Source organism: Xenorhabdus siamensis (assembly GCF_037996745.1).
Taxonomy (GTDB): domain Bacteria; phylum Pseudomonadota; class Gammaproteobacteria; order Enterobacterales; family Enterobacteriaceae; genus Xenorhabdus; species Xenorhabdus indica.
In genome coordinates this window covers 1-115,343 of the sequence record NZ_JBBMXE010000010.1, presented here as the reverse complement: position 1 = coordinate 115,343, position 115,343 = coordinate 1, and the positions used below count along the sequence as shown (strand labels likewise).

At 42.1% G+C, this 115,343-nt stretch carries 114 protein-coding genes, 6 tRNA genes, 1 other RNA gene and 2 pseudogenes (1 of these 123 running past the window's edge); 39 read left to right on the top strand and 84 right to left on the bottom strand.

Annotated features, from left to right (window positions below; translation table 11 throughout):
• On the top strand, nucleotides 1-883 hold the 3' portion of the coding sequence (locus tag AAC852_RS10965; RefSeq protein ID WP_340621065.1) for a saccharopine dehydrogenase family protein. The gene continues 206 nt to the left of window position 1, outside the view; only the last 883 of its 1,089 coding nucleotides appear in the window; its start codon lies beyond the left edge, outside the window; the stop codon is at nucleotides 881-883.
• Between the two features lie 240 nt (nucleotides 884-1,123).
• Here AAC852_RS10965 and AAC852_RS10960 read toward each other — a convergent pair whose 3' ends face one another.
• A complete protein-coding gene (locus AAC852_RS10960) occupies nucleotides 1,124-2,077 on the bottom strand; it encodes a DNA-3-methyladenine glycosylase 2 (protein WP_340621064.1) in 954 nt (317 codons plus the stop codon).
• 171 nt (nucleotides 2,078-2,248) lie between these two features.
• Here AAC852_RS10960 and AAC852_RS10955 point away from each other — a divergent pair, with 171 nt between their 5' ends.
• Complete coding sequence (locus AAC852_RS10955; RefSeq protein ID WP_340621063.1) at nucleotides 2,249-2,509, top strand: YfhL family 4Fe-4S dicluster ferredoxin; 261 nt, start codon at nucleotides 2,249-2,251, stop codon at nucleotides 2,507-2,509.
• 198 nt (nucleotides 2,510-2,707) lie between these two features.
• On the opposite strand, the gene acpS is transcribed toward AAC852_RS10955, so the two are convergent.
• The 12 genes from acpS to trmN all read right to left on the bottom strand — a co-directional run bounded on the left by acpS (nucleotide 2,708) and on the right by trmN (nucleotide 13,163).
• Entirely contained in the window at nucleotides 2,708-3,091 is a 384-nt protein-coding gene (gene acpS, locus AAC852_RS10950) for a holo-ACP synthase (protein ID WP_340621062.1), read from the bottom strand.
• Complete coding sequence (gene pdxJ / locus AAC852_RS10945; protein ID WP_340621061.1) at nucleotides 3,091-3,822, bottom strand: pyridoxine 5'-phosphate synthase; 732 nt, start codon at nucleotides 3,820-3,822, stop codon at nucleotides 3,091-3,093. Before pdxJ ends, acpS begins: the two co-directional genes overlap by 1 nt.
• Before the next feature lie 68 nt (nucleotides 3,823-3,890).
• A complete protein-coding gene (recO, locus tag AAC852_RS10940; RefSeq protein WP_340621060.1) occupies nucleotides 3,891-4,622 on the bottom strand; it encodes a DNA repair protein RecO in 732 nt (243 codons plus the stop codon).
• A 9-nt stretch (nucleotides 4,623-4,631) separates the two neighbouring features.
• Nucleotides 4,632-5,537 (bottom strand): GTPase Era, encoded by a 906-nt coding sequence (gene era / locus AAC852_RS10935; RefSeq protein ID WP_340621059.1) that lies wholly within the window; start codon nucleotides 5,535-5,537, stop codon nucleotides 4,632-4,634.
• Entirely contained in the window at nucleotides 5,534-6,214 is a 681-nt protein-coding gene (gene rnc, locus AAC852_RS10930) for a ribonuclease III (protein WP_340621058.1), read from the bottom strand. The genes era and rnc overlap by 4 nt, the downstream gene beginning before the upstream one ends.
• Before the next feature lie 205 nt (nucleotides 6,215-6,419).
• The gene (gene lepB / locus AAC852_RS10925; protein WP_340621057.1) at nucleotides 6,420-7,388 is read right to left on the bottom strand and encodes a signal peptidase I; all 969 of its coding nucleotides are present in this window, start codon (nucleotides 7,386-7,388) and stop codon (nucleotides 6,420-6,422) included.
• A gap of 24 nt (nucleotides 7,389-7,412) precedes the next feature.
• Complete coding sequence (gene lepA, locus AAC852_RS10920; RefSeq protein ID WP_340621056.1) at nucleotides 7,413-9,206, bottom strand: translation elongation factor 4; 1,794 nt, start codon at nucleotides 9,204-9,206, stop codon at nucleotides 7,413-7,415.
• 235 nt (nucleotides 9,207-9,441) lie between these two features.
• A complete protein-coding gene (gene rseC, locus AAC852_RS10915; RefSeq protein ID WP_340621055.1) occupies nucleotides 9,442-9,906 on the bottom strand; it encodes a SoxR-reducing system protein RseC in 465 nt (154 codons plus the stop codon).
• Nucleotides 9,906-10,865 carry a sigma-E factor regulatory protein RseB gene (rseB, locus tag AAC852_RS10910; protein ID WP_340621054.1) on the bottom strand — a complete coding sequence of 320 codons (960 nt, stop codon included), beginning with the start codon at nucleotides 10,863-10,865 and terminating at the stop codon, nucleotides 9,906-9,908. Before rseB ends, rseC begins: the two co-directional genes overlap by 1 nt.
• A 2-nt stretch (nucleotides 10,866-10,867) precedes the next feature.
• A complete protein-coding gene (gene rseA, locus AAC852_RS10905; protein ID WP_340621053.1) occupies nucleotides 10,868-11,518 on the bottom strand; it encodes an anti-sigma-E factor RseA in 651 nt (216 codons plus the stop codon).
• Nucleotides 11,519-11,560: 42 nt separating this feature from the next.
• Nucleotides 11,561-12,136 (bottom strand): RNA polymerase sigma factor RpoE, encoded by a 576-nt coding sequence (gene rpoE, locus AAC852_RS10900; RefSeq protein ID WP_047684045.1) that lies wholly within the window; start codon nucleotides 12,134-12,136, stop codon nucleotides 11,561-11,563.
• A gap of 289 nt (nucleotides 12,137-12,425) precedes the next feature.
• Nucleotides 12,426-13,163, bottom strand: a complete 738-nt coding sequence (trmN, locus tag AAC852_RS10895) for a tRNA(1)(Val) (adenine(37)-N(6))-methyltransferase TrmN (RefSeq protein WP_340621052.1) — start codon at nucleotides 13,161-13,163, stop codon at nucleotides 12,426-12,428.
• 161 nt (nucleotides 13,164-13,324) lie between these two features.
• Between trmN and srmB the strand changes: the two genes are divergently transcribed.
• Nucleotides 13,325-14,665 (top strand): ATP-dependent RNA helicase SrmB, encoded by a 1,341-nt coding sequence (srmB, locus tag AAC852_RS10890; protein ID WP_340621051.1) that lies wholly within the window; start codon nucleotides 13,325-13,327, stop codon nucleotides 14,663-14,665.
• An 85-nt stretch (nucleotides 14,666-14,750) separates the two neighbouring features.
• Here srmB and AAC852_RS10885 read toward each other — a convergent pair whose 3' ends face one another.
• Nucleotides 14,751-15,950 (bottom strand): Tle-like phospholipase domain-containing protein, encoded by a 1,200-nt coding sequence (locus AAC852_RS10885; RefSeq protein WP_340621050.1) that lies wholly within the window; start codon nucleotides 15,948-15,950, stop codon nucleotides 14,751-14,753.
• Nucleotides 15,951-16,300: 350 nt separating this feature from the next.
• On the opposite strand from AAC852_RS10885, the gene ung reads away from it, so the two are divergent.
• Nucleotides 16,301-16,981: a uracil-DNA glycosylase gene (ung, locus tag AAC852_RS10880; RefSeq protein WP_340621049.1), complete on the top strand. Its 681-nt coding sequence runs from the start codon at nucleotides 16,301-16,303 to the stop codon at nucleotides 16,979-16,981.
• 63 nt (nucleotides 16,982-17,044) lie between these two features.
• On the opposite strand, the gene grpE is transcribed toward ung, so the two are convergent.
• Complete coding sequence (gene grpE, locus AAC852_RS10875) at nucleotides 17,045-17,626, bottom strand: nucleotide exchange factor GrpE (protein ID WP_340621048.1); 582 nt, start codon at nucleotides 17,624-17,626, stop codon at nucleotides 17,045-17,047.
• A gap of 124 nt (nucleotides 17,627-17,750) precedes the next feature.
• Here grpE and nadK point away from each other — a divergent pair, with 124 nt between their 5' ends.
• The 3 genes from nadK to bamE all read left to right on the top strand — a co-directional run bounded on the left by nadK (nucleotide 17,751) and on the right by bamE (nucleotide 20,985).
• Complete coding sequence (gene nadK, locus AAC852_RS10870) at nucleotides 17,751-18,629, top strand: NAD(+) kinase (RefSeq protein ID WP_340621190.1); 879 nt, start codon at nucleotides 17,751-17,753, stop codon at nucleotides 18,627-18,629.
• Between the two features lie 136 nt (nucleotides 18,630-18,765).
• Entirely contained in the window at nucleotides 18,766-20,439 is a 1,674-nt protein-coding gene (gene recN, locus AAC852_RS10865) for a DNA repair protein RecN (RefSeq protein WP_340621047.1), read from the top strand.
• Nucleotides 20,440-20,640: 201 nt separating this feature from the next.
• Nucleotides 20,641-20,985: an outer membrane protein assembly factor BamE gene (gene bamE, locus AAC852_RS10860; RefSeq protein ID WP_340621046.1), complete on the top strand. Its 345-nt coding sequence runs from the start codon at nucleotides 20,641-20,643 to the stop codon at nucleotides 20,983-20,985.
• A gap of 60 nt (nucleotides 20,986-21,045) precedes the next feature.
• Here the strand turns inward: bamE and AAC852_RS10855 are convergent, their stop codons facing one another.
• Complete coding sequence (locus AAC852_RS10855) at nucleotides 21,046-21,339, bottom strand: RnfH family protein (protein WP_340621045.1); 294 nt, start codon at nucleotides 21,337-21,339, stop codon at nucleotides 21,046-21,048.
• Nucleotides 21,332-21,766: a type II toxin-antitoxin system RatA family toxin gene (locus AAC852_RS10850; protein ID WP_340621044.1), complete on the bottom strand. Its 435-nt coding sequence runs from the start codon at nucleotides 21,764-21,766 to the stop codon at nucleotides 21,332-21,334. The genes AAC852_RS10855 and AAC852_RS10850 overlap by 8 nt, the downstream gene beginning before the upstream one ends.
• A 157-nt stretch (nucleotides 21,767-21,923) precedes the next feature.
• On the opposite strand from AAC852_RS10850, the gene smpB reads away from it, so the two are divergent.
• The 5 genes from smpB (at nucleotide 21,924) to AAC852_RS10825 (ending at nucleotide 24,753) form a co-directional block, all read left to right on the top strand.
• On the top strand, nucleotides 21,924-22,406 hold the full coding sequence (smpB, locus tag AAC852_RS10845) for an SsrA-binding protein SmpB (protein WP_038259640.1): 483 nt from the start codon (nucleotides 21,924-21,926) through the stop codon (nucleotides 22,404-22,406).
• A 50-nt stretch (nucleotides 22,407-22,456) separates the two neighbouring features.
• Nucleotides 22,457-22,820: a transfer-messenger RNA gene (ssrA, locus tag AAC852_RS10840) on the top strand.
• 785 nt (nucleotides 22,821-23,605) lie between these two features.
• On the top strand, nucleotides 23,606-24,244 hold the full coding sequence (locus tag AAC852_RS10835; RefSeq protein ID WP_340621043.1) for a phage antirepressor N-terminal domain-containing protein: 639 nt from the start codon (nucleotides 23,606-23,608) through the stop codon (nucleotides 24,242-24,244).
• 69 nt (nucleotides 24,245-24,313) lie between these two features.
• The gene (locus AAC852_RS10830) at nucleotides 24,314-24,556 is read left to right on the top strand and encodes a DUF1902 domain-containing protein (RefSeq protein WP_340621042.1); all 243 of its coding nucleotides are present in this window, start codon (nucleotides 24,314-24,316) and stop codon (nucleotides 24,554-24,556) included.
• Nucleotides 24,556-24,753: a type II toxin-antitoxin system HicA family toxin gene (locus tag AAC852_RS10825; protein WP_340621041.1), complete on the top strand. Its 198-nt coding sequence runs from the start codon at nucleotides 24,556-24,558 to the stop codon at nucleotides 24,751-24,753. Before AAC852_RS10830 ends, AAC852_RS10825 begins: the two co-directional genes overlap by 1 nt.
• 201 nt (nucleotides 24,754-24,954) lie before the next feature.
• On the opposite strand, the gene AAC852_RS10820 is transcribed toward AAC852_RS10825, so the two are convergent.
• From AAC852_RS10820 to ffh, 12 genes are all read right to left on the bottom strand, one after another.
• Nucleotides 24,955-25,257 carry an RNA-binding protein gene (locus tag AAC852_RS10820; protein WP_340621040.1) on the bottom strand — a complete coding sequence of 101 codons (303 nt, stop codon included), beginning with the start codon at nucleotides 25,255-25,257 and terminating at the stop codon, nucleotides 24,955-24,957.
• 280 nt (nucleotides 25,258-25,537) lie between these two features.
• Complete coding sequence (locus AAC852_RS10815) at nucleotides 25,538-26,008, bottom strand: hypothetical protein (RefSeq protein WP_340621039.1); 471 nt, start codon at nucleotides 26,006-26,008, stop codon at nucleotides 25,538-25,540.
• Entirely contained in the window at nucleotides 25,992-26,567 is a 576-nt protein-coding gene (locus tag AAC852_RS10810) for a helix-turn-helix domain-containing protein (protein ID WP_340621038.1), read from the bottom strand. The genes AAC852_RS10815 and AAC852_RS10810 overlap by 17 nt, the downstream gene beginning before the upstream one ends.
• A complete protein-coding gene (locus AAC852_RS10805) occupies nucleotides 26,564-26,851 on the bottom strand; it encodes a type II toxin-antitoxin system HigB family toxin (protein WP_340621037.1) in 288 nt (95 codons plus the stop codon). Before AAC852_RS10805 ends, AAC852_RS10810 begins: the two co-directional genes overlap by 4 nt.
• A gap of 566 nt (nucleotides 26,852-27,417) precedes the next feature.
• A complete protein-coding gene (locus AAC852_RS10800) occupies nucleotides 27,418-28,035 on the bottom strand; it encodes a tail fiber assembly protein (RefSeq protein ID WP_340621036.1) in 618 nt (205 codons plus the stop codon).
• On the bottom strand, nucleotides 28,035-28,688 hold the full coding sequence (locus AAC852_RS10795) for a phage tail protein (protein WP_340621035.1): 654 nt from the start codon (nucleotides 28,686-28,688) through the stop codon (nucleotides 28,035-28,037). Before AAC852_RS10795 ends, AAC852_RS10800 begins: the two co-directional genes overlap by 1 nt.
• 33 nt (nucleotides 28,689-28,721) lie before the next feature.
• Nucleotides 28,722-30,098: an IS4 family transposase gene (locus AAC852_RS10790; protein WP_340620768.1), complete on the bottom strand. Its 1,377-nt coding sequence runs from the start codon at nucleotides 30,096-30,098 to the stop codon at nucleotides 28,722-28,724.
• 151 nt (nucleotides 30,099-30,249) lie between these two features.
• The gene (rplS, locus tag AAC852_RS10785; RefSeq protein WP_010845356.1) at nucleotides 30,250-30,603 is read right to left on the bottom strand and encodes a 50S ribosomal protein L19; all 354 of its coding nucleotides are present in this window, start codon (nucleotides 30,601-30,603) and stop codon (nucleotides 30,250-30,252) included.
• 64 nt (nucleotides 30,604-30,667) lie between these two features.
• Nucleotides 30,668-31,420 carry a tRNA (guanosine(37)-N1)-methyltransferase TrmD gene (trmD, locus tag AAC852_RS10780; RefSeq protein ID WP_340621034.1) on the bottom strand — a complete coding sequence of 251 codons (753 nt, stop codon included), beginning with the start codon at nucleotides 31,418-31,420 and terminating at the stop codon, nucleotides 30,668-30,670.
• Nucleotides 31,421-31,454: 34 nt separating this feature from the next.
• Complete coding sequence (gene rimM / locus AAC852_RS10775; RefSeq protein ID WP_340621033.1) at nucleotides 31,455-32,003, bottom strand: ribosome maturation factor RimM; 549 nt, start codon at nucleotides 32,001-32,003, stop codon at nucleotides 31,455-31,457.
• An 18-nt stretch (nucleotides 32,004-32,021) separates the two neighbouring features.
• Nucleotides 32,022-32,270: a 30S ribosomal protein S16 gene (gene rpsP, locus AAC852_RS10770; protein ID WP_047678711.1), complete on the bottom strand. Its 249-nt coding sequence runs from the start codon at nucleotides 32,268-32,270 to the stop codon at nucleotides 32,022-32,024.
• Between the two features lie 137 nt (nucleotides 32,271-32,407).
• The gene (ffh, locus tag AAC852_RS10765; RefSeq protein WP_340621032.1) at nucleotides 32,408-33,769 is read right to left on the bottom strand and encodes a signal recognition particle protein; all 1,362 of its coding nucleotides are present in this window, start codon (nucleotides 33,767-33,769) and stop codon (nucleotides 32,408-32,410) included.
• Nucleotides 33,770-33,984: 215 nt separating this feature from the next.
• Here ffh and AAC852_RS10760 point away from each other — a divergent pair, with 215 nt between their 5' ends.
• Both AAC852_RS10760 and AAC852_RS10755 read left to right on the top strand, forming a co-directional pair.
• A complete protein-coding gene (locus AAC852_RS10760) occupies nucleotides 33,985-34,776 on the top strand; it encodes a cytochrome C assembly family protein (protein ID WP_340621031.1) in 792 nt (263 codons plus the stop codon).
• 54 nt (nucleotides 34,777-34,830) lie between these two features.
• Nucleotides 34,831-36,123, top strand: a complete 1,293-nt coding sequence (locus AAC852_RS10755; RefSeq protein ID WP_340621030.1) for an HlyC/CorC family transporter — start codon at nucleotides 34,831-34,833, stop codon at nucleotides 36,121-36,123.
• Nucleotides 36,124-36,258: 135 nt separating this feature from the next.
• On the opposite strand, the gene luxS is transcribed toward AAC852_RS10755, so the two are convergent.
• The 19 genes from luxS to gpt form a co-directional block, all read right to left on the bottom strand.
• A complete protein-coding gene (luxS, locus tag AAC852_RS10750) occupies nucleotides 36,259-36,774 on the bottom strand; it encodes an S-ribosylhomocysteine lyase (RefSeq protein ID WP_340621029.1) in 516 nt (171 codons plus the stop codon).
• A gap of 171 nt (nucleotides 36,775-36,945) precedes the next feature.
• Complete coding sequence (gene gshA / locus AAC852_RS10745; protein ID WP_340621028.1) at nucleotides 36,946-38,505, bottom strand: glutamate--cysteine ligase; 1,560 nt, start codon at nucleotides 38,503-38,505, stop codon at nucleotides 36,946-36,948.
• A 199-nt stretch (nucleotides 38,506-38,704) separates the two neighbouring features.
• Nucleotides 38,705-38,781: transfer RNA gene (locus AAC852_RS10740), tRNA-Arg, on the bottom strand.
• 86 nt (nucleotides 38,782-38,867) lie between these two features.
• A tRNA-Arg gene (locus AAC852_RS10735) sits at nucleotides 38,868-38,944 on the bottom strand.
• Between the two features lie 86 nt (nucleotides 38,945-39,030).
• Nucleotides 39,031-39,107 (bottom strand) — tRNA-Arg (locus tag AAC852_RS10730).
• An 86-nt stretch (nucleotides 39,108-39,193) separates the two neighbouring features.
• Nucleotides 39,194-39,270: transfer RNA gene (locus AAC852_RS10725), tRNA-Arg, on the bottom strand.
• 9 nt (nucleotides 39,271-39,279) lie between these two features.
• Nucleotides 39,280-39,372 (bottom strand) — tRNA-Ser (locus tag AAC852_RS10720).
• A 409-nt stretch (nucleotides 39,373-39,781) separates the two neighbouring features.
• On the bottom strand, nucleotides 39,782-39,967 hold the full coding sequence (gene csrA, locus AAC852_RS10715; protein WP_010845367.1) for a carbon storage regulator CsrA: 186 nt from the start codon (nucleotides 39,965-39,967) through the stop codon (nucleotides 39,782-39,784).
• Between the two features lie 259 nt (nucleotides 39,968-40,226).
• Nucleotides 40,227-42,854, bottom strand: coding sequence for an alanine--tRNA ligase (gene alaS, locus AAC852_RS10710; protein ID WP_340621027.1), 2,628 nt, complete (start codon nucleotides 42,852-42,854; stop codon nucleotides 40,227-40,229).
• A gap of 328 nt (nucleotides 42,855-43,182) precedes the next feature.
• Complete coding sequence (gene recA, locus AAC852_RS10705) at nucleotides 43,183-44,259, bottom strand: recombinase RecA (protein WP_340621026.1); 1,077 nt, start codon at nucleotides 44,257-44,259, stop codon at nucleotides 43,183-43,185.
• Nucleotides 44,260-44,383: 124 nt separating this feature from the next.
• A complete protein-coding gene (pncC, locus tag AAC852_RS10700; RefSeq protein WP_340621025.1) occupies nucleotides 44,384-44,887 on the bottom strand; it encodes a nicotinamide-nucleotide amidase in 504 nt (167 codons plus the stop codon).
• A 25-nt stretch (nucleotides 44,888-44,912) separates the two neighbouring features.
• A complete protein-coding gene (lplT, locus tag AAC852_RS10695) occupies nucleotides 44,913-46,109 on the bottom strand; it encodes a lysophospholipid transporter LplT (protein ID WP_340621024.1) in 1,197 nt (398 codons plus the stop codon).
• A gap of 4 nt (nucleotides 46,110-46,113) precedes the next feature.
• Nucleotides 46,114-48,261, bottom strand: coding sequence for a bifunctional acyl-ACP--phospholipid O-acyltransferase/long-chain-fatty-acid--ACP ligase (aas, locus tag AAC852_RS10690; protein ID WP_340621189.1), 2,148 nt, complete (start codon nucleotides 48,259-48,261; stop codon nucleotides 46,114-46,116).
• Between the two features lie 144 nt (nucleotides 48,262-48,405).
• A complete protein-coding gene (gene aroL / locus AAC852_RS10685) occupies nucleotides 48,406-48,936 on the bottom strand; it encodes a shikimate kinase AroL (protein WP_340621023.1) in 531 nt (176 codons plus the stop codon).
• 178 nt (nucleotides 48,937-49,114) lie between these two features.
• Complete coding sequence (proA, locus tag AAC852_RS10680) at nucleotides 49,115-50,368, bottom strand: glutamate-5-semialdehyde dehydrogenase (protein WP_340621022.1); 1,254 nt, start codon at nucleotides 50,366-50,368, stop codon at nucleotides 49,115-49,117.
• Nucleotides 50,369-50,378: 10 nt separating this feature from the next.
• Nucleotides 50,379-51,482 carry a glutamate 5-kinase gene (gene proB / locus AAC852_RS10675; protein ID WP_340621021.1) on the bottom strand — a complete coding sequence of 368 codons (1,104 nt, stop codon included), beginning with the start codon at nucleotides 51,480-51,482 and terminating at the stop codon, nucleotides 50,379-50,381.
• 233 nt (nucleotides 51,483-51,715) lie between these two features.
• Nucleotides 51,716-52,105, bottom strand: coding sequence for a sigma factor-binding protein Crl (crl, locus tag AAC852_RS10670; RefSeq protein WP_340621020.1), 390 nt, complete (start codon nucleotides 52,103-52,105; stop codon nucleotides 51,716-51,718).
• Between the two features lie 73 nt (nucleotides 52,106-52,178).
• Nucleotides 52,179-53,426: an esterase FrsA gene (gene frsA, locus AAC852_RS10665; RefSeq protein WP_340621019.1), complete on the bottom strand. Its 1,248-nt coding sequence runs from the start codon at nucleotides 53,424-53,426 to the stop codon at nucleotides 52,179-52,181.
• 175 nt (nucleotides 53,427-53,601) lie between these two features.
• Complete coding sequence (gene gpt / locus AAC852_RS10660; RefSeq protein ID WP_340621018.1) at nucleotides 53,602-54,057, bottom strand: xanthine phosphoribosyltransferase; 456 nt, start codon at nucleotides 54,055-54,057, stop codon at nucleotides 53,602-53,604.
• A 259-nt stretch (nucleotides 54,058-54,316) separates the two neighbouring features.
• Here gpt and pepD point away from each other — a divergent pair, with 259 nt between their 5' ends.
• A complete protein-coding gene (pepD, locus tag AAC852_RS10655) occupies nucleotides 54,317-55,777 on the top strand; it encodes a beta-Ala-His dipeptidase (RefSeq protein WP_340621017.1) in 1,461 nt (486 codons plus the stop codon).
• Nucleotides 55,778-55,848: 71 nt separating this feature from the next.
• Here pepD and dinB read toward each other — a convergent pair whose 3' ends face one another.
• Both dinB and AAC852_RS10645 read right to left on the bottom strand, forming a co-directional pair.
• The gene (gene dinB, locus AAC852_RS10650; RefSeq protein ID WP_340621016.1) at nucleotides 55,849-56,904 is read right to left on the bottom strand and encodes a DNA polymerase IV; all 1,056 of its coding nucleotides are present in this window, start codon (nucleotides 56,902-56,904) and stop codon (nucleotides 55,849-55,851) included.
• Between the two features lie 430 nt (nucleotides 56,905-57,334).
• Nucleotides 57,335-58,093: an ester cyclase gene (locus AAC852_RS10645; protein WP_340621015.1), complete on the bottom strand. Its 759-nt coding sequence runs from the start codon at nucleotides 58,091-58,093 to the stop codon at nucleotides 57,335-57,337.
• Nucleotides 58,094-58,339: 246 nt separating this feature from the next.
• Between AAC852_RS10645 and AAC852_RS10640 the strand changes: the two are divergent.
• Nucleotides 58,340-58,522: pseudogene (locus tag AAC852_RS10640) on the top strand (hypothetical protein); the annotation flags it as partial.
• Nucleotides 58,523-58,614: 92 nt separating this feature from the next.
• Here AAC852_RS10640 and AAC852_RS10635 read toward each other — a convergent pair.
• The 10 genes and pseudogenes from AAC852_RS10635 to AAC852_RS10590 all read right to left on the bottom strand — a co-directional run bounded on the left by AAC852_RS10635 (nucleotide 58,615) and on the right by AAC852_RS10590 (nucleotide 70,021).
• Complete coding sequence (locus AAC852_RS10635; protein WP_340621014.1) at nucleotides 58,615-59,052, bottom strand: MauE/DoxX family redox-associated membrane protein; 438 nt, start codon at nucleotides 59,050-59,052, stop codon at nucleotides 58,615-58,617.
• 100 nt (nucleotides 59,053-59,152) lie between these two features.
• Entirely contained in the window at nucleotides 59,153-59,575 is a 423-nt protein-coding gene (locus tag AAC852_RS10630; RefSeq protein ID WP_340621013.1) for a carboxymuconolactone decarboxylase family protein, read from the bottom strand.
• Nucleotides 59,576-59,633: 58 nt separating this feature from the next.
• Complete coding sequence (locus AAC852_RS10625; RefSeq protein ID WP_340621012.1) at nucleotides 59,634-60,752, bottom strand: FAD-dependent monooxygenase; 1,119 nt, start codon at nucleotides 60,750-60,752, stop codon at nucleotides 59,634-59,636.
• 44 nt (nucleotides 60,753-60,796) lie between these two features.
• A complete protein-coding gene (locus tag AAC852_RS10620) occupies nucleotides 60,797-62,158 on the bottom strand; it encodes an aldehyde dehydrogenase family protein (RefSeq protein ID WP_340621011.1) in 1,362 nt (453 codons plus the stop codon).
• A gap of 33 nt (nucleotides 62,159-62,191) precedes the next feature.
• On the bottom strand, nucleotides 62,192-62,926 hold the full coding sequence (locus AAC852_RS10615) for an SDR family NAD(P)-dependent oxidoreductase (RefSeq protein ID WP_340621010.1): 735 nt from the start codon (nucleotides 62,924-62,926) through the stop codon (nucleotides 62,192-62,194).
• A gap of 1 nt (nucleotide 62,927) precedes the next feature.
• Nucleotides 62,928-64,331, bottom strand: coding sequence for a class I adenylate-forming enzyme family protein (locus AAC852_RS10610; RefSeq protein ID WP_340621188.1), 1,404 nt, complete (start codon nucleotides 64,329-64,331; stop codon nucleotides 62,928-62,930).
• A 54-nt stretch (nucleotides 64,332-64,385) separates the two neighbouring features.
• Nucleotides 64,386-66,002: an AMP-binding protein gene (locus tag AAC852_RS10605; protein ID WP_340621009.1), complete on the bottom strand. Its 1,617-nt coding sequence runs from the start codon at nucleotides 66,000-66,002 to the stop codon at nucleotides 64,386-64,388.
• A gap of 20 nt (nucleotides 66,003-66,022) precedes the next feature.
• Nucleotides 66,023-67,228, bottom strand: coding sequence for an iron-containing redox enzyme family protein (locus AAC852_RS10600; RefSeq protein ID WP_340621008.1), 1,206 nt, complete (start codon nucleotides 67,226-67,228; stop codon nucleotides 66,023-66,025).
• Nucleotides 67,229-67,714: 486 nt separating this feature from the next.
• Nucleotides 67,715-67,883: pseudogene (locus tag AAC852_RS10595) on the bottom strand (IS1 family transposase); the annotation flags it as partial.
• 95 nt (nucleotides 67,884-67,978) lie between these two features.
• Entirely contained in the window at nucleotides 67,979-70,021 is a 2,043-nt protein-coding gene (locus AAC852_RS10590) for a choline transporter (protein WP_340621007.1), read from the bottom strand.
• A gap of 209 nt (nucleotides 70,022-70,230) precedes the next feature.
• Here AAC852_RS10590 and betI point away from each other — a divergent pair, with 209 nt between their 5' ends.
• The 3 genes from betI to betA are packed head-to-tail and all read left to right on the top strand — an operon-like array spanning nucleotide 70,231 to nucleotide 74,048.
• The gene (gene betI / locus AAC852_RS10585) at nucleotides 70,231-70,812 is read left to right on the top strand and encodes a transcriptional regulator BetI (RefSeq protein WP_340621006.1); all 582 of its coding nucleotides are present in this window, start codon (nucleotides 70,231-70,233) and stop codon (nucleotides 70,810-70,812) included.
• A gap of 35 nt (nucleotides 70,813-70,847) precedes the next feature.
• On the top strand, nucleotides 70,848-72,326 hold the full coding sequence (gene betB / locus AAC852_RS10580) for a betaine-aldehyde dehydrogenase (protein ID WP_340621005.1): 1,479 nt from the start codon (nucleotides 70,848-70,850) through the stop codon (nucleotides 72,324-72,326).
• Between the two features lie 27 nt (nucleotides 72,327-72,353).
• Nucleotides 72,354-74,048: a choline dehydrogenase gene (gene betA / locus AAC852_RS10575; protein WP_340621004.1), complete on the top strand. Its 1,695-nt coding sequence runs from the start codon at nucleotides 72,354-72,356 to the stop codon at nucleotides 74,046-74,048.
• Nucleotides 74,049-74,123: 75 nt separating this feature from the next.
• On the opposite strand, the gene AAC852_RS10570 is transcribed toward betA, so the two are convergent.
• Complete coding sequence (locus tag AAC852_RS10570; RefSeq protein ID WP_340621003.1) at nucleotides 74,124-74,651, bottom strand: YtxH domain-containing protein; 528 nt, start codon at nucleotides 74,649-74,651, stop codon at nucleotides 74,124-74,126.
• 252 nt (nucleotides 74,652-74,903) lie between these two features.
• Between AAC852_RS10570 and AAC852_RS10565 the strand changes: the two genes are divergently transcribed.
• Complete coding sequence (locus tag AAC852_RS10565) at nucleotides 74,904-77,225, top strand: TonB-dependent hemoglobin/transferrin/lactoferrin family receptor (RefSeq protein WP_340621002.1); 2,322 nt, start codon at nucleotides 74,904-74,906, stop codon at nucleotides 77,223-77,225.
• A 135-nt stretch (nucleotides 77,226-77,360) separates the two neighbouring features.
• Nucleotides 77,361-77,879: a sigma-70 family RNA polymerase sigma factor gene (locus AAC852_RS10560; protein ID WP_340621001.1), complete on the top strand. Its 519-nt coding sequence runs from the start codon at nucleotides 77,361-77,363 to the stop codon at nucleotides 77,877-77,879.
• Nucleotides 77,880-77,983: 104 nt separating this feature from the next.
• On the opposite strand, the gene nqrM is transcribed toward AAC852_RS10560, so the two are convergent.
• The 8 genes from nqrM to AAC852_RS10520 form a co-directional block, all read right to left on the bottom strand.
• The gene (gene nqrM, locus AAC852_RS10555; RefSeq protein ID WP_340621000.1) at nucleotides 77,984-78,208 is read right to left on the bottom strand and encodes a (Na+)-NQR maturation NqrM; all 225 of its coding nucleotides are present in this window, start codon (nucleotides 78,206-78,208) and stop codon (nucleotides 77,984-77,986) included.
• A gap of 12 nt (nucleotides 78,209-78,220) precedes the next feature.
• Nucleotides 78,221-79,294 (bottom strand): FAD:protein FMN transferase, encoded by a 1,074-nt coding sequence (locus tag AAC852_RS10550; RefSeq protein ID WP_340620999.1) that lies wholly within the window; start codon nucleotides 79,292-79,294, stop codon nucleotides 78,221-78,223.
• Nucleotides 79,295-79,422: 128 nt separating this feature from the next.
• On the bottom strand, nucleotides 79,423-80,649 hold the full coding sequence (gene nqrF, locus AAC852_RS10545; RefSeq protein ID WP_047685297.1) for an NADH:ubiquinone reductase (Na(+)-transporting) subunit F: 1,227 nt from the start codon (nucleotides 80,647-80,649) through the stop codon (nucleotides 79,423-79,425).
• Nucleotides 80,650-80,664: 15 nt separating this feature from the next.
• Nucleotides 80,665-81,261: an NADH:ubiquinone reductase (Na(+)-transporting) subunit E gene (gene nqrE, locus AAC852_RS10540; RefSeq protein WP_038263259.1), complete on the bottom strand. Its 597-nt coding sequence runs from the start codon at nucleotides 81,259-81,261 to the stop codon at nucleotides 80,665-80,667.
• Between the two features lie 8 nt (nucleotides 81,262-81,269).
• Nucleotides 81,270-81,899 (bottom strand): NADH:ubiquinone reductase (Na(+)-transporting) subunit D, encoded by a 630-nt coding sequence (locus tag AAC852_RS10535; RefSeq protein ID WP_047685294.1) that lies wholly within the window; start codon nucleotides 81,897-81,899, stop codon nucleotides 81,270-81,272.
• On the bottom strand, nucleotides 81,892-82,686 hold the full coding sequence (locus tag AAC852_RS10530) for a Na(+)-translocating NADH-quinone reductase subunit C (RefSeq protein ID WP_340620998.1): 795 nt from the start codon (nucleotides 82,684-82,686) through the stop codon (nucleotides 81,892-81,894). The genes AAC852_RS10535 and AAC852_RS10530 overlap by 8 nt, the downstream gene beginning before the upstream one ends.
• Nucleotides 82,679-83,917, bottom strand: coding sequence for an NADH:ubiquinone reductase (Na(+)-transporting) subunit B (locus tag AAC852_RS10525; protein ID WP_340620997.1), 1,239 nt, complete (start codon nucleotides 83,915-83,917; stop codon nucleotides 82,679-82,681). Before AAC852_RS10525 ends, AAC852_RS10530 begins: the two co-directional genes overlap by 8 nt.
• 3 nt (nucleotides 83,918-83,920) lie before the next feature.
• On the bottom strand, nucleotides 83,921-85,264 hold the full coding sequence (locus AAC852_RS10520; RefSeq protein ID WP_340620996.1) for a Na(+)-translocating NADH-quinone reductase subunit A: 1,344 nt from the start codon (nucleotides 85,262-85,264) through the stop codon (nucleotides 83,921-83,923).
• 430 nt (nucleotides 85,265-85,694) lie between these two features.
• Here AAC852_RS10520 and AAC852_RS10515 point away from each other — a divergent pair, with 430 nt between their 5' ends.
• On the top strand, nucleotides 85,695-86,435 hold the full coding sequence (locus AAC852_RS10515) for a L,D-transpeptidase family protein (RefSeq protein ID WP_340620995.1): 741 nt from the start codon (nucleotides 85,695-85,697) through the stop codon (nucleotides 86,433-86,435).
• Here AAC852_RS10515 and AAC852_RS10510 read toward each other — a convergent pair.
• Together AAC852_RS10510 and lpcA are read right to left on the bottom strand one after the other, a co-directional pair.
• Complete coding sequence (locus tag AAC852_RS10510) at nucleotides 86,406-87,173, bottom strand: class II glutamine amidotransferase (RefSeq protein ID WP_340620994.1); 768 nt, start codon at nucleotides 87,171-87,173, stop codon at nucleotides 86,406-86,408. The genes AAC852_RS10515 and AAC852_RS10510 overlap by 30 nt on opposite strands.
• Nucleotides 87,174-87,207: 34 nt before the next feature.
• Nucleotides 87,208-87,789: a D-sedoheptulose 7-phosphate isomerase gene (gene lpcA, locus AAC852_RS10505; RefSeq protein ID WP_340620993.1), complete on the bottom strand. Its 582-nt coding sequence runs from the start codon at nucleotides 87,787-87,789 to the stop codon at nucleotides 87,208-87,210.
• A gap of 258 nt (nucleotides 87,790-88,047) precedes the next feature.
• Here lpcA and fadE point away from each other — a divergent pair, with 258 nt between their 5' ends.
• Nucleotides 88,048-90,495: an acyl-CoA dehydrogenase FadE gene (gene fadE, locus AAC852_RS10500; RefSeq protein ID WP_340620992.1), complete on the top strand. Its 2,448-nt coding sequence runs from the start codon at nucleotides 88,048-88,050 to the stop codon at nucleotides 90,493-90,495.
• A gap of 81 nt (nucleotides 90,496-90,576) precedes the next feature.
• Here the strand turns inward: fadE and lysA are convergent, their stop codons facing one another.
• Nucleotides 90,577-91,875 carry a diaminopimelate decarboxylase gene (gene lysA, locus AAC852_RS10495; protein WP_340621187.1) on the bottom strand — a complete coding sequence of 433 codons (1,299 nt, stop codon included), beginning with the start codon at nucleotides 91,873-91,875 and terminating at the stop codon, nucleotides 90,577-90,579.
• 178 nt (nucleotides 91,876-92,053) lie between these two features.
• On the opposite strand from lysA, the gene AAC852_RS10490 reads away from it, so the two are divergent.
• On the top strand, nucleotides 92,054-92,983 hold the full coding sequence (locus tag AAC852_RS10490; protein WP_340620991.1) for a LysR family transcriptional regulator: 930 nt from the start codon (nucleotides 92,054-92,056) through the stop codon (nucleotides 92,981-92,983).
• Here AAC852_RS10490 and AAC852_RS10485 read toward each other — a convergent pair.
• A complete protein-coding gene (locus AAC852_RS10485; protein ID WP_340620990.1) occupies nucleotides 92,966-93,880 on the bottom strand; it encodes a LysR family transcriptional regulator in 915 nt (304 codons plus the stop codon). The genes AAC852_RS10490 and AAC852_RS10485 overlap by 18 nt on opposite strands.
• A 192-nt stretch (nucleotides 93,881-94,072) precedes the next feature.
• Between AAC852_RS10485 and AAC852_RS10480 the strand changes: the two genes are divergently transcribed.
• Nucleotides 94,073-94,903 carry an MBL fold metallo-hydrolase gene (locus AAC852_RS10480; protein WP_422824289.1) on the top strand — a complete coding sequence of 277 codons (831 nt, stop codon included), beginning with the start codon at nucleotides 94,073-94,075 and terminating at the stop codon, nucleotides 94,901-94,903.
• 114 nt (nucleotides 94,904-95,017) lie between these two features.
• Nucleotides 95,018-95,736 (top strand): IS1 family transposase gene (locus tag AAC852_RS10475; protein ID WP_340620988.1). Its coding sequence is split into 2 segments (ribosomal slippage): nucleotides 95,018-95,267 and nucleotides 95,267-95,736, totalling 720 coding nucleotides; the frame shifts between segments, so codons are not numbered across the junction.
• Between the two features lie 16 nt (nucleotides 95,737-95,752).
• Here the strand turns inward: AAC852_RS10475 and AAC852_RS10470 are convergent.
• On the bottom strand, nucleotides 95,753-96,283 hold the full coding sequence (locus AAC852_RS10470) for a prepilin peptidase (protein WP_340620987.1): 531 nt from the start codon (nucleotides 96,281-96,283) through the stop codon (nucleotides 95,753-95,755).
• A 358-nt stretch (nucleotides 96,284-96,641) separates the two neighbouring features.
• Between AAC852_RS10470 and rsmE the strand changes: the two genes are divergently transcribed.
• The 4 genes from rsmE (at nucleotide 96,642) to ruvX (ending at nucleotide 99,438) form a co-directional block, all read left to right on the top strand.
• Nucleotides 96,642-97,373 carry a 16S rRNA (uracil(1498)-N(3))-methyltransferase gene (gene rsmE / locus AAC852_RS10465; protein ID WP_340620986.1) on the top strand — a complete coding sequence of 244 codons (732 nt, stop codon included), beginning with the start codon at nucleotides 96,642-96,644 and terminating at the stop codon, nucleotides 97,371-97,373.
• A gap of 9 nt (nucleotides 97,374-97,382) precedes the next feature.
• On the top strand, nucleotides 97,383-98,342 hold the full coding sequence (gshB, locus tag AAC852_RS10460; protein WP_340620985.1) for a glutathione synthase: 960 nt from the start codon (nucleotides 97,383-97,385) through the stop codon (nucleotides 98,340-98,342).
• Nucleotides 98,343-98,452: 110 nt separating this feature from the next.
• Nucleotides 98,453-99,016, top strand: coding sequence for a YqgE/AlgH family protein (locus AAC852_RS10455; RefSeq protein WP_340620984.1), 564 nt, complete (start codon nucleotides 98,453-98,455; stop codon nucleotides 99,014-99,016).
• On the top strand, nucleotides 99,016-99,438 hold the full coding sequence (gene ruvX, locus AAC852_RS10450) for a Holliday junction resolvase RuvX (RefSeq protein WP_047685254.1): 423 nt from the start codon (nucleotides 99,016-99,018) through the stop codon (nucleotides 99,436-99,438). The genes AAC852_RS10455 and ruvX overlap by 1 nt, the downstream gene beginning before the upstream one ends.
• Nucleotides 99,439-99,492: 54 nt before the next feature.
• Here the strand turns inward: ruvX and AAC852_RS10445 are convergent, their stop codons facing one another.
• A complete protein-coding gene (locus AAC852_RS10445) occupies nucleotides 99,493-100,509 on the bottom strand; it encodes a type IV pilus twitching motility protein PilT (RefSeq protein ID WP_340620983.1) in 1,017 nt (338 codons plus the stop codon).
• A 22-nt stretch (nucleotides 100,510-100,531) separates the two neighbouring features.
• On the opposite strand from AAC852_RS10445, the gene AAC852_RS10440 reads away from it, so the two are divergent.
• The 5 genes from AAC852_RS10440 to hemW are packed head-to-tail and all read left to right on the top strand — an operon-like array spanning nucleotide 100,532 to nucleotide 104,438.
• Nucleotides 100,532-101,248 carry a YggS family pyridoxal phosphate-dependent enzyme gene (locus AAC852_RS10440; protein WP_340620982.1) on the top strand — a complete coding sequence of 239 codons (717 nt, stop codon included), beginning with the start codon at nucleotides 100,532-100,534 and terminating at the stop codon, nucleotides 101,246-101,248.
• A gap of 26 nt (nucleotides 101,249-101,274) precedes the next feature.
• Entirely contained in the window at nucleotides 101,275-102,096 is an 822-nt protein-coding gene (gene proC, locus AAC852_RS10435) for a pyrroline-5-carboxylate reductase (protein WP_340620981.1), read from the top strand.
• 33 nt (nucleotides 102,097-102,129) lie between these two features.
• Nucleotides 102,130-102,696 carry a YggT family protein gene (locus tag AAC852_RS10430; protein WP_047685547.1) on the top strand — a complete coding sequence of 189 codons (567 nt, stop codon included), beginning with the start codon at nucleotides 102,130-102,132 and terminating at the stop codon, nucleotides 102,694-102,696.
• Nucleotides 102,697-102,721: 25 nt separating this feature from the next.
• Complete coding sequence (locus AAC852_RS10425; RefSeq protein ID WP_340620980.1) at nucleotides 102,722-103,315, top strand: XTP/dITP diphosphatase; 594 nt, start codon at nucleotides 102,722-102,724, stop codon at nucleotides 103,313-103,315.
• Nucleotides 103,308-104,438, top strand: a complete 1,131-nt coding sequence (hemW, locus tag AAC852_RS10420; protein ID WP_340620979.1) for a radical SAM family heme chaperone HemW — start codon at nucleotides 103,308-103,310, stop codon at nucleotides 104,436-104,438. The genes AAC852_RS10425 and hemW overlap by 8 nt, the downstream gene beginning before the upstream one ends.
• Nucleotides 104,439-104,586: 148 nt before the next feature.
• Here hemW and AAC852_RS10415 read toward each other — a convergent pair whose 3' ends face one another.
• From AAC852_RS10415 to trmB, 5 genes are all read right to left on the bottom strand, one after another.
• A complete protein-coding gene (locus AAC852_RS10415; protein ID WP_340620978.1) occupies nucleotides 104,587-105,540 on the bottom strand; it encodes a siderophore ABC transporter substrate-binding protein in 954 nt (317 codons plus the stop codon).
• Nucleotides 105,541-105,664: 124 nt separating this feature from the next.
• Entirely contained in the window at nucleotides 105,665-106,387 is a 723-nt protein-coding gene (locus AAC852_RS10410) for a DUF2884 family protein (protein ID WP_340620977.1), read from the bottom strand.
• A gap of 88 nt (nucleotides 106,388-106,475) precedes the next feature.
• Nucleotides 106,476-107,447, bottom strand: a complete 972-nt coding sequence (gene glsB / locus AAC852_RS10405) for a glutaminase B (RefSeq protein ID WP_340620976.1) — start codon at nucleotides 107,445-107,447, stop codon at nucleotides 106,476-106,478.
• A 46-nt stretch (nucleotides 107,448-107,493) separates the two neighbouring features.
• Nucleotides 107,494-107,820 carry a YggL family protein gene (locus tag AAC852_RS10400; RefSeq protein ID WP_340620975.1) on the bottom strand — a complete coding sequence of 109 codons (327 nt, stop codon included), beginning with the start codon at nucleotides 107,818-107,820 and terminating at the stop codon, nucleotides 107,494-107,496.
• Nucleotides 107,820-108,539 carry a tRNA (guanosine(46)-N7)-methyltransferase TrmB gene (gene trmB, locus AAC852_RS10395; RefSeq protein WP_340620974.1) on the bottom strand — a complete coding sequence of 240 codons (720 nt, stop codon included), beginning with the start codon at nucleotides 108,537-108,539 and terminating at the stop codon, nucleotides 107,820-107,822. Before trmB ends, AAC852_RS10400 begins: the two co-directional genes overlap by 1 nt.
• 256 nt (nucleotides 108,540-108,795) lie before the next feature.
• Here trmB and mutY point away from each other — a divergent pair, with 256 nt between their 5' ends.
• The 4 genes from mutY (at nucleotide 108,796) to AAC852_RS10375 (ending at nucleotide 111,580) form a co-directional block, all read left to right on the top strand.
• Complete coding sequence (mutY, locus tag AAC852_RS10390; protein ID WP_340620973.1) at nucleotides 108,796-109,836, top strand: A/G-specific adenine glycosylase; 1,041 nt, start codon at nucleotides 108,796-108,798, stop codon at nucleotides 109,834-109,836.
• A gap of 58 nt (nucleotides 109,837-109,894) precedes the next feature.
• Nucleotides 109,895-110,167 (top strand): oxidative damage protection protein, encoded by a 273-nt coding sequence (locus tag AAC852_RS10385; RefSeq protein ID WP_340620972.1) that lies wholly within the window; start codon nucleotides 109,895-109,897, stop codon nucleotides 110,165-110,167.
• Between the two features lie 110 nt (nucleotides 110,168-110,277).
• Entirely contained in the window at nucleotides 110,278-111,351 is a 1,074-nt protein-coding gene (mltC, locus tag AAC852_RS10380; RefSeq protein WP_340620971.1) for a membrane-bound lytic murein transglycosylase MltC, read from the top strand.
• 153 nt (nucleotides 111,352-111,504) lie between these two features.
• A tRNA-Phe gene (locus tag AAC852_RS10375) sits at nucleotides 111,505-111,580 on the top strand.
• 348 nt (nucleotides 111,581-111,928) lie between these two features.
• On the opposite strand, the gene AAC852_RS10370 is transcribed toward AAC852_RS10375, so the two are convergent.
• From AAC852_RS10370 to AAC852_RS10355, 4 genes are all read right to left on the bottom strand, one after another.
• On the bottom strand, nucleotides 111,929-112,936 hold the full coding sequence (locus AAC852_RS10370; protein ID WP_340620970.1) for a tyrosine-type recombinase/integrase: 1,008 nt from the start codon (nucleotides 112,934-112,936) through the stop codon (nucleotides 111,929-111,931).
• A gap of 101 nt (nucleotides 112,937-113,037) precedes the next feature.
• On the bottom strand, nucleotides 113,038-114,048 hold the full coding sequence (locus AAC852_RS10365) for a TraI domain-containing protein (RefSeq protein ID WP_340620969.1): 1,011 nt from the start codon (nucleotides 114,046-114,048) through the stop codon (nucleotides 113,038-113,040).
• Between the two features lie 227 nt (nucleotides 114,049-114,275).
• On the bottom strand, nucleotides 114,276-114,890 hold the full coding sequence (locus AAC852_RS10360) for a DNA methyltransferase family protein (RefSeq protein ID WP_340620968.1): 615 nt from the start codon (nucleotides 114,888-114,890) through the stop codon (nucleotides 114,276-114,278).
• Nucleotides 114,891-114,998: 108 nt separating this feature from the next.
• Nucleotides 114,999-115,343, bottom strand: a 345-nt coding sequence (locus tag AAC852_RS10355; protein ID WP_479715108.1) for a DUF1281 family ferredoxin-like fold protein, incomplete at its 5' end; no start/stop codon positions are given.

The following is a 115,343-nucleotide window of genomic DNA, read 5'->3' as shown; positions in this document are numbered from 1 at the left end:
AATTGATATTGTGTTAGCACTTGTTAATGATCCAGATGATAAATTATTACATTTTGCACATCAAAATAATATCGCTTATGTGGATATAACTCGTTGGACGGAACGTTTACAGGTTGCGTTAAGTAAAGCAATAGTTATGCAAAACCAAAAGCCTAGCCATATGATTTTTGCATCATCATGGATGGCTGGAATTGTCGCAACACTCATCAAAGATATCAGCCAGTCATTTAAAAGTATTGATAGTATTGATATGAGTGTCTTATATTCTTTAAATGACAAAGCTGGCCCAAACTCAATTGATTATATGGACAGACTGACAATTCCTTTTATAGTAAAAAATAATGGGAAATACCAAAAAGTTCGTCCTTTTTCGGATGAACGAATAGTTTTATTTAGTGATGGTAACCATCATAAAGTTTTTCGTATTGATATGCCTGACCAATTTATATTACCTTTAATTACAAATGCACAAACTATCGCTACCAGAATGGGTTTTGATAATCCTAAGAGTAATCAATTGTTATCTTTTTTGGTTAAAAAAGGGATTTGGAAACTATTATCAGGTAGAAGAGCTGCTGGCCTTCGTAGAAAAATTTTATATAATCCAGGTCCAGGATATAAACACCAAATTCGCACTGATATACAAGGAATTGATAAAAATGGATATAGTAAATCCATATATTTTCAACTTATTGATTCGGAAGGACAAACACATTTAACAGCAACAGGAGCTGCTGCTTTAGTGATGCAATTAGCGGAACATATAAAGAATAATGCTCCGACAATCTTCAGTACCGGTGAAGTATTTTTAGATATTGAAAAATTGAGAGCGCTGTTATCTGCTGAACATATTCAATTCAGCGTTCATAATAAAATGGAGTAAAAACGTCATGTCATATTTTGTGGTAGCTGACAAAGGTTACGATAGTCTTACATAAGTTGTATCGAACAAGAAGTAATATCAGCGATCATTCTTTGCTTCAACAATTGCTGAAAACCCAATTTGATGCAAAATACATTTGCTAGAATCAAGCACTTTGTGTAATCGCAATAAAATACGATTGCACAAAATGCTCCCACTACGCAGTTGCCAATTATATTGAACATAAGATGTTAACAAGCCCTAATATCCACTACTGGATTGCTGTCGCCATAAGTGTGCAGCAACAAGCGCTTTCCAGGGCGAAAAATCTGCCAGCCATTTTTCAGCCTGTTCAGCATTGACTTTGTTTTCTTGTTTCAGTAGATATTGAAGGTTACGCCTTACTGCCACATCTCCATGCAGAGAACCATTTAAATAATTACACCCCCTTAGCAAGGTATAGTTCACTGTCCATATACCTATGCCTTTAATAGCCAAAAGATTTTCTGTGAACGATTTAACCTCACCCTCAGTATTATTTCCAATGGACAAATTCAGCTCCCCAGAGTCAATCATCCGGCAGACATTCAGCAGAGCCTTAGCCTTACTCATAGAAAAACCACACTGGCATAGATCCTGCTCTGTGCACTGTATGACTTCCTGATAAGTCGGATGACACATCAACCCTGAAGTATGTTTAACACCGATAGCTTGAATAAATCGCCTGCGAATGGAGATCGCAGCACTGACACTGATTTGCTGCCCCATAATCGCCCAGCTCAGTGCTTCAAAAGGTGTTGCTGACTGGTAAATTCGCAGACCTGCTTGTCGGGAGATTAATCCTCCAATAACAGAGTCTTTTTGGTATTGGGATTCAAATACCTCTACGGGCTGTAATAATCCAAGCATATGTGAAGCCAGAAGAGATAAAGAATTTTTTGAATGAAGTGTACTGTCACCGTCAATATCAAGCTGCACTTTTGCCCGTTTTTCCTCCATTGATATAGTCAGTAATGCAGGAACTCCGTGCCAAATGATGCCCTTTTTGACCTGACTCTGCTGTACAATTTCAGAAACACCTTTCTCATCCCGATGGTGAAAAGCCAAAAAATCTCGTGTGTGATAATTATCTGGTAATATAATTTCCATAAAATAGCTTGGTTTCATGACAGAAAACTCCGGCATATCGTTACCCTGATATGTTGGTTTACACATGACTATTTTCCTGATATCAAAAACAGGCACGTATTGCGGTTTTATATTAAGGAGCGTCGTTTTTTTAATATAAAATATACTGTATAAAAATACAAAATTCTGGCAAATGAAACGAACACAGAAATAATTTAACCTATTGATTTTTATTTATAATTTTTATAAGAGATTAAAATGGCACTACTAATTACCAAACGCTGCATCAATTGTGATACATGTGAACCTGAATGCCCAAATCAGGCTATCACTATGGGAGCTGAGATTTATGAGATTGATCCAAAACGCTGTACCGAATGCGTGGGACATTACGAAAAACCAACCTGCCAATCTGTTTGTCCGATAACAAATACCATTATTATCGATATAAATCATAAAGAAACAGAAGAACAACTATGGGACAAATTTGTACTCTTACATCATGCAGATAAAATCTGATAACAATTTTTAGTGTTCACAAAGAAACCAATAAAATAGGTCATTATTTTTTACTGAATAGTATAAATAATGTTGAATAATCTTAATGACCTTATAACTTTTTAAATGTCATTGATAGTGACTGCTTCATATGTATCGGACGAGATTTCTCTCTTTATATCCCCCCGCCTGCGCTGGACGAGGGTTTACAGCATTTTTTTACTCGCTTTCTAATATCACTGTCGCACAAGCATAACGCCGTTCATCTGCCAATGTGACATGCATAGATTTTACATTCAGTTTATCAGCCAGAACTTCTGCTTCACCATGAAGTTTTAATGTTGGTTTCCCTAAAACATCATTAACCACTTCAAACTGATTAAAAGCCAGACCATTACGGATACCTGTTCCAAGCGCTTTAGCTGCGGCTTCTTTGACAGCAAAGCGTTTTGCCAGAAAACGAACCGGCTGATTATGTTGCTGATATTGTTGCCACTCGTTTTCATTCAAGACTCGTTTTGCCAGGCGTTCACCAGAACGCCCAACAATTTCCTCAATACGGGAAATTTCAACAATATCTGTGCCTAATCCGACAATAGCCATTAACGACGAGATTCACGCAACAATGTTTTCATATCAGCAACCGCAGCAGACAAGCCGCTGAATACAGCACGACCAATGATGGCATGACCGATATTCAATTCATGGATCTCCGGTAATGCCGCGATGCGTTGTGTATTGTGGTACGTTAATCCATGGCCTGCATTAACTTTAATACCTTTACTTACCGCATAAGTCGCTGCTTCTTTAATGCGCTGGAACTCTTTCTCCTGCTGCACATCATTTTCTGCATCTGCATATGCACCTGTATGGATCTCAATGAATGGTGCTCCAACTTCTACGGCAGCATCAATTTGTTGGTGATCTGCATCAATGAACAGGGACACAAGAATACCCGCTTCTGATAAACGCTTAACAGCAGCAGCAATATGAGCTTTCTGCCCGAATACATCCAGCCCACCTTCTGTGGTGACTTCTTCACGCTTTTCAGGGACTAAACAACAAAAAGCAGGTTTAATTTGACAGGCTATTTCTACCATCTCATCTGTAACCGCCATTTCGAGGTTCATACGTGTTTGAATAGTTTTTGCTAATAACTGAACATCTCGGTCTGTAATGTGGCGGCGATCTTCACGTAAGTGAACTGTTATCCCATCTGCGCCTGCTTGTTCAGCAACAAATGCAGCTTGCACAGGATCAGGATATTGCGTTCCACGCGCATTGCGCACTGTTGCAATATGGTCAATGTTGATGCCTAACAATACCTCAGCCATTTTTAGCTCCTGCAATAGTATTAGAGAAAATGAAGTTTACATTTCCCAGTATTAAGAGTGATCACATATTAATTTTTCTGATTAAAACTATCTGTCTTTTTGCGCACGAATTGGCGAAATAATTCACGGCTTTTCAACGGCTTTCCACCCAGGTAAGGCTTTAATGCAATACGAGTAAAACGTTTGGCCGCTTTCAAAGTAGTTGGATCAGGAAATTCACGTGCTGCCAGCGCTTTCAATTCATGGCCAGTAAAGCTGTAGTGGTCAACAACCAGACTGGCAATAAACCCTTTTTCTTCACGATAACGGTAAGTCATTGTATCTGTGACAGGCTCACCACTACCGGCACAATGAAGGAAGTCTACACCGTATCCCATATGAGTTAACACAGATAATTCAAAACGACGTAAGGCATATTCGGGGGTATGTTCACTTGCAGCAAGGATTTGTAAACATTGGAGGTAATCGAAAAAAATAGCCGGATATGCAGTGCCTTGTTCAAGAACTCTTGATAAGAGTTCATTCACATACAAACCACTGTACAACACACTGCCTGTTAAAGGCAGAGCCAGAGAAATAGGTTCAGCCTCCCTCAATGTTTTAATTTCACCCCGCCCACTCCAGCGGATCAGCAACGGGGTGAAAGGTTGAAGACAACCTTTAAGGTTAGAACGGCGACTACGTGCACCTTTTGCTAAAACACGTACCCGTCCTTCATGTTCAGTAAAAAAATCCAGCAATAAACTGGTTTCACTGTAAGGGCGCCCATGAAGCACAAAGGCTCTCTGCCAGCCGTCCACAAATTAACCTTATAAATCGTCAATATAACCAAGGCTGCGCAGAGCTCGTTCATCATCAGCCCAGCCAGCTTTCACTTTAACCCATAGTTCCAGATGAACTTTAACATCAAACAGTTTTTCCATATCCTGACGAGCTTCTGTTCCAATGGTTTTGATTTTGCTGCCTTTGTTACCAATAACCATTTTCTTTTGGCCTTCACGCTCTACCAGAATCAGACCATGAATAGTATAACCACCACGTTCATTAACAGCGAATTGTTCAATTTCGACTGTTACTGAATAAGGCAGTTCATCACCCAGAAAACGCATCAGTTTTTCACGGATAATTTCAGATGCCATGAAACGCTGTGAACGATCAGTAATGTAATCTTCAGGGAAATGATGCTCTGCTTCTGGAATATGCTCACGCACAACTTTGGCAATCGTATCAATGTTCATGTTTTTTTCTGCACTGATCGGTACAACATCGATGAAGTTCATCTTTTTGCTGAGAAAACCAATGTGTGGCAGAAGAATAGTTTTATCGGTAACATTGTCGACCTTATTGATAGCCAACATGACCGGACAACGTAAGTTACGCAGCTTATTTACAACCATTTCGTCATCTGGTGTCCAGTGAGTACCTTCCACAACAAAAATGACCAGCTCCACATCCCCGATTGAACTACTCGCAGCACGGTTCATCAGGCGGTTAATCGCTCGCTTTTCTTCAATGTGGAGGCCCGGCGTATCTACATAAATCGTCTGATAAGCACCTTCCGTATGGATACCCATGATACGATGTCGTGTCGTTTGGGGTTTACGGGAAGTGATTGATACTTTTTGGCCCAGTAACTGATTCAATAAAGTCGATTTACCGACGTTGGGCCGTCCGACTATTGCAACGAATCCGCAATAGTTTTTTTCTTTGCTCATTCAAGCTCCAGTTGTTTTAATGCTTGTTCTGCAGCCGCCTGTTCTGCCTTGCGACGGCTGGAACCGACTCCTCTGACAGGTTGTTCAAATCCACTGACCTGGCAGTGAATTGTAAATTCCTGATCGTGTGCTTCTCCACGAACCTGAACAACCAGATATGATGGCAACGGCAGATGGCGCCCTTGCAGATATTCTTGTAAACGTGTTTTGGGATCTTTTTGTTTATCACCCGGACTAATTTCATTCAGGCGGGCTTCATACCAATTTAAAACAATCTTTTCGACTGTCTCAATATTGCTATCCAAAAAAATGGCACCAATTAAGGCTTCGATACTATCAGCTAAAATGGATTCACGACGGTGGCCGCCACTTTTTAATTCGCCCGGCCCCAAGCGTAAACATTCTCCCAATTCAAATTCTCTGGCAAGCTCTGCTAACGTATTGCCCCGCACCAATGTGGCACGCATACGGCTCATATCCCCTTCATCAACACGGGGAAAACGGAGATAAAGCGCATTAGCAATGACAAAACTCAGAATTGAGTCACCAAGAAATTCCAGACGTTCATTATGTTTACTGCTGGCGCTGCGGTGAGTTAACGCCTGAAGTAATAAATCATTCTGTATAAAGGTATATCCCAGCTTGCGCTGTAACCTGTTCATTATTATGGGGTTCATGTGCTACCAATTCAGTTAGAATCCGTCAAATAAAAGCACACGCAACAGACCTGTGAGGCTTTGATTACACATCAGATAGGCCCTACAAAACTGTTGCGTTTGCACTGGTTCCCTAACATATTCATCATCTTAGAAAACCAGTCATCTCGTTTGAGAGAATATTCTACACTGGGAGATAAATTAATGCTTCGCTAATATATAAATATTAGTGAATTCCACCAATTCGGCTCAGACGTACGCCTGTCGGCCACTCACCTTCCTGTTTTTCAAAGCTGATCCAGATAGCCGTTGCACGTCCTACCAGATTTTTCTCCGGTACAAATCCCCAAACACGACTATCAGAGCTATTGTCACGATTATCCCCCATCATGAAATATTCACCTTCAGGTACAACCCAGGTTCCTAACGGCAAACCAGGCTGTGTGAACTCTGGTATATTCAAGCGTGGAAGTGTCAGGATATGATGGGAAACTTTGTCCAAAGTTTCTACTCGCTCCCCTTGACGAATACTATATGGCCCTAATGCATCCATAAGAGGAACTTGATGCACTTCTCTGGCAATCGTTCCGTCTTTTTTAACTTGATCTGTGATAGTCCACTCACTTGGGTACATGGTCTTATAAGTGATAGGAAAAATGCCTTTGCAGACTGGATTTCGACCACAACCGGGGTAAACATGAAGTTCTTTATTCATGTAATCGTAAACAATTTTGTCTCCGGGTAAACCAATTACCCGTTTTACAAAATCTATACTTGGGTTAAGTGGGTATTTAAAAACTGCAACATCCCCACGTTTAGGCTCACCAGTTTTAATCAGAGTTGTCTGCGTGATCGGGTCTTTCAAACCATAAGCAAATTTTTCCACTAGAATGAAATCCCCGGTCAATAAGGTAGGCATCATCGAACCAGAAGGGATCTGGAAAGGTTCATACACAAAAGAACGCAAGATCCAAACAATGGCTAACACCGGAAAAACAGATGCAAATGTCTCAACCCATGTAGGCTTATTTATTTGTTTAATCGCAGCTTCCTGAGATTCCTGACCTGCTGCCTGTTCCTGAACCTGAGCAAGTTTTCTCTTGCGCTCAGGGGCAAATTTGAAACGATCTATACACCAGATGATACCAGTGATTAACGTTGCTAACGTTAAGATCAAGGCAAAAGTGTTAGCCATTTAGACTCCTTACGACCTTGTTAATTAATCTTTTCCAACATGCAGAATCGCTAAGAAGGCTTCTTGCGGCAGCTCAACGTTACCGACCTGCTTCATGCGTTTTTTACCTTCTTTCTGCTTCTGCAATAACTTTTTCTTACGGCTAACGTCACCGCCATAACATTTCGCCAATACGTTTTTACGCAACTGCTTAACAGTAGAACGTGCGATAATATGAGTCCCGATAGCTGCCTGAATCGCAATATCAAATTGTTGGCGTGGGATCAGCTCTTTCATTTTTTCCACCAGCTCACGACCACGGTATTGTGAGTTATCACGATGGGTGATCAACGCCAGTGCATCAACTCGTTCACCGTTAATCAAGACATCCACACGTACCATGTCCGAATGCTGGAAACGGACAAAATTATAGTCCAGCGATGCATAACCGCGAGACGTAGATTTCAGACGGTCAAAGAAATCCAGCACCACTTCCGCCATTGGTATTTGGTATGTCAGCGCAACCTGATTACCGTGATAAACCATATTAGTCTGAACACCACGTTTCTCTACACAGAGTGTGATGACATTACCGAGATATTCCTGCGGCAACAGCATGTGACATTCTGCAATAGGTTCACGTAGCTCTTTAATATTGTTTAAGGGCGGTAACTTGGATGGACTATCCACATAAATGATGTCACCCGTGGTTGTCTCAACTTCATAAACAACGGTTGGTGCTGTGGTGATCAAGTCAAGGTTATATTCACGCTCCAAACGCTCCTGAATGATCTCCATATGCAGTAAGCCCAAGAAACCACAACGGAAACCAAAACCCAATGCTGTGGAACTTTCTGGCTCGTAAAACAGGGACGCATCGTTCAGACTCAATTTACCTAAAGCATCACGGAATGCTTCATAGTCATCAGAGCTGACTGGAAATAAGCCTGCATAAACCTGAGGTTTCACTTTTTTGAAGCCCGGCAGAGGCTTATCTGCTGGCTGACGTGCTGTTGTCAAAGTATCACCGACTGGCGCACCAAGGATATCTTTAATCGCACAAACCAACCAACCTACTTCCCCACAGTGCAGTACCTCACGGTCAACACGTTTCGGTGTAAAGATCCCCAAACGATCAGCGTTATATACCTGACCAGTACTCATTACCTTGATTTTGTCGCCTTTACGCAAAGTACCGTTCTTAATACGAACAAGTGAAACAACGCCGAGGTAATTATCAAACCATGAATCGATAATCAAAGCCTGTAGTGGCGCTTCAGGATCACCTTCTGGTGGTGGGATCTCTTTAACCAGACGTTCAATAACATCCTGTACACCCAGTCCGGTTTTTGCAGAACAACGAACAGCATCTGTTGCATCAATACCAACGATGTCTTCAATTTCTTCTGCAACGCGTTCTGGCTCTGCGGCGGGCAAGTCAATTTTGTTCAAAACCGGGACAACTTCCAAATCCATTTCAATGGCTGTATAGCAGTTAGCCAGTGTTTGAGCTTCAACCCCTTGCCCTGCATCAACAACTAACAATGCGCCTTCGCAGGCAGCCAAAGAGCGGGAAACTTCGTAAGAGAAATCAACATGCCCCGGAGTGTCGATAAAGTTTAATTGATAAACATTTCCGTCAGTTGCCTTGTAATCAAGGGTGACGCTTTGTGCCTTGATAGTGATACCACGCTCACGTTCAAGATCCATTGAATCCAATACTTGTGCTGCCATTTCTCGGTCTGACAGCCCCCCACAGATTTGAATAATCCGGTCAGATAGCGTGGACTTCCCGTGGTCGATGTGGGCGATAATGGAGAAATTTCTTATTTGCTTCATTATTAAATCTTTTTTGCCTTAATATTTCTGGATCATTCGCCTATGGACACACAGATGGACATAAAGCGACATTTATAGTTTATAGGTTTGGCCACTGGCCTGAGGAGCCGTATTCTACATGCCAAACCTGTGAAAACCTAGTCATGCCTGTGGTTTTCAATCTAACCCATTCAGTATGACCAGAAAGTAAAAACATTCCTGAAAAAAATCGTGAAAATAAGTATGGTAAAACAGATTATTCCTGATGCAGAACCTTAACCGTATCGGGAGGTAAACCAATTTGTAATACAACCGGTTGGTATGCTTGTTGACTATCCCAGTATGCGGCGATCTTACGGGCAAGAGCAAAACCGGCAATACCACCGATAATTCCCCCTATACATACCCATAACTGGTCAGTAGTCCAATATTGGCAAAACAGACCACCTAAAAACAGACCTAATAACGGGGTTAGATAAACCAGCATGGCTGAACGTAACAAGCTACTTTCAGGAATACCGACTTCTACTTTTTGCCCCGGTTGAAGCGGTTGCGCAATTTCCAGTTCCAATTGATGAATACTCTCTGGCCCTAGTTTTTCTAACAAGTAAGAACCACAAGCTGCTTTAGCCTGACAACTACCACAACCTGAAGATGAGCCATAACGTAATAATGCTCGCCCCTGCTGCCAACGAACAACAGTTGCCCATTCTTTAACCATCAGTTATTCCCCACAAACGTAACGCTGGCGGCAATCTGTTTAATTGTTGCAAGGGGTAATTCGCCAATCACAGCGATGCTGTTTTTCCCTTTGGACACAGTATAAACTGTTCGCCTGCCTTGTCGATACAGCGGTTCATCAGCTACCTTTGCACCAGTATTTACTACATTTACAGAAAAATTAAACAACCCATCACTATACATAATGGATTCCAATAATTCTGTTTTTGATAGCCAATTCCTGTTACGGGAAACTTCCTTAAAACCTTCAGGTAATTTGCCAACCTTCCAATCAAACTTCACTGTTCCTTCGGACTCTGGAGTGACCAACATCGGCGGTAATTTCAAATCAACAATGGCTCTCAATTCCTGCTTTATCTCGTCATTCACTCTCGACGATACAACCCGGAATTGTTCAACAACCCTCATTTCTTCCTGATCAAATAGCTCAATAAACAGAGGAAGATAGCTTTTTTTATCTATCAATAAATTATAGTTATAACGGTCGTTATCTTTGGATATTATACGTACAAAATGTACAGGGTTATCACCAACGTGAGTAGAGCCCGCATCAATGAAATTATAAAATTTCTGTAATCGAGAAAAATCAGCAAAGATAATTGGTGGAAGATAATCCACAATATGGTTGCCACGTAAACTGAATGAATCCAGGCCCGATTCGTAATAGCTGATCTGATTACCGCGTTGAACAATTTCACGGCGAGTGCTGTCCATCTGAATAATTTGCGCTATGGGTTGATTGTCAATGATGGCATGACGATACCGCAGCGGTATCAAAAATTGCTGGCTCAAATTAATAAAAGCAAGTTCATAGGCGAAAGTTTGTACAGAATACCGCATATCCTGTAACAAAGCCCCGGCACTGCTTTGTTGAACCGAGGCTTTCGAAGGACTCAACAAGCTCCCGCATAATAAAATGAAAAAACCGATATATTTCATTTTTATCGCTTATTCTGAGCTTGCTGTCTTTGTTCTCCGGACTGTGTATTCCCAACTTCCGACGCTTGCTCCCTTTCTGCATTGATACGCCGGGAAAGTTCATACTGCTGCAACATTGCGTCAATACGTTTATTGCTTTCCCGTATCTGCATACTCAAGTCACCACCAAAAGCATCATTCTCGCCAGGAACAGATAAACCAACAGGCGAAGCGGAACCCATTACCGGCAACGTATTGAAGACTGGGTTATCAGATTGAATATCGGTTTCAGCCCCACTGCCACTGCTATTGTATTGCTGAACACCAATAATCACGGCCAGAGATACACAAGCTGCTATACCCACTTGTGTCATCTGACTTACCCAAGGCTGAAGCTTATGCCAGAACGGCATTTTCTGCCATGTTTCAGGTTTTGGCTGAGATTCCGGAACAACTGCTGGAGTGATATGGACGGGTTCTTTTTCAAGCGCCTGCGCCACTTGACTAGCGATATCCAAATGCAATACCTCACCGACATCACCACGTAATGTATCACGGATGAGGTGATATCTTTCCCACTGCTTCTGCATTAAAGCATCTTCAGAGATCAAACGAACGATTTCACTATCAAGAGCTTCTCCATCCATTAATGCGGAAAGTTTCTCTCTTTGCATGCCAAGTACCTTCAATATTGTTTTGTTCCACTACCGTTTCCACTACTGTTGGATCAGGGGTTGAACTTTATTATCAATGGCTTCTCTTGCCCGAAATATTCGTGAACGAACAGTGCCTACAGGACAATCCATAATGACAGCTATTTCTTCATAGCTCAGCCCATCCAACTCCCGAAGTGTAATTGCTATCCGCAAATCCTCCGGAAGCGATTCAATGGTACGGAATACCACTTCCTTTAATTCTTCTGACAACATTAAATTCTCAGGGTTCGAAATTTCTTTCAAGGAACTTGACGTATCATAATTTTCTGCATCATTAGCATCCAAATCATTGGATGGTGGACGACGCCCCTGAGCAACTAAATAATTTTTCGCAGTATTAACGGCAATACGGTACAACCACGTGTAAAAGGCACTATCACCACGGAAAGAAGACAGTGCCCGATAAGTTTTAATAAATACCTCTTGAGCGACATCAGGAACATCGCCCTGAGGTACGTAACGGGCAATTAAGCTCGCTACTTTATGCTGGTATCTAACTACCAGCAAATTAAATGCTTTTTGGTCGCCTTTCTGTACTCGCTCGACCAGCATTTGATCCGTTAACTGCTCGCTCATCCGAGACTCACTCTCCTGAGGTAAAACTCCACATTTATACTTAATTACACCAGTTATGATATCTTGCTACCCGAACAAGCATCACCTTTGAGTGTCAATTACGCGTGAAGTTCAACTTTGATTGTAATTTTATCTTACAACCACCTGTTATTTTGTATTGCATTCTTAATTTATAGTACAAATCATAGCCTCTATTCAGAGGAACATTTGATTTCAAGTGACGAAAAATAGAAAGATTTAACCTAATATTTCGCAAAGAAATTGAATTGTCTTATTAACGATAACCCTATCAACAATAAAGATAAAAATCTTTCACCATGTACTGGAATTCGTTTGAATATGTACCATCAGCTGCACGGATGGTCAGTTCACTGATTTGAATCTTTTTCTCTTGGCGGGCCAGTCCCAACAATAAACGATGTATCGGTTTATCCACCCTATCACGAATATTGACCCGATAATGGGTAAACCAACCACATTCTGTGGCCATTTTTTCAAAGACTTCGCCAATCTGATATGGAAGTACAACACAAAAAAGCCCTTCAGGGGTAATCATATGCTCAACGCAGTCCAATAGCCCCTGATGAGTCAATGACTTTGTATAACGTGCCTGATTGCGTGCTTCATCGCGGCAATCAATCGCAGGTTCAAAATAGGGAGGGTTGCTCACAATCAGATCATACTGGCGACCATTTTGCCGGGCAAATTCATAAATATCCTGCTGATACACGGTAATACGGGAAGCCCACGGAGATCGCTGAACATTTTCAGTCGCCTGCATTGCTGCATCTGCATCCAGCTCTACCGCATCAATCACCGTACCACCACTCCTTTGCGCTACCATTAATGCGATCAAACCACTACCACACCCAATATCCAGACAATACTTTCTGTTATCTACAGGTGCCCATGCTCCCAATAACACACCATCCGTACCAACTTTCATTGCACACTTATCATGCCCAACGAAGAATTGTTTAAATGTGAAACCACCACGACGAAAAGCAGGTTTATCTATTAACACCATGAACTATATCTGTTGAAATCAAACATTCGTCATAGCATAAAACTTATAACTCGTGGATAAAAGCCACTTACACACCGGATACTTTTATTATTGACGTATGTTATAGGGTGAAGAATGCGCCTAACCTGGTTTATAATCGGCGCCCCAAACAGAGGTATATGATGATTGCGACAAACTTTTCCGAATTCGAACTTGATGAATGCCTGCTTGATGCGTTGAACGACAAAGGCTATGAACGTCCGACAGCAATTCAGGCAGTGGCCATTCCTGCGGCTATGGATGGGCGTGATGTCCTGGGTTCTGCGCCGACAGGGACAGGCAAAACAGCAGCTTACCTGCTGCCAGCTCTACAACATTTACTGGACTTTCCACGTAAAAAGTCAGGGCCACCACGTATTCTGATCCTAACACCAACCCGTGAATTAGCCATGCAAGTTGCAGAACAGGCTAAGGCGCTGGCTGCCCACACTAATCTGGATGTTGCCACTATTACTGGTGGTGTTGCCTATATGAACCATGCAGAAGTGTTCAGTGAGAATCAGGACATTGTTGTCGCGACCACCGGACGCCTGCTGCAATATATCAAAGAAGAGAACTTTGACTGCCGCGCGGTAGAAACCCTAATTCTTGATGAAGCAGATCGTATGCTGGATATGGGGTTTGCCAATGATGTTGAAACCATTGCTGGAGAAACACGATGGCGCAAACAAACACTGTTATTCTCCGCAACACTGGAAGGTGAAGCTATTCGTGATTTTGCGAAACGCCTGCTGACAGACCCTGTAGAAATTGACGCAGAACCTTCCCGTCGTGAACGCAAAAAAATCCAGCAATTCTATTATCGTGCTGATAATCTGGAACATAAAATAGCCTTATTATGCCATCTCTTGAAACAATCTGATGTTACAAAGTCGATTGTCTTTGTGCGCAAACGGGAGCGTGTTCGCGAATTAGTGGATTGGCTGCACCAGGCAGATATTCAGTCCTGCTTCCTTGAAGGTGAAATGGTACAGGCCAAACGAACCGAAGCAGTAAAACGTCTGAATGATGGCAGAGTCAAAGTGTTGGTCGCAACTGACGTTGCTTCCCGTGGATTAGATATTGAAAACATCAGTCACGTTTTTAACTTTGACTTGCCGCGCACTGCTGATGTTTACCTGCACCGGATTGGCCGTACAGCCCGCGCGGGTCGCAAAGGAACCGCAATTGCGCTGGTTGAATCTCATGATCATCTATTGCTTGGAAAAATCAGTCGCTATCTCAATGAATCCCTGAAGATGCGGGTTGTAGATGAACTGCGGCCGCAAACCAAAGCACCAAGTGAAAAGAAAAGCCATAAACCATCCAAAAAAGTACTGGAAAAACGTAAGGAAAAGAAAAAGGCAGAAGAAGCGAAGAAAAAACGGGTGAAAGTGCGCCATCGTGACAGTAAAAACATCGGAAAACGCCGTTCTCCTTCAGGTAACCCCAGACCAGAATCGACAGAATCTACTCAAGATTAAATATTTTCACGATTAATAATTGATATGGTATAAGCGGGCTATTTGCCCGCTTTTTCATTGATAACAAACAAGAAAGTGCAATATATCATGTGAGATACCTACTTGAATGAGTATGAACTGAATAATATTGCTTAACCTTTTGTGCATCTAATTTCTGCTGTGAATCAAATTGACAACAAGGTTCATCAAACAAAGCATTAAGTTCATTTTCACTCATATCCATCGCCCATGTTTGCAATGACAATTTTTCGTTATAATGAACATCATCGTTTATATCATCACTCATGGCAGCCATCATCATACTTTCCTTGCTATCCCCTTTACCCTGCCAGGGCTTATGAATAACCAGTAGTTCCTGTATAGCTTCCAAAAAATGAGCTCTGAATGAATGTAACGCATAACTGTAGTTCAAAATTGTATCGACTATATTGTCTTCTGGTTCGTATTCATTCTCAAGCAAAATCTGGTTTCCCATTGGCTGAGGAAGTGGCAACCCTTTTTGTAAATTATGCAGCCAATCATTCTCAACAACATAATTTCGGATTAACCCCTTGTCTGCCATTTCACGAGCTACTTGTGGTGACCACCCCATTCGTTTCAAAGTCCAATCTGAAACACCGGCAGAATTAAAGATAACAGCAGGCTTTCCTGTTGTCAGAGCAGCCATTGATGCCAGTCCCCCTCCCAGTGAATGACCAGTAAAAATCACATTCTCACCAAATGCCTTTAATGCCGCCTGTGCCAACTCTACCGCCTGATTATATTGTTTTTCATTATACCCAAGCCCCTGACGAATACTTGCCATAAAATCCTTTATTTCGTTCGATCCTGCAATTGACACAATATATAGCCCCTTATGACGATAAATCCCTGCCTGAAATCCCGTTGAAGTGTCATCCAGAATATCAGGATCAATACCCGCCTTTACGAGCTCATCATCTGACATGCGTACATAGTCACCAATGCCAAAACTATTTCTGCGGTATGCGTCACGGGTAACCTGCACCAATGCATAGTCGATAAATTGTGAATCTTTTCCTGCAATATCATTAGCCTCTAATTCAGGCGGTTCCATAACTTTGGTTTGAGAAGCATTGACCAATGATTGGTAAAGTAAATCGGTTTGTTTCGTATTTTCTGAAAATGAAGTTATTGGCAAGGAAAGGTGTTCATTTTTGGCTGGAAGTTTGCTGCCAGAAGATAGTAACTGAGGAGTTTCCTGATTTCCCTGTACAGGAGAGAGTCCTAACTGATTCAAAAAATTGGTATTTATTGTCAAAGTCATAAGATACTCCTACCTATTTTAAGTTAGACATAACAAACTAATCTAGATCTTCTTATCGGCAGGACTATTAACATTTTTATATCAAATTTAATTTTTAATTAACAATATAAAGTAATTACCCTATTTGACACTTAGTAAACAGACGTAATAATTTAATGCTGGTTTGATCAGGTCTAAAAAAATTGAACAGACAATAACGACAAATTTACTCGCTCGTAAACTTACAATAAATCCATAAAACAGTATTTTCTTCTATCAATTCGCTTAAGTTTAACCGCAGAGGGTTCCCCTGCGCTAAGGGAATCGGTAAGCTTAAGCCTATCTGATAATCATATAAAACGGGATCCGCTATGTCCGCACCTCTCACATGGCACGATGTCATCGGTAATGAAAAGACACAACCCTATTTCGTTGATACATTGGCTTACGTCGCCAATGAACGTAAAGCAGGCAAAACAATCTATCCACCGCAGCAAGATGTTTTCAATGCATTTCGCTATACTGAACTGGCTGATGTAAAAGTGGTTATTTTGGGGCAAGACCCTTATCATGGGCCAAATCAAGCACATGGACTGGCTTTTTCAGTCCAGCCGGGTATTCCTGCACCACCTTCTCTCGTCAACATGTACAAAGAACTGGAATCTGACATTGAAGGATTTCATTCCCCCAATCATGGCTGCCTGCTTAGTTGGGCAAAACAGGGGGTATTACTGCTTAATACCGTGCTGACGGTTGAACGAGGAAATGCCCATTCCCATGCTAATTTGGGTTGGGAAACATTCACTGACAGGGTAATTGCAGCAATCAATGAACACCGACACGGTGTCATTTTCCTGCTTTGGGGTTCTCACGCTCAGAAAAAAGGCCGTATTATTGATACCCAGCGACACCATGTTCTGAAAGCCCCACATCCTTCCCCATTATCAGCACACCGTGGTTTCTTAGGCTGCAAACACTTTTCCCAAGCTAACCAGTTGCTTGAAGCTCAAGGATTGACTTCAATTGATTGGAATCCAGTATTGCCTGAATAACCCTCTCATATCTACAAAAATGCCGCCTCTATCGGCGGCATTGCAATCATAGAATCCATATCTCTATTTAGAAACGGCAACCATTGCAGGACGCAGCAGACGTCCATTCAGGGTATAACCTTTCTGCATTACCAACATTACCTGATTTGGTTCATGTTGATCAGATTCCATCATAGTCATCGCCTGATGCACCTCCGGATTGAAAGGAACATGAGTATCACTGACAACTTCAATGCCGAATTTACCTACTGCATCAATAAATGATTTCAGTGTCAGTTCAATACCTTCAATCATTGGTGCCAAAGTCTCATTGGTACGATCTGCCGCTTCCAAAGCACGCTCCAGATTATCGATCACTGGCAGAAGTTCATTGGCAAATCTTTCCAATGCGAATTTATGCGCCTTTTCTACATCCTGCTCAGCGCGACGGCGAATATTATCCACTTCAGCACGAGCACGCAAAACCGCATCACGCTCACGAGATTGAGCCTGTTTCAGTTCCTCTTCCAACTCGGCAACACGCGGGTCAACAACATTTTCAGTCTCTGGCGCGTCTGCCTTTTCTGCATCTTTTTGTTGCTCAAATACATTTTCTGTATTTTCTGAGACTTGCTCGTCAGGTACTTTTTGGTCTTTACTACTCATGAATATCTCCGCGTATTTTGTATTATTTTCGCCACTCCCGCTTATTATGGGGATCAAAACGAGGGATTCAAGGGAACACATCATATTGTGAGGGCAAAACCATATGCTGCAGGAAATAACAGCAATAAATAATGAATTCAAATGCATCGGTATTGTCGGTCGGCCACGTCATCCTGAAGCACTAACCACCCATGAAATACTGTATCACTGGCTGGTATCTAAAGGTTACTGTGTCATTGTTGATAGACAAGTTGCAAAAGATATTAATTTACAAGGCGCCCAGACCGGAGGACTAACCGAAATTGGCAAAATGGCTGATTTGGTGATTGTCGTTGGTGGTGACGGAAATATGCTAGGAGCAGCCAGGGTATTGGCACGCTATGATATTAAAGTCATCGGTATTAACCGTGGTAATTTAGGCTTTCTGACGGACCTAGATCCCGATAATGCCCTGCAACAACTTTCTGAAGTTCTCAATGGAGAATATCGGGATGAAAAACGCTTTCTACTGGAAGCACAAGTCACGAAAAAAGGCCAGAAACCACGGCACAGTACAGCACTAAATGAAGTCGTTCTGCATCCTGGAAAAGTTGCCCATATGATCGATTTCGAAGTTTATATTGATGAGCGATTTGCGTTTTCGCAACGCTCAGATGGCTTAATCATAGCAACACCTACCGGTTCTACAGCCTACTCTCTATCAGCCGGTGGGCCAATTCTGACACCGAACCTGGATGCTATTGTGCTGGTTCCCATGTTTCCACACACGCTTTCTGCTCGTCCTCTTGTCATCAGTAGCGGAAGTCGCATTCGTCTGAAATTTGCCCAAAACAGCAGTGGTTACGAAGTCAGTTGCGATAGCCAAATTGTCTTACCAATCCAGGATGGTGAAGAAGTTATCATTAAACGCAGCGAATATAACCTGCATTTAATCCACCCGAAAGATTACAACTACTTCAATACATTAAGTACTAAATTAGGCTGGTCGAAAAAAATGTTCTAAAAACTCAGCTTTCCTACTTTACTGTATAAAAAACCAGTTTATACTGTATGGAAGAACAGACATGTTTTTATACACAGGAACATGAACTTATTATAAAAACATGATCTTCAGTATAGGAAAAGGTAGGAGGAGCACGATGTTGGCTCAATTGACCATCAGTAATTTTGCCATTGTTCGCGAACTTGAAATTGATTTTCGCTCAGGAATGACAACTATCACAGGAGAAACCGGGGCAGGTAAATCAATTGCAATTGATGCACTGGGTTTATGCCTCGGTAATCGTGGCGAAGCGAATATGGTTCGTGCTGGTGCTCCCCGTACTGACATTTGTGCCCGCTTTTTGCTGTCCGATGCTCCTTCTGCCCGTAAGTGGCTTGAAAATCATCAACTCGACGGTAGTTTTGATGATGATAATGAGTGCCTGCTACGGCGTACTATTACCGCAGACGGGCGTTCCCGTGGTTTTATCAATGGTACTGCGGTTCCTCTTTCCCAACTTCGTGAATTAGGTTCACACCTGATTCAAATCCACGGGCAACATGCCCATCAGTTACTTTTAGAAAATCGTCATCAAAGACATTTACTGGACATCTATGCCGGCGAATTTGTGTTGCAAAATGAAATGAAACAGGCATATCAGCAATGGAGACAAAGCTGTCAGGCACTTGCCCAATTCCAACAACAAGCACTTGAACGTCGCTCTCGACAGCAACTACTGGAATATCATCTGAAAGAACTGAACGAACTTGCACCTCAAGCTGGTGAATATCAAGAGCAGGACAGCGAATATAAACGCCTGGCAAATTGCGGTCAGTTTTTGTCCGCCAGCCAAAATATTCTCCAGATATTAAGTGACAATGATGAACAAAATATCGTTAGCCTTCTCAGTTACGCACGAAATGAACTGACTGACCTTGCCAGTATGGATCATAAACTCAGTGGATCACTCAACATGCTGGAAGAAGCTGCTATCCAAATCAGTGAAGTCAGTGATGAATTGCGTCATTATAGTGATCAACTGGAACTAGATCCTAACCGCCTGTTTGAATTAGAACAAAAAATATCGCGACAAATCAGTATCGCGCGTAAGCATTATGTCTCCCCGGAAGAACTACCGGCTCTACACCAGCAGCTTCTGGAAGAACAACACCAACTTTCACAGCAAGAAGATGATTGTGCTCATCTCAGTGAACTTGTTAGCTTACACTATCAACAAGCACTCAACGTTGCAGAAAAACTGCATCAGGTCCGCCAACAGTATGCTCTTGAATTAAGCCAACTTATCACCAACAGTATGCACCAGCTTTCCATGCCTCATGGGCGTTTCACTATTGATGTTATATTCGAGCCTGAACATTTAAATATTGATGGTGCCAGCAAAGTGGAGTTTAACGTTACAACTAATCCAGGGCAGCCTCATCAAGCACTGGCGAAAGTGGCTTCAGGTGGCGAGCTTTCTCGTATTGCTCTGGCTATTCAGGTGATTACCGCTAAAAAAACGGAAACTCCGGCATTAATTTTCGACGAGGTTGATGTTGGTATCAGTGGCCCAACAGCAATGATTGTAGGCAGACTTCTCCGTGAATTAGGCGAATCAACCCAAGTTATGTGTGTTACACATTTACCGCAAGTTGCAGGATGTGGTCACCAACACTTTTACGTCAGCAAACAAACTGACGGAGAAGAAACAGAAACCCAAATGCAGCTATTGGACAAAAAATCTCGTCTTCAGGAGCTTGCCCGTCTCTTGGCAGGTAGTGAAGTTACAAAAAATACGCTAGCTAATGCAAAAGAACTGTTAGAGGCATAAATTAAATACCCTATGGATTTCAAGGTGCAGTCAACAAAGCTGTAACTTGAAAGACGACGTGTATACAACTTTTTTGTATACTTGAAGTCATATATTTTACAGATTTCAAAATTAAAGATATAAGTAAATAGCATAGAGGTTTTCAAACTCTATAATGTTTATTATTATCGACGGCCTGACTCCTAAAGGAATGTAATTACTATGCGCTGTAAATTGTTGACTGCCGCTACTGTATCGTTGGTTATGCTAACTGCGGGTTGCTCTATGTTTGAGCGAGTTGTTTATCGTCCTGATATTAATCAAGGGAATTACCTGACACCGACTGAGGTATCAAAAATTCATAAAGGGATGACTCAACAACAAGTTGCTTACACTTTGGGAACACCAATGCTGACAGACCCATTTGGGAGCCAAACCTGGTATTACATCTTCCGTCAGCAACTCGGCCATGCGAAAGTAAAACAAGAGACACTGACACTCACTTTTGATAGCAATAGTGTTTTAACTGATATCAAAAATGAAAAAACTTTACCTCAAAATGGGTAAAATATGAAATTTTACTTATGCGCCAGATAGTTATTTGGCGCATAAATATCAAATAGATATTTATTGAGCACTATTTTTTGCTCGTTCAGCCCGTTTACGCCGCATTTCTTTTGGATCAGCAATAAGGGGACGATAAATTTCTACACGATCCCCTTCTTCCAACGTATCTGTTAATTTAGCCGGACGGCTATAAATACCGATTTTATTCTTAGCCAAATCGATGTCACTACGTAATGCCAAAAGACCTGATTCCACAATTGCCAGTTCGACAGTTGCTCCTTCAGGTAATTTTACCTTACGCAGATATTGCCGTTCAGGTAAAGCATAAACAACTTCGATATTGATATCAGGCACTATAAACCTCTCGTGCACGCTGGGTAAAAGCCTGAACCATATTACTGGTAAGCTCTTTAAAAACCTTACCGAAAGCCAACTCAATCAACTTATTGGTAAATTCAAAATCGAGATGTAACTCAATCTTACAGGCATCCTCACTAAGTGGTGTAAAATGCCATCCGCCCATTAGCTTGCGGAAAGGGCCATCAACCAACTGCATATTGATACTTTTATTATCAAATAACGTATTTCGCGTCACAAACGTCTTACTAATCCCCGCCTTGGAGACATCAACAGAAGCCGTCATCTCATTATCACTGCTACTTATGACACGGCTACCCACACATCCCGGCAAAAAATCCGGATAAGATTTCACATCATTGATCAATTTATACATTTGTTCCACGCTGTAAGGAACTAACGCAGAGCGACTAATCTGTGGCATATCATTTCCTGTAAAACGTAACAGCGCCGAATAGTATCACTTTAATGTGGTTAAATAAAAACCCGATGAGATTTAGGGCAATAAATGTCCACTTATCGCTAAATATCATGCAGAATAGATTTCTTTCATTAACGCTTACAGTATAATACAACGCATTATGACAAAGAAAAAAGCACACAAACCCGGTTCGGCAACTATTGCCATGAACAAGAGAGCCCGCCACGAATACTTTATTGAAGAAGAATTCGAAGCCGGTTTATCACTACAAGGTTGGGAAGTTAAATCGTTGCGCGCTGGTAAAGCAAATATCAGTGAGAGTTATGTTTTGCTCAAAGATGGTGATGCTTATCTTTTTGGAGCCACGATCACGCCATTGAATGTCGCCTCTTCCCATGTGGTCTGTGATCCTACAAGGTCACGTAAGCTATTACTTAACAAGCGCGAACTTGATTCCTTGTACGGCCGGATTAATCGCGAAGGTTATACCATCGTTGCACTTTCCCTTTATTGGAAAAACGCTTGGTGTAAAATCAAAATTGGCGTTGCAAAAGGTAAAAAAGCGCACGATAAACGTTCAGACATTAAAGAACGTGAATGGAAATTAGACAAAGCACGAATTATGAAGAATGCAGGGCGATAATCACTAGCATTATTTCCCAATATTCTGATATAATTGCGTTTAACATACTTGGGGCTGATTCTGGATTCGACGGGATTCGCGAAACCCAAGGTGCATGCCGAGGGGCGGTTGGCCTCGTAAAAAGCCGCAAAACAATAGTCGCAAACGACGAAAACTACGCACTGGCAGCTTAATAACCTGCGCAGAGCCCTCTCTCCCTAGCCTCCGCTCTTAGGACGGGGATCAAGAGAGGTCAAACCCAAAAGAGATCGCGTGGATACCTTGCCTGGGGTTGAAGCGTTAAATCCAATCAGGCTAGTTTGTTAGTAGCGTGTCTGTCCGCAGCTGGCAAGCGAATGTAAAGATTAGACTAAGCATGTAGTACCAAGGATGTAGGAATTTCGGACGCGGGTTCAACTCCCGCCAGCTCCACCAAATTTGGTAGGACAGTGTAGGGACAACAACTTTAAAAACAGTAAGTTAGCAAAGTTAGTTGGTCGCTGTCATGACAGTAAAAGGACTTCAAAGTGCACGTGAAATGCACGTGGAGTTAAATTTAAGACACCTCAGACTCCCCCTCTGAGGTGTTTTTGTTTGTAACGAATGTATTTCTATTTGTAAAAAAATGTAACAAAATACATGCCGTTTTGGGTCCGATCTGTCCCTCATCTCATTCTTACTAAAATTCATATTGAAGACCGCTCATCATTATTTTATTCAAAAAATTTACCGCCAAAATTCCTCGCTGAACTAGTGCATTTCCGTACAAATAAACAATGCTTTTAATTATTCAAATTTTTTGATGTTATTTGGCAGATAGGCATTTTTTGTTAAAGAAGTTAGAGTCAGTACCAAGGTGAGGATATGTATGAAGAAGGGATAGTTACTATAGGGCAGAAATATGTCCTTTAATTTGCAATATATCTCATATCTACATATGTAACGCCAAGATCAACCAGTGAAAATCACTATATTGACCGTCACAGCCTTTCAAAAAAAGAGTTAAGCTATCACACCATATAACTAATGCAACCGATTACTTGCCATTAATAGAGCGAGTAGTCTAATTTTCGATACGCTTCCCAAATTTAGCATGTAAATATTTACAAAAGGTTACAATTGCGTAATAAATAGTACCGTTCTGAAACGGCGAAGCCCCCAACTATTAGCAATAGTCAGGGGCTTCAATAAAACGTCTAGTACTTACGAGGAACATAGACATGGCTATTATAACAATTAAAGAACCAAGTAAAACTATTAATATCTCATTTTATGGCTCAGATCTATATGTCGTTAACTATAACAATGAACCGTATGTACCGATGAAACCCATTGTTGAAGGCATGGGGTTAGATTGGACAGGGCAATTAAACAAGTTAAGACAAAGATTTAGTAAAGGTATAGAGGAAATCACCATACCTACGCTAGGCGGCCCTCAAAAAATGCTTTGCCTCCAACTTCGCAAATTAGCTGGATGGTTACTCACTATTTACCCCAATAAAGTCAAACCTGAAATCAAAGACAAGGTGATCCGCTATCAGGATGAATGCGACGACGTACTTTATGAGTACTGGACAAAGGGCGAAATTAAGGCGAAAAGAAAGACAGTATACGAACACCTCGATCTGTCAATTGAGGTTGATAATATCAATGCAGCTTGTAGAAATATGGACAGGTTGATAGACGTTTGGAGCAGACTTAACCCGCATTTATCTGTTCTGAGTCCAGATATAGCTTATGCGTTTAATGGTGCAATCGGTAATGTAGAAGGGCCTTTATTCTCTCTTAAGATGGCAATTGAAAGAAAATCCAAGATATTACTGAACCAACACCTGGTCACAGATGGTCAATTTCGGTGATTTTATAATCAACGGGTGCTAAGATTGGAATAAGATAATCATTAACTCAGAACGCGGAGGGATTACAGCATGGGCGTAGTTATAACAAGGCTTGAGGCTTTTGTTGTCAATGTTATCCATGATGACATGTGGATTGCTGAGTGTGATGAGCTTGGATTGGTTACAGAAGCCAAAAATTATGATGAGTTGATAGATAAAGTTTGGGAAATAGCACCTGAGCTTTATGAGATTAACGGTCTGGGCGACCAGTCTGAGGTCATTCGCCTTAAGTTTGTCCAAGAGCAATCATCTGATTCAAGGGTGGTACTCTAATGGGATCGGGTTTATATCCACAACTCAAAGATATTTTACTGGCACATGGCTGTTACTTTGTCAGGCAAGGCAAAGGTAGTCATGAAATATGGCGTAGCGATATAACCAACAAAGCATTCAGCGTGCCATACACTATAGTTTCCAGACATACCGCCAATGCAATTCTACGACAGGCGGGTATTAAAGAGAAAATTTGATAATTGTCACTCTACCCAAGAATAAGCCCCATAACGGGGCTTTTTTTTGACCTACGGAATATGACCTCGGTAGTTAATCCTGAGCTAAGCGGGAATTCCCACTTAGGTTATATTTTGACCTAAGGCAGAATTCCGCCTTTGCTGTCATTATCTACCCCTTGTGTCCAATTAACTTATTGAAAATATGTAGATTTATTGCTTTTATCCAGTACATAAATCAACCATAGGGATTTCCGTTACAGTTGGGTAACCCTTTGATTTATCCGAGGCCGTCACTTTGACCACCCGAAGCGGGCTTATTTTTCCAGCACCCAAAGTGAGGATGAATGGAATAAACAATGAGTTACTTGGGTGTGAGAAATTTTTCGTATACCCGTCAGCTAAAATTTCAGCCATGACCGAGGTCATTACAACAGTGACCTCGGAAGAATCAATGAGTTGTCGTAGGTGTGACTGAGCGTAAAATGTCACTGAGTGATCGCTGGCCATTAATTCAGTGACCATTGAGCAAGCCAAACTGAGGACCTCAAATAAATCAATAGATTACGCTAAACGGGATTTGAAAGCCCTTTTAACCCATTGATATTAGACAATTCCCTCTCAGAACCGGAATTCCTGCACCATGAGGGAATTCAATAAAATCAATTGGTTAAGCAGGAATTATTTTTAATTAATTGATTTTACATGATTTTATCAAAGGAGCGAAAATTAAGGGGATCGGGGGGAAGTGGGGAATGGTACTTGAATGGAAAACCCGCGCGGGGCGGGTTGCAGAGACTGTGTATTACTCTGGTTTAAACATTGGTATATGTAATGGTTGAGTTCCCATTCTGGAGCAAGCAGACTGAACGTATTCCCTCCAGTAAGGCCAAATGTGATAGGTTACATTGTTTTTTGAAAAAGCCTTTACCTCTTCTTTGGTAAGTTTTTCTTCAGATGTATAGAGAACCTCAAATTCAGCAGTTATCATATACACCGTATCTTTATCATCAATATCTTCTTTGCCTTCTTTGATTTCTACGACACGAATACCAACTTCCACGTCAAACACATAAGCGTGGTTTTTATTGCCATCTGTAGATAACTCTTGTACTGATATATCACCTCGGTAGTCCTGTTTTTTCACTTTCATTTCTGAGAGCATTTGATCCATAAAAGAGGCGTTTATATCAGGGTTGATAGAGAAATAACCGTTACGAAATAATACATTAACTATCTTTAATTTCTTTTGTGCTCTCTCAAGATGCGAAGGCATACATAGTCTCCCTTGTATCCATCTCTTCCATATCGGTAAATTGCCTACTAGTAATACCTTCTTTCTTAAATTTCATTGGCTTGGCGGAAGAAGCTACCTTTGCTATCACGTTGTTGTGTAGGCGTATTCTCCCCTCTACCAACGTAAGCGCTTCTAGTGTCTCATTTTCGTCCTTCCGCTCTATATCGTCAGGCTTTTGGATTAAAACATCCAGAGATATACCAAGCCCATAGTGCAACTTCTGAATCATTGCCATACTTAGCTTTCTTTTACCACTAAGTACTTCTGATACTTTTGAAGCTGAACCAAGATATTGCTCCATATCTTTGCGCGTCAACCCTGCTTGATCCATTCTAAATAACACTGCATCTAGAGGGGAGGGTTTTTCTGTTGGATAATGCACTGACTCATAATGTTCTATAAGCAGAGCCAGTAGCTCTAACTCATCTGAATCAGGGGTGTTTTCCTCAGGGTTTAAGTCCATTAACTCTGTCAGTCGAGCCATTGCAAGGTCATAATCTTCATCACTTTTTATGATTCGCGGCTTAAACTTAGTCATTTTAGCCTCCACTTATCATATTCGGCATGAGTTCCAATATGTTCAATTTTCACTATCCCATTAATGTATCTAACTTGAACAGCGAGGCGATAATCATTCCCCTTTATGTTGAACACCACTCTGTTATCAGGCAGAAAGCTCGCAGTAGAAAATCTGTTTTTTATATCTTGCGGGCTGCTCCAATTTGCTGATTCTACCTCAGTTATCCAAGCATTAAGCGCTCCCTTTGCCTGATTATGCTTTTTCCAAAAAGAAACTATTTCCTTTTTCCCCATAATTTTCATCGGCTGAGAAGTTTCCTTTGCAAGATTCTACACCTTAATTCCCAAAATGGGAACGGTGTTAATTTAACCAGTCAGTTATCACATTATTGCATGTCTAATCGTGACAACTTACCTTGAATGCTTGCAATACCCTACATTACTTTAGTTAAAGTATGATCGGAAATTATCCAAATTGTGAGGATGATAAAACTTTAACGCAGCTTAACTTGCCATCAACTCATCGACGGTACTATCTGAGACAGGATTGTTTTTAATTAAAGCCAAGGATGGTTTAGAGTAGCCCTGTTTGGGCTATTTCTTTAGAGGTACGCTCAGATTCATTAAACTCATAAATCCACCACTTCCACAAACTACATACTCAACAAAGGCTGGTTGTACATTTATTGTTTCGTTGATGATTAAAATGTATCAAACTGTTTCAGTTTTCAGCCCTCCGTGGCCTAAATTCATCGTCAGTGAATCAATAACCCAACACCTCCCCACGGCAAGCAAGAGTTTTAGCTACCCACAATTAATATTATATTAACTCATTATTAACAATAATATTCCCTTTTACCCATCCACCCTCACTTCGGCGGTTCGGGCCATGTGATATCTGGGGCAGTGGAACAGTCGACATCCGAGAGTTTGACACTGTAGATTTCCCATTCCCGCAATAGCGCGATTTCTTGTTCTGTTGCCATTTCCAGCCGCTTCCGGCGCTCCAGTTGTCTTATTCTTTCCTCCGCTTCATGCAGCAAGGATTGCCGCTGGCTTTCAGCCTGCTGTACGGCGTGTTGATGCTGCGCGGCGATATCTGTGACCCACTTTTTACCATCCCATTTGTCAAACTCGGTTTCCGGGGACAGTAAGGTATGTTCAGGTTTCAGTTCCCCGATATAACCGATCTCCATTTCTTGCCGCGTCTCGGTATGGTAAACCTTTTTTCCTCGATAATCAGGAACATGTACCCAAGATTTACCATCAGGGGCACGACATACCGCAATATCGGCGGATTTAGGTAATTCAGGCGCATCCAAATACGCCCCCGCAGACAAACTAAAGCCCGGATGCGTGCGTTCCATATCCGCGCACAGGTATTCACCAGTTTCAGTATCTGCACGGTAAACTGTTACCCAACCAATCAGGGTTGCGTAGCCATTTTCATCAAATTCTGGTGTTGTAATTTCTGTTGTATATTTCATTATGCGGCTCTCACTATATATAAGAAGGCGATATTACGTGGCCGGGCTGAGACATACGCCCCCCAATCATAACGCTGTGCAACACTTTGAAGACTGAAACGCCATTTTTTACCTGCAATTCTCCTCCATTGCGTGTCAGTGAGTGGATCACCAAATGCAATACCAGGAGTACCGAGACCACTTATATCGCCATTATCGTTATCATCAAAACCGGATATGATTGTGCCTTCTTGATGCGTTAAAATTTCCCTGCCTAGATCTACATCGCGCCCAGCATCCAGACCGCGAATAAACTCACCTCTTAAGTCCGGTAATACACCGGACGGATAGGCCTCCGCCAAGAGGGGATATTGATTCGTCGGGAATGACTGTCCACGGCACTCAACGTATCCCGCGGGGGGAACGGGGCGTGACCACGGAATAGGCGAACCTACCGGTATATTTTGGGGTGGTTTGTTTTTAGGACTGTAAACACGTTCCCCTTGCTCGTAAATATGCCGTACTGCCCGGATATCCTGACCGGATACGACATCATATCCATCACCGGATTTAACATATCCGGCTGCATTCAGATTGCCGCTCAGGGAGCCACCCGTTCTTGGAAAGGCGTTTTGTGCCTGCTTGACCGTATCCCGTAAGCCCAGATTATCCACAAACGCCCCCTTATCCCTGTCTCTTGATCACATCTATAGCTCAAGAGACTGTGCAAGCAAGTAACCCTCAAGGAGGGTTTGTAATATGAACCATCCTTCCCATAGCCTTTCCCATCCTACTCGACCATTACGTTTTGAATCGTACCAACCTGCAAGCTTGCCGAGGTTAATATAGGCCCAGTAGAGGCTTGGGGCTTTCTTCGGTGGTTTCGATTTGTTTTGCTTTGACCACAGTAAGTTCCACGCTAGCGGACTCAGGATCATTTCACAGCTCTGCTTTTCTGCTTCCTCTTTATTAAGCCCCAGATAGCGCAATTGATGAAGACGGACTGCAATAAACGCGAGTATCACTACCATGCGTTCTAAATTCTCTTTGCTTTGCATGCGTAACTCTTCAACCTGAGTGCCACCGCTTTTCCACGCTTTGTGAAATTCTTCAATCAGCCACCGTTTTTCGTAGTAATCGAGAATACGCTGGGCATCTTCTTTTGTTTTCACGGGTTCTGAGGTCAGAATGTGCCAGCTCAAGCCATCATGATTTCCCGTTTCTTGACAACCGACATAGTACAGTGGGACGCCGTCACCGGTTTTATTCGCCGGGATTTTTACGGTCACCGCCGCATAACGCACTTCGCAGTGTGCATCACGCGCTTTTCGCCCGCCTTTTTGCCTCACTTGAACCGTTCTCGTATCCGCATACACCAAGGCGCCACTGTAATGATAAAGCTTGTCGCTGCTTTCTTCTATGCAACGGCTTTGCATAGAGCGAACGACAAAGCGCTGATGATTTGAGACCTTATAGGTCAGGTACTCGATAATGTCTGCTTCCCGGTCACAGACCGAGATAACTTTTCGCATGTCAGCACCGAGGCGGGCTTCCATTGCGCGTGAAGCCCGTTCCCATTTATAGCTTTCTTTGTCTTTATAAGCTCTGCTCGCATGATATTGATTTTGCCCGTAAGCCTGAAGGTCTCGGGTCCAACGTGCCTGCTCAATGAGTCCAACGACCTGTTGCTTATCAGGTGCAAAAAGCAGAACGGAATGCGCATGCATCCCTCTGGAATACTTATTGGATGTGGTGTGCCCCATCTCATCTCGAACCGTAGGGTGGATAAATTCCAGCGAGGTCGTATCTTCAAGCGCGAGGAGGCAATCATAGTGCTTAACCTGCTCAGCGGTGGCGACAAAGCCAGCTTCTGCGATAGCTTGAGGATTAATGGCTTGATTGCGAGCGAAGCGATAAGCAGCTTCGATATCCGCAGGTGATTTTAAAGATTGCACGAGAGACTGTCCTAAATGATTGGCAAGAGAAGAAGTCAGTTTGATCAGCCGCTTAGTGCGGCGGCTATCCCCTAAATCAGCATATTGAAAAGTGTCTTTTGCCCATGGCTCAGCATCTGTTGAAAACATCATACGTGACCTCAACGTAGTATTTCTTATTGAGATCAGCCAGGTAGAAAAAGGTTCAAAAAAATCCCTCGATTCAATCGAGGGATTTGTGTAGAAGAGACAGGGAAAATTCCGGCCTTCAACAATAACTTTCGGATGTAGCAAAAGCGTATTATTTAGCGTTCAAACGCTCTTTAATACGAGCCGCCTTACCAGAACGCTCACGCAGGTAGTACAGTTTAGCTCTGCGAACAGCACCACGACGTTTAACGTTGATGCTGTCTACGACTGGGGAGTGAGTCTGGAATACACGCTCAACGCCTTCGCCGTTAGAAATCTTACGAACAGTGAATGCAGAATGCAGACCGCGGTTACGAATCGCGATAACCACGCCCTCGAATGTCTGCAGACGCTTTTTAGAACCTTCAACGACCCATACCTTAACTTCCACGGTATCACCCGGACGGAATGAAGGTACGTCTTGCTTCATCTGCTCTTGTTCAAGTTGTTTAATAATATTGCTCATAATAACTCTCTTACCCTAGGTAAACTGATATATCAAAGACATTCCTTCATAGGATATGTCTGGATTAATTCGTCGCCTGATCCTGATATTCCCGTTGGAATTCAGCCAGCAACATCCTTTGCTCGTCAGTCAGAGCTAGGCTTTCTAGAAGTTCGGGCCTTCTTAACCAAGTGCGGCCAAGCGATTGTTTCATGCGCCAGCGATTAATTTCTGCATGGTTTCCTGATAGTAAAACGGGCGGAACTTCCATCCCATCTAATACTTCAGGGCGGGTATAATGTGGACAATCCAACAGCCCATCAGCGAACGAGTCTTCCTCTGCTGATGCCTGACGACCCAATACTCCAGGAATAAACCGGGATATAGAATCAATCATTGCCATAGCCGGGATTTCTCCCCCACTGAGAACGTAATCACCAATAGACCATTCTTCGTCAATTTCGGTTTGGATGACACGCTCATCAATACCTTCATAACGACCACAAACCAGAATTAATTTCTTGTTTGCCGCCAGTTCACAAACTCCCTGTTGATCAAGTTTGCGCCCTTGAGGTGATAGATAAATCACCTTTGCATCAACACCTGCCGCAACTTTGGCCGCATGGATGGCTTCCCTTAGTGGTTGCACCATCATCAGCATGCCTGGACCACCGCCATAAGGGCGATCATCTACAGTACGATGCCTGTCGTAGGTAAAATCCCTCGGACTCCAGCAATCGACACTAAGCAGGCCATTTTTCACTGCCCGACCAGTTACCCCGTAATCGGTTATTGCGCGGAACATTTCAGGAAACAGGCTAATCACCCCAATCCACATACAGCGTCCCACTTCTAAACCGTTTTACCGGAGATTAAAAACCAGGATCCCAATCTACTTCAATAGTTTTAGTAGCGAGATCAACTTTCTTGACAACCTGCCCATCAAGAAACGGAACTAACCGCTCCTTGATACCGAATGCATCTTTCAGGTTTGCCTTTATTACCATGACATCGTTAGACCCTGTTTCCATCATATCTTGGACGGTTCCAAGGTTATAACCTGCCGTATTAATTACCTGGCATCCCATAAGGTCTTTCCAGTAATAATCACCGGCTTCCAGTTCTGGTAATTTAGATGAATCCACCACTAATTCGCAGTTAGTGAGTAAATTCGCGGCTTCCCGATCATCAACGCCTTTGATTTTGATGATCATATCCTGATTGTGGTATTTCCACGTTTCCAGCTCAATGTGTTGCCATTGACCAGCACGCTGGATAAACCACGGTTGATATTCAAAAATGTCTTCGGCTTGTTCGGTGGAAGAAAAAACTCTGAGCCAACCACGTATGCCATACGCTGACCCTAGTTTCCCCAACACGATTGGATCAACAGGGTGCTCCCGGCCAGATTGTTTGCTCATTGTTACCACCGCGACAGATTAAGCTGCTTTTTTAGCATCTTTGATCAGTGCAGCAACACGATCAGACACAGATGCACCCAGACCAACCCAGTGTTCGATACGGTCCAGATCCAAACGCAAAGCTTCAGCTTTCCCTGATGCGATAGGGTTGAAGAAACCAACGCGCTCAATAAAGCGACCATCACGCGCATTGCGGCTGTCAGTCACTACTACTTGATAAAACGGACGCTTTTTTGCGCCGCCACGAGCTAAACGAATTGTTACCATAACATCCTCATTAGTTAGCAAAACAACCAGACTCCATCGAGGAATGGAGTCCGGCTGTCCATTAAAAAGCCCGAAAATTTTACTCACTTTGGCGCAAAAAGCAATCCAAAGAGCATTTTCTTTCGAAATTTTGTTGATTATCGTCCCATAAGCCCAGGTGGCAACATACCTTTCATGCCACGCATCATTTTCGCCAGGCCACCATTCTTCATCTTTTTCATCATGCGCTGCATTTCATCAAACTGTTTCAGTAAGCGGTTGACATCCTGTACCTGTGTACCAGACCCCATTGCAATACGACGTTTGCGTGAGCCTTTGATAATTTCTGGTTTCTCACGCTCTTTGCGGGTCATTGAGTTAATGATGGCTTCCATTTTAACCAGAATTTTGTCATCCATTTGGGATTTAACAGCATCAGGGATCTGGGACATACCTGGCATTTTGCTCAACATGCTTGTCATGCCACCCATATTGCGCATTTGTTTAAGCTGTTCAAGAAAATCATTTAAATCAAAACTATCCCCTTTCTTCAGTTTTGATGCCAGCTTTTCCGCTTGAGTGCGGTCAACCTTACTTTCAATCTCTTCAATCAGTGAAAGCACATCCCCCATTCCCAGAATCCGGGATGCGATACGATCAGGATGGAAAGGCTCCAAGGCATCAGTTTTTTCACCGACTCCAAGGAATTTAATGGGCTTGCCTGTGATATGTCGAATAGAAAGAGCGGCACCACCACGAGCATCACCATCTACTTTGGTCAGAACAACCCCCGTTAATGGCAATGCTTCATTAAATGCTTTTGCCGTATTCGCAGCATCCTGCCCCGTCATTGCATCGACAACAAACAATGTTTCGATAGGATTAACCGCAGAGTGAACCTCTTTAATCTCATCCATCATGGCTTCATCGACATGCAGACGTCCTGCGGTATCGATCAAAAGCACATCGTAGAATTTCAGCTTAGCGTGTTGGATTGCTTTGTTGACAATATCAACTGGTTTTTCTTGCGGGTCTGATGGGAAAAAATCAATTCCGACAGTTTCAGATAACGTTTCAAGCTGTTTGATCGCTGCCGGACGGTATACGTCAGCAGAAACCACCAAGACTTTTTTCTTATTTTTTTCTTTTAGCAGCTTACCCAATTTTGCAACACTGGTTGTTTTACCAGCACCTTGCAAACCTGCCATAAGAACCACCGCGGGAGGTTGTACAGCAAGATTTAGCTCGCTGTTTACCTCTCCCATCGCCTTCACTAGTTCATTTTGAACAATTTTGACGAATTCTTGTCCAGGAGTTAGACTTTTGTTAACTTCGTGCCCTACCGCGCTTTCTTTGACTCTTGAAATGAAATCACGCACTACAGGCAATGCAACATCTGCTTCAAGTAAAGCCATGCGAACTTCACGCAGCGTATCTTTAATATTATCTTCAGTCAGCCGTCCACGACCGCTGATATTGCGCAATGTGCGCGATAGTCTGTCAGTTAAATTATCAAACATTGTCTCAGCTCAGATATCTACAAGTGGGTCTACCTGTAAGGCAAATTTAGCGGATTATAACACGATGATGATGTAATCTCTGCAAAGAGATTCCCAAGTATAGCTAACAACGGTTGGAGGCTATCTCTGCTGACGGTATACTTGAATTTTGAGTTAACTTTAGCATGATTAACTCTAACACTTTTTTTAACACTATTGCGAAAACGAAAAACTTTATGCAGGTATTTTCAATCATTGCCTTACTTGCTTATCTCATTAGCCTGACACTTATCGTACCGAGCTTATTACGGCAACAAAACAGCTATCAAAAACTGGCTCTATTTTTCGCAACTGTTGCACTGATCAACCATGCGATCACCTTAAAGTATCAGGTTTTTCATGTCAGCAGTGGCCAAAACCTAACTCTATTGAATTTAGGCTCTATTGTCAGTTTACTCGTCTGCATCATTATGACTATTGTTGCCTTTCGTGGCCGTGCATGGTTTTTACTGCCCATTATTTACAGTTTTGCCATGATAAATTTGATTCTAGCCAGTATGGTGCCTGGTGAATTCATTACACATCTTGAGAAGAGTGTCGGGCTATTTATACATATTGGGTTAGCGTTACTTGGGTATGCCACTCTACTTATTGCTGCACTTTATGCATTACAAGTTGGCTGGCTGGATCACCGACTGAAAAAGAGAAAACTGACTTTTTCTTCTGGCATGCCTCCATTAATGACCATTGAACGTAAAATGTTTCGCATTACCCAAATTGGCGTAATCTTACTAACATTGACGTTATGTACAGGCATCATGTATATGGATGATATTTTCAATAAAGAAAATATCCATAAATCGGTTTTGTCTATTATTGCATGGTTTATCTACGTCATCCTGCTCTGGGGACATTACCATGAAGGATGGCGCGGCAAACGTGTCATTTGGTTCAATCTGATTGGTGCATTTATCCTGACGCTTGCTTTTTTCGGCAATCGGTTATTACAGGAACTCTTGATTTATTAAGCAGTCAACAATCACTGTAGCCAATTTATATAAACATTAGGAAGGAATTCTGCTTTGGAGCATGTCTCAACAGGCACATTAATTATTATTCTTGTCATCATGGTTATCATTTCTGCCTACTTTTCTGCCTCAGAAACTGGCATGATGACAATAAACCGTTATCGCTTACGTCATTTGGCAAAACAAGGTAGCAATTCCGCGCGAAGAGTCGAATCACTACTCAACCACCCTGACAGGCTAATCAGCCTGATTCTGATCGGTAATAACCTTGTCAATATCTTGGCATCTTCATTGGCTACCATTGTTGGCATGCGCCTTTATGGTGACGCAGGGGTTGCAATTGCAACCGGTATACTGACCTTCGTGATTCTGGTTTTTGCTGAAGTTATGCCCAAGACGATCGCAGCGCTCTACCCAGAAAAAATTGCATTCCCAAGCAGCTTTCTGCTACGACCTTTACAAAAGATCATGTTGCCTCTCGTTTGGGCATTTAACAAGATCACTTTGCTGTTTATGCGTTGTCTGGGGATCAAAGTTTCCAACATTCGCAATGACGCGGTTAGTAAAGATGAGCTTCGGACGATAGTGAATGAATCAAACATCAATCTCTCGCGCCGCAATCAGGATATGCTTATCTCAATACTGGATCTTGAAAAGGTCACCGTTGGCGACATCATGGTGCCCCGTAATGAGATTGTTGGTATTGATATTAACGGTGACTGGAAATCCGTTATACGGCAGTTGACTCATTCACCACATGGCAGAATAGTGTTGTACCGGAATTCTCTGGATGATGCTATTGGTATGCTACGAGTACGTGAAGCCTATCGTCTTATGATGGAGAAAAAGGAATTCACGAAAAAGAACTTGATCAAAGCAGCAGATAAAATTTACTTCATTCCCGTTAGTACTCCATTGAACACTCAGTTAGTCAACTTCCAACGTAATAAAGAAAAAGCAGGCTTAATCGTTGATGAGTATGGAGATATTCAGGGATTAGTCACTGTAGAAGATATTCTGGAGGAAATTGTCGGAGAGTTTACCACTTCTATGTCTCCTACTCTGGCAGAAGAAGTCTTACCACAAAGTGATGGTACTGTTTTAGTTGATGGCACCGCCAATATCCGTGAGTTAAACAAAGCATTTGGCTGGACGTTACCTGCTGACGGGCCAAGAACAGTAAATGGTATGATCCTGGAAGAGTTGGGCGAGATCCCCGAATTGAATGTTCAGGTACAAATTAATGAGTATGATTTTGAAATTCTTTCTGTGAATGACAATGTTATTAAAAAGGTACGTGTAATTCCGATAAAACAGGAAAAAGAGAAAAGTATTAAAACCGAGTGAAGAATAACTCAAAATTGCAAATCTGGCCGTAAAACAAAATCTTTACGGCCAGTATCGCGTATGCAATATCAGTTATAGTTTCTTAAAAAAATGCTTTTCAAAAAACAACATTACAACAAATTAGCAACCATTCTACTACACTTGTAGCTCAACCAGTTTTTCTTCCGGCAAAGCCAATTCATCATTTTGGTTAATACGAACATCTGCATCAAGAATGTGGCGAGCGATATCCTGTGCTTCTTGCAGAGAGTGCATCTGATACGTACCACATTGATAAATGTTCAACTCAGGGATTTGCTTCTGATCCTGAACTTTCAATACATCAGCCATAGCAGCTTTCCAAGCTTCCGCTACTCTAAGTTCAGCTGGTGCACCAATCAAGCTCATGTAAAAACCAGTACGGCATCCCATTGGAGAAATGTCGATAATTTCAACACCATCACCATTCAGATGGTTACGCATAAAACCGGCAAACAAATGTTCAAGTGTATGAATTCCCCTTTCCGGCATGACCTCTTTGTTAGGAATACAAAAGCGTAAGTCAAATACCGTGATAGTATCACCATGGGGTGTTTTCATCGTCTTAGCAACTCTAACGGCTGGCGCAGACATCCGGGTATGGTCAACTGTAAAACTGTCCAATAAAGGCATGATCCTACCTCCTCAGGCATCAGATTTTTTACAAAAATTTTTTCAAATAGATGAAACCTTTTTATTTACGACTGGTCTTAAGATGTGAAGACGCGCAAAATTGTTATCATCCTTATTTTTCTAAGAGACTTTATTTAGTTTCGGCCACCAAATGGTGGCCATTTTTCTTTTCTAAGACTCAGCATGTAATTTTAGATAATCTTCAAAACTTATGCTGTCTTGTTGTTCCAGATAATGTTGCCGTTCTACCGAAACTTTACGTTCCACAGAAAAACGCTCATCATTCAATATACTATACGGTTCGTTAACCAGTTCCAGATAATACTTGTTTGCCAGTTCTAGACCAAAGCCAACAATCCCCTGAGTTTTCATTCGATCTAATACACGAGCTGAAAATGTTAATGATGGATCCTCAAACATATCAACCAACTCTCTACAGACTGACTGATATTGCGTTCCAGAGCAGCTATCCAAGACCTCAGCGACACGCTCTAGATCTGCGAATAATTCTTGTCCAACTATCTTCAGTGGCTGCTGCTTCGCTCCACAGCCAATACCAATATTCAAGTTTGGTCTGCGTCCTTCCAAGATCACCTTATTCCAGTTTTTACGACAACAGTCCAACTCTTCATCGCTCATATCAGGTGAATCCGTTACAGCACACCATATCAAGAATAGATCGAGAAAACGAAGCTGTGTTTCATCAACACCAATCGCTGTGAACGGGTTTATGTCCAGAGAACGAACTTCTATATATTCTACACCACCACGAAGTAAAGCATCAGAAGGTGATTCCCCTTCTCTGGTTACCCGCTTAGGACGTATCGGTGCATATAGTTCATTTTCTATTTGAAGAACATTGGTATTGAGTTGTAGGTATTTACCCTCTTTTTTAAGCCCCAGAGCTGCAAATTCTGCTGATGGTTCATGAATTGCTTTCTTCAAGCCTGCAACATACGTATGAAGATTGTTGAAAGTAATATTCAGATCACTCTGTGATTTGTTGGTATACCCCAAATCACTCATCCTCAAAGAAGTCGCATAAGGTAAGTAACAAGTTCCTTTTTCGGTCTGTTCAAAGGATAGCGCAGTATCTCTTCCACGTAAAAATGAGGAGCAAATCGCCGGGGATGCACCAAACAAATAAGGGATTACCCAACCAAATCGGTAATAATTACGGATCAGTTTAAAATATCCATCCGAAATTTGTTCTCTTCCACTTTCAGCATCTTTTACACCTAACCACGCCTGCCAGAAACTTATTGGCAATGAAAAATTATAGTGCACTCCAGAGATAGTTTGCATTAATGCACCATAACGATTTTTCAATCCCTCTCTATACAAGGTCTTAAAGCGCCCTATATTTGACTTGCCATATTGCGCCAGAGTGATGTCTTCTTCCTTATCAATGAAGCATGGCATACTCAGAGGCCAGATTTTTTCATTTATCAGATTTTTCGTAGTATATCGATGTAAATCTTTCAGAAAATCAAGGGTTCTTTTTATATCACTATCAACAGGAGTAATAAACTCCAATAAAGATTCAGCAAAATCGGTTGTAATCCATTTATGTGTTAAGGAAGCACCAAGTGGTTCTGGATGCTTTGTCATAGCTAAATGACCATCTGGAGTAACACGCAAAGTTTCACGTTCAACACCGCGACAAATACCATCTAAAACGGTTGGGTTTGCCTCTAACCATGACAATGCTTTTGATACATCCGGGATCAATTTGACCTCCCGTGGAGTTTTAAGAAGATTATTACTGAGCGTTTACTTTATATCAAACAAGTCAAGTTGTCGCTGATTACGTAGTCCTGATGATATGTTATTGAACAAACTATAATCATCGAATGGTAAAGAAAATATAATGTATAACAGAATAAAAATGAAAAACCCCTGTCTTATCAAGACAGGGGTTTACTCAAAATGGCGCATCCGGGAGGATTCGAACCTCCGACCGCTCGGTTCGTAGCCGAGTACTCTATCCAGCTGAGCTACGGATGCGTTGTCAGTTTCTATGTTCTGTTCAGGCGCTATTGACTGCCTAAACTTTCAGAATTTAGACACCTGATAAATTAGGGTGTTTAAAGTGGCGCATCCGGGAGGATTCGAACCTCCGACCGCTCGGTTCGTAGCCGAGTACTCTATCCAGCTGAGCTACGGATGCGTTGTCAGTTTCTATGTTCTGTTCAGGCGCTATTGACTGCCTAAACTTTCAGAATTTAGACACCTGATAAATTAGGGTGTTTAAAGTGGCGCATCCGGGAGGATTCGAACCTCCGACCGCTCGGTTCGTAGCCGAGTACTCTATCCAGCTGAGCTACGGATGCGTTGTCAGTTTCTATGTTCTGTTCAGGCGCTATTGACTGCCTAAACTTTCAGAATTTAGACACCTGATAAATTAGGGTGTTTAAAGTGGCGCATCCGGGAGGATTCGAACCTCCGACCGCTCGGTTCGTAGCCGAGTACTCTATCCAGCTGAGCTACGGATGCGTTGTAAAATGGCGGTGAGGGAGGGATTCGAACCCTCGATGCAGCTCTTAACCACATACTCCCTTAGCAGGGGAGCGCCTTCAGCCTCTCGGCCACCTCACCGTACGCTTTAAAACTCTTGACTTAAGCTCTAGACTTGAAGCTTTCACCTCAAAACTTTTCTTAAAGCTCGTCGTCGTTGCGATGGCGCACATATTACTTTCCCAGCCTGATAAGTCAAACAATTTTTCGTAACTTTTTTCCGTTTGAATACTTTGCGCACACAATGATGAGATTAACATCTAAAAGTCTGTTTTATCGACAGTGAAATTCCCTGAGATGCGTAAAAACTGATGGAAAAAATCATTCACTGCTATGACATCATGAATGATGTCTTTTCAACAGATAGAAAATAAAAAGATATGGGAAAATAGAATTAAAGTAACAAAAAAAGATAAACCATGCGGTTCATAAAAAAGGGAGGAAGTAGAGTAGCGCCCAAGTTTAAAAAAGCATGGACGCCATTCTTGAATTAAAAAGTTGTAGGCTGAGACTTCTCTGCCTGAATCCGTTGATAAATTTCTTCACGGTGAACAGAAACTTCCTTGGGTGCATTCACACCAATTCGAACTTGGTTGCCTTTAACTCCCAGTACTGTAACTGTTACCTCATCGCCTATCATGAGCGTTTCACCAACTCGACGAGTCAGAATAAGCATTCTTTGCTCCTTGAAAATTTAAAAGAGTCGGGTCTCTAGGTTTCCCCGCTATTATCCATCAAACACCGTGAAAACGTAAAGCTATGATATCTACTTAAAGTATAAGCAGTTTTGAACACATTTCCTATATCTATAGGATAGCTAAAATATAAGTATGTGCCCAACGTTTCAACAATTTCACAACAAAAAACATTTGGCACCATAAAAAGATAATTTCATGGTGCCACTACTATCACGGCAATATTAACTACAACCGCAACTACAACCGCGATGTTACCCACTCTTCTACACTAGCTAATGCGGAAGGAAGAGCTGCTACATCTGTCCCACCAGCCTGAGCTAGATCAGGACGTCCTCCTCCTTTACCTCCAACTTGTTGGGCAACAAAAGAGATTAAATCACCCGCTTTTATTCTAGCAGTCAAATCCTTTGTTATACCAACAATTAGGGAGACTTTATCACCAGTCACAGTAGAAAGCACAATAATTGCTGATCCTAATTGATTTTTCAGATCATCAACCATCGTTCTGAGCATTTTGGGTTCAACATCACCCAACTGTGTCACCAGTAGACGAATACCTTGGATATCTTTCGCTTGGTTAGCCAAAGAAGAGCTTTCTTGAGCTGCCTGCTGAGATTTCAACTGTTGCAACTCCTTTTCCAATTGTTTCGTTCTATCCAGCGTCGTTTTCACCTTCTCACTCAGACTGCTGATATCCCCCTTCATCAAATGAGCTATATCTTGCAATAATTCAGTTTGTTGATAAATGGAATTCAGTGCAGTTTGCCCTGTAACTGCTTCGATACGGCGGATCCCAGCGGCTGTGCCCGATTCACTGATAATACGGAACAACCCGATATCACCGGTACGACTTGCATGAGTTCCACCACACAACTCAGTAGAAAAATCGCCCATGCTCAATACACGTACTTGCTCATCATATTTTTCACCAAATAGTGCCATAGCACCCTTGGCTTTTGCTGCTTCCAAGTCCATTAATTCTGTAACAATTGGTAAATTTTTGCGAATTTCTCCATTTACCAGATTTTCTACTTGACGAATTTGTTCTGGCTTCATCGCTTCAAAATGGGAGAAATCAAAACGCAGATACTTATCATTTACCAAAGAACCTTTCTGAGAAACATGCTCTCCCAGAATTTGACGCAATGCTGCATGTAATAAGTGAGTAGCAGAGTGGTTCAAACGAATTGTATCTCTGCGCACTGCATCAATTTTGGCATCAACTGTACCATTAACGCTCAAACTACCATTTGTCAATTTACCAATATGACCAATTGCCTGACCATATTTCTGGGTATCAACAACTTCAAATGTACTTTCACCGCAGGAGAGCTTCCCTGTATCCCCGACTTGTCCGCCAGATTCAGCATAGAAAGCTGTCTTATCAAGTATGACGATCGCCTCTTCACCAGCATGAAGTTGCTCAACTGGCTCTCCATGGCGGTAAATCGCCATTACAATCGCTTTCTGAGAATTATGTTCATAACCAGAAAAATCGCTGTGGCTATCAACTTTGATCACTTCATTGTAATCAGTACCAAAACCACTGGATTCACGAGCACGACGACGCTGACTCTCCATTGCAGTCTCAAAGCCCGCTTCATCAACCTTGATATTACGTTCACGACAAACATCCGCAGTCAAATCAAGAGGGAAGCCATAGGTGTCATATAAGCGGAAAGCAGTTTCACCATCTAAGATATCACCAGACAGTTGCGCCAGCTCTTCATCCAGTAATTGCAGGCCTCGTTCCAAAGTACGGGCAAATTGTTCTTCTTCTGTTTTTAATACCTGCTCAACTAGTGACTGTTGACGTTGCAGTTCCTCACCTGCTGCCCCCATGATTTTGATCAATGGAGCAACCAGCTTGTAGAAGAATGTCTCTTTAGCTCCCAACATATTGCCATGACGAATAGCACGACGAATAATACGACGAAGTACATAACCCCGGTTCTCATTCGATGGAATAACACCATCGCAAATCAGGAATGAGCAAGAACGGATATGGTCAGCAATAACACGTAGGGATTTATTAGTGAGATCAGTTGCACCCGTCACTTCTGCTACTGTAGCGATCAGATCATAGAACGCATCAATTTCATAGTTTGAATTCACATGCTGCAATACCGCAGCCAAACGCTCCAAGCCCATGCCGGTATCAACGGAAGGTTTTGGCAGAGATTCCATTGTACCGTCTGCATGACGGTTAAACTGCATGAAAACGATATTCCAGATTTCAATATACCTGTCACCATCTTCTTCCGGACTACCTGGAGGCCCACCCCAAATATGTTCACCGTGATCGTAAAAAATTTCTGTACAAGGACCGCAAGGGCCAGTATCTCCCATTTGCCAGAAGTTATCTGACGCATAAGGAGCACCTTTATTATCACCAATACGAATAATTCTTTCTGCTGGAACACCGACTTCTTTGTTCCAGATATCGTAGGCTTCATCGTCTGTCTCATAGACAGTCACCCACAATTTCTCTTTCGGCAAATTGAACCACTCTGCTCCTGTCAGCAATTCCCAAGCATATTTAATCGCATCTTGCTTGAAGTAATCACCAAAACTGAAGTTACCCAACATTTCAAAGAAAGTGTGATGGCGAGCGGTATAACCAACATTTTCTAAATCGTTGTGCTTGCCACCAGCACGAACACAGCGCTGAGCCGTTGTTGCTCGAGTATAAGGCCTTTTATCCAACCCAAGAAAAACATCTTTGAATTGGTTCATTCCCGCGTTGGTGAACAACAATGTTGGATCATTGGTCGGCACCAACGAACTACTTGGTACTATTTGGTGCCCTTTAGTGTGAAAAAAGTCAAGAAACGCTTGACGGATCTCAGCGGTGCTTTTGCTCATAATTGTCCCGAAATCAAGCTGAAAAAACAGAATCATGGATGGTTTAGGTGGTATATCTCATCACCATTTCAACTCACGAACACATTAAAATAGGGTTAAGATAGAGTGTCTTCCATAAGAAGTAAAATCCCATATAAATCCATTCGCTTTTCAGCATTGTAATTCGTCTGGACATTTTCTGAAAGTCTGTTTGTCAGACCAGTTTTGATGCAATCGTTTCCAATCGTATTTATTCCTACATATTTATTCCTACATAAAAACAAAAACCACACCCAAACCGGATGTGGTTTTTGACGGAAACAATTTGTGCTCACAAAGTGAAAAGTGATTAAAACTCTTCGTTATTCACTTCTTCGACGTTGTCGTCATAATCAGTGACATAATCAGAAGCAGCGCTACTGAATCCACCTGCATTATTCAACAACAATTCACGCAGTTTTTTATCCAGTTCAGATGCAACTTCTGGATGCTCTTTCAGGTAAATTGTGGCATTAGCTTTACCCTGACCAATTTTATCGCCGTTATAGCTGTACCATGCACCCGCTTTTTCCACCATTTTGTGTTTAACTCCTAGGTCGATAAGCTCACCATAAGTATTAATACCTTCACCATACAGGATTTGGAATTCAGCTTGTTTAAAAGGCGCAGCAACTTTGTTCTTGACGACCTTCACACGAGTTTCGCTACCGACAACCTCATCACTGTTTTTCACAGAGCCAGTACGACGGATATCCAGACGAACAGATGCATAGAATTTGAGTGCGTTACCACCGGTTGTGGTTTCTGGATTACCAAACATCACACCAATTTTCATACGAATCTGGTTAATAAAGATCAGCAATGTATTGGAGTTTTTTAGGTTTCCTGCCAGCTTACGCATAGCCTGGCTCATCATACGAGCCGCCAACCCCATATGTGAATCACCAATCTCACCTTCGATTTCTGCTTTTGGTGTCAACGCAGCAACAGAATCAACCACAATAACATCAACGGCACCAGAACGTGACAAAGCATCACAAATTTCTAACGCTTGTTCACCAGTATCAGGCTGAGAACACAGTAAGTTATCAATATCCACACCCAATTTTTTGGCATAAACTGGATCAAGGGCATGCTCGGCATCAATAAAAGCACACGTTCTGCCTTCACGCTGAGCAGCAGCAATAACCTGAAGGGTTAACGTTGTTTTACCGGAAGATTCAGGCCCGTATATTTCAACAATACGCCCCATTGGCAAACCACCCGCACCCAAAGCAATATCTAATGACAGTGAGCCAGTGGAAATGGTTTCAACATCCATTGAACGGTTTTCGCCCAGACGCATGATAGAACCTTTACCAAATTGTTTTTCAATTTGGCCCAGTGCCGCTGCTAGTGCTTTTTGTTTGTTTTCATCGTTAGCCATGTTTACTCCTTCGTAAGCAATGAAGTGAAGGGGCTGCCTCACTGCTGATAAACTGTTTCTGATACCATGTTTATATAATCAAAGTGCTGAAACCAATTATACTGTATAATCATACAGCATCAAGTTAATTTTTTATGATTTCTTCCAGCAAAGTTTTTAAAGAAAAAATAACTGACTGGAGCCGTACAGAGTAACGATCACCAGTAAAAAGCCGACGATATGACTTCGTGTATACATTTCCACCATCACGAACAGCAAACCCAAAATAGACTGTACCTATTGGTTTTTCTTCGCTGCCACCGTCTGGCCCTGCTACTCCACTGACTGAAATAGCAAAATCTGCTTTAGCGGCTTCCAACGCTCCTGAAGCCATTTCTTTAACAACCTGCTCACTGACTGCGCCAAACTGAGCCAGAGACACATGCGATACTCCCAGCATTTCATGTTTGGCATCATTACTATAAGTCACAAAACCACGATTAAAATAGGCTGAACTACCAGCAATATCTGTGATCGTCTTAGCGATCCATCCCCCTGTACAGGATTCTGCACAGGTTATGGATAATTGTTTCTGGCGTAACCTTTTCCCAAGTTCAATACTAAGCTGATTCAGGATTTTTTCATCCATAGTACGCCTTTAATTCTATAAGAAATTAATTTTTCTGAAGCAGATCCCAAATCCACAATCCGCCGATTGCGAAAGAAAATAAGATACCAAACCCAATACCTATAGCAATGACGGACATTCCTGACATGATGGAAATCAAGTACAGCCCTAGCATAATCAGCATTGCGCTGTTTTCACCAAGATTCTGTACCGCAACAGCTTTACCGGCTCCCATCTCATGCTTCCCATGTTCCTGCAACAATGCATTCAATGGCACGACGAAAAGACCACCAAACACACCAAGCGTAATCAGGATTAAGTATGAATGCCATATTGATTGTTGAATGGTAAAAATGATCACAATAACACCGATCAAAATTCCGGCAGGCATACAACGACGCACAGTTTTCAATGTAATAAACCTTGCAGCCAAACCCGCTCCCACAATAATACCAATCGCAACAACTGCATTCATCAAGGTTGGCGTTGTATTACCTTCAATCCCCAGAACGATAGGCACCCATGCAACCAACAAAAAGCGAAGAGTAACACCAGCCCCCCAGAACAGGCTAGTTCCAACTAAAGAGAAACGGGTTTCCGCGTTTCGCCAAAGGGCAGAAGTCACAACAATAAAATCCACCAGCATTGCTTTGGGAGCCCAACCTTTCCCCTGACGGGCTGCTGCTAAACGAGGAATATAGATATTGGCTACCACAGCTGCACCATACATAAAGGCGCATAACCCCAATGCAAGAAACAGACTGAAATCAGAGAGAAAGCCACCTGCTACAGAACCAATCAGAATCGCTGCAATTGTTGATGCTTCCATCATGCCATTAGCTTTGACCAGATGCTCACCATCAGTCAATTCGCCCAAGATTCCATATTTAGCAGGTGAATAAGCTGCTGCTCCAATTCCCACAAGGGTATATCCCAGAAAAGGATTCATATCAATGCAGATACTGACAGCACCCAGTAATTTGATGCTATTAGAAAAGAGCATAACCCGGCCTTTCGAAAACCGATCAGCAATTTGCCCCACAAAAGGGGCAAGTACAATATAAGTCAGCACGAAAACAATTTGTAGGGCTGGCAGGCTCCATCCCGGATAAGACTCAGCTTTCAATTGAGCTAATATAGCGAAGAATAGTGCATTATCAGCAAAAGCAGACAAAAACTGGGATAATAAAACTGCCTTCATTCCTCGACTTAACAGTGGTTGTGTCTCCACAGTCCCATTCATTTCCTTACTCCTGCTCTGCCATTTCTCTTAATGTGACAAAATCAGGTTTGCCACTACCAAGTAAAGGTAATTGCTGCACATAGCGAATATCTCGTGGAACTGCCAGTTCAGGCATTCCAATTTCGCGTGCAACAACTAACATCGCATTTCTGTTCAGAACGGTATCTGTCGTGAACAGCACCAGAGCTTCACCTTTACTGTAGTCGCTTCTCGCCGTTGCTACATGCAGAGCATCCGGTGATATCCTTGAAGCAATTTGCTCTACGGCTTCAAGAGAAATCATTTCACCGGCCAATTTAGCAAAACGCTTCACGCGCCCTTTAATCGTACAAAAACCCTCTTCATCTATAGAGACAATATCGCCTGTATCATACCAACCAAGCTGTAGATTCCCTTCAATATTTTCTGCTGCGGGTGGCTCAAGACGATCCGGAGTCTCAACCCGCAGATAACCTTTCATGATATTCGGGCCACGTAATTGCAGACGTCCACCTTCTTCAATACCTGGCACAGGCAATAAGCGCGCTTCCATACCCGGCAAAATCCGTCCAACTGTACCTACTTTGGCAACCATCGGGACATTAATTGCCACAACAGGAGCACATTCTGTCACGCCATAACCTTCCAGAATACGGATACCAAATTTATCCTGCCAAACACGTCTGGTGTTTTCTGACAGTTTTTCTGCACCTGCAACGACATAGCGCAAGCGGGCAAAATCATAAGGGTGAGCAAAACGGGCATAGTTACCCAGGAAAGTTGAGGTTCCGAACAGAACCGTACAGTTTTGGTCATAGACCATTTCAGGAATAACACGATAATGCAGTGGATTTGGGTAAAGGAATACACGGCTTCCCGTCATCAAAGGGGTAAATAACCCGACTGTCAGCCCAAAGGCATGAAACAAGGGCAAAGATGACATAAAACGATCCTGCGGAGTAAAGTCTGCAATCGTTTTAATTTGCTCAACATTAGCCAATAAACTGGCATGACTATGCACAACCCCTTTTGGTGCACCTTCAGAACCTGAAGTAAATAGGATCAGCGCCTCATCTTCTGGCCTCTGTGAAGGCAAAATAGCTGTGGTCGGAAAAATTAAATGCCAAAATATCCAAAACTTATCGTCCCATGTGATGGTATCTTTCAGATCTTCAAGATAAACCCAATTCGCTTCTGTTACTTGCTCAGGCAAATGAGTTAACTGCCCTTTTTCCAGAAATTGACGAGAGGTCACAATGGATTTGATTGTCGCCGCTTGTATGGCATTTTTAACACCACGGGTTCCCGCCGTATAGTTCAACAAGGCCGGAACCCGGCCTCTCAGCGATGCGCCGTATATAGCAGCCGCCATAACAGTAGCATTAGGCAGTAAAAATCCGATTCTTTCACCTTCCTGAGTAAAACGTTCTAAGATCCGACTGACTGACAATATTTTTTTCAGTAGTGTGTGATAACTATCTTCTTTCAGTGCGGTATCTTCAATACAGGATTTAAAACGACCAAAACGCTTTTGAGCTATCAGATAAGCACTGAATAACGTCTCTTTCGGACGTGTCTGCATTCTCACATCCATCATGACAGCATGCAGTTTTTCTCCCGCCAAACGACGACGTATTGACGAATCTGGGGCATCAGGCATTGGAAAATCTATGGCAGGTAAGATCTTGATGGTAATTTTAGGGAACCAATGAAGTTTCATAACACCTTTCAAACGCCCAAAGATACTTTGTTCTGCACCATCAATACGAATAGGCACGACTTTGGCATCTGACTTGGCTGCGATGAACGCTGCACCATCATAAACTTTCATCAAAGAGCCCGTTACCGTGATCCGGCCTTCAGGGAAAATTACGATAGGCCGCCCATTATCGATCTCTTTAACCAGCGTTCTGATTGCCATCGGATTCGTTGGATCCAAGGGCACAACATCCGCATAAGGTTTAATAAATTTGAGAAAGCTCCGTGTCGCAATATTAGAATAAATGGCAAATACGGGTTTCACCGGCAGAAAAAGTCCAATCAGAAGACCATCCAAAAAGGAAATATGATTGGGAGTAATAATACATTTGGGGTGTTTGAGATGCTTATCATCACCTTCTACTGTAACTCCAAAGAGCACACGCACAAGTAATCGCAGAAACGTTAAGAGCATATCCATATCTCAATCCATATCTCAATATAATTAAATAAAATTAAAGTGAGTAATAAGTAGAGTGATACTATAAGAGGTATAAATGATCTGAGATATAGAATTTATTACTCATATAAAAAATAAACGTAAAAATAAAAAAATATATCAAATTATCTGTTTATATTGCCTCAAAATATAACTTTTTATATCAAGAACGGTATTTTCTATTGGTAGGGTAGCATCGACAATAAAATGTGCACATTCACGATATAGTGGCTCTCTTTCTGCCAACACTCCGGCTATTTCTTCTGTTATGGATTTCCCAGTCAGGCTAGGGCGCTGTGAATTTTCTGGATTATGAGATAACCGCTCTATCAGAACTTCTACCGGGGCTTGCAGATAAATCACAATGCCATTTTGCCGCATATACTGCCGATTCTCGGCTGCTAATACCATTCCACCCCCTGTAGAAATGACCCGGTTTTTCTGGCTGACAGCTTTTAATGTTTGGCTTTCCAACTTCCTGAAATAGTCCCAACCATGTTGCTCAACGAGGTCAGCAATAGTCATCCCACATGAAATCTGAATAATTTCATCGGTGTCAACAAATTTATACGCTAACACTTCAGCCAACAAATTACCTATTGTCGTCTTCCCTGCACCACGTGCACCTACGATAAATAGAGTTTGCTTCATTGTGTTGTTTTTCCTGAAGGTCTAAGCCATTAAAGTTGAATACAAAGTATAGTAATTAAATATTTACATTTATGTAATAATATATTTTTACTACACTATTTTTACCACACTAAAAGTCACACTTAATGATAAGTGTGACTGGTTCTGATTTAAAAATGACTAAAACAGAATATTGCCATTAACGACGGGTAAGGTAATCTCCGTAACCGATCCATTTATAAGTCGTCAATGCATCCAGCCCCATTGGACCTCTGGAGTGTAGTTTCTGGGTACTAACAGCAACCTCTGCCCCTAAACCAAACTGACCGCCATCAGTAAAACGTGTACTAGCATTTACATATACAGCCGAAGAGTCTACGTGACGAATAAAATAGTCTGCATGCTGTAAAGACTCTGTCAAAATAGCATCCGAATGGGCTGTACCATAAGTACGGATATGTTCAATAGCTTTATCAATATCGCTGACAATTTCCACATTCATATCCAATGATAGCCATTCATCGCAATAGTCTGCTTCTGCCACTTCAACAACGTTTGCCGGGCCATCTTTCAGTAACGCCATAGCTGACGCCCCTGCATGCAATGTTACCCCCTGCTCTTTCATTCTGACACTTAATGCCGGCAGAAAGTCAGCGGCTATTCTCTCATGTACCAAGAGAGTTTCCAAAGCATTACAGGCGCTTGGTCGTTGAACTTTTGCATTGGTGATAACTTCCAACGCTTTTTCGAAATTCACATGTTCATCAACAAACGTGTGACAAACGCCAATTCCTCCAGTGATAACCGGAATAGTGGACTGTTCTCGGCAAAGTTTATGCAACCCAGCCCCCCCTCTTGGGATCAGCATGTCAATATAGCGATCCATTTTCAATAATTCGGCAACTAATTCACGATCAGGTTTACTAATCGCTTGAACCGCCGCGGCAGGTAAACCACTTTGTTCTAATGCCTGTTGGATCACTTTTACCATTGCTTGATTGGTATGATGGGTTTCCTTACCACCACGTAGTATCACGGCATTCCCTGTTTTCAGGCATAATGATGCTACATCAATAGTGACATTGGGACGAGCTTCATAAATTACACCAATTACACCAAGGGGAACGCGGCGTCGGCTCAGTTGCAATCCATTATCCAACAGTTGTCCATCCATCACCTGTCCCACAGGATCAGCCAATCGACAAACCTGACGCACATCATTAGCAATCGCTTTCAACCGTTCAGGGGCCAGCAATAACCGATCAAGCAATGCCTCATTCATACCTTGTTGACGGGCTTGTTCCATATCCTGCTGATTAGCAGCAAGGATCTCTTCTGTTTCCTGCTCAAGTAAATCAGCAATATGACCCAACACCTGATTTTTCTGACTGGTGCTCAATTGAGCCAGTTGCCATGATGCTGCTTTAGCTGCTTTTCCCATCTGCTCTAGCATGGTGGAATCCTTAACTTACGATCATATCATCACGGTGCACAGCAACTGCACCATATTCATAACCCAATATCTGGCAGATTTTCTGTGAATGGTGACCTGCAATCAAGCGTAAAGCGTCACTGTTGTAACGGCATACACCATGGGCTAACTTCTTGCCGGATAAGCTACAGATGCGGACAACTTCACCACGGGAAAAGTCACCTGCAACACTTCTTATCCCTTTCGGCAATAAAGAGCTGCCTTTCTCAAGAATGGCAGATTCTGCACCCTCATCAACAATGATTTCTCCCGCAGAAGGTGCACCGAAGATCCAGCGCTTACGATTTTCCATCGGACTGGTCAAGCCATGGAAACGTGTACCAACCGATTTGTCTTCAATCACATCAGCAACGACATTGGCCCTATTACCCGCAGCAATAATCACATCAATTCCGGCACGACCTGCAACACCTGCAGCCTGAAGTTTTGTCGCCATACCGCCGGTTCCAAGACCTGACACGCTATCCCCGGCCATCATTTTGAGTTCATCGCTGATATCATGTACTTCACGAATAAGTTCTGCATTAGGATTACTGCGGGGATCGGCAGTATATAGCCCTTCAATGTCTGTCAGAAGCAATAATTTATCCGCACTCGCCAGAATTGCCGCCAAAGCAGAAAGGTTATCATTATCACCCACTTTGATCTCTGCTGTTGCAACTGCATCATTTTCATTAATGATCGGGATAATCTGGTTATCAAGTAGTGCATGAAGTGTATCCCTTGCATTCAGGAAACGTTCACGATCTTCCAGATCTGCTCGGGTTAACAACATTTGGCCGACATGAATGCCATAAATGGAGAAAAGCTGCTCCCATAATTGGATCAAGCGGCTTTGCCCTACAGCAGCAAGCAACTGTTTTGAAGCAATTGTCGCTGGCAGTTCTGGATAACCAAGATGTTCCCGGCCTGCGGCAATGGCACCGGAAGTTACAATAATAATACGGTGACCTTTTTCATGTTGCTGCGCGCATTGCCGAACCAACTCCACCATATGGGCACGATTTAAACGACGGGAACCACCAGTCAGTACACTCGTCCCCAATTTCACAACCAATGTTTGACTGTCATTCATCATATTCCTGCCATTACCATTCATTTGAAAAATAAATAAGACACAATAAATTTAAAAAAACAGAGCTCAGTTTTAGCAGGAGAGAAGCGTCATGCCAACTGGCATAACGCAAAATTCAAAAAAAGTTGATTTATACCCTTAATTCATCAAGTTGCCTTCTTATTGATTCCATTTATTTATGATCCTGATACAACTTAGAATTTATCGGGTATAAAACAAATTCATGCCAAAATTTAGATCTGAGGAGTAACAGTGTTGTCGGATGGGATTAGCGTCAGTTTGAAGGTATCAAGAGAATCGGACAGACGTTTGTGAAACGCCTGCAATGTTGATTCAAGATGCTTAAGATCAGCTTCTTTTTTGATACTCATTGGTTGCCACTCACCATGTTTATCAAATAGGCCTATCCGATAGTTATAAACAAACCCTTTTTCCTGTAATTCCAATTCTAACCACCATCCCCAAAACTCCCGTTTTTCTGGTGCTGCTTTTGCACTCACACAAACAGCCAGACAATCAAAAAAGAAGTAATCATTTTGGCATTTTAGTTCGCGTAAGTAGGGCCCTAATGCAGAAAAACTCTTTAACAACTTATTTCTGGAATAACTTGCGGGTACAGTCATACAAAGGTCTCCTTTATAAACAGAAGCACATTTGTATCAAATGATTAAAAAATTTCAACTATTAAATTTAAGTTTAGTCAACTTTATCTTTCAACCATACACTTGATTCGTGTAATGCCCTACTGAAACCACTGTAGACAGGGGTTGACGGAATTGCCAATAAAGATCCATCCATTGATGATCTAGCAATAAGTTTTGAGTCTTCTCTTGGACTGAAAATATCCTCTTTCCAATATACTGAAAACATTGGCACAGAACAGCGGCGCCCCAGTAATCCTTGATTTTTCAAGGAATAACAGCTCAGTTCTAAACGCAGAGCAGCTTCATCAACATGGTAAACGCCCAGGCGATTGGCAAGTACATCTTTGTACATTGACGGAATTTTCTGCTGCAACTTTTCATCATGCAGAAGTTCATGAACAACCGGACTGACCACTGCCACTCCCTTAATAAGATGAGGCTCCAGATATGCAAGACGAACAGCAATATTGGCACCAAAACGAAAACCAAAAATGCCCACTCTTGTATGGTCAATCCACGGAACAGTTTTTAATTGTTGCAATACTTGTTGATGAAGAGCGCAAGTATCCTGTGTCAATGTAAACTTGGCTGAATAGCCTATAGAGGGCATATCTACCGTCAGCATTGCAAAACCTAGCGGTGAGAAATGTTCCCGAAACAATCGCCAACAATCACTTTGCAGACTATCAAGACTGGCACAAACAAGTATTGTCGGACATGGCCCCTGAATATCTGGAGGAATATGCAGTAAACCGGTAACGGTTTTACCTTCTTCTACCTGAAATTTCAGTTTTTTCAACTGATAATCAGAAAAATGTGCTGCATTTTCATAAGCTTTATTAGCCAGAGCAACAGCCTGATTTGCCAATTCGTCACCACGCAGATGGGGATACGCAGCAACGCTGTATAACATTGAGGCTTTTAACCAACACTCACTGGCTTCAGATCCCTGTTCAACATGCTGTGCTTTCTGCTGCCAGAACATGGCCTGTTGTGACCATTCAAAGGCCCAATTCCCTTTACGATAGCCAACCACTGTGTCCAATAAATGGTCATGACTGCGTTCAGCATTTGTCACCGCAATCCTGCTGAGAACATCTTGAATTTCCAGCGGATTGATCCCCCTCCAGATCCAAGCGAGCCAGTTAATCATGCGATACCAACGTTCCTGGCGCTCTCCACTGAGTACTTTATTACTGGCATTAGTCACTTGTGGACAAACGTATTTTACCAATGTAGAAGTTTCCCGCTGTTTAACCTGAGGTTTAAACAGCGATTCTGAAAGATTATGTTTAGTCATGGCAAAAGAAATTTATTACTGCTTATCACAAAAATATCCAATAGATTTCGAGTCGCATTGCAGTAGCAATAGAAAAATCCCCAGACGCATAGGTAACTATATGACTGGGGTAGCTATAAAGAATCGTGCAGCCAATTAAAGAGCAACTTGCAAGATGAGAGGTATAGTATAATTATTATTCACAGATAGGTGGGATAAACGCTACGCCCATATCCCACGGCTGTTCAATCCATGTGTTTTGAGGAATATCAACTACATAATCATCCACTAACGGACGGCCAGCAGGTTTGGCAAAAATCGTCACGAAGTGCGCTTTTGGATACATCTCACGGATTGCCTGAGCAGTGCCTCCGGTATCAACCAAATCATCAACGATGATAAAGCCTTCTCCATCCCCTTCGGCTTTTTTCAACACCTTTAACTCACGCTGATTATCATGATCATAACTGGAAATACAAACTGTATCCACATGACGGATCCCCAGTTCACGAGCCAATAAAGCTCCAGGTACAAGCCCGCCACGACTGACAGCAATAATACCTTTCCATTGCTCTGCGGGAAGTAAACGTTGTGCCAGTTTACGGGCATGTATTTGCAACATATCCCACGTTACGACATATTTTTCGCTCATAAAATTTGATCCTGGAAACTAAGAAAATCTCAGAAAAGAGTTGTTTGTTGCGGAATAAAGGTTGCGCGAGATTATAGTGAGTTAGGCGAGCAAAAACCAGCAAAAACAAGGAACATCCTGATTGCGCATTATTCACAAGAAAATGGTATTCTCAGGCAAGAGCATAGACACTGGGGCAGCTCAAGATGATAAAAGCCCCCGATATGTCAAACATTATATACTTCCCATTTCATCAAGATGCAGTTACAGGAGATCTGACGTGTCCGAATTATCAACACTATCCCCTCAGCCATTATGGGATATTTTTGCTAAAATTTGCTCCATTCCACACCCATCCTATCATGAAGAAGAACTGGCCTCTCACATCATTGAATGGGCTAAAAACAGAAATTTCCATGTTGAACGCGATAAAGTCGGTAATATCCTGATCAGAAAACCGGCCACAAAAGGCATGGAAAACCGCAAAGCAGTCGTGCTTCAAGCTCATCTTGATATGGTTCCTCAAAAAAACAATGATACACAACACGATTTTACGAAAGATCCCATCCGTCCTTACATTGATGGTGATTGGATAACGGCTGAAGGTACAACATTAGGGGCAGATAATGGTATTGGTGTGGCTTCCGCCTTGGCAGTGCTGGCAGATGAATCTGTCAAACACGGCCCGCTGGAAGTTTTACTGACCATGACTGAAGAAGCAGGTATGGATGGTGCATTCGGCCTTCAACCCGGCTGGTTGCAAGCTGATATTCTGATAAATACTGATTCAGAAGAAGAAGGCGAAATCTATATGGGTTGTGCAGGTGGTATTGATTTTGTCTCAACGATAACACTCTCCCGCGAGTCTCTGCCAGCAAACTATCAAACTCTGCAACTAACGCTGAAAGGCTTGAAAGGTGGTCATTCCGGTGGTGATATCCACTTAGGATTAGGTAACGCTAACAAATTACTGGCTCGTTTTCTCGCTACACATACAGAAGAACTTGGCCTGAAATTGATTCATTTTCAGGGAGGAACACTGCGTAATGCTATTCCTCGTGAAAGCTCTACTATCATTGCCGTGCCAGCAGAGCAGCGCCAAAAGCTACATCAATTAAAAGATGATTATTTGGAAACATTGAAAAATGAATATGCGGTTGCTGACACAAATTTGACTCTCTTATTGGACGAAATTGAAACTTCATCACCAGCATTGACAGCAGACTGCCAGTCTCGTTTTATCTCTATGTTAAACACCATGCCTAACGGTGTTATCCGTATGAGCGATGTCGCTAAAGGTGTTGTAGAAACATCCCTGAATGTAGGCGTTGTTAATATGGAAGCAGACAGAGTGGAAATTATCTGTCTGATCCGTTCATTAATTGAAAGTGGTAAAGCCTATGTTGCCGGGATGCTGAATTCTCTGGCAAAACTGGCCGGCGCAGAAACAACAGCAAGTGGTGATTATCCTGGCTGGCAGCCGGATGCCAATTCTCCGGTTATGCATTTAGTCCGCGAAACTTATCACCAATTGTTCGACAACATGCCGAATATTATGGTGATCCACGCAGGTTTGGAATGTGGGTTGTTTAAAAAACCGTATCCAGATATGGATATGGTCTCCATTGGCCCAACCATTCGTGGCGCACATTCACCTGATGAAAGGGTTCACATTAAGAGTGTTGGTCAATATTGGCAATTGTTGACTGCCATTCTGAAATCAATTCCGGTGAAAGAGTAATGTCGGCATCCCCCCTGCTCACAAGCAGGGGGAATATTCTTTCTTACACGCTTTCCCTATAACAAGCGGTATTACCATTCCAACAATAACTGTCGTTCCAGTTGTGGATTCTGTAATGTCACGTGCAGACCAACTAACCGGACGCCCCGGCCTTCTCTGCGAATTTCCCAAGCCTGTCTGGCGATCCGAAGCAGATCCTGTTTATCTAATAGAGGATGAACATGTTCCTGTGTCGTCAGTTGAAAATCATCAAATTTTAATTTAATGCCCTGACGAGCAATACGGAGATCAGGCTTAACCTTTCCCAACCGCTTTTCCAGTTCAGGGTAAAGTTGTTCAATCAATTCGGCACAATCACGCCAATCATGAATATCCTGCGCCAGTGTTTTTTCGACACCAACAGATTTACGTAAGCGCTCAGGCTTGATTAAGCGCTCATCAATACCATGACAACGCTGCCAAAGTGCTAAGCCAAATTTCCCTAATTTTTTTATTAACTCTAACTTGTCATAGCGTTGCACATCCACACAGGTTTCCAAGCCCAGACCTGATAATCGATTAGCCGTTACTTTTCCCACACCGGGAATTTTGTGTAATGGTAAAGATTTCACAAACTCTTCAACTTGTTCAGGAGCAATCACATACTGACCATTGGGTTTATTGATATCTGATGCAATTTTGGCCAGAAATTTAACGGGTGCAACACCTGCCGAAGCAGTTAATTGCAACTCCTCAAAAATGACCTGACGAATCTCTTTAGCAATTAGCGTCGCGGAACCATAACAATATTGGCAATCCGTTACATCCAGATAAGCCTCATCCAGAGAAAGCGGTTCAATCAATTCGGTATAACGAGAAAAAATCTGGCGGATACGTTGAGAAACTTCTTTATAGAACGCCATTCGTCCTGAAATCACTTTCAATTGAGGACAAAGTTTCAAAGCCATTGAGGTAGACATAGCGCTGTGTATGCCGAAACGGCGGGCAGGATAATTCGCTGTACTGATAACACCTCGCCTGTCAGCACTACCACCAACAGCAATAGGAATATCGCGAAGTGATGGGTTATCCCGCATTTCAATAGCAGCAAAAAAGCAGTCCATATCAATATGAATAATCTTGCGCATCTTATCTCTCCACGACAAATAACTGTATATATATACAGTTAAAAATCATAACGCGCTACTTTTTTTAACCATTTTTATCACATGCATTTCTATCGATTTTGAAAAAGATAAGGTTTTGCGGGTCAAAAAACGTGAGCAATCACTTCTGTGCCGGGATCGATGAGAAGAAATGCACGATAAAGTGATAGGGACGTCTATTGAGCGTGAAAACTACGTTTAATGAGTAATCTAACCATTTACATAACCTGAAAATCAAGCATCAGAAAGTCACCTGGGATAATGACTATATGCTGAAAGTTCTTACTATGGGATTTTCAGCAGTATAAATTAGACCCGTTTGCCCTGGTTCGAATCATGACCGACGTGAAACATTAACGGTGGCTGGAGATCATATTTTTATCAAATGTCTGTCACAATTGCTTAGTTCAGATTAAATTATTATTGAGTAGTTTAATTTAAAATATTTATTCTTTCTTATGCGAATTATTATAAGCAATCCAACTCTAACCATAATTTCAATCGCATGACACTTAATAATGAACTCCATAAGCATTTTTTTATTACTAATACCAATGACTTCGAACGCTCTTTTTAAGTGAGTCTGTACGGTACTGTTTTCTATAGATAATAACCTTGCAATATCTTTGATAGACGTATTTAACGTAGAAAGGGCAAGGCACTCTATTTGCCGATAAGACAATTGATGTCCTAATATTTGATTGATTAAATTATATACCTCAATATTTTTTATATCAAAAACTGGAGAATATGATGAACTTGTCAATTGTAAAATAATATTTTTTATATCAGTCTTTGTGTGATAATGGATAATTTTCTCATCATTGAAAACAATTTTTGTTGTTCCACGATAATTAACCTTTTTTCCGGTTGCAGAAATTGAATAAAACTCACCAAGATGTTCTCCTTCAATTTCCCAATCAATAATAATATCTCTATTGTGAGCGCTGATATTATTTTCTCTGTATACTAAATAAGGAAAAGCCCTGTACCAAATTTTCAATAGTGTTATAAAAGAATCAATGCCAACTGAAGTTCCGGTAGGACTTTCAATAATTGTATCATTATCCATCATTTTTATTGATTTATCTGTGGGATTTTTTAGAACCCAAACTTCATGCATAAAATACTTGGCATTAGATATATTTTTTTCTCTTTGTTTAGTAGTCATAAAGTTATACCTTGCGGATTCGACAAACTAATAAGTGCTATTTTTCAAAAGAGCGGTTAGTTGCTATAACAAGCATCTTTTCTACCACAGGGAAATACACTATGTCCTATACACAACTGACTGAAACAGAAAGATACCATTTCCCCAGTTTAAAAAAAGCAGGTTGTTCACATCTTTTCATTTCCGCGTCATTCAATCGAAATTCACACCTGCCATCAGTCGGGAGATGAAGAGAAATCAGAATAAATCAGGCAATATTTTCCAAAGAGAACTGATTTTAATGAATTAACTGATCAAAAAATAAATTTTATTGTAAACCGCTTAAATGATTACTCCATAAAAACACAGCACGCTAAAACACCGAATGAATTATTAAGGAAATATAAGCACGTTTACTACCAGATTAACAATGTTGTACTTATTATGTAATCTCACCAAATCTAAATATAATTAAAGTAATTTTGGTACTGTATTACACAATGCAGTACCATTTAGTTATTATCACTATTTGATCTATTAATTTAGATAATTTTATCTTCACCCATTTTTAATTTTTCAAAAAAATAGAGTAGAAGGGCACAAGAAAACGCAGATAAAACACTATAGTCAAACACACTTTTTAATAAGCCGGTTGTTGCCATTGCGATAGCAAAAATTAATAGCAGGATTGCACTTATCAATGCACTTTCTTTGATTTTAAAACCTACCATTAAGCATATTGGTAAAATGATTTCCAGAAGAGTAACTCCCCAGCCCAAAATAGGGATCATAAAATCAGGTGCCCAAGGGTTTAAACGTTTAACAACGTCAAGAAATACAGTGAAGTTACCCCATGTAATTTGCTCTTCACCATATCCACCATGAAAACCCAGTCTGTCAGCAACTGCGACTAGAAATGCAATAGAAAGTGAGTAACGTGCGATTAACATTGCATATCTTAATTGATTTCCACTTAACATAGGATTTCCTTTAGTCGTGAAACTATCATGTCTTATGAAAATAATATTCATAGAATATATTGTTTAACACATCAACTAAGTTGCAAATAATGGAAATTTACTACCCATTATCTCCAATGCTTACTGCCATTCTATTCAAGGCATTCATGACTGATATAGCAGCAGTCAGATCAACAATTTCTTTTTCTGAAAAAACCTCTTCTAAACGTTCTCTGATAGGGTCAAGATTTTTTTTCCTAATGCTTGTTGTTAGCGCTTCACACCATTCTAATGCCAATATTTCTTTCGGACTATAGATATTGGAATTAAACCAGCCTGGTAACTTATCGAACTTTTCCTCTTTTATACCTAGCTTACGCCCCATTTCTGCATGGAGCCTACAACAGTAGGCACAACCATTAATTTGTGAGGTTCGCATTTCAACTAAAAGAATAAGCGAGTGATCTAATTCAGTTTTCTGTATTTCATCATAACTTTTATACAGTGGGTTTATTATCTTAGGGGATATTTTTGCGTAATTCATTATAACCTCTGTTTACTATTTTATAAAATGAAAATATAAAATACATTCTCTTTATATATTATTGTAACAGATTTATAGAAAGATCATCTTGTGAAATTCTACCACTTCTCAAAAGTAAAGAGATAGAAAATTGTAAAAAATCATTTGAAATTAATGAATCAACATTTTCAAACCAAGATTGAGAGTTTTTTGCTGCTATATGTAAATTTAATGATTCATTTTGCCGGCACTGTTGGTAATGTGCAAGGTTGGTTAGATCTAATCTATTGCATGACCTTAGATTTTCCGCTAGTGCAATTGCATCTCCTATTGCTAACTTTGTTCCTGAGCCGATAGAAAAATGTGTAGAATGAGCAACATTTCCTAGCAAAACTTTTTTATCGTAATACCAAATTTTGCTTACGGGAGAAACAAAACGACGCCAATAGATTTTTTTTCTAAATATATCATTGAATTTTAATGGATGGCCATGTAAATGTCGGTAAAAAGTTTTTTCCAAAAAATTTATTGTTTGCTTTTTATCCATATATAAAAATCCTGTTTTTATCCAAGTTTCATGTGAACATTCAACAATAAACGTAGAACAATTTTTCTCAAACTTGAAACAATGCGCCCAAAACCAACCTGTTTCTGTTTGTTCGAAAATAAAATTAAAGGTATTATTAAAAAGTTGTGAAGTCCCTAACCATAAATATAAATTATTTCCTTCATGAAGTACTGTATTAAATTTATTTTCTAACTGATTTCTTATTTTACTGTTGGAACCGTCACTTATAACCGTCAGATCAGCGGAGAGCTTAATAAGATCTTCATATTTTAATGAAATATTATAATTTATTCTGATACCAATATCCTGTGCTCTTTTTCTCAGAATATTGACCATACTTAATCGACTGATCGCAAGAAGTTGTTGCTTGGATGAGCGGATTATCTTTCCTCTAATGTGAATATCAATATGATTTAACGTTAAAACATGAGACCTGAGTTGTTCAACAATAATAGGATCAATTTTGGCTAATTGTTGTAAAATTGATTCAGAAAGTGTAAGCCCCCACCCGGTTGTAACGTTTGGTAAGTGACGTTCATATATAACAATTTCATGATGGTGATTATGCATTTTTGTAAGAATGGCAAACACTAATCCGGCAGGGCCTGCACCAATACACTGTATTTTCATTTATTTTCTTCCCAAATTATTTAAATTTGAAAAATTCAGATACATCATTGTAAGCCATACGCAACACGTTTAATGTTGACTAAGTGTTTCCAGATGATCGGATCAGTCGTATGGTTGCTGCCAAAAGTTCCGCTACCTTGCATAAATGATATAGGGAGCTCAGTTGTTTCTCCAAGCATGCCATGTGTTGCCGCAGTATTCACCAAAATCCTCCCGGCAGGCATAGCGAGCGAGAATTGATGAATCTCATCGGGATCTTCACTATGTATTACGGCTGTATGACCAGCACCTTCTTTACAAATTAACGAATAAGAGAGGTCAATACCATTTTCTTCATTGGCAGTATATAACGTTAATATTGGTGCCATTTTTTCATTGCTGAGAAAATCATATCTCCCTAATTCAGCCGGTATAATAAGCAATTTAATTGGATAATTGCGCGATATATGAGCTTTTTCTGCCAATGATGCGGCATAAAGACCAATATTTTCCCGCTTCAGATATTGGGTCTCTTGGTTAAATAACATTTGAATAGCTTGTTCAATTTCACTGGCGGTCAAGATAGCTGCACCATCTGCCTCTAAAGCTATGATCAGGTCATTTCTACAGGCAGGATGTGTTATAAGATTACTTTCTGAGCCACAAACAATACCATTATCATACATTTTTCCCTTAACAATATTGGCAGCAGCTTTTTTGATATTAGCGGATCGCCCAATATAAACCGGAACATTGCCAGGCCCCACACCAAATGCTGGCTTACCTGAACTGTAAGCTGCATGGACTATTGTTTTCCCCCCTGTAGCAAGGATCATATCTACACCAGGGTGCTGCATTAACATATGAGTTTTATCGTGACTTGGCGGTGTACAAACCTGAATCAATGAAATCGGCAAACCATGGGAAACAATAGTCTGTTGTACTAACTGAATAAATTCACTTGCTAATTTATCTGTTTTGGAAGGATAGCTGAAAATGATAGCATTGCGAGTTTTGAGAGAAAGCATGATTTTGAAAAGTGAATTTGGAATTGGATTGGTTAATGGAACAACAGCAAATATCAATCCTACCGGACTGGCATATTCAATGAGTCTTTGGCTGCCATCAAGGCGACCGTAGGTTTTGGTGCCATATAATCCTTTAAATACTTGATTAACGACTAATGCTAATTTGTGTTCTTTATCATCAGCATTGCCGATATGTGTTACAGCAAGCTCTTTTTCGGCCCATTGACGACAGCGGGAGGAAAAGATTTTAGCTAAATCGTGCAGAACATTATCAATCTCTTCATCTGAGCATTTTTCAATCTCTTTTTGTGCCCCCCTTCCTTGGTAAATTAATGTATCTATATAAAGAGTTGTTTCAGCTTGGTGATCAGAGATATTAATATTTTCTTTTTTTGTCATGATATTATCCTCAATATTGTTTATTTTATAAAGTTACCAATTGATAGGTTGACGAGATGCATAGAAATGCCCATGTTGTGTTCTGTCTTTATCTAAAGCGAGCCAAACAGCGGTATCAGCACCGTCAGCAGCAGAATTAGGGGCTTGTCGTGAATCAATTTGACTGTCTAGAGTGGTTCTGCACCAACCTGGGCTACATACACTGACAGAGATATTCGAATCGCGCAGCTCTTTGGCCCATTGTAAAGCAAGCATGTTTAAGGCTGCTTTAGAGGTGCGATAGGCCGAACCTTCAACCTTGTTGTACTTTGAATGGGGATCGGCTGCTTGAGATAAGGCAGCAAGATCAGTAGATATAAAAATCAGCCTGGCTTCTTTTGAGCGTTGGAGTAAAGGTAAAAATGCCTGAGTGACAAGCCAGGGACCGATCAAATTGACCTCTAGAGTTTTATGAATACTATCCAGAGATGTTTCACTGGGTTTTTGAATTGAATCCAAAAAGATTCCTGCATTATTGATAAGCACATCAATAGTTATATTATTACTAAGCATTAAATTTGCAGCCGATTTTATAGATTCTTGGTCCGTAACATCCAAATGTAATAGCTCGGCAGTAATTCCCAGTTGGGTTAATTGTAAAACACTTTTTTCAAGAGCTGATATATTACGACCTGAAAGTATGACCCGGTGGCCTCGCTCACCTAATTTTTCGGCTATTTTAAACCCAATACCTTTGTTAGCTCCTGTAATTAAACATGTTTTATTCATCTTAATTTCCTTCTTTAAGGATGACTAAATCATTCTCAGGAATACAATCTCTAATTTTTCTCTTGAGTTTTTTTCCTGTTACGCCTAGGTATTTATTGGCAGATTCATACACAATATTATCTATTAATGGCCATTGTTTTTTTCGGTTATAATAATTAATTTCCCGTAGTAGCGTGGTTGGGGATATTCTGTATTCTGCTTTTAATTCGACGATAGCGGTTATCTGTTGAGTGCTATCAAGCATAGAAATTGAGACGATGCTGATATCAAAAATACTATCAATGTTTTTCAACAGCCATTCTTCGCATTGAGTACTGTAAAGTGGACCGTCAGGAGTGTTAATCCAATCTGATGTACGATCAACGTGGTAAAAAAAACCGTCGTTTGTACGGTAAACTAAATCACCGGTTAACCAATAACCATTCAGCCGATTTTTTTCAGTCATCAAGTGGTTATTCCAATATCCTGCTGTTACTGATTTTGAAATCACACCTAGCATACCGATTTTATTGTCAGGAAGCCTATTTCCATCTTTATCGAATATGACAGCATCAACCCAAGAAAAGGGCTTTCCAATACAACGATCGTATCTTTCTGTTGTCGGTTGATGAATATTTCTGAACATGGCAAATGCGAATTCTGATGAACCAAGGTTGTCGATGAAAAAAGATCCCTGTATTTTTTTGCCATCAACGCAATGGTGACCATAAGAAATCAGTTTCCGTATATGTGATTCGTGGTTGGCATCACCTGTCGAAATCCAATGGGAAATAGAACTGAGATCCCAGCTATCGAGATTCTCCCTGCATATATCAACAAATATTTTGGGAAAAGCAGCAACGGTATCAGGCTTGATTTTTTCAATGGTATCTAAAATATGAACAGCAGTTTTCCTTGATTGAATATGTATTACCGCACCTCGCATCAACGTCAGCATTATCAGTGTCATTGAGGCGCCGTGAGAGTGAGGAAATGTGGATAATATTTGTTTTCCTCGTTGCTTACCGACTTCTTGCAAGACGCCATAAAACATAGATTCGTGGGTAAAGATGACCGGTTTAGGAAAACCAGTTGTACCAGAGGTATGTCCCAGTAAGATAATATCTTTTGGATGGTGTTGATAATAGTCTGTAATAGGTTTCTTAAGTGTATTAAGAATTTTAAGGGTAATAAATTTAAAATCAGTAGATTTATTATTTAGCTCACTAATTCGTTGTTCATCTGAAACAATAAATCTCGCTCCACTATTACTCATAAACTGAAATGCAATATTACTACTGAGTTCCCCATTTACAAAAATGGGAAATGCACCTATGTTGTTCAATGCAATAAAGTTAATTAAATAATCTATAGTATCATCAAGATATAATGCGACAGGCTCACGTTTTTGGACACCTAATGCAATATATTCTGTATAGGTATTAAATTATACCCCTTTTTACTATATTAAAGGAATTTATTAAGTGTTATCATAATTTATTTTCCCTTGAAAATAAGAGATTTTAGTATTGTTAATTTCTTGTTGAGCTATATTTATAAGTGATTTTCTATCAATTTTACCATTACTATTAAGTGGAAAATATTTGATATTTAAATAAGCATAGGGATGCTTATAACTTTCTACTTGTTGGATTATGTAGTTAGCTATTTTTTTACTGACTATTTCAAATTCATCGAAAGAAACGCTCAAACATAAAATGGGTCTGTATTCGCAGGTATTATCTAACCAAGGAACGATAAATACATCTCCTGCTTCTGGAAACGCAATGTTCACAAGCTTCTCTATTTCAACGGGTACAAGCCAGCGACCAAATACCTTAAATTTATCATCGTCTCTACCATGATAATAAAGATACCCTTCTTCATCCTGAGAAAACAAGTCTCCTGTGCGATACCAGCCTCCAGAAATCGTATTTTGAAAATCATTCCAATACCCAGAGGAAAGGGATTTAGAACTCAGCATAAGAACACCAGTTTCCCCAACTGGCATGATTTTTCCATTTTGATCTACAATTGTTCCAGAATACCCTGTAATAAGTTTTCCAATACTCCCTGAACGAGGGGGATAACCATAAGTTGTTGCAAAAGCATGGCATGTTTCAGTTGATCCAAATGCATCATGTATTACAATATTAAATTTATCTAACCAGGCTTTTTTTAAAGAAAAAGATAACATAGAGCCTGAAGAAATAATCAAACGGAGATGAGTGTTTTTTTTGAATTCATCATCTTTGAGTAACAAACGAAATATAACTGGGCCAGAAAAAAGAACCGTTGGTTTAAACTGTTTGATGTTATCTGCCACTCTTATCATCGAAGGCCAATCACTATCTATGATTGCAGTAGCACCAGAATATAATGGAAAAAATAGGGTATTCCCCATACCATAACCAAAAAATGTTTTTGATGTTGAATAGATAATGTCATTTTTGGTTATCTTTAACTGATTTCTGGAAAAATTTTCACAAGAGGCCAGGATTGATGAGGCACTGTGAATAACCCCTTTAGGTTTTCCTGTTGAGCCAGAAGTATATTGTATGAAAGCTGGTTCAAACACAGTTTTTTCCAAAAAATTATTCCATGTACTATCGGAGTCTTTAGGCATCCAATCAGAAAACGCCGAAAGATCATCTGTTCTTTTGATACGGATTAGATTTATTTTTTCTTTCGGTTTAATCGGCATTTTATTATCTTCATCAATGAAAACAAGTGAGTTATTAAACTCATTGAGAATGTAATAAAAATTATTTATGGGTGATTTTGGATTAATAATGACAGGTAATAAACCAATTGCTAAACAAGAGAAGAACAAAATGACTAATTCTCGACTATCATTGAGGCATAAAATAACTACTGTATTCTTTTCTATTTTTTTTAATTGCAGGGCTGAGGCACTTTTTTTGACAAAGAATGCAAGTTTAGAGTAACTTATTGAACCATCAGGTCCGATAAAACATGGCTTATCAAGAAATTCATTTTCTAAAACAAATCGTTTTGCTAAATTTATTGATTTAGTTTTATTGTCAATTATTCCCCTGTCAAAGGCGTTATCTTTCAAAATCTCTTCTAAAGACATAATAATTACCTTTCTATGAGTTATTCTAATTCTTCTCGTAATGCAATATTGCCTATGTTTTGTAATAGTGGTGCATTCTCACAAGCAATATAAAGACATTTTTCTTTACATATATTTATATGTTTGTGTTCAGCCCAAGGTGGAATATAAATGGCATCTCCTGCTGACCATTCAATATTATTATATCCAATCTTAGACATTCCTTTTCCTTCTATAATATAAATAATGGTTTCATAATTATGTCGATGTAAATTAGTAGATTGATTAGGGTCAAGGTGACCTAATGTCATACTAATTGTTTTAGCTGGCAAATTAACTATATTTACTTTATGTTTTCTTTCTTTTGAAAAATTTTCCTCACTATAACTATTACTATTTGTGACATTTTTATGAATTAATTTTTCTGATTCTGGAATATAAGAGAGCAACTTATTATTGACACGAAAAAAATCATAAGAATTAAATGAAGTATGCTTTTCTTGATTGTTTAAATTAATATTTTCTCCTTTCTCATTAATGCTATTCCAGATATCATCTAGAATTTTGATACGATTTTTTACCATTTGACTGCCAATATGAATGGCTTTGAGACGTAATGATTCATCTTGGCCAATTAACCTAGTCATTATGCTGAACATTTTAATTGCATGAGTTTCATCTTCTTCAATATGAAGACTGAAGAACTCTGTTGCATCATTATCGTAGTTTAATGTGAGTAAAAAATCTAATACGGGCTTGTAAATTAAGGGAACAATAGCTTCAGCACCAAGGCACATTGCTGATAAACCTTCTAAAGGATCGTCAGCAAGACAATAAGTAAGCATAGAATCAATCATAGCAGTTGTGTTTTCAAAAGGTTTTTGGCTATTTATATCAGCTCCGACAGTTGCTAATGTTCTGTGAAAAAGTTCTGCATGGGTGATTTTATTATTATCCTCTAATCCTATTTCTCCCAATAAATTCTCAAGAAGATCTTGTATATCTTCTAATAAAGGTAATTTACTTATAAGTGCGATCAGATAACGTGTAAAATAGCGGGAATAGTAATAATGTTGAATTAAAAACGTTTTCAGCATACCTTCACTGGCAGTGCCATGACTAAACGCCTGGAGTACAGGGTGTCTTGTCAGATTCTGCAACTCTTTCGAGTCCAACCAGTCAATCCATATATCATTTATATTTTCTTGAGGTAGACTTGAATTCTTTTCTTCTATTTTTAAGCTCATTTTTACCCTCTTTTTTATATTAATAATATAGTTATTATTGTATTAACTCGGTGTCTTTATACCAATACTTAAATCACAATAATTAAAACAAAGTTAATTAATATCAAAGAGATAAATAAATCATTATAACTAAGATCAATAAAAAACATTCCCTATTTTGATATAGCCTTAATATTTAGATAATAAAACTTAGAACAAAATTATATGATTTTTTATTGTTATTATTTTAGTGAGTTAAATTTTATTTAATTAAGTAAGTTAATCAGATTTTTAAACATTAATAGCGAGATGTGATATTAATGCTATATTTAATTCACCATTGTTAATAAAATGATATTTATTCTTATTATGCATGTTATTTGACTGCTGATATGTCGCTTAAAAACTATGACATAAATAATATGATAAGAATTACACTTACTGTTAGGGGCTACTGACGTCTATTATTCATTATTTGCTCAATCCACATCGGCAACCAAGTTTTTTCAAAAGTTTCTTGCGTGTTTTCTGACTTCGTCTTCCGAAAGTATGTGCAATGATACGCTTTAACCGGGATTTCCAAGCATACCATAGCTAACGTTGTTGCTTTTTGTTTCCAACAAAAGGCTCCCATTTCATCAAATTCGCAGATAAGCTGAATTTCCACGTTATCCAAATATACCTAAAGAACAACGCGTTGAATGTGTGATCGAATATACCCAATGGAACGGGTATGGCCTGCTATATTAATTATTGCAGGCCAACTCTGGTTTATCCTCCACTTGGGAAAATCAAAGTCTGTCCCGGCGCTTCACGGTTCAGATGAATAAAATTCAGATGTTTTTCATAGTGATCAAGAATGTCGCTGATTATCTGTTCTTTTGTATAGCCCATTAAATCATTACCCTGTGTGCCTTCCATCAGAAAGGTTTCCAATCGGAAGTAATAAGACTTACCCAACCTCGCACGATAGGTAAATCCGGGTACGGAATAACGCTGCGGCCATATCTGATAAATAAAATTCTGTTCTTCCCCCAAATCAACAATCAGTTCAAGCGGGCTAAGACGCTTGTCCTCCTCCGAATGCAGAGTACTAAACTGCACTTTCGCACCGCGTAATTCCAACTCTTTTGCAACTTCCTGCATCGCAGGGCGACACATCATATCCAACATACGTTGGGTACTTTTCGTTCCCGGAAAATGCATCATACGACTCAGGCGCTGCTTCCAGTTCAAAGAACCATTGTCATGTACCAATGTTGGGGATGTATTCTGTAATGCACTGGCCTTACGGAAATCTTCCACCCGTAACGATTTATACAACCCCGCCATAATAAAGAAGATCACAAAACTAAATGGTAAGCCCATAATTACCGTGGTGTTTTGTAAAGCAGAGATACCATCCGTCATCAATATGCCCAATGTCAGCACACCAATCGCCACAGACCAGAATATTCGCAGCCAGTTTGGTGCATCATTATTAATATCACTGAGGTTAGATGTGAAATTACCTAAAACTAATGCTCCCGAATCAGCCGATGTAACATAAAATAACAGCCCGGTGATCGTAGCAACGGAAGCACTAAAAGTGAAAGCCGGATAAAGTGCCAACAGGTTATAAAAACCCCGCTCTGGATGGTTCAATACTGTTTCAGCTAATTGCCGATTGCCGTGAAGAATTTCATATAACGCACTGTTACCAAAAATGGATAACCAAAGCAGCGTAAAAACAAATGGAATAACCAGAGTTCCCGTTACAAACTGGCGAATTGTTCGACCACGGGAAATACGCGCAAGGAATAATCCAACAAACGGTGACCAGGCAACCCACCATGCCCAGAAAAACAGTGTCCAGTTATTCATCCATTCGGTCGGGCGTTCAAATGCGAAGCTATTGAGTGTCATGCTCATAAAACGGCTGATGTAATCACCAACATTCTGCACCAGTCCATTAAACAAAAATTCTGTATCCCCCACAAACAGGATAAATAGAATCAATCCTAATGCCAGTAACACATTCAATTCGGACAAAAATCGAATGCCTTTGTTCACACCAGAGGTGACAGATACCGTTGCCACGATCACCGAAAGCAGTATTAATCCCCCTTGAACACCTAAGCCCTGTGGCAACCCAAAAAGCACTTTCAAACCGTAATTTAGCTGCACCACACCGATTCCCAATGTAGTTGCGATACCGAAAATCGTCCCTATCACCGCAGCAATATCCACGGTATGACCGATAGGCCCTTTGATACGATTGCCAAAAATAGGATAGAGCGCTGAACGGATAGTTAATGGCAAGTTGTAACGATAACTGAAATATCCCAGTGCAATCCCCATCAGAGCATACATAGACCAGCCCGTCAGGCCATAGTGGAACAATGTCCACACCATCGCCTGACGAGCTGCTTCAATCGTTTCCCCTTTCCCCGTAGGTGGACGCATATATTGTGTAACCGGTTCAACTACTGAGAAAAACATCAAATCAATGCCTATCCCGGCAGCAAACAGCATCGCCGCCCAACTGAGCAAACTGAATTCGGGCTTAGATTGTTCCGGCCCTAGTTTGATAGAACCAAAACGGGAAGCGGCAACAAATATGACAAAGACAATATAAAGCGTTGCAGCAAGCAGATAGTACCAGCCAAATGTTTTAGTTACCCAATTCAGCGTACTTTTTATCCAGATACTCGTTGTATCCGTAAAGAAAAACGTGAAAAGAGAAAAGACAATAATTAATACTGCTGAGATAAAAAAAACGACAGAGTTCAGTGTATCCTTCTGACTATTTTTTGGACTGTCTTGTGTATTCATAGGCAGTTCCTGAAATTAATAAAAAGAAAAAACAAAAAAGAATAATGCTAATAACATAATGAATAATAAATAAAAATTTAAATCACTCTCAATAATCCCAACCCTTAATTGTGAAAATATTGTAATAAAACATATTTAATTTTGATTGAACATTCAATTAAAAAAAAGTTTAATAGCGGCCGAATCATTGATTTTCTGAGTGTCAGGCCATGCCCAAAATTGGAATACAGTCGATAAGAAAACAACAACTCATTGATGCAACATTAGCAGTCATCAATGAAGTTGGAATGCAGGAAGCAAGTATTGCGCAGATAGCCAGAAAAGCCGGGGTTTCTAACGGTATTATCAGTCACTATTTCAAAGATAAGAACAGATTACTTGAAGCGGCTATGCGGCATCTATTGCATCAACTCAAAATGGCTGTAGCACGACGGTTACGGCTACTCGACAATGCCACGCCGGCTCAAAGGATAACAGCCATCGTTGAAGGAAATTTTGACGCCAGCCAAATCAATAGTGCAGCCATGAAAACCTGGCTGGCTTTTTGGGCCAGCAGCATGCACCAACCCAATTTATACCGATTACAACAAGTGAATGAACGTCGCCTGTATTCCAATATCTGTGTTGAATTCAGAAGGGTTCTGCCCAAAAGAGAAGCGCAACTGGCAGCACAAGGGCTGGCAGCTTTGATTGACGGTATCTGGCTGAGAAGTGCCTTAAGCAGCAAGCCTTTTGATATAGAAAGTGCCTTCACTATTACTATTGATTATATCGAGCAGAAACTCAGATAACTGGTGTACCCTGAGTTCTGACCTAAGGAGACTCTATGACCCGTTTTGGTTTACAGAAGCTTTATATCCACGGTGCTTATGTTGATAGCACCAACCCTGACAGAAACACTTTTGATGCAATCAATCCAGCCAATGGTGAAGTCATTGCTCAACTACAGGCGGCAACTGAACAAGATGTTGAACTGGCTGTGGAAAGTGCCCAAAAAGGACAGAAAATCTGGGCAGCAATGACTGCGGTAGAGCGTTCACGGATCTTACTTAAAGCGGCAGATATTCTCCGTGAGCGCAATGATGAGTTATCCGAACTGGAAACACTGGATACCGGCAAACCGCTCTCTGAGACTCAGGTAATTGATATCCTTACCGGTGCCGATGTTCTGGAATATTATGCCGGTCTGATCTCTGCGATTGAAGGCCAGCAAATTCCATTGCGTGAATCCTCTTTCATCTATACGCGCCGTGAACCACTAGGTATCGTAGCAGGTATTGGTGCATGGAACTATCCAATCCAAATTGCATTGTGGAAATCAGCACCCGCGCTGGCGGCCGGTAATGCCATGATTTTCAAACCCAGTGAAGTCACTTCCCTCACCGCCCTGAAACTCGCTGAAATTTACACTGAAGCAGGTTTACCTGACGGAGTATTTAACGTCCTGACAGGCATGGGATATGAAGTAGGCCACTATCTGGCTGTCCATCCGAAAATCGCCAAAATATCTTTTACCGGCGGTATTGTCACCGGCAAGAAAGTAATGGCTAACGCATCCGGATCAACATTGAAAGAAGTCACAATGGAACTGGGTGGTAAATCTCCGTTGATCATTTTCGATGATGCCAATCTGGATCGGGCTGCTGATATTGCCATGATGGCAAATTATTTCAGTTCAGGTCAGGTCTGTACCAACGGCACACGCGTTTTTATCCCGAAAGCACTGGCTCCTGATTTTGAAAATAAAATTCTTGAACGTATCAAACGGATCCGCATTGGCTCACCGCTTGATCCGAATACCAATTTTGGACCATTGGTCAGCTTCCCGCATATGGAATCTGTCTTGCGCTACATAGAAAGCGGCAAAAATTCCGGTGCCCGTCTGCTATATGGCGGCAAACGCTTAATGGACGGTGCTCTGGCGAAAGGGGCATTTGTTGCACCAACCGTATTTACCGACTGTACCGATGACATGCTGATTACCCAGGAAGAAATTTTCGGCCCGGTAATGTGTATCCTGACCTACGAAACAGAAGATGAGGTCATTGCTCGTGCTAATAACACAGATTATGGCCTTGCCGCAGGAGTAGTGACGAAAGATTTATCCCGTGCTCACCGTGTTATCCACCAATTAGAAGCCGGGATTTGCTGGATCAACACATGGGGAGAATCACCCGCAGTTATGCCAGTGGGTGGCTACAAACATTCTGGTGTCGGGCGCGAAAATGGGCTGGTTACTCTACAACACTATACACAGATTAAATCAATACAGGTTGAACTAGGAAACTTCGAATCCCTATTTTAATCCACAACTGAAACAGAGGAGATAACAATGGTATTTGACTACATTATTATCGGTGCTGGTTCAGCGGGTAATGTGCTTGCAACTCGTTTGACGGAAGATCCGAATGTTACTGTCCTGTTGCTAGAAGCAGGTGGGCCAGATTACCGATTCGACTTTCGTACTCAAATGCCAGCAGCGCTGGCATACCCTTTGCAGGGAACCCGTTATAACTGGGCTTATGAAACCGATCCTGAACCCTACATGAATAACCGTCGCATGGAGTGTGGACGGGGTAAGGGATTAGGCGGATCGTCATTGATCAATGGTATGTGCTATATCCGTGGCAATGCGATGGACTTTGATAATTGGGCAAAACACCCCGGTCTGGAAGACTGGACGTATCTCGATTGTCTGCCTTATTTCCGCAAAGCAGAATCACGGGATATTGGTCCGAATGATTATCATGGTGGAGATGGCCCTGTCAGCGTTACCACCCCCAAAGCAGGCAATAATGCGCTTTTTCATGCGATGGTAGAAGCCGGTATTCAGGCTGGCTATCCAAGCACTGACGACCTGAATGGCTACCAGCAAGAAGGTTTTGGCCCAATGGATCGCACTGTCACGCCCAGAGGGCGTCGCTCCAGCACTGCACGCGGGTATCTGGATCAAGCCAAATCGAGATCTAACCTGACCATTATTACTCATGCACTAACAGACACCATCAAATTTGAGGGTAAAACTGCCGTTGGTGTCGATTTCTACCAAAGTAATAGTTTAATATTGACACAGGCCAAAGCACGCAAAGAAGTTTTGCTCTGTGCCGGAGCCATCGCTTCCCCGCAGATTTTGCAACGTTCAGGCATTGGCCCTGAAGATGTATTGCATGAATTTGGTATTCCTGCGATACATATTTTGCCCGGTGTAGGACAAAATCTTCAGGATCATCTTGAAATGTACCTGCAATATGAGTGCCTCAAACCTGTTTCTCTCTATCCTTCTTTGAAATGGTATAACCAACCGATGATTGGGACTGAATGGTTATTTAAAGGCACGGGTATTGGTGCCAGCAATCATTTTGAAGCTGGCGGTTTTATCCGCTCCAGTAAAAAATTTGCCTGGCCCAATATTCAGTATCACTTCTTACCTGTCGCCATTAACTACAATGGCAGTAATGCAGTCAATAAACATGGCTTTCAAGCTCACGTTGGTTCGATGCGTTCTCCAAGCCGGGGACGTGTGAAAATTAAGTCACGTGACCCACGCCAGCATCCAAGTATTTTGTTTAACTATATGTCTACAGAACAGGACTGGCAGGAATTCCGCGATGCCATTCGCATCACACGAGAAATCATGGTACAACCCGCACTTGCGCCTTATTGTGGCCGGGAGATAAGCCCCGGAGCTGATATTCAGACAGATGAGCAGTTGGATGCCTTTATTCGTGAACGTGCCGAGACAGCTTTTCATCCATCCTGTAGTTGTAAGATGGGATTTGATGAAATGGCGGTTGTTGATGGTCAAGGGCGAGTGCATGGTGTTGAAAACCTGCGTGTCATTGATGCGTCTATTATGCCGGAAATTATTACCGGCAATTTGAATGCCACCACCATCATGATGGCAGAGAAAATCGGCGATAAAATCCGGGGACATACCCCTTTGCCCCGTAGTCAGGCAAAATATTATGTCGCCAATGGTGCTCCGGTACGTAAATCGCCGGTCAACACATCATCAAAAATTTCCTGAAAAAAGGGTGATCACGTTCAGATCACCCTTCCTATATAAATAAATTATCAGAGTGATAAATTCTGGCACACTGAATTAACCTTCCTCTTTTTTACTATTATCACCTTTAAGACTATTGATTAAATCATCCGTTTTTTTATCAGTATCCGATTTGATTTCTTTCGTCTTCGACTTTATTTCATCTGCAAACCGATTAATTTTATCCGTGGCCTGTTGTTGTACCTCCCCCGCTTTGGCTGCCACCTTATCCGCTGCGTCATTTAGAGATTTTGTCACATCATCCTTTACATCAGCCGTCTTGGAAGATTGCGTTTGACTTACCGCATCATGAGTGGAATGGTTGATGTTACCCTGTGTTTCCCTGGATTTATCTACCGACTCACGTTCTCCGCCCGTAGCATTGTCTTTCATGCCTTGTGGTTTTTCTTTTTCATTGTCCGTATCCGTCATTCCTGAGTTTTTTTGCTCAGTATCCGTTTTCATTTGAGACGCACTATCTTCAGTTTGATGGGTTGAATCCTCCGCTTTTTTGGAAGCATCATCACAACCTGCAATAAATGCCACAATTCCTACCAAGAACAGTGTACTAAGAATCTTCTTCATTGATTAACCCCTTGCACTTACGGAAATAACCTTGCGAATGAGTGTCCTGGTTTTTATACCACAACATCCCATAAGCACTTTGCAGCAAACGATGTCTATAAAAACGATGCCTATAAAAAAACTGTACTGATAAAAAGCATGCCGTTAAAAAATACACATATAAAAATAATTCTCATTTTCATCTACCCGATTTACTTTCCTGGGTGACTTATAACAATGCAATATTTCACACAGACACTTTCCGGGAAATTTATGGCAAATAATAGTCAAAATTTAGAAAAACACCCAATCGCAACTTTTATCCGAAAAATTTTAAGCGGAACATTCTCTGGCACTCTGGTGCTAGGCACTGTATTTTCCGGCTCAGTTTCGGCTACTGAAATTCCTTCAAAACAAAAGTCAGAAAAGAAAAATGAGGTGATGCAGCTTTCTACGCTTTCTGTTGTAGGGAGTACACATAACAGCACCAGTGCGGGTAGTTCTGCACTTAAAAAGGAAGATATTGACCGTACTCAGGCGGATAATATCGCTGAGCTGCTTGGACAACTTCCCGGCGTTTCAATGTCTGGTTCACCACGTCCCGGCGGACAAACATTAAATATCTGGGGGATGGGTGACCAAGAAGATGTCAAAGTGACACTGGATGATGCCCCAAAAGGGTTTGAGAAATACCGCCAGGGTTCCATCTTTATCGAACCTGAATTAATCAAACGGATTGATGTGGATAAAGGGCCACATAATATATTGAATGGCAACGGTGGGTTTGGTGGCTCGGTTAAAATTGTGACCAAAGACGCCAGCGATTTATTGCGCCCTGATGAGGATTGGGGTGGTTTTATTAAACAAAGCTACCATACCAATGACAGACAGTGGATCAACAGTGCTGCATTATATGGCAGAGATGCCAATGGCTACGCTGATGGATTACTGTATTTCAGCAAACGCGATGGTCATAATATCCAGCGCCCTGATGGCACACGCTTTGAGTTTTCACAAAACAATCAAACATCCTATTTATTGAAAACCAATTTCTACCCCAGTGATGCGCATACAATAAGTTTATCTGCGATGCGCTCTGAATCGGATGGCTGGCAGCCGTGGGCGGCTAAACGGGATAAGATGACCGTTCCATCAGCCGTTGATGTAGAGAAATACGGTTGGAATGGCGCCTGGAAAAGAAAACTGATTTTCCGTGATCAAATCGATCAAAACTATTCCGCCAAATGGAATATCGCCCCCGAAGATAATCCATGGATTAATCTGACACTGACTTACGCTTATTCCAAAACCAAACAAAACGATAGTCGCCCAAGAAACGCTGCTTCTTTTTTCAGTGGCTCAATGGGGAACAAAAGTTGGACGGATTACACCGACAATATGGTTGAGATCAACAATAATAGTGTGTTCTCAACAGGTGTAATCGAGCATGAATTAATAGCTGGAACCCGTTGGCATAAGAATCAGCGCAACGTTTTAATGTTCGATAAAAGTAAAAGTAAAAATATACAAAACAATGCTGAGTATAATTACGGCTATTATCAGCCTCACTATATGCCATCGGGCACTCAGCATACCTACAGTCTCTATATGCAGGATTCTCTGAAGCTGGGTAGCGTTACAGTTACACCAGGAGTGCGCTATGACCATGTAAAAAATACGGGTGAAGAAAATAAGGCCCCTCGTTTTAACAATAAATCCCCCGAAGCCAATCATGACTACAGCAGTGTAACTTATACTGGCTGGACACCTCATCTGGGCTTAATGTGGAAAACTACTCCGAATCTCTCACTATTTGCAGACATCAGCCATACATGGAGAGCACCACTGGTAGATGAACAATATGAGGTTCAGTCAGAAGGAACCTCCGTTCCGGGCTCCAGCCGTAACCTAAGTACTGAAAAAATGACAGGAATACGATTTGGTGCCATTTTTGATTACGATAATCTGATGCTTGAGAATGACAGTCTACAAATCCGTACTACGCTATTCCATAATCGGGGAAAAGATGAAATTTTCAAAAGACGTGGAATTTATTGTGAGGAACACCATAAAAGTGGTTTATCTAATGCATGTGGAAAACCATTATCGAATCACCGCAATCTACCCGGCTACACCATACAAGGGTTGGAAATAGAAACTTTCTACGATAGCGCCATTCTGTTTGGTAAGTTATCTTACTCCACGATACGTGGACAACGTGATACTTCTCCGCGTGACCCATGGATAGGACATAAAACCTGGTGGGATCAAATACCGCCAACATCATTGCACACCACGTTCGGCTTTAAAATCCCGCTCTTGCAAATGACAATGGGCTGGAAAGGTGACTTTATCCGTAAACAAGATCGTTCACCTGTAGATGACGACCCAGAAGCTGGATATTGGTCATTACCAAAAGCCAAAGGCTATGCCCTGCACGGCCTGTTTGCAAGCTGGCGCCCGTCTCTTATGAAAGGCTTTGAAGCACGGATCACTGTAGATAACCTGTTCAACCGTGATTACTATCCATACTTAGGAGAAGCTGTTTCTGGTATTGGCCGTAATTACAAATTCAGTATTTCACAGCAATTCTAACTAACACTTAACGATTCAACTGATAATCCTCTTAATTTTTAAGGGGATTATCACTGCAATGCCCATTGACTTCCACTAATTAAATAAAAATAATAATCATTATCGTTTTTATTCTACTCCATCAGGCAATATCACATGGCTGTGCAAAAAAGCACATTCGGGCACAATGAAATAGCCCAACAACTCTACTGCGAACACCACAATTGGTTATATAACTGGATCAAACAAAACTGTGTTTATTCACACCATGCAGAAGATCTTGCCCATGACATTTTCATCAAATTGATGCAATTTTCAGATCTTGCTGATGTTCGCCATCCCAGAGCTTTTTTAATTACCATTGCCCGCAGGACTATCGCTAATTACTACCGCCGGAAAAAACTCGAAGACAATTATCTGGAATCTGTCAGTACAATACCGAACAATACTGTATGCCCATCAGAATATCAGCTTACACTGTTAGAACAATTAGAGAGGATAGATAAGATCCTTGATGAACTGCCGAAAAAAGTCAGACAAGCGTTCCTGCTAACACGGCTACAAGGAATGCACTATAAAGATGTGGCAGCAAATCTGGATGTTTCAATGAGCTCAGTGAAAAGCTACTTGCAGCAAGCTCACAGGAAGTGTCATCCTTTTAATACCCTGCTTTGATCTTGAAAGAAGCCGATAAAAAACCCGCTGTTTTGTCTCACAGCGGGCTATCCTTCAAACGCAATTTTTTAACTGGTGGCTGATTTTTTTCAAGAAGAATATCATCAAAGAATGCGGTTTTTCCTCAGTTGAGCATGGCGGGCAGCTTCCCTTGCCATACGTTTTTTACGTGCATCACAAGGTTCAGGACAATCACAAACTTTTTCAACACCTATGCTTCCCAAGCCTCCACAACTTCCCTGAATACTTTTGCGCTTAAAGATATAGCCTAATGCCATCCCCACAAAAGCCAACAGGAAAAAGATAAAGGCTGCGATAAAAACTTCCATAACCTTTCCCTCTTATTTTTTCTGTTGTAACCCGTTATTTTTATCTTGTAACCTGTTGTTTTTATTTTGTAAATAGTACTTAAAAGCCGGGCTATAACGTTCTTCAAAACCATCTTTAGTTTTGACTATCATAAAGACCGGAATGTTCAGTTTTTCAGCTAATTCCATTCCCTTAACCGGCCCTAACACATCTAGACCCGTAGAAAAACCGTCTGCGCTCATACAGGTCGGTGCAATAACCGTAATCGAGACCAGATTATGTCTGATAGGGTTACCTGTTTTAGGATCAATGGTGTGAGAATAACGCACACCATGCTGTTCAAAATAGTTGCGGTAATCACCCGATGTCGCAACAGCCATCTCACCGGGTTCAATAATTTCCTGAGCACTTTGCGTCATTCCACTATCGGATGGCTTTTCAATCGCAATTCGCCACGGCGTACCCTTACCGTTGTTACCTGATGTGCGAACTTCACCACCAATATCAACCATGTAATTTCTGATATTCTGGGAAGTCAGATATTCCGCGACCACATCAACGCCGTAGCCTTTAGCAATGGAGGAAAGATCAACATATAATTCGGGAATGGATTTAATCAGATTATTGCCTTCAACAGATAATTTATCGATCCCAATCCACGCACGACGCGTTACCAATTCTTCATCTGTTGGCGCCTTAGTCACTCGTCCTTCCGGTCCAAATCCCCACAAATTCACTAATGGCCCAACAGTCACATCTAAAGCACCATCCGTCAATTGATTAATACGGATAGCTTCCTTAACCACTTTCGCTGTAGCTGCGGATACCGGAAAAGGTTTATTCACTTCACGACTTTGATTAAAACGACTCAATTCAGAATTTGGCCGGTAAGTGGACATTTGATCGTTTACTTCTTCCAATAAACGATCAATCTCTTTTTGCAGTTTTTCCGGGGAAGATGCCAACGAATCAGCAACATACTTGATGGAGTAATAAGTCCCCATCGTTTGCCCACTCAGGTTCTGTTGTTCTGGGCCACCACATGCTGATAACAGCACGGCCATCAACATCAATATACCCCTGTTGATAATTTTTTTACTCAACATAACTTACTCTTTCTGAATCGTCAGCGCCCACTAAATGTGGGCGCTTATCGTTAAATCAAAGTGTTATATACCCGTCGCTTTTCAATCGTGAAATCCATAGGGTATAGATCATGATCTGATTCAGATCATCAGCCACCGAAATCATCCAGCATAATGTTTTCATCTTCTACGCCAAGGTCTTTCAGCATCTTAATGACCGCAGCGTTCATGACCGGAGGCCCACACATGTAGAATTCACAATCTTCTGGCGCCGGATGGTCTTTCAAATAGTTTTCATACAAGACATTGTGAATAAAGCCTGTATAACCATCCCAGTTATCTTCCGGCAAGGCATCAGACAGCGCAACATGCCAGGTGAAGTTTTCATTTTCTGCCGCCAGTTGGTCGAAATCTTCGGTATAGAACATTTCACGCTTGGAGCGGGCACCATACCAGAAAGAGATCTTACGCTTGGAATTCAAACGATTTAGCTGATCAAAAATGTGAGAACGCATTGGTGCCATACCTGCACCACCACCGATGAATACCATTTCAGCATCGGTATCCTTCGCAAAGAATTCACCGAACGGGCCGGAAATCGTCACCTTATCACCAGCTTTTAATGACCAGATGTAAGAAGACATGATACCCGGTGTCACATCAGGGTTTCTTGGCGGCGGTGTGGCAATACGCACGTTCAGCATAATGATGCCATGCTCTTCCGGATAGTTCGCCATTGAGTATGCACGAACTGTCGGCTCGTTGACTTCAGAAACATAGCGGAACAAATTAAATTTATCCCAATCTTCGCGATATTCCTGCGGTACATCAAAATCAGCATAACGAGCAACATGTGGAGGACATTCAATCTGAATGTAACCACCTGCGCGGAATGGTACAACTTCCCCCTCAGGAATTTTCAGTTTTAATTCCTTAATGAAAGTCGCTTTATTATCGTTAGAGATAACTTCACATTCCCATTTCTTAACGCCGAAGATCTCTTCCGGCAACTCAATTTTCAGGTCTTGCTTAACATTAACCTGACATGCCAGACGGCAGCCTTCTTTTGCTTCACGCTTGTTAATGTGAGACAGCTCTGTAGGCAAGATGTCACCACCACCTTCTTTGATCTTCACACGGCATTGGCCACAAGAGCCACCGCCACCACAAGCTGAAGAAACGAAAATGCCCTGATTGGCAAGCATACCCAACAATTTGTCACCAGCGGGAGCTGTAAAACTTTTCTCCTCATCGCCGTTGACTTCAACTTTAATATCCCCGGTGTTCACTAACTTCGATTTTGCGAACAAAATCATTGCCGTCAGCGCCAACACAATCAGGGTAAACATTACTACGCCTAGAATGATTATATCCATGAATTCTTCTCTCCTTTAGAGCTGCACGCCGGAGAAGGACATAAAGCCCAATGCCATCAATCCGGTGGTAATAAAGGTGATCCCCAGTCCTTTCAAACCTGCCGGAACATCCGCATATTTCATTTTTTCACGAATAGCAGCCATCAGAACAATGGCCAGCATCCAGCCCATACCGGAACCGAAACCATATACAATGGATTCGCCAAAGTTATAGTCACGCTGTGCCATGAAAGAAACACCACCGAAAATCGCACAGTTCACCGTAATCAACGGCAGGAAAATCCCCAGTGCGTTGTAAAGTGCGGGAACGTAACGATCAAGGATCATTTCCAGAATCTGCACCAGTGCAGCGATCACACCGATAAAAGTAATGAAGTTCAGGAAACTCAGATCAACCCCATCAATCAGGGCTCCATCACGGAGTACCAAATTGTAAACAAGGTTATTGGCAGGAACAGAAATTCCCAAAACAACCGTTACGGCAACGCCCAGACCAAAAGCAGTTTTGACGTTTTTAGACACTGCCAGAAAAGTACACATACCGAGAAAGAAGGATAACGCCATATTCTCGATAAAGACGGCACGGACAAATAAACTGATATAATGTTCCATGTTGTCTATTACTCCTTATCAACCTGCTCAGGTTTCAGAGTCCGCAGACCCCAAATCAGCATACCAATGATGAAGAATGCACTTGGGGCCAACAGAAACAGACCATTAGGCTGATACCAACCACCATTTTTGATGGATTCCATCACAGTAATACCCAACAGTTTTCCTGAGCCAAACAGCTCGCGCAAAAAGCCCACCAGTAACAGAATGACACCATAGCCTAAACCGTTACCAATACCATCCATGAAACTCTCCACTGGAGGCGATTTCATGGCATAGGCTTCTGCACGCCCCATTACGATACAGTTAGTGATGATAAGGCCGACAAACACAGATAATTGTTTCGAGATTTCATAGGCATATGCCCGCAAAATCTGGTCTACCACAATAACCAACGATGCAATAATCGCCATCTGTACAATGATTCGCACACTGCCCGGAATGTAATTGCGAATCAACGAAATGAAAAAGTTAGAAAATGCTGTTACCAGTGTTACAGCAAGCGTCATCACCAATGCAGTTTCCAGTTTGGTGGTTACAGCCAATGCTGAACACACACCCAAAACCTGTAATGCAATTGGGTTATTATCAAACAGCGGCCCAAGAAGGACGCGTTTTATCTCTTTACTATCAGCCATCTTTCAAGGCTCCCTCACGTACTTTTTTCAGGAACGGGCCAAAACCATTATCACCCAACCAGAAATCAAACATATGCTGAACACCGTTAGACGTCAGAGTCGCGCCAGACAAACCATCTACACCATAAGGATTATCACCCGCGCCACCACGAACGATTCTGAGCGCCGGAGCACCTTGCGGGTTATAAAGTTTTTTGCCGACCCATTGCTTACGCCATTGTGGGTTGTCAACTTCACCACCCAATCCCGGTGTTTCGCCGTGAGAGTAGTAAGTAATACCGCGAGATGTTACGCCATCCACATCAATGGAAATAAAGGCATACATCATTGACCACAGACCTGAACCATATACCGGTAATACCAACTCAGTCGTTTTGCCATCTCCATCTTTAACCAGATAGATTTCTGCTCTATCAGCACGGCGACGAATTTTCGCCAGATCCTGTTCTGGAGATAAAGCTATGCTGGTTTCATCACTGCGCAGGGCATTATTCAGATCAAAATTACCCTCACTTTTTTCGAGCGTTGCTGTCTTCAAATCAAGCAATCTTGGCTGGATACGGCTATTATAAGTGGCTTTGATTTCTGCTGTTGTCATGTCTGGTTTTAGCAAACCAGCAACATCCAGAATATTACGTTGTTTATCCAACAGTTTTTGTTCTTGTTGCTGTGCTTTCAAACCTACGGCTGAACCCGCAACGACAATCGAACATACAAGGCACAGCACAAAAACAACAAGAAACGTTCTGCCGATGCTGTCATTATTTTTTGGTTTATCATTAGCCACGGGCTTTTCTCCGCTTAATATTGGCCTGTACGACCAGATAATCGAACAGTGGCGCGAACAGGTTAGCAAACAGAATCGCCAACATCATCCCTTCTGGGTAAGCCGGGTTTACAACACGGATCAGGATACACATCACCCCAATCAAGATACCGTACGCCCATTTTCCTTTGTCCGTAAATGCAGCAGATACTGGATCTGTCGCCATAAAGATCATACCGAAAGCAAAGCCACCCAGAACCATATGCCAATACCATGGCATGGCGAACATTGGATTAGTATCTGAACCAATCGCATTAAACAGGCAGGACATTGCAATCATACCGATCATGACACCTGCAACAATGCGCCATGAAGCAATGCGGGCAAACAGAATAATGGCACCACCGATGAAAATCATCAGGGTAGAAACTTCACCAATTGAGCCGGGGATATTACCAAGGAAAGCATCCATCCATGTTACAGGCTGGCTGGTGATGGTGTTCATCAGAGCATGCTGGCCCGCATTCGCCCATTGAGACAGTGGAGTTGCCCCAGAAAAACCGTCAGCCGCAGTCCAGACCAAATCACCTGAAATTTGGGCAGGATAAGCAAAAAACAAGAAAGCACGCCCCGCCAAAGCCGGGTTAAGGAAGTTACGACCTGTTCCACCAAAGATTTCTTTTGCAACTACGACACCAAAAGTAATCCCCAGTGCCGCCTGCCACAATGGCAGTGTTGGTGGAACAATCAGTGCGAACAGAATAGAGCTGACAAAGAAGCCTTCGTTGATTTCATGTTTGCGGATAATGGCAAATAAGATTTCCCAAAAGCCACCAACCACAAAAACGACAGCATAAATTGGCAGAAAATAGGTTGCTCCCAGTAACATTTTGCTGCCCCACCCTGCATCAGGTGTCAGTGATGCACCAAGATACTGGGCCAATATATAATGCCAGTCAGAAGCCAGAACCTGCTGTAATGCCTCTCCACTGTATAGATGGGTCAATGCAGGTATCGCCTGATTCCCTACATTATACATTCCCCAGAACATGGCCGGAAAAACAGACATCCATACCAGAATCATCATACGCTTGAGATCGATGGCATCGCGGACGTGGGCGGTTCCCTTTGTCACTGTTCCCGGAGTGTAAAAAACGGTGCTTACTGCCTCATAGAGAGGATAATACTTTTCCAGTTTGCCGCCGGCCTCAAAGTGGTGTTCTACTTTCTCAAATAAATTTTTCAGGCCCATGAATTACCCTTCCTGCTCAATCTTAGTCAGCACTTCACGCAGTACCGGACCATACTCATATTTACCTGGGCAAACATAAGTACACAGTGCCAAATCTTCTTCATCCAACTCCAGACAACCCAATGCCTGAGCGCTGTCAGTGTCTCCCGCCAGCAAGTCACGAAGCAGATGAGTAGCCATAATATCCAACGGCATCACCCGCTCATAGTTGCCGATTGGCACCATAGAGCGCTCTCCGCCATTTGTGGTGGTTGAAAAAGCAAAACGTTTCGTTTTCAGGAAGTGACCGATAGTAGTACGGGTAATGGAGAATTTATTAACTCCCGGTGCAATCCAGCCAAACAGTTCTTTTTCACGCCCTTCAGCCAGAACAGAGACCAAAATGTGGAAACGTCCCAGATAATGATGTACTTCATCTGATTTCATACCACACAGTACAGAACCGGAAATGATGCGATTCTCACCTTCTTTCAACTGATCTTGTGTCAACTCCAGCAAATCAGCGCCCAGAAGGGAACGAACTAGACGTGGTGATTTAACCTGCGGCCCTGCCAGAGAGATTACGCGATCAGTATACAGTTCACCGGTTGTGAATAACTTACCGATAGCGATAACATCCTGATACCCCAAGTGCCATACTGTTTTTTGGGCACTGACTGGTTCAATGAAATGAATATGCGTTCCAACCAGCCCTGCCGGATGTGGACCGACAAATTGGTTGTAAGTAATTTGAGAATTGTTCCCTGCATTTGGAATATTTCCAGCACCGTGGCAGACGTGGATTTTTCCTTCTGTCAGTTTTGACAGAATATTCAGACCATCAACAAAGGCCTCTTCCTGCGTCGCAATAACAACAGATGGATCAGCAGCCAATGGCTGTGTATCTATTGCTGTGACAAAGATTGCCTTTGGTGTGGAACCGGGGACAGGTGAACGACTGAAAGGACGTGTACGCAATGCCGTCCACAGCCCTGATGCGAGCAGGTTTTTTTCTACCTGTTCACGAGTCAGACCAGCAAGTTCTGCACGATCATAACGATCAAATGTGATTTGCTCATCACCACTCACTTCAATCACGACAGATTGCAGTACACGACGCTCTCCGCGTCCAATGGTAACAACTTTCCCACTTGCGGGACTGGTAAAAACGACCCCTGGATTCTTTTTATCTTCAAAAAGAATTTGCCCTTTTTTGACATGCTCACCTTCCTTAACCAGCATAGAAGGACGCATTCCAACATATTCTTCGCCCAATAAGGCGACATGGCGAATCGTCGGACCATCTTCTATAACTTGGGCAGGCGCTCCTGCTATCGGGAGGTCGAGTCCTTTTTTAATTTTAATCATAAGATTTGCACAAGTTTATCAGTTAAATCATATGCTACAGATCATCCTGTGGAATTTCCCTGGGATAATGCAGCGACTTCAGTAATAAAAAACACGTTGAGCGGCATATGCCTCAAATTATTCATGCCGATAATCGTTACAATATTTTCTTAAGTTTCGCCGGCAACAATTCTAACATTTCCCCCAAACGCTGTCTGACTAATCGAGTGATTTAGCTCAAGCAAATAAAAATAATTTCTCTGCTGAACCGTTAACTACTCGATAAATCCGAGCCTAAGCCTCATTTTTCCCGACAAAGGAGCGCTTTTTGCGCAATCGATTATTTTATGGGGACCCAATATTGCGGTTATATTTACTCAGCATATTGCCATGACCTGATAACCTTAGACTCAGTATTTCATTAATTTATTAACTTTTAGGTAGCGATGTTATGAAAGAAAAATTTATTTATTTCTCACTCATTTTACTTCTTACCAATATACCAATTTTTACTCTGGCTAAAGGCGCATTATCAAGGAATTACTCATTAAGTGAACACTCACCATTAAGACAACTCGGTGCTGAGATCTTCATTCAAATATTCAAAGAAGAAAAAGTTCTTGAACTCTATACCAAAAACAGCACCGGACATTATCAATTAACCCAACAATACCTTGTCTGTAATTACTCCGGTGGTCTTGGCCCCAAGATATTGACCGGTGATTTCAAAAGCCCGGAAGGTTTTTACCACGTCAACCTTAAACAGTTAAAGCCGGATAGCAGCTATTATCGGGCCATTAATTTGGGCTTTCCTAACGAATTTGATAAATACCGAGGTTATTCTGGTAAGAATTTAATGATCCATGGTGAATGTAAATCCATTGGCTGCTACGCCATGACTAATCGTTATATGGATGAGATATATCGATATGCGGAAAGTGCACTCCATCATGGGCAACGTGAAATTAAGATTAATATTTACCCTTTCAGGATGACGCCATCAAATATGAGACGCCATCACAATAACATTAATTACTCATTTTGGGAGCAGTTACAGCCTGCCTATGAATATTTTATCAAAAACGGCATACCTGCTACTGTCAATGTCATCAGAGGGCAATATATTGTTAGCGTGACACCTCCATCTGCTCGGAAAAATCAATCAGAATATGCGTTCACCAAGGTGAAATAAAGCATAGCTTCCCGGCTCAATTTTATTCCAGGTTTCATTATGCGTTAAAGGCTGAGTTGCGATCACTGATACCACATCATCAGGGTGGGTATGTTGCTGAAAATCAATTTCAATATCCTGATCGAGCAATGTCGCCTTACCGAAAGGTGACCGGCGGGTAATCCAATGCAATTGTGTCGAACAATAGGCCATCATAAATTTCCCGTCAGATAACAACATATTGAATACCCCTTTTTCCCTGAGTTCATCTGCCAATGATGCAATAAAACGGAACACCGCGGACCAGTTAGCAGGCCGCTTAGGATATCTGATTGATAATCGGTGCAATATCCAACAAAACGCCCGCTCACTGTCAGTTTCACCAACCGGACGATAATTTCCCGTTTTCAGGTGACGATATCCTTTCAATTGCCCATTATGAGCATAAGTCCAGTGTCTGCCCCACAATTCACGTGTAAACGGATGGGTATTGACCAGAGATACATTGCCACGGTTGGCCTGACGAATATGAGCAATAATGGCCTCAGATTTGATCGGATAACCCTGAATAAAGCGGGCAACAGGTGAATAATAACAGGGTTGATGGTCTTTGAAAGTTCGGTAACCCAACCCTTCATAGAAAGTGATCCCCCAACCGTCCCTATGAGGACCGGTATTCCCGCCACGTTGGATCAGGCCACTCAAACTGAAAATGATATCCGTTGGTACATTGGCATTCATGCCAAGTAATTCACACATTGCCTACCTCTAACCTGCACCTGACAATCTGTAATCAGACTCTTACCATTTCTTTTTCAATCAACTGAATCAAAATATGGATTACTTTGATATGAATTTCCTGAATACGATCCGCATAACCAAAATGCGGTACACGAATTTCAACATCTGCAGTTTCTGCCATTTTACCGCCATCTTTACCCGTCAGCGTAATGACTTTCATCCCTTTTGTGCGGGCAGCTTCAATTGCCTTAATAATATTACCGGAATTGCCCGAAGTCGAAATTCCGAGCAAAACATCCCCCTTTTGACCAACGGCCTCAACATAACGGGAAAACACATAATCATAGCCAAAATCATTGCTAACACAGGATAAATGGCTGGGATCAGAAATAGCGATACCAGGATATCCTGGGCGATTTTCGCGATAACGGCCTGTCAACTCTTCCGCAAAATGCATAGCATCGCAATGTGAACCGCCATTACCACACGAAAGCACTTTTCCTCCCGCCTTAAATGAATCAGCCAACAAAACGGCCGCTTTTTGAATGGCCTCAATATTTGTATTATCGTTGAGGAAATTAGCCAGCGTTTCTGCGGCTTCGGATAACTCATTGCGGATCAGATCTTGATACATGGGACTCATACTCCTGAAAGGAAAGGGCTTCGGGATTAATAACAACAATTACCCAGTGTAACGGATTCCACCCCCTGAAAGAAGATACCATCACCTCTCTAAGAAATTCTCCCACCAAAAACTTTAATGACTTTGTGAGCCAGATTGTAATTAAGATGTAAATATATTGATAATTGTCTCTTCCTCATCTAAAAAAGAAGGACATCACAACAGGTCAGACCTCTGACGACTCAACCTGAGATTTACAGGAGTTTTACTATGACCGTCCTCAGCATTATTTTGTTTTTAGTCTTGATTGGCGCACTTTGTTACCGCAAAGTCAGCCTGACTGTCAGCAGCTTACTGCTTATTGCCTATACATTCATCATGGGTGTTACGGGTCTTTGGAGCTACTGGTTGCTGTTACCACTCGCTATTATCTTGTTCCCGCTTGTCTTCACTCCAACCCGTATCTCTCTATTTTCTGCGCCTGGTCTGAAAGCATTCCGCAAAGTTATGCCAAGTATGTCCAGTACAGAGAAAGAAGCGATTGATGCTGGTACAACATGGTGGGAAGGTGATCTGTTCCGCGGTAACCCTGACTGGAATAAATTGCATAATTATCCAAAACCACAGTTAACCGCTGAAGAACAAGCATTCATCAATGGCCCCGTGGAAGAAGCCTGCCGTATGGCAAATGATTTCCAAATCAGCCATGAATTAGCTGATTTACCTCCAGAGCTTTGGGCCTATCTGAAAAAACACCGTTTCTTTGCCATGATCATCAAAAAAGAATACGGCGGTCTGGAATTCTCAGCTTATGCACAATCACAAGTTCTGCAAAAACTGGCAGGTGTCTCCGGTATTCTGGCGATAACTGTTGGTGTACCTAACTCATTGGGACCTGGTGAACTGTTGCAGCACTATGGTACAGATGAGCAGAAAAAACGTTATCTTCCCGGCCTCGCCCGTGGCGAAGAGATCCCTTGTTTTGCTTTGACCAGCCCGGAAGCCGGCTCAGATGCAGGGGCAATTCCTGATACTGGTGTCGTCTGTATGGGCGAATGGCAAGGCGAACAAGTACTCGGTATGCGCCTGAATTGGAACAAGCGTTATATTACTCTTGCTCCTATCGCAACTGTATTGGGTCTGGCATTCAAACTGTATGACCCGGAACACTTATTGGGTGAAACTGAATCATTGGGTATAACTTGTGCCCTAATCCCAACAAATACCCCAGGTGTTGAAATCGGCCATCGTCATTTTCCTTTAAATATTCCATTCCAGAATGGGCCAACCCGCGGTAAAGATATTTTCGTTCCTATCGATTACATCATTGGTGGACCGAAAATGGCAGGACAAGGCTGGCGTATGCTGGTTGAGTGTCTGTCTGTTGGTCGTGGTATTACCCTGCCATCCAATGCAACTGGTGGATTGAAAAGCGCAGCTATGGCTATCGGTGCTTACTCTTATATCCGCCGTCAATTCAAACTGCCTATCGGTAAAATGGAAGGTATTGAAGAGCCACTGGCCCGCATCGCAGGTAACTCTTATCTGATGGATGCTGCGGCAACAATGATCACAAGCGGCATTATGCTGGGCGAAAAGCCTGCCGTTCTGTCTGCTATTGTGAAATATCATTGTACCCACAGAGGACAGCGTTCCATTATTGATGCAATGGATATCGCTGGTGGTAAAGGTATCTGCCTCGGCCCGTCCAATTTCCTGGCTCGTGGTTATCAGGGTGCCCCTATCGCCATTACCGTAGAAGGTGCGAACATTCTGACTCGTAGCATGATCATCTTTGGTCAAGGTGCAATCCGCTGCCATCCTTATGTTCTGGCTGAAATAGCCGCAGCAGAAGACAATGATGTCAAAGCGTTTGATAAAGCATTGTTCGGTCACTTAGGACACGTTGCCAGCAATACGTTACGCAGCCTGTGGTTAGGTATTACCAGTGGCAGAACCAGCAATACCCCGGTCAATGATGCAACACGTCGTTACTATCAGCACATCAATCGCCTGAGTGCAAACCTTGCCCTAATGTCCGATGTTTCCATGGGAGTATTGGGTGGCAGTTTGAAACGTCGTGAACGTATCTCCGCCCGTTTAGGTGATATTCTGAGTCAACTTTTCCTGGCAACAGCAACCTTAAAACGTTACGAAGATGAAGGTCGTCAGAAAGAAGATTTACCACTGGTTCAATGGGCTGCAGAGGATGCCTTGCATCAGGCAGAACAGGCCCTGAACAATTTGCTGCGTAACTTCCCTAATCGCCTGATTGCCGGTTTAATGCGAGTTATCATCTTCCCATTAGGTCGTTCACATACTACACCATCCGATAAATTGGATCACAAACTGGCACAGATATTACAAACACCATCCGCAACTCGTGACCGGGTTGGCCGTGGGCAATATCTGACACCAAGTGAGAATAATCCTCATGGATTATTGGAAGAAGCATTGCATGACATTATTGCCGCAGAGCCTATTCATGCCCGCCTGAGCCGTGAAGCAGGTAAAAACCTGAGTTTCACACGTCTGGATCAGTTGGCTGAAAAAGCATTAGCGGATAATAAGATTACTAAGGAAGAAGCTGATATCCTGAAACGCGCAGAAGTCAGCAGACTGCGTTCAATCAATGTTGATGAATTTGAAGCAGATGCCTTTGCTGTCCCGAATGCAACAAAAAAGTCTAAAAATCAGCAACAAACTAAAGCAGCCTAATGCTGGAATAGTACAGATATAAAATAGTACAGATATAAATAAGTATTAAAAAATATGGGGGCTTTATGCCCCCATATTTTTTTACATCACTTCCAGTGATAACAATTCTTGTATTGTCTGCCGGCGTCGAATTAAACGAAATTCACCATCAACAAACAATATTTCAGGGATCAAAGGCCGGCTATTATAATTTGAGGACATAGATGCACCGTAAGCACCTGTATCATGGAAAATCAGATAATCCCCGACAGAAACATCGGGCAACATACGGGGAATAACCTCTCCCCCTTCCAACTGAGTAAAGACATCTCCTGATTCACATAATGGCCCTGCCACCAACGTCTCCTGTAAGTTTGCCCTCTCGCTGCTCTTACCTTCACTATTTTGTCCATTTCCAGATAACTCATTTTCAGACAACACAGAAATATGGTGATAACTGCCATACATTGCTGGCCGCATCAAGTCATTGAAACCTGCATCTGCTAGCACATAATGGCGGCTTCCCATAGACTTTACCGCCCGTACTTCTGTCAGCAAAATTCCTGCTTCGGCAACCAAAAAACGACCAGGTTCAATTTCCAGCTCAATATGATGCCCCAAATGCTGTTCAATACGTTGGCGTGCTTTATGCCATAGGCTGTAATAATGGTCAGTATCTACAACTTCTTCACCGATTTTATAGGGGATGGATAACCCTCCTCCTGCCGAAATGGCCTGAATATCCATCCCGCACAATACAACCTGTTCCACCATAGCACCACAGACATTAGCAAGATGTTGGTAATCAACCCCTGAACCAATATGCATATGCAAACCTATCAGGTTCAGTTTATACTGACGAACTTTCTCAAGAGCTAAAGGCAAATCCTGAAACCAGATCCCATGCTTACTGTTTTCACCGCCGGTATTAGTCTTCTGACTATGGCCATGCCCAAATCCCGGATTAATGCGCAGCCAAACCGGATGGTCAGCCTGACGTTGACCAATCTGCTCCAGCATATCGATAGAGCCTGCATTAACAGGTATATCTAATTCAATCACACGAGCCAACGCCTCTTCATCAATCAGATCAGCAGTGAATACGATTTCTGATTTATCACGTCCTGGCTGAAATCCGGCATGAAGCGCACGTTCAATTTCTCCTAATGACACCGAATCCACTTTGATACCTTGCTTTCTCATCAAACGCAGAATATGGGTATTGGAACAGGCTTTTTGTGCAAAACGAATAACATCAAACTGCTTTAACTGTTCGATTTGCCTGATAATGATAGCGCTGTCATAGATCCACAAGGGTGTTCCATAAACAGCGGGCAAGCTAAGGAGGTTCTCTGGTGTAAAATTATTGCTTAAAGAAGTGGTAAGAGTTGGTTGTGTCATTGAGACTTTCTCATCAATCAGCAGATGCTTCATTATTGACACCAATCAGACAGGAATAAAAATATCCTTTTTACTATCATCTATTCACCTGTGATATCGTTTTGCGTTCTTTTTAAACGCATTATTATGTGGTATTCGTGAAACAGCAAACCAAATAAAAAAGGGGGGGGGGAAGGTTATGCACACCTGTTCATGGCGACATATAGAGATTTTTCATGCAGTCATGACCACCAAGAATCTGACTGATGCAGCGGTTTTATTGAAAACCTCACAACCAACGGTGAGCCGTGAACTGGCGCGCTTTGAACAATTACTGAAATTGAAGTTATTTGATCGGATAAAAGGGCGTTTATTCCCAACAGTACAAGGCATAAGACTATTTGAAGAAGTACAGCGTTCCTATTATGGGCTGGAAAGAATACTCGATACGGCAGACTGTATCCGCCAGTTTGAATATGCCCAACTATCCATGACCTGTTTGCCAGTATTCTCCCAATCCTTATTGCCTAAAGCCTGTCATAGCTTTATCCAATCCTACCCTGATGCGCAACTAACAATCATTCCACAAGAGTCACCACTACTGGAAGAATGGCTTTCAGCACAACGCTACGATCTCGGTTTGACTGAACATATGCAAACACCCGCAGGAACCGGACGTGAGACCTTGATGACATTGAATGAAGTTTGTGTTTTGCCCGCCAACCATCCACTCACACAAAAAGCGCGACTAGAACCAGAAGATTTTCATGGACAGCCGTTTATCAGCCTTTCTATTACAGATAGCTACAGGCAACTGATTGATGCGATATTTAACAAACATCAAGTCTCACGCAAAATGATCATGGAAACTCACAGTGCGGCATCAGTATGTGCCATGATCAGTGAAGGTATTGGTGTATCGATTGTCAACCCATTGACAGCACTGGATTATCTGGATAAAAATGCCGGACTCTGCATACGGCCATTCAGTATCGAAATTCCGTTCACAGTCAGCTTAATTAAACCTATCCATCGCCCATCTTCAGAGCCTGTCGAAATATTTATTACTCATCTAAAGCAGCAGGCTGAGCTATTTCCACAAAAATTAACATTAGCTTTTCAACATTAATTGTTGCCAGTGGGGAGAAGATGCAAACCACTCAACCAGAAAATCCAACAATGCCCGTAAAGTGGCGGGCATATTTCGACGGCTGACATAAATACCGTAAATTCCCATTGCCTGAGGTTGATAATCAGGTAATAGTTCAATCAACTGCCCGGATTTTAAGTAAGGTGAGACGGAATAATAAGGTTGCATAGTGATACCAGCTCCTTGCAAAGTGGCTTCCATAAGTACCGTCGATTCATTGGCACTTAACGTACCACTGACAGGAACTGAATACTGCTGATGTTGTTTTTCGAACAGCCATAAGCTCTTGCCAAAAAAGTTATATGTCAGGCAATTATGTTCTGCCAGATCGACGGGTTTTTGCGGGATTATTTTTCCATCTAGATAAGAAGGAGCGGCACAAACAACAGAATGACAAGTCGATAGCGGACGAGCAATCAAATTCGGCTCCAAATTATTGGTAATGCGGATTGCTAAATCAATGCGTTCTTCAACCAATTTAACGACTTTATTATTGACTTGCAGATTAACAGCGACCTGAGGATACTTCCGCATAAATTCAGTAATTGCCACAGACAGTGCGCTGACTCCCAACGATTGAGAACAACCTACCCTTAATAATCCTTTCAAGGTATGAGCCTCTGTCAATTGTTGAGTTGGCATCGCCTCCGCTAACTCCATTAATTTAAGGCTACGCTGATAAGCCTGCTCTCCCTCTGAAGTCAGACTTATATTACGCGTTGTGCGATGCAGAAGACGAACTTCTGCCCATCTTTCCATTTCAGATAGATAACGTGACACCATTGCCCGTGACATATCAAGCCGTTCTGCTGCTGCACTCAAACTGCCCTGTTCAACAATTGTGACAAAAACCTGTGCTGCGGTGATCCTGTCCATCTTGTCTCTGTGTCTCCATGTTGATTAGCTCGATATATGCAACAAATAGTTGCCAGTTATGGGATTTTTAAATCGAAATATGCAATTTATTATACGAATCGCTCAAGCAAATAAGCATTTTTGTATAGGAATTCGATGATGGCTCATAAAACAATACGAAATACCGTTTTGGCTACAACACTCTCTCTGGGAATGGGGGCATTAGCCCAAGCAGCCAATCTTAAGTTAGATGTCTACAATCCGGGCGAAGCCGGCATTTTCCCGGTCTCTTCTGAAATCATCAGTGGCAAACATGAAGTTGTACTGATCGATGCACAATTCAAAAAAAGCGACGCTCAAGAACTGGTTAAAATGATCCAACAGACCGGTAAAAAACTGACAACGATCTACATCAGCCAATCTGATCCTGATTTTTATTTCGGCCTTGATGTAATCACTGAAGCTTTCCCTGATGCCAAAGTGATCGCCTCACCTGAAACGATTAAAGCTATCAAAGAAACCAAAGATGGTAAACTGGTCTATTGGGGAGGCATCCTACAAGATCAAGCACCCAAAAAAATTATTGTACCTAAAACATTGAAAGGAAATACCTTTACCGTAGATGGTGAAAAACTGATTGTTGAAGGTTTAAATGGCCCTGCCGCAGACCGCACTTTCGTATGGATCCCGAAATTAAAAGCAGTTGTTGGTGGTGTAACTGTTTCCGACAACATCCATGTATGGATTGCTGATACTCAGACTAAATCATCACGCCAGCACTGGATGCAAACATTAGAGCGAATCAAAAGCTTAAAACCTGAAACTGTGGTTCCCGGTCATTATCTGGGAAATTCATCAATGACATTGGAATCAGTAAATTTTACCCAAAATTATCTGACAACACTGGAAAAAGAGTTACCCAAAGCAAAAGATTCACAAGCATTAATTTCAGCCATGAAAAAACATTACCCAAACCTTGCTGATGAATCCAGTCTTGAATTAAGTGCCAAAGTATTGAAAGGCGAAATGAAGTGGCCTCAATAAATTAAAAATATGGGTGTTACGAAAAATAGCACCCATATTTTATTAGAATAGATATTTCGGTTGTGATATCAATTTATTGATCATGTATAATCTTTCTATTTCGAGAACATTCAAATGGCAAAGATTGATGTAACCTGCCCCGCTTGTTGTGCTTTTAAAGGGATCCATCGCAATGGGCGCTCACGTTCTGGTCATCAACGTTATCTTTGCCAATCCTGCCGTCATTCCTGGCAACTTGAGTTCACTTATGCCGCATGTCGCCCCGGAACCCATAAGCAAATCGTCGATATGGCCATGAATGGCATGGGATGTCGGGCGACAGCGCGGGTGATGGGGATTGGCCTAAATACCGTGCTTCGCCACTTAAAAAGCTCAGACCCAAATCGGTAACAGAAGCCATTGCGCCCGGCACCGAAGTGATTATCTGCTGTGAAATGGATGAACAATGGTCGTACGTGAAGTCAAAGAAACAGCCGCGCTGGCTCTTTTACGCCTACGACAGGACAAGACGAAAAGTGATCGCCCATGTTTTTGGTTCAAGGACAAAGAAAACATTAATGCGCCTGATGGCCTTGCTGGCACCTTTCAATATCGTTATTTATATGACAGATGGCTGGAAAAGTTATGAAAAAGCATTGGCAGGGAAACTGCATGTGGTCAGTAAGCGTTATACTCAACGTATAGAAAGGCATAATCTGAACCTTCGTCAGCATTTGGCAAGACTGACTCGAAAAACATTATCTTTTTCAAAATGTTGTATTTTTTCTTTTTTGATGTATTTCCTGATGTTCAAAAGTTTAAAAGGGGAGGCATCATGTTTAGATTTTCTGTGATAATTATCTAAAATTACTAAAGCGAAATCACATTAGCCCCATGCAAATTAAAAACCATCAAAAGTACGGCAGAAAAACAAAGATAAGGCCCAAAAGCGATAAATTCAGGATAGCTTTTTCTTTTCAGCCAAATCATAACAAACCCTAATAGACCAGATAATGAAGCCAGCAACATCAATATGGGTATCATTTCCACACCAATCCATGCACCAACTGCGGCGGTCAACTTTAAATCACCGTAACCTATCCCCTCTTTCTTCAATATATACCGACAAAACCAATACAATACCCATAAATATAAATACCCTGATATAGCGCCATATATCGCACTCTTTATTGGAACTACATCACTATTACTATTAAGTACCAATCCGAGCCATAATAAAGGTTGAGTGAGAATATCTGGTAGCTGATAAGTTTTTATATCGATAACTGCTAAGAAAAACAAAACGATGCAGAAAAATAAAATTATTATTCCGTTTACATTGACTACGTTATTGAACCATACATTTTTTCCATCCATGAAAATGTTCAATACAGTTTCCATAAAATAACATCCCTGTTATCCCCGCCCTCTTTCAAGTTGCCGCTTTTTGGCTACACCTTGAAACTCACAGGACACACGATATTCCCTATTTATTCTCTGATATTAATCAGAACACGGTGAATACTAAATTCCCGTTCAGGTCATTGGCAATGAAAAATGCATTAAAACAGCCATGATGAAATAAATATGCGAGCCAGCTCGCAACTGTACCTTGAGTTTCTTTTAGTCTGAGAGATAGCTTGATCATGCAATCAGCGCTCATTTATCATGGCGATAAATCAACTTTATGATATAGCGTTAGGCTGTATCTGAACTATCTGGAAAGGAACTATCCGGAAAAAAGAAGGAAAGAAAAAATATGCGAATTCCCCGCATCTATCATCCTGAGTCACTCATTGTAGGAACCATAGTCAACCTGAGTGATGATGCTGCCAATCATGTTGGCCGTGTGCTCAGAATGAGTAGTGGACAACAATTGCAACTCTTTGATGGTAGCAATCAGGTTTTTGATGCAGAACTTACTGAAGCCAGTAAAAAAGCAGTCAAAGTGCGCATCCTTGCAGGCAAATGGTCTAACCGCGAATCACCATTGGATCTGCATCTGGGGCAAGTCATGTCCCGTGGTGAAAAAATGGAATTCACAATTCAAAAATCCGTTGAATTAGGCGTTAATACTATTACGCCATTACTTTCTGAACGCTGTGGTGTGAAACTGGATGCAGAAAGGCTGGAAAAAAAATTACAACAATGGGGAAAAATCGCAATTTCTGCCTGTGAGCAATGTGGACGCAATCAGATCCCTGAGATCCGTCCGGTTATGTCACTCGAAGCATGGTGTGCAGAAAACGATAGCAGCCTAAAATTAAATTTACATCCTCGTGCCAGCCAAAGCATCAATACACTACCATTACCAGTGAAAAAAGTTCGTCTGTTGATTGGTCCAGAAGGGGGATTATCCGCCGAAGAAATAGAAATGACGGCAAATTACCAATTTACTGATATTCTGTTAGGCCCCCGCGTCCTGCGGACAGAGACAACGGCACTCACTGCAATCACAGCATTACAAGTGCGTTTTGGTGATCTGGGTTAAGGAGAAAGAATGATCAAGCTCGGTATAGTGATGGATCCAATCTCATCCATCAAAATAAAGAAAGACACTAGTTTCGCTATGCTGCTGGAAGCACAGAAGCGCGGGTGGGAAATCCATTACATGGAGATGAATGACCTCTATCTGCATCAGGGTGAAGGTCGTGCACGAACCCGTTTGCTTACAGTGGAAGAGAATCCTCAGCAATGGTATCAATTTGGCATCGAACAGGATATAGCCCTTGATACACTGCATGTTACCCTGATGCGCAAAGATCCTCCTTTTGATACTGAATATATCTACGCCACTTATATTCTGGAAAGAGCTGAAGCCAAAGGCAGCCTGATCGTCAACAAACCACAGAGCCTGCGTGACTGCAATGAAAAACTGTTTACCGCATGGTTCCCTGAATTGACACCAGATACTCTGGTAACACGCAACGCAAGAACTCTGCGTGAATTTCACCAAAAACATGGTGATGTTATTTTTAAACCACTGGACGGTATGGGTGGAGCTTCTATTTTCCGCCTAAAGCAAGATGATCCGAATATCGGTGTGATTATTGAAACACTGACCGAGCATGGCAGCCACTTCTGTATGGCACAAAATTTTCTGCCAGCTATTAAGGATGGAGATAAACGTGTACTGGTTGTTGATGGCGAGCCCGTACCTTACTGCCTGGCCCGCATCCCCGCCCAGGGTGAAACCCGTGGTAACCTTGCAGCAGGCGGGCGCGGGGAAGCTCGTCCACTGTCAGAAAGTGACTGGGCTATCGCACGCGCCGTCGCTCCTGTCTTAAAAGAAAAAGGTTTAATTTTCGTTGGGCTTGATATCATTGGTGACCGCTTGACTGAAATTAACGTTACCAGCCCAACTTGTGTACGTGAAATAGAAGCCGCTTTTCCTGAAATCTCCATTACAGGCATGTTAATGGATGCGATTGAAAAACGATTGGAAAAACAGACAGTATAATTGGTTAAACAGCTTCCATTTCCTGACAGTATTTGCCATTTATCATATGCGCCCACATACTGTGTGGGCCAACTCATTCATACATTGTAAAAATAACTATCAGAAAACACATGAACCTACAGCATCATTTTCTCATCGCCATGCCTTCGCTCACTGATCCTTATTTCAATCGTTCTGTAGTTTATATCTGCGAACATGATCAAAACGGGGCGATGGGGTTAATTATTAATAAACCGATAGCTCAGATTTCTATTCAAGGGATCTTGAAGAAGTTGGGTATCACCCCCGAAGACAGAGACAATAATATCAATCTGAATAAGCCCGTAATGGCTGGCGGCCCACTGTCTGAAGAGCATGGTTTTATTTTACACACACCACAATCCGGCTTCAGTTCTAGCATCCAAATCTCTGATGAAACAATGGTTACCACTTCCAAAGATATGCTGGAAGCACTAGGTACACCACGCCAACCGAAAAATGTTTTAATGACTCTTGGATACTCAAGTTGGGAAAAAGGCCAACTGGAAAAAGAAATTATGGAAAATAGCTGGCTTACCGTCAGTGCAGAAGCCTCCATTATTTTCAATACCCCTGTTGCCGATCGCTGGCGTGAAGCCGCATCCTTATTGGGCATTAATATCCACAATCTCGCATTACAAGCAGGACATGCCTGATGAAAAATCGCACAGTGATTGCATTCGATTTTGGTACTCGTAGTATTGGTGCAGCTATAGGGCAGGAAATAACCGGTACAGCCAGAGCATTAGATTCTTTCAAAGCAAAAGAAGGTTCTCCCAATTGGGATATGATTGAAAAGCTCCTCAAAGAATGGCAACCCGATTTGGTCATTGTTGGTCTGCCACTCAATATGGATGGTACAGAGCAACTGGTTACAGCACAGGCACGCAAATTTGCTAACCGTTTGCATGGTCGTTTCGGCGTCCAGGTTGAGCTACACGATGAACGCCTAACCACGGTAGAAGCACGATCTCACTTGTTTGATCATGGTGGATATCGCGCCCTTGATAAAGGCAAAGTTGACTCCGCTTCTGCTGTCGTCATACTGGAAAGCTGGTTTGAGCAACGATATTCATAGCCAAAAACAGCGATCACTGTGAATTCTGGTCATGATGAACTTTCCATCATGCCATTATTCCACTAGCAACCCCGACGATTTGTGCTGTTGGCGGCTTTGCTGGTAAGTTTGCATACCGCAGGCAGATCCTGTCTGCATTAATGTTGCTATCTGGTGATTTTTTCCTTCCCTGATCAAATGGCTGACGGCCTGGTTGACGACCAGAACTTCATAAATAGCCACCCGGCCTCCGTTTTTAGCAGGAAGCAATTGCTGGGCAATCACTGCCTTTAAACTACCCGCCAGTTGGCTGCATATCCATCCCTTTTCATCGGCGGGAAAAACATCCACCAGACGATCTATGGCCTGAATTGCCCCGCGAGTATGCAGTGTTGACAGAACCAAGTGCCCGGTTTCAGCGGCTGTCAATGCTAATCGGATCGTTTCCTTATCGCGCAATTCCCCTAGCAAGATCACATCAGGATCTTGCCGTAATGCCCCTTTTAATGCCGTTTGATAATCTGGCACATCTTTCCCGATGTGCCTTTGCTGTATTAAACAGTTTCGGCTTCGGTGTACAAATTCTATCGGGTCTTCCAACGTGACAATATGTTTTCTGACGTGATTGTTGAGAGCATTAATCATCGCTGACAATGTTGTCGATTTACCGCTTCCGGTCGCTCCTGTCACTAATATCAAGCCATTTTCTGTCAGATTGTTTTCTTCCTGTAAAATAAGGCGCTGGATAACTTCTGGAGCATATAGTTGTTCCAATGTCGGGCACTTATCAGGAATTAACCGTAACACCAATGAAATATGATCTTGTTGATAGAACAGATTTCCTCTTAGCCGCCGTTTATCCTGCATTTCTACGACAAAATCGACATGCCCGGCTATCTGTAACTGTTGCTGCTGTTCTTCAGGCAATACAGCGTTGCTCCATGCCATAATGAAATCATCGTCAATTTCTGATAGTTGTGTTTGCGGATACAACATATCATTGATGCGCAAAATTGGCACTTGCCCGACACAAAGATGCAGATCGGAAGCATTATGCTTTACACTAAGGGCCACTAATTTTTCCATATTCATTTTTTAATCTCCTGAGTTTCTTATGCACAATATTGAACAAAATCTTCACGATGTCAGGAACCACATCATCCTTGCCGCTCAAAAATGCGGACGCTCTCCAGAAGAAATTACGTTACTTGCAGTCAGTAAAACCAAACCTGTGGAAGCTATCGCAAAAGCCATAGTTACAGGTCAACGGGAATTTGGTGAGAATTACGTTCAGGAAGGCGTTGAAAAAATTCAACAGTTTGCTAACCACGACGATTTAGTGTGGCACTTTATCGGCCCTTTGCAGTCTAATAAAAGCCGTCTGGTAGCCGAACATTTTGACTGGTGTCATACCATTGACCGTTTGAAAATCGCCCAACGCTTGAGTGAACAACGGCCTAAAAACATGGCTCCACTGAATGTTCTGATCCAAATTAATATCAGTGGGGAAAGCAGTAAATCAGGTATTCTTTTGGAAGAACTGGAGGAGCTGGCAGCAATTATCCATTCTCTGCCTAATCTGGTATTACGTGGTTTGATGGCTATTCCTGCACCAGAAAGTGATTTTGAACGACAAACAGTCGTTTTTCGCCAAATGGAACAAGCGTTTATTAAATTAAAGGCACAATATCCACAAATAGATACACTTTCTATGGGAATGACTGATGATATGGAAGCCGCTATCGCTTGCGGATCAACTTTAGTACGCATTGGAACAGCAATTTTCGGTGCCCGCCAATATAGCTCTGCCAAATTAACTGAACAAAATTAACCAGATATTATTCGAGGTGATTCTTCATGGAAAATAAAAAAATCACTTTTATCGGTGCTGGAAATATGGCCCATGCCATCATCGCCGGATTGGTCAAAAAAGGTTATCCTGCCGAACTCATCACTGTATGTTCACCCAGTACGACTCGCCGTGATGTCTTGGTTGAAAAATATGGCGTTAACAGCCAAAGTGACAATATTCGCTATGCTCAAGAGGCAGATGTTATTGTGTTAGCAGTTAAGCCTCAAATGATGGAAGAAGTTTGTGGCCCCTTGCGCTCACAAGTAAATCTCGACCAAAAACTCGTTCTTTCCATTGCGGCCGGCATTCCTGTTTCCCGCTTTTACTCATTTCTGCAAGATAATCTCAATATTATCCGTATCATGCCAAATACCCCTGCTCTGATTGGGCAAGGGATCAGTGGAATGTTCGCTCCTGAACAGGTCAACGAGTCTGATCGCCAATTTGCTGAATCATTGATGAATAGTGTCGGTAAAGTCTGTAGGGTTGAGAATGAGGATCATATCAACAATATTATTGCGGTCGCAGGAAGTGCCCCAGCTTATTTCTTCCTGTTTATGGAATCGATGCAGCAGGAAGCTGAACGTTTGGGCTTTGATAGCCAGACGGCCAGAGAACTTGTCCTGCAAACGGCCATTGGTTCAGCTAAACTTGCTGAATCACAGGCAGAACTTCCTTTTTCTCTTCTGCGCGAACAGGTAACATCTAAAGGGGGAACAACTGCTGAAGCATTACGTATTTTTTACGAAAGCAATCTGCCGGAAATTGTATCCCAAGCCATGCAAGGAGCAATTCGCCGGGCACAGGAAATGGAAAAATTATTTTAAATCAATCAAATGTAATTTAATCAGGGCTGCTACATGCAATTCTTAAACTTTCTCTTTTTTACGGTTCTGGACTTATATACCGCAGTTTTGCTGCTTCGGGTCTGGATGCAGTGGGCGCGTTGCGATTTTTATAATCCATTCTCACAATTTATCGTCAAAATCACCCAACCGGTAGTGCGCCCATTGCGTAGAGTTATCCCCGCTATTGGCCCTATTGATTCAGCCTCAGTTGTTTTAGCTTACTTGCTTGTTCTTATCAAAATGTTACTCCCTTTCTGGTTAGCAGCAGGACAATTCTTACTGCCTTCTGCCATGATATTCCTGCTCGGATTAATTGAACTGCTTACTGCTGCCGGAAAATTGGTATTTTGGCTTGTCATCGTCCGCGCATTACTGAGTTGGATCAGCCAGGGACGTAATCCTGTTGATTATGTTCTGTTCCAACTGACAGAACCACTGATGGCGCCGATCCGTCGAATTATCCCTGCAATGGGGGGGATCGATTTCTCAGCCATGATTGTTATATTGATCCTGTATGCGCTAAACGCTCTCCGTTATGATGTTTTGGCGTGGTTAGTTCCGGCCCTAATTGGTCAATAAATAATAAGTTGATTGGATAATAACAATGCAGAAAGTTGTTCTCGCTACGGGAAATGCAGGCAAAGTACGTGAACTGGCAGGTTTGCTGGCTGACTTTGGTTTAGATATCGTAGCTCAAACTGAATTGGGCGTAGACTCGGCAGATGAAACAGGTCTGACCTTTGTTGAAAATGCCATCATCAAAGCTCGCCATGCTGCGGCTGTCACAGGTTTACCCGCCATTGCTGACGATTCAGGGTTATCAGTCAATGCGTTAGGTGGTGCTCCGGGCATCTACTCAGCCCGTTATGCGGGAACTGATTCCTCCGACCAACATAATCTGGAAAAATTGCTGGAAGCTATGCGCGATGTTCCTGATGAACAACGCCAGGCACAATTTAATTGCGTTCTGGTCTATTTACGTCATGCAGAAGATCCAACTCCCCTAGTTTTCCACGGTCGCTGGTCTGGTGTTATCACCTGGGAGCCTGCCGGAAGTGGCGGTTTTGGTTATGATCCCATTTTTTATGTACCAGAATTTGGCTGTACAGCAGCAGAACTGAGTCGTGAGCAAAAAAGTGCTGTTTCACATCGTGGACAAGCCTTAAAAATGCTGTTGGAAGCGATGCGTAATGCTTAAATTACCACCACTGAGCCTCTATATTCATATTCCCTGGTGTGTACAGAAGTGCCCTTATTGTGATTTCAATTCACATGCGTTAAAGGGGGATGTACCACATCAGGAATATGTCGAACATCTGCTGGCTGATTTACGAAATGACCTACCTATGGTTGATGGTCGTGAAGTATCGACAATCTTTATTGGCGGTGGTACACCCAGCTTACTAAGCGCTGAAGGAATGCAACGATTACTTGATGGAGTAAGGGATTCACTGCCACTTTCCCCACAAGCAGAAATTACCATGGAAGCTAATCCGGGAACCATTGAAGCTGATCGTTTCAGTGCTTATCAACAAGCGGGCATTAACCGGATTTCAATAGGAGTACAAAGTTTCGGCTCTGATAAACTCATCCGCTTAGGGCGTATCCACGGCCCGGAAGAAGCTAAACGAGCGGCACGATTAGCGGATGGACTTGGATTACGTAGTTTCAATCTGGACTTGATGCACGGTTTGCCTAACCAGACACTGGATGAAGCGCTGAACGATTTGCGCCAAGCCATTGAACTTTCTCCGCCCCATTTGTCCTGGTATCAGTTGACGATTGAACCTAATACTAGTTTCGGTTCCCGCCCACCAATTCTGCCAGATGATGATGCACTATGGGATATCTTCTCTCAAGGTCACCAATTATTAACGTCGGCAGGCTATCAGCAGTATGAAACATCGGCATATGCCAAACCGGGCTATCAATGTCAGCATAACCTCAATTACTGGCGTTTTGGCGATTACTTGGGAATTGGCTGTGGTGCACATGGAAAGATTTCGTTTGCAGATGGGCACATCCTGCGCACAGTAAAAACCAAACACCCGCGCGGCTATATGCAGGGGCGTTATTTGGATCAACAAAATCAGGTGGATAATGAAAATCGTCCATTTGAATTTTTCATGAACCGTTTTCGTCTGCTGGAAGCAATGCCACGGCAAGATTTCAGCCAATTTACTGGATTACCAGAAAACGCTATCCGTCCACAAATCGATAAGGCGCTGGCGAAAGGCTATATCACTGAAAGTGATACGCACTGGCAAATCACTCAGCACGGCAAACTATTTCTGAATTCACTGTTGGAATTATTTCTGTAGAAAGCAGTTTTTGTAGAAAACTATTTATAGAAAACCATTCGTAGAAAACCATTCTAGTAAAGATCGTCTTATAAAAATAAGGCTGCACCTGAAACCAAAGGAGCAGCTTTATTTGATCATGTAAGAGAAAATAGATTAATGGGTATGATTACAACGCATCAGCAACAGCATTAATCTGACGTGTCAAACTATCTAATCCACCACCAGACAGATACCATAAATCAGGTTGCAGATAGACTATTTTGCCGTTTTTATAGGCATTAGTTGATTTGACTTGATCATTTTCAAACTGAGCTTTTTCTAACTTACCTGCACCAATTGCTTCACTGCGGTCGATAATAAAAATTACATCAGGGTTAGCTTGTGCAATCATATCCGCCGTCACACTCTTGCTTTTGTCTTTATCCGATTTAGCTGGCAAGACAGCTCGATGTGCTTTAATCACGTTGTAAACAATAGCCTGATTATTAGGATATAACTCACCCGCATTATGCAATAAAACCAGTGCCTTACTATTTGACGATTTTGCTTTTTCCTGTGCTACCGCAATGGTTTTCTCCAAATCAGCCAAATGAGTTTTCACTGCATCCTGTTTATTAAACAATTCACCCAATAATTTAATGTTACTTTCCACAGATGGCAGGTAGTTTTTACTGTCCGTACTTAAATCTACAGTTGGGGCAATTTGCGATAAACGATCATAAAAAGATCTCTGACGCCCAGTGATCACAATCAAATCTGGTTTGATTTCAGCCAATTTTCCTAAATCTGGTGATTTCATTCCTCCGGCATTATGCATATTTTCAGATACGCTACTGCGCACATATTCGGGCAAACTTTCCTCAGGCAATGCAATAACACGTTCAGATAACCCTAACTTTGCCATGGAATCGTAAGTACCAAAATCAAATAAGACCACTCTTTTAGGGCTTTTCTTAACCTTAGTTTCACCGGAAACATGTTTTATTGTGACATACTTACCAGATTCAGCTATTACTGATGTTACTGAATTTGGCGTAAATGTTATAGATTGCTGGCTAAATGCGGAATGGCTAGTGACAGAAAACAATGAAGCTAAAACAATCAGCAGGATCTTTTTCATTGTGGCACCTGAATGAATCATGTGAGTAAAGAAGTGACTTGCATTCTAGAGGCCAAACATAGGATGTCAATCAAATAAGAATCAATTTCATACTGATTCTTATTTGATATAAACGTATTGTGATTTAGTTAATGGAATTCAATAGATTGATACGTAACTGTTCCAGCTTATCAGCTTTATTACATACCTCTTCTCTAAAGCGTTTCAGCTCTTTTTCCTGTTTTTTCCATTCTGCATCAAAGCTATTTTGTGCACTTCCCAATCCACTAAGGAGAGACATTAGCATCTGTTTGCCGTCACCATTCTGATTACTCGTATTACGGCTCATTTCATTAATACTGTCCTGCAAAATACCGCCTAAACTCTGTTGGATAAGGTTCTGCCCTTCTGTTTCTGCCTGTTTGATTACCTGATAATTGAAGGCAATGCCATTGGGGCGGGTTTCCAGTACCTTATCAATTTGCTTATTCAGGCCAGATTCCAATTGGGTTAAGCGGACACGAATATTGCTATCCTTTCCCATTGTTTCAGCAACAACTTTATCCAGAGCCTGACGCGCGTCTGCTAAATGACTTAAAGCCTCTTTCTTCACCCAGGGCAAATCTTGACGGACAAGCTGCTGATATTGTCTCGCTTTGCTGCGTTGATCAGCATTCAGTGACAATGCTTTACCATTGCGAAGCACAGAGCCATCAGGCAGAATTTTCAGGTTGTCGTTTTCACCAATCATCTGGACAGATTCTGGTGTAACAATAATGTCATCTTTAAGTGTCGTCCGGCATTCTGAACCCGCTTGCCCCTGAGCAACAAATAACAGCGATGCAGCAATCACAATTTTTCGTAACATACATTCATTCTCCTGGAATCCTCGGCTTTGCGATCTCTTACTTACCCATCATCATGGGGCTTCCGTAATTATCTGCTAAGGTTTCACATTAAAAAATAGAACGCCCGATACGTTCAGCTAATTTTTCCAGTGCTGCGCAACCAGCCAGAGAGTTGCCCGAACGATCTAGTTCAGGAGCCCACACCGTGACAGTGAATTCTCCCGGAACCACACAGACAATTCCTCCGCCTACACCCGATTTTCCAGGCATACCGATCCTGAACGCAAATTCACCTGAGCCATCATACATACCGCACGTCAACATAAGGGCATTAATCTGTCTAGTTTGCCGGAGACTTAAAATTTGCTGACCAGAATCTATCATTCGCCCTTGGTTAGCCAAGTAAATAAAACTCTGAGATAACTCAACACAATTCATTTTCAGGGCGCAATACTGAAAATAAGTTTTCAGAACAGTGAGCACATCATTTTCAAAATTACCGAATGACTTCATCAAGTAAGCAATTGCAGCATTACGGCTGGAATGCTCCATCTCTGAGCGGGCAACAATATCATCATAGCCAATAGCTTTTTGCCCTGTAAGACTGCGTACAAACTCCAGCATTCTATGCTTAGGCGCACTCAAACGTGATTGCAGCATGTCACAGATAACTAATGCTCCTGCATTAATAAAGGGATTACGGGGGATACCTTTTTCCAATTCCAACTGCACTAATGAGTTAAATGGTTGTCCCGAAGGCTCTGTGCCCACCCGTTGCCAGATGTCTTCTTCCTTATAGCGTGTCATTGCCAATGTCAGGCTTAACACCTTGGAAATAGATTGGATGGAGAAACGTTTTTCTGCATCTCCTGCTTTAAAAACCTGTCCATCAACCGTACAGATAGCCATCCCAAAATTATTTACTGGAACTTCTGCCAGAGCGGGAATGTAATCTGCTACTTTTCCTTGACCAATCAAAGGGCGCACTTCATCTAAGATATCTGCCAATAACGAATTAGAGAACCTTACCTTCACCACTTTTTCTCCAGACAAAAAAGGGCTCACAAGGAGCCCCTGCATACAGCGTCATTGTTGTCTAAAACGCAACTTTTAATACAACAACGAATCAATCCCACCACACATCAAATAATTCTGATGTAACAATCTCTTCCATACCGCGAGCTTTCAACCAATTAGCAACCAACTGACGATGCTCTTCGGTACATTTGCCGATTTTCTGCAAGCAGATCATACCTTCCCACTGCAAATAACCGCTGGCATCCAGAGCAAGGCCATTCGGCTCGATTAACTCTTCAATCAAAGCATCAACTGTGCTATCTACAACCTCAACTGAGGTATTGGCCGGGAAATTCCACTTTACTGAAAAACCTAATTCCTGAAACTCATCAATACGCAGTTTTTTACGCAGACGACGACTACGATTTTTAGCCATTATTTTACCCTCTCGAACATTAGATCCCATACACCATGCCCTAAACGATGACCACGCATCTCGAATTTCGTAACAGGGCGTGAATCAGGGCGTGGTACATAATCACCACTTTCCGATATATTGCGATACCCTTCGGCTTCGCTCATAACTTCTAACATATGTTCAGCATATGGCTGCCAGTCCGTCGCCATATGGAATACACCGCCAATTTTTAGTTTACTTCTGATCAGTTGAGCAAAATCAGGCTGCACAATTCGACGTTTGTTATGACGGGCTTTATGCCATGGATCAGGGAAGAACAACTGAACCATTTCCAGACTCTGTTTCGGGATCATATTTTCCAACACTTCAACAGCATCGTGACACATCACACGCAAATTGCTGAGATTTTCATCTTGTGCGGAAGCCAGACACGCACCGACTCCCGGAGCATGAACCTCTATCCCGAAAAAATTTTTCTCTGGATTCTGGCTTGCCATCGTGACCAGAGAGGCTCCCATACCAAAACCAATTTCCAACACAACAGGGGCGGAACGACCAAACAGTACTGCCATATCGTACAATTTTGGCTGGTAATCCACTCCCATCTTCGGCCAGACATTATCAAGTGCTTGTTGCTGACGAGTGGTTAACCGTCCCTGCCGACGCACAAAACTGCGGACACGGCGCAAAGCCCTGCCATTTTCATCATATTCCGGTGAAATTACGTTATTTATCATGGTACTGTCTATTGGTACTTTCTATCAGTTTTAAAGGCATTTGCTCAGGCGTCCGAGGTGTTATGTACCGCAGGATTGCCCAAAGAGAGCGCAATTATGCAAAGATGGCTGAGTTTATCAAGTTCGATGCCTGTAAGCACAACTTTAATGTTAAATTGTGTGGCGCTTCGAAACAAAGTTCGGGTTTACTCTGAGGTTACACTATGTTGCAATCCTGTTCACGAAACTATTATCAGATATAAAGACAATTATTCTAATGATGGAAGCAAAGCAATTTTCACAAGCAGTACTTGAATGGTATCACCATTATGGTCGCAAAACCCTGCCGTGGCAGTTAGAAAAAACATCCTATCACGTCTGGCTTTCAGAAGTGATGCTGCAACAAACACAGGTCGCGACAGTGATACCTTATTTCCAGAAATTTATTTCACGTTTTCCTGATGTGGCATCATTGGCAGCAGCGCCATTGGATAAAGTTTTGCATTTATGGACTGGCCTGGGATACTACGCACGAGCCCGTAATTTGCACAAAGCGGCTCAACACATTGTTGAACGGCATCATGGAAAATTCCCAACTACTTTTAATGACGTCGTTGCTCTACCCGGTGTTGGCCGCTCTACCGCAGGTGCCATCCTTTCACTTTCTCAAGGAAAACACTTTCCTATCCTTGATGGCAATGTTAAGCGCGTTCTGGCTCGCTGCTATGCCGTTGATGGTTGGCCGGGAAAAAAAGAGGTGGAAAATCAATTATGGGATATCAGTACCCGCGTTACTCCCAAACGGGGTGTTGAATATTTTAATCAGGCAATGATGGATTTGGGAGCGATGGTATGCACCCGCAGTAAACCCAAATGTGAAATTTGCCCTCTCAATACAGGTTGCATAGCTTATGCCAACCACAGCTGGGCAAACTATCCGGAGAAAAAACCGAAACAGCGTATCCCTGAAAAAACAGCTTACTTTTTATTGATGCAGAATGGCGATACAGTTTGGTTAGAACAACGCCCACTATCCGGCATCTGGGGCGGACTATTTGCATTCCCGCAATTTACTGATGCAACTTCACTGGAACTGTGGCTGAAGGAATCGGGTATTTCTCATAACAAGCCTGAACAGCTAACAGCATTTCGCCACACATTCAGTCACTTTCATTTGGATATCGTCCCTATTAAAATCGATATCTTATCTTTTGATTCCTGCATGGATGAAAGTAAAGGACTTTGGTATAACTTACGCCAGCCAGCAGCAATTGGATTGGCTGCGCCCGTTGAGTACCTTTTGCAGCAGTTGGGCTAAACTTTGTCCCACTATTTTTTGCTCCATTCCATTATTTTGAGGATTTAGAGGATCTAGCATGAGCAGAACGATTTTTTGTACTTTTTTGCAACGAGAAGCCGAAGGCCAAGATTTTCAATTTTACCCAGGGGAACTGGGTAAACGTATTTTTAATGAAATTTCTAAAGAGGCGTGGCAACAATGGATGAGCAAACAAACCATGCTGATTAATGAAAAGAAATTAAATACTATGAAGCCAGAAGATCGCAAACTACTTGAACAAGAAATGGTGAAATTCCTGTTTGAAGGGAAAGAGATTCAAATTGACGGTTACACTCCGCCAGAAAAATAATCTTTAGCATTTATATTTATTGGGTGAATTCAGGATTTAAAATCACCCAATAAATGAGAAGTTACCTTAATAACCTCTAACAACATATCAATACCCAACGGCATCGCAAAATGAAAAGACTGCTGGCACTATTTCTGCTCACCCCATTTCTAATTTCCTGCTCTAGTAAACAAGATTTTGAATACAAAGAAGAATATATAAAAGACACGAATGGATTTGATATCTTAATGGGGCAATTCGCTCATGACATTGAAAATATCTGGGGATTACAAGAAGTTTTAATCGCGGGTCCTAAAGATTATGTAAAATATACAGATAAATATAAAACCCGCAGCCATATCAATTTTGATGCGGGGACGATCACCATTGAAACAATATCTCCTATTGATCCTACTGAACATTTACGCCAGGCGATTGTGACAACATTGTTGATGGGTGATGATCCGGGTTCTGTCGATCTTTATTCTGATTCTAATGATATCGAAATTAGCAAAGAACCGTTTTTGTATGGACAAGTTTTAGATAATACGGGTGAACCAATTCGCTGGGAATGGAGAGCAAACCATTTTGCCAATTACCTGCTCCAGAATAAATTACAGAAACGCCAATCAGGTCTACATGTCATTTGGTCTGTCACCATGCAGTTAGTTCCTAACCATCTGGACAAACGAGCTCATAAATATCTGCCAATGGTTCGCAAAGCGTCTATTAAATATGGTGTTGATGAATCACTAATCCTAGCCATTATGCAAACAGAATCCAGTTTTAACCCTTACGCTGTCAGCCACGCTGATGCTCTGGGATTAATGCAAGTCGTTCAACATACTGCCGGAAAGGATGTGTTCAAGCTACAGGGAAAATCTGGTCAACCAAGTCGCAATTATCTTTTTGATCCGGCAAATAATATTGATACGGGCACTGCCTATCTGGCGATATTGCAGAGTACCTATTTAGGTGAAATCCAAAATGCAACTTCTCGCCGCTATGCGGTTATTACAGCATACAACGGTGGTGCAGGCAGTGTGTTAAGGGTATTTTCCAATGATAAGAAGAAAGCTGCTCAGATAATTAACTCAATGGCCCCGGGCGATGTGTATGAAACACTGACAAATAAACACCCATCAGCTGAATCACGCCGTTATTTGATGAAAGTAAATAATGCACAAAAAAGCTATCGTCGATAATTAATCGCCACAAACAAAAGAGTGGAAAAGAGCTTATCTTTCCACTCTTTGTTTATATTTATAACTAATTGAGTAAATTGAAAGCACTTAAATAAATTTATGCAGAAAGTCGTTGACGGATTGGAACTAATACGGTTTAATGCGTCCCCGTTAGCCCGGATAGCTCAGTCGGTAGAGCAGGGGATTGAAAATCCCCGTGTCGGTGGTTCGATTCCGCCTCCGGGCACCAAGATTTTAAAGCTAATTTGTTGAATATTATCAGATAATTAACAAATAAGTTAAAATTTAGGGCTGTTAATTCAATGTTAAACAATTGATCGCCTAATTTGCACACTCAATGTTTAAGAAAGCCGTAAATAATGAATACAGGGTGCCTGCATTTGCAAGCACTCTTTTTTCATTTAAAATAATGATTTCAGTAATTGATTCTGATGTCAAGTAAGGGAAAAACTTTACGGGATGCCGGATCGGTATTAGCCATTTTTCATACCATCGATATTGATGCAGGGCCGTTCACTAAGACCTCCACCTCCTAATCCTGTCTGAGGCCTGCCCTGTCTTTTTTTCCCTGATATCCTTACACCGAAATATCCAGATATATCGCCAGTTCATTCTCCAGCGTTTTACCCGCGATTTCCATATCGATATCAATATATTCCAGGGTGGTTGCCAGACTACGATGACCCAGCAAACACCTGACCAGCTGCAAATTACGATCCGGTGCTTTCATCAGCTCTGTTGCCAGTGTATGACGAAAACGGTGAGGTGAGACCGCAAAACCACACTCTTTCGACAACCGATTGAAAAAAGAACGAATATGCTGCCTTTCTTTATCGTGATCATACTGGTAACTGGCCATCCGCCCGTGATGACGAAAACTCAGACGGCTTAAATCAAACAGCGGATCATCCTCTTTCGCTCCACAGGCTCTCGCCTGTTCAAGGAGTTGCGCCAGCCGGGGTTTAAGCTGCCGGATCATCGGTATCCGCCACTCACTGTGATTTTTACTGCCCTCGACGCACAATACAATATAATTGCCATCCAGGTTGATATCCCGTAATCGCAGGTGCAGTAACTGGTTCTGACGCATGCCTGTCAGCCGGAACGTATCCAGCACCGTCAGCCAATACCCGGTCGGGTATAAAGCACAACGCCCTCCCCGGGGAGCAACCTGTGTTCGCTCTTCTTCCCCATACTGCCCCATCAGCAGGTAGAGACGGGTTATCTGGACTTTACTCAGAATTTTCTTCTTTTTCTTCTCTTTTTTCACCGCCGCATTGCTAAACGGGTTCTCGGTAAATGGCAGCAGTTTCCTGTCCATTACGAAGTTAAAAATAGCCCGCAGGTGGGCCACCTTATTGTTCCAGGTATGGCTCGACTGTTTTTTCTCCATCAAAAGATGACGCCGCCACCGTAGCACATCCCGGTGAGTGACCTGTTCCGGCAACACCGTTTCTCCCATAAACTGGATAAAGACCCGGGTAACTTTGCGATAACTCCACTCGGTGGCCGGTCGCAACATATGTGAAAAAAAGTACTCTTCCAATAACTCATCCCAACTGATTTTTTCTGCGGCAGGCAACATGTTATTTTTTCCTTAATATATTAAATAAATCATGACACTCAATTGTTCATAAACGGTTTTATGGAAATACAAGATATAAATAATCAGTTAAACTATTTACATTACAATAATGTATTGTGGTTATCTTTTCTGGCAACATTTTCTTTATCCGATACAGACTGTTTGGCGAATTTCGAGCCGTGATGATGATTTTTTGCCTTCTCCTGATGAGAGGACCCATGACCGGATTGAAATAAAGACAATAACGTCTGGGTATCACTCTCGCCGGATGGCTCAGATGCCGGTGCCATTTCTAATGGGGAATCCGGAGAAGCCTGGCCAGGTTCAGGTGATACCCCAGCGACATCAGACAATTCTGCAGAATTCCCCGGTTTCAATAAAGGCGACTCCACCTGTCCGGCGGCTTCCTGAAGTAATTCATCAATCAACGGTACAGAGGATGAATGGCCACCAAGATGCAATGTCAGGCAAGTCCATGCGTCCGGTACCAGAAACAACCAGGTCACCGCATCTTCCGGCAGTAAACGGGCTGCCATCATGGCGTTCAGTGGCACAGACAAATCTGGCCGGGACGACCGGAACCGGAAACGAAAGCGACGGCCTGGCGTCCACAATCCCGGCTGCCAGTCATGCCCATCATCCAGCTCCCCTTCCAGGTGCTGCAACAGGGGCAGGTGGTAAAATAATGCCGTCCAGAACACAACCGCCTGCCATAGCAAGCTCTGGGCTGCCTGTGTTTCCGGTGCTGCCCCGGGGGGTAACAGATGTCCCTTCGCCAGCCGCACGGCACAGGTGGTAAACTTTAGCGTCAGGTCAGCAAAATCCCCGCTGCCCGACCAGTTACCTTCCGGTGTTGCCGGCACCTGTTGGACACGGCTCAGCAATTGCTTCACCGGTGCGAAATAAAAACGCTGATACAGCCCTTCGGGCAAGGCAGTGTTTTGCCATAATTGCGTCAGACACTGACGGCGCAGTGGGGTGGCCAGTAACTTATCCACCGATTGCGGCCGGAAATAGCCCCGGCTGTCACGAATGGCTTCCGGTTGTTGTTCGGATGATTTTTGCGGTGTGGCAGACTGGCGGGCAAAATGCGATTTAAAACGCTGAAACATGGCTTTTCCTCTTTCGGTTCAAATTGGGCTCAGTGTCGGTGAATCCCGGTCTGAAACAAGGAAAAACTCTTTTTACGGAAATGAAAATTAAACTGACTCGATTCACCCACCGACTCGCTTATCGGATCACCTTAATTTTCACTATAAATCAATATATTAAAACTACTCGAAAATAAGAAAGCGCCCCGAAAGGCGCATTAGAGTAACAGAACAGAGGCTGAAAAAATTCAGGCGGCCTGTGGCTGCTGATGCTCCCGTAAACGGTTCGACCAGTTACCCAGATAATGGGCCGGCGTGTAACGTGTCCGTTTGCTGCCGCCATCATCCAGCGCATTGCCGACAGTGACCGCTGCCGGAATGCCGGCCAGAGAAAGCTGGACGTAAGCCATCACCGCGGCCAGCGGATCAATATCAATCGCTGACACCCACAGGCTGCATAACGGATCATGCCCCTGCTCTCTCAAGACGTCGGCAGCGGCCAGTGTCATACAGCCCGCCCCACAAGCCGGCTCGTACAGGGTCACAAAGGGTTTCTGCTGAAGGTGTTTATTCCCCAGCTCCAGCCGCATAAACACCGTGCCGAGAAAATCGCCGGGCGCTTCTGCCAGTGCCAGCACGGCAGTGGAAAAGAGTTTTACAATCCGGTCAACATCTTCCCGCGCATATTTCCTGATGGTTTTCAGATAAAACTGCTCCAGCTCCTCACTGAAACAATATTTATTGTGAATGGCCGCCATTGCGCAGTGACAAAAATCCCGGAAGACCTGATAACGAGGCTGATAGCGGGCGGTTTGATTAAACAGCGAGATAAATTCCTGTTGGTAATCGGTACGAGACGCCATGGCGTGTTTTCCTTGTCGCATAAAAATAGGGAAAACACGCCCCGGAAGGGGAACGTGCTTCCCCCTTCGGTTGAAGTGAAAATAAAGAATAAGGTACTGAACAAATCGCTACTGTCCGACAGCAATCGCCGGCAGTGCCTGACTGATTTCGGGTTGTTCACCGTTAACCAGATAGAGTGCAGGCCGGTTTTCGCGTCCGGGTAAGCCGTTACCGCTGTAACAATCGTAGCCTTTGAGGCTTCCTGACGGTTCGCTGTACCAATGGCGGATCTCGCAATCAAACATCGCTGACAGTTCCCCCATCAGTTCCGCAGAGGGCGGTGCCCACGGTGAATCAAAACGCACGGTTAAGCTGCTGACATTACGCCGTTCCCAGCGGACATGGTGACCGAACGGCCATTCCAGCCCGTAGTGCTCGTCGTAGAACTGTACGGTGGAGGCAATGCCTTTCAG

Excerpts from the sequence above, each read along its gene's own strand:
- AAC852_RS10960 (WP_340621064.1), bottom strand. The coding sequence starts at position 2,077 with ATGTGTAAACCAACATATCAGGGTAACGATATGCCGGAGTTTTCTGTC.
- AAC852_RS10955 (WP_340621063.1), top strand. The coding sequence starts at position 2,249 with ATGGCACTACTAATTACCAAACGCTGCATCAATTGTGATACATGTGAA.
- acpS (WP_340621062.1), bottom strand. The coding sequence starts at position 3,091 with ATGGCTATTGTCGGATTAGGCACAGATATTGTTGAAATTTCCCGTATT.
- pdxJ (WP_340621061.1), bottom strand. The coding sequence starts at position 3,822 with ATGGCTGAGGTATTGTTAGGCATCAACATTGACCATATTGCAACAGTG.
- era (WP_340621059.1), bottom strand. The coding sequence starts at position 5,537 with ATGAGCAAAGAAAAAAACTATTGCGGATTCGTTGCAATAGTCGGACGG.
- rnc (WP_340621058.1), bottom strand. The coding sequence starts at position 6,214 with ATGAACCCCATAATAATGAACAGGTTACAGCGCAAGCTGGGATATACC.
- lepB (WP_340621057.1), bottom strand. The coding sequence starts at position 7,388 with ATGGCTAACACTTTTGCCTTGATCTTAACGTTAGCAACGTTAATCACT.
- lepA (WP_340621056.1), bottom strand. The coding sequence starts at position 9,206 with ATGAAGCAAATAAGAAATTTCTCCATTATCGCCCACATCGACCACGGG.
- rseC (WP_340621055.1), bottom strand. The coding sequence starts at position 9,906 with ATGGTTAAAGAATGGGCAACTGTTGTTCGTTGGCAGCAGGGGCGAGCA.
- rseB (WP_340621054.1), bottom strand. The coding sequence starts at position 10,865 with ATGAAATATATCGGTTTTTTCATTTTATTATGCGGGAGCTTGTTGAGT.
- rseA (WP_340621053.1), bottom strand. The coding sequence starts at position 11,518 with ATGCAAAGAGAGAAACTTTCCGCATTAATGGATGGAGAAGCTCTTGAT.
- rpoE (WP_047684045.1), bottom strand. The coding sequence starts at position 12,136 with ATGAGCGAGCAGTTAACGGATCAAATGCTGGTCGAGCGAGTACAGAAA.
- trmN (WP_340621052.1), bottom strand. The coding sequence starts at position 13,163 with ATGGTGTTAATAGATAAACCTGCTTTTCGTCGTGGTGGTTTCACATTT.
- srmB (WP_340621051.1), top strand. The coding sequence starts at position 13,325 with ATGATTGCGACAAACTTTTCCGAATTCGAACTTGATGAATGCCTGCTT.
- AAC852_RS10885 (WP_340621050.1), bottom strand. The coding sequence starts at position 15,950 with ATGACTTTGACAATAAATACCAATTTTTTGAATCAGTTAGGACTCTCT.
- ung (WP_340621049.1), top strand. The coding sequence starts at position 16,301 with ATGTCCGCACCTCTCACATGGCACGATGTCATCGGTAATGAAAAGACA.
- grpE (WP_340621048.1), bottom strand. The coding sequence starts at position 17,626 with ATGAGTAGTAAAGACCAAAAAGTACCTGACGAGCAAGTCTCAGAAAAT.
- recN (WP_340621047.1), top strand. The coding sequence starts at position 18,766 with ATGTTGGCTCAATTGACCATCAGTAATTTTGCCATTGTTCGCGAACTT.
- bamE (WP_340621046.1), top strand. The coding sequence starts at position 20,641 with ATGCGCTGTAAATTGTTGACTGCCGCTACTGTATCGTTGGTTATGCTA.
- AAC852_RS10850 (WP_340621044.1), bottom strand. The coding sequence starts at position 21,766 with ATGCCACAGATTAGTCGCTCTGCGTTAGTTCCTTACAGCGTGGAACAA.
- smpB (WP_038259640.1), top strand. The coding sequence starts at position 21,924 with ATGACAAAGAAAAAAGCACACAAACCCGGTTCGGCAACTATTGCCATG.
- AAC852_RS10835 (WP_340621043.1), top strand. The coding sequence starts at position 23,606 with ATGGCTATTATAACAATTAAAGAACCAAGTAAAACTATTAATATCTCA.
- AAC852_RS10830 (WP_340621042.1), top strand. The coding sequence starts at position 24,314 with ATGGGCGTAGTTATAACAAGGCTTGAGGCTTTTGTTGTCAATGTTATC.
- AAC852_RS10825 (WP_340621041.1), top strand. The coding sequence starts at position 24,556 with ATGGGATCGGGTTTATATCCACAACTCAAAGATATTTTACTGGCACAT.
- AAC852_RS10820 (WP_340621040.1), bottom strand. The coding sequence starts at position 25,257 with ATGGTCACTGAATTAATGGCCAGCGATCACTCAGTGACATTTTACGCT.
- AAC852_RS10815 (WP_340621039.1), bottom strand. The coding sequence starts at position 26,008 with ATGCCTTCGCATCTTGAGAGAGCACAAAAGAAATTAAAGATAGTTAAT.
- AAC852_RS10810 (WP_340621038.1), bottom strand. The coding sequence starts at position 26,567 with ATGACTAAGTTTAAGCCGCGAATCATAAAAAGTGATGAAGATTATGAC.
- AAC852_RS10805 (WP_340621037.1), bottom strand. The coding sequence starts at position 26,851 with ATGAAAATTATGGGGAAAAAGGAAATAGTTTCTTTTTGGAAAAAGCAT.
- AAC852_RS10800 (WP_340621036.1), bottom strand. The coding sequence starts at position 28,035 with ATGAAATATACAACAGAAATTACAACACCAGAATTTGATGAAAATGGC.
- AAC852_RS10790 (WP_340620768.1), bottom strand. The coding sequence starts at position 30,098 with ATGTTTTCAACAGATGCTGAGCCATGGGCAAAAGACACTTTTCAATAT.
- rplS (WP_010845356.1), bottom strand. The coding sequence starts at position 30,603 with ATGAGCAATATTATTAAACAACTTGAACAAGAGCAGATGAAGCAAGAC.
- trmD (WP_340621034.1), bottom strand. The coding sequence starts at position 31,420 with ATGTGGATTGGGGTGATTAGCCTGTTTCCTGAAATGTTCCGCGCAATA.
- rimM (WP_340621033.1), bottom strand. The coding sequence starts at position 32,003 with ATGAGCAAACAATCTGGCCGGGAGCACCCTGTTGATCCAATCGTGTTG.
- rpsP (WP_047678711.1), bottom strand. The coding sequence starts at position 32,270 with ATGGTAACAATTCGTTTAGCTCGTGGCGGCGCAAAAAAGCGTCCGTTT.
- ffh (WP_340621032.1), bottom strand. The coding sequence starts at position 33,769 with ATGTTTGATAATTTAACTGACAGACTATCGCGCACATTGCGCAATATC.
- AAC852_RS10760 (WP_340621031.1), top strand. The coding sequence starts at position 33,985 with ATGCAGGTATTTTCAATCATTGCCTTACTTGCTTATCTCATTAGCCTG.
- luxS (WP_340621029.1), bottom strand. The coding sequence starts at position 36,774 with ATGCCTTTATTGGACAGTTTTACAGTTGACCATACCCGGATGTCTGCG.
- csrA (WP_010845367.1), bottom strand. The coding sequence starts at position 39,967 with ATGCTTATTCTGACTCGTCGAGTTGGTGAAACGCTCATGATAGGCGAT.
- alaS (WP_340621027.1), bottom strand. The coding sequence starts at position 42,854 with ATGAGCAAAAGCACCGCTGAGATCCGTCAAGCGTTTCTTGACTTTTTT.
- recA (WP_340621026.1), bottom strand. The coding sequence starts at position 44,259 with ATGGCTAACGATGAAAACAAACAAAAAGCACTAGCAGCGGCACTGGGC.
- pncC (WP_340621025.1), bottom strand. The coding sequence starts at position 44,887 with ATGGATGAAAAAATCCTGAATCAGCTTAGTATTGAACTTGGGAAAAGG.
- lplT (WP_340621024.1), bottom strand. The coding sequence starts at position 46,109 with ATGAATGGGACTGTGGAGACACAACCACTGTTAAGTCGAGGAATGAAG.
- aas (WP_340621189.1), bottom strand. The coding sequence starts at position 48,261 with ATGCTCTTAACGTTTCTGCGATTACTTGTGCGTGTGCTCTTTGGAGTT.
- aroL (WP_340621023.1), bottom strand. The coding sequence starts at position 48,936 with ATGAAGCAAACTCTATTTATCGTAGGTGCACGTGGTGCAGGGAAGACG.
- proA (WP_340621022.1), bottom strand. The coding sequence starts at position 50,368 with ATGCTAGAGCAGATGGGAAAAGCAGCTAAAGCAGCATCATGGCAACTG.
- proB (WP_340621021.1), bottom strand. The coding sequence starts at position 51,482 with ATGAATGACAGTCAAACATTGGTTGTGAAATTGGGGACGAGTGTACTG.
- crl (WP_340621020.1), bottom strand. The coding sequence starts at position 52,105 with ATGACTGTACCCGCAAGTTATTCCAGAAATAAGTTGTTAAAGAGTTTT.
- frsA (WP_340621019.1), bottom strand. The coding sequence starts at position 53,426 with ATGACTAAACATAATCTTTCAGAATCGCTGTTTAAACCTCAGGTTAAA.
- gpt (WP_340621018.1), bottom strand. The coding sequence starts at position 54,057 with ATGAGCGAAAAATATGTCGTAACGTGGGATATGTTGCAAATACATGCC.
- dinB (WP_340621016.1), bottom strand. The coding sequence starts at position 56,904 with ATGCGCAAGATTATTCATATTGATATGGACTGCTTTTTTGCTGCTATT.
- AAC852_RS10645 (WP_340621015.1), bottom strand. The coding sequence starts at position 58,093 with ATGACTACTAAACAAAGAGAAAAAAATATATCTAATGCCAAGTATTTT.
- AAC852_RS10635 (WP_340621014.1), bottom strand. The coding sequence starts at position 59,052 with ATGTTAAGTGGAAATCAATTAAGATATGCAATGTTAATCGCACGTTAC.
- AAC852_RS10630 (WP_340621013.1), bottom strand. The coding sequence starts at position 59,575 with ATGAATTACGCAAAAATATCCCCTAAGATAATAAACCCACTGTATAAA.
- AAC852_RS10625 (WP_340621012.1), bottom strand. The coding sequence starts at position 60,752 with ATGAAAATACAGTGTATTGGTGCAGGCCCTGCCGGATTAGTGTTTGCC.
- AAC852_RS10620 (WP_340621011.1), bottom strand. The coding sequence starts at position 62,158 with ATGACAAAAAAAGAAAATATTAATATCTCTGATCACCAAGCTGAAACA.
- AAC852_RS10615 (WP_340621010.1), bottom strand. The coding sequence starts at position 62,926 with ATGAATAAAACATGTTTAATTACAGGAGCTAACAAAGGTATTGGGTTT.
- AAC852_RS10605 (WP_340621009.1), bottom strand. The coding sequence starts at position 66,002 with ATGTCTTTAGAAGAGATTTTGAAAGATAACGCCTTTGACAGGGGAATA.
- AAC852_RS10600 (WP_340621008.1), bottom strand. The coding sequence starts at position 67,228 with ATGAGCTTAAAAATAGAAGAAAAGAATTCAAGTCTACCTCAAGAAAAT.
- AAC852_RS10590 (WP_340621007.1), bottom strand. The coding sequence starts at position 70,021 with ATGAATACACAAGACAGTCCAAAAAATAGTCAGAAGGATACACTGAAC.
- betI (WP_340621006.1), top strand. The coding sequence starts at position 70,231 with ATGCCCAAAATTGGAATACAGTCGATAAGAAAACAACAACTCATTGAT.
- betB (WP_340621005.1), top strand. The coding sequence starts at position 70,848 with ATGACCCGTTTTGGTTTACAGAAGCTTTATATCCACGGTGCTTATGTT.
- betA (WP_340621004.1), top strand. The coding sequence starts at position 72,354 with ATGGTATTTGACTACATTATTATCGGTGCTGGTTCAGCGGGTAATGTG.
- AAC852_RS10570 (WP_340621003.1), bottom strand. The coding sequence starts at position 74,651 with ATGAAGAAGATTCTTAGTACACTGTTCTTGGTAGGAATTGTGGCATTT.
- AAC852_RS10565 (WP_340621002.1), top strand. The coding sequence starts at position 74,904 with ATGGCAAATAATAGTCAAAATTTAGAAAAACACCCAATCGCAACTTTT.
- AAC852_RS10560 (WP_340621001.1), top strand. The coding sequence starts at position 77,361 with ATGGCTGTGCAAAAAAGCACATTCGGGCACAATGAAATAGCCCAACAA.
- nqrM (WP_340621000.1), bottom strand. The coding sequence starts at position 78,208 with ATGGAAGTTTTTATCGCAGCCTTTATCTTTTTCCTGTTGGCTTTTGTG.
- AAC852_RS10550 (WP_340620999.1), bottom strand. The coding sequence starts at position 79,294 with ATGTTGAGTAAAAAAATTATCAACAGGGGTATATTGATGTTGATGGCC.
- nqrF (WP_047685297.1), bottom strand. The coding sequence starts at position 80,649 with ATGGATATAATCATTCTAGGCGTAGTAATGTTTACCCTGATTGTGTTG.
- nqrE (WP_038263259.1), bottom strand. The coding sequence starts at position 81,261 with ATGGAACATTATATCAGTTTATTTGTCCGTGCCGTCTTTATCGAGAAT.
- AAC852_RS10535 (WP_047685294.1), bottom strand. The coding sequence starts at position 81,899 with ATGGCTGATAGTAAAGAGATAAAACGCGTCCTTCTTGGGCCGCTGTTT.
- AAC852_RS10525 (WP_340620997.1), bottom strand. The coding sequence starts at position 83,917 with ATGGGCCTGAAAAATTTATTTGAGAAAGTAGAACACCACTTTGAGGCC.
- AAC852_RS10520 (WP_340620996.1), bottom strand. The coding sequence starts at position 85,264 with ATGATTAAAATTAAAAAAGGACTCGACCTCCCGATAGCAGGAGCGCCT.
- AAC852_RS10515 (WP_340620995.1), top strand. The coding sequence starts at position 85,695 with ATGAAAGAAAAATTTATTTATTTCTCACTCATTTTACTTCTTACCAAT.
- AAC852_RS10510 (WP_340620994.1), bottom strand. The coding sequence starts at position 87,173 with ATGTGTGAATTACTTGGCATGAATGCCAATGTACCAACGGATATCATT.
- lpcA (WP_340620993.1), bottom strand. The coding sequence starts at position 87,789 with ATGTATCAAGATCTGATCCGCAATGAGTTATCCGAAGCCGCAGAAACG.
- fadE (WP_340620992.1), top strand. The coding sequence starts at position 88,048 with ATGACCGTCCTCAGCATTATTTTGTTTTTAGTCTTGATTGGCGCACTT.
- lysA (WP_340621187.1), bottom strand. The coding sequence starts at position 91,875 with ATGACACAACCAACTCTTACCACTTCTTTAAGCAATAATTTTACACCA.
- AAC852_RS10490 (WP_340620991.1), top strand. The coding sequence starts at position 92,054 with ATGCACACCTGTTCATGGCGACATATAGAGATTTTTCATGCAGTCATG.
- AAC852_RS10485 (WP_340620990.1), bottom strand. The coding sequence starts at position 93,880 with ATGGACAGGATCACCGCAGCACAGGTTTTTGTCACAATTGTTGAACAG.
- AAC852_RS10480 (WP_422824289.1), top strand. The coding sequence starts at position 94,073 with ATGGGGGCATTAGCCCAAGCAGCCAATCTTAAGTTAGATGTCTACAAT.
- AAC852_RS10470 (WP_340620987.1), bottom strand. The coding sequence starts at position 96,283 with ATGGAAACTGTATTGAACATTTTCATGGATGGAAAAAATGTATGGTTC.
- rsmE (WP_340620986.1), top strand. The coding sequence starts at position 96,642 with ATGCGAATTCCCCGCATCTATCATCCTGAGTCACTCATTGTAGGAACC.
- gshB (WP_340620985.1), top strand. The coding sequence starts at position 97,383 with ATGATCAAGCTCGGTATAGTGATGGATCCAATCTCATCCATCAAAATA.
- AAC852_RS10455 (WP_340620984.1), top strand. The coding sequence starts at position 98,453 with ATGAACCTACAGCATCATTTTCTCATCGCCATGCCTTCGCTCACTGAT.
- ruvX (WP_047685254.1), top strand. The coding sequence starts at position 99,016 with ATGAAAAATCGCACAGTGATTGCATTCGATTTTGGTACTCGTAGTATT.
- AAC852_RS10445 (WP_340620983.1), bottom strand. The coding sequence starts at position 100,509 with ATGAATATGGAAAAATTAGTGGCCCTTAGTGTAAAGCATAATGCTTCC.
- AAC852_RS10440 (WP_340620982.1), top strand. The coding sequence starts at position 100,532 with ATGCACAATATTGAACAAAATCTTCACGATGTCAGGAACCACATCATC.
- proC (WP_340620981.1), top strand. The coding sequence starts at position 101,275 with ATGGAAAATAAAAAAATCACTTTTATCGGTGCTGGAAATATGGCCCAT.
- AAC852_RS10430 (WP_047685547.1), top strand. The coding sequence starts at position 102,130 with ATGCAATTCTTAAACTTTCTCTTTTTTACGGTTCTGGACTTATATACC.
- AAC852_RS10425 (WP_340620980.1), top strand. The coding sequence starts at position 102,722 with ATGCAGAAAGTTGTTCTCGCTACGGGAAATGCAGGCAAAGTACGTGAA.
- hemW (WP_340620979.1), top strand. The coding sequence starts at position 103,308 with ATGCTTAAATTACCACCACTGAGCCTCTATATTCATATTCCCTGGTGT.
- AAC852_RS10415 (WP_340620978.1), bottom strand. The coding sequence starts at position 105,540 with ATGAAAAAGATCCTGCTGATTGTTTTAGCTTCATTGTTTTCTGTCACT.
- AAC852_RS10410 (WP_340620977.1), bottom strand. The coding sequence starts at position 106,387 with ATGTTACGAAAAATTGTGATTGCTGCATCGCTGTTATTTGTTGCTCAG.
- glsB (WP_340620976.1), bottom strand. The coding sequence starts at position 107,447 with ATGCAGGGGCTCCTTGTGAGCCCTTTTTTGTCTGGAGAAAAAGTGGTG.
- AAC852_RS10400 (WP_340620975.1), bottom strand. The coding sequence starts at position 107,820 with ATGGCTAAAAATCGTAGTCGTCGTCTGCGTAAAAAACTGCGTATTGAT.
- trmB (WP_340620974.1), bottom strand. The coding sequence starts at position 108,539 with ATGATAAATAACGTAATTTCACCGGAATATGATGAAAATGGCAGGGCT.
- mutY (WP_340620973.1), top strand. The coding sequence starts at position 108,796 with ATGATGGAAGCAAAGCAATTTTCACAAGCAGTACTTGAATGGTATCAC.
- AAC852_RS10385 (WP_340620972.1), top strand. The coding sequence starts at position 109,895 with ATGAGCAGAACGATTTTTTGTACTTTTTTGCAACGAGAAGCCGAAGGC.
- mltC (WP_340620971.1), top strand. The coding sequence starts at position 110,278 with ATGAAAAGACTGCTGGCACTATTTCTGCTCACCCCATTTCTAATTTCC.
- AAC852_RS10370 (WP_340620970.1), bottom strand. The coding sequence starts at position 112,936 with ATGTTGCCTGCCGCAGAAAAAATCAGTTGGGATGAGTTATTGGAAGAG.
- AAC852_RS10365 (WP_340620969.1), bottom strand. The coding sequence starts at position 114,048 with ATGTTTCAGCGTTTTAAATCGCATTTTGCCCGCCAGTCTGCCACACCG.
- AAC852_RS10360 (WP_340620968.1), bottom strand. The coding sequence starts at position 114,890 with ATGGCGTCTCGTACCGATTACCAACAGGAATTTATCTCGCTGTTTAAT.